The sequence below is a fragment of the Longitalea arenae genome (assembly GCF_016924755.1).
GTDB classification, from domain to species: domain Bacteria; phylum Bacteroidota; class Bacteroidia; order Chitinophagales; family Chitinophagaceae; genus Niastella; species Niastella arenae.
This window is the reverse complement of the sequence record NZ_JAFFJX010000009.1, coordinates 57,672-173,014: the sequence shown is the minus strand read 5'-3', so window position 1 is coordinate 173,014 and position 115,343 is coordinate 57,672. Positions and strand designations below refer to the sequence as shown.

Genomic DNA, 115,343 nt, shown 5'->3' with positions numbered 1-115,343 from the left:
TTACCGGATGATAACCATGGTACAGTGGGCAAATGGTGCGAGAACAGCCAGCTACCTGATACCGCATAATAGTTATAAGCATTTTCAGAAACGGGCAGGGTTGAAGATCGGTCGCGGCGGAAAGTAGCGTCGAGCGACAAGTAATCCTGGTAGCTTAAAGTGATGCCGCCAAAATAACCATCCACGGCAACGGGTTGATAGGTTTCAATAGGCGCAGGAATGGTTCCTTTAGAGTTGGAAATGCTGTATAAACCAGGAACGATCAAACCACCGGAGGTAGTTGCCAGTGTAGAACGGCTGGTTGTTCTGCGAATGTTCGTACCCAACAGCGCTTTGAAATTAAGGTCTTTGGTCAATTGTTTATCAAAATTCGCCATCAGGTCATAGTTCAGCTCGCTGAAAGTGCGGTCGAACCGGGTATAGGAAGCGGCGCCCTGGCTGCCCACTGCTATACGTTCTTCCTGCAGCTCGGTATAATTATCAACTGAAATTCGGCCGAGGAAACTTAACCAGTCTGTTGCTTTAAAATCCATTGATGCAAAGCCGAACACGCGGCTACGGGTATCTGTTTCATAATTCTCGTAGACGGTCCAGTAGTAGTTGTCGGTATAAATGGGAACGAGGCCTGTAGCAGGATCAGAAGGATCTTTCCAGTTCCAGGTAACGTTCTTGCGATTCCTGAAATACGCTTCTTTCTGCTCTTTGATATCCACATTGGTTTGATACCATTGTCTGAAATTCTGGTTCACGTTAACGCCGCTATAACCGGTTCCATAGCGGCCACGACCATCGATCTTGGAATAGTTAACGGAAGCGGTAGCCGTTAGTTTTGGCGTGATATTGTAGCTGGCGCCAAAGTTGATGATATTCTTTATGAGTTTACTGTTTGGCAACACCCCCCGGTCATCGTTGCGGGTATAGCCTAACTTGAAACTTCCCTTGTCACCGGCGCCATCGAACATGATGCTGTTATTGTTCGACAAGGTGGTTTCGTAAAAGGAGGAAGGATCATTGGCCGCCGCCACCCAGGGCCTGGCTTTTTTGTAATTCGGCGAAGCAGGATCAAATGCATCCCAGTGATATACCATTAAATTCGGATCGAATTTCACGCCATAAGAAGCATCTTCTGAAGTAGGCACCACATAGTCCTTGTTACCATCGCCATCTACATCAAAATACATGAACCCGTCGCGCTGATAGTTAGAGGAGTAACCAGCCCCGTACTCTTTTTGATAGCCAGGGAATGTTTTTTTGTCGATCGAGTTAATGGTGATACCTGAATTCACCGTTAAGCCCAATCCTCTTTTAGCTCTTTTGGTAGTGATCATGATCACCCCATTGGAAGCTCTTGAACCATACAAGGCAGTAGCGGCTGCGCCTTTCAATACGTTGATGGTTTCAATGTCATCCGGATTAATATCAGCAGCAGCATTACCATAATCATAACCGCCTCTACCCGTTTGTTGGGTGCTTCTGTTGTTATTAGAGTTGTCGACAGGTACGCCATCTACCACGAACAAAGCCTGGTTGTTACCGGTAATAGATTTTGTACCACGGATCACAATGTTGGTGGAACTGCCCAGGCCATTGCCCTGTTGAATCTGCAAGCCGGATACTTTTCCGGAAAGGGCGCTGAATGCATTGCCTGAGCGCAAGCGGCTCACATCTTCGCCATTCACTGTTTGAGCGGCATACGGCAGGGTATTTTTGGCTCTTTTAATACCCAGGGCCGTTACCACTACTTCGCTCATGGCTTCGAGGGAGTTTAACGACACCGAGAGGATGCCTGAACTACCGGCTACGGTTTCTGTTTGTTCGAAACCTACGGCAGAAATGACCAGGGTGGCGTTTTGTGGAGCGTTGATGGAGAATTTGCCGTCGGCATCGGCGGCTACGGCATTGTTGGTGCCTTTTACTTTAATGGTGGCAAAAGGAATGGGATCTCCTTTTGTGTCCTTTACCTGCCCGGTCATTGTTTTGGTTTGACACAGGGCCATAGCAGTGCATAGCACTAACACTGCTAGCAGTGATAGCATTTTTCTCATGTGACTTGTAAGTTTAAAATGTGACGTTCTAGTTCTAAATGTATTGAAAATCCCGATTCACTATAAAAAAAAGTTAAATCGGGACCAATAGTTAGAACCAATTTCGGCTAGACAAACCGGATTTGTAAAGCGCTGCAACGCTTTTTGGCAGAGATCATATGATGATTAACTGTAGTATTTAGCCGCAGAAAAACGCAAAAAGCGCCAGGCAATTTACAAGTAACTCAGAAGCAGGCAGATAATACATTAATAAACGAACTACTTGGTCGCATTTACCTTAAAACTGCTAAAAAACAAACAGGATCTATTTTTTATAATATCTAGCTATTGCAGAAAAAAGCCGCCCCGGCGGGGGCGGCTCTATTGCTAATGCTGTTTTGCTGTTATACTATCTCGGTCCAAGATAAGTGAAATGCTCATCAAACGTGGTACGGGTACCACCGCCTTGCTTCATTACATATTTAACATCGATGCTTTTATCTGCATTTTGTACATTGGCGCCAGACGGATCGATCTCTGCACTACGCGCACGGCTTGGTGAAGGCTGCCCATAATCATTGGTAACACTGATCACTTTATTGGTTGCCGGATCAAATGTGAAAACAGGTGCAAATTCACCATACACGCTACCGGTTCCAATCAAATGATAATAACCATTACGCGGTTCCCACATAACTACCGAATTCGCCCCTACTGTTCTTAACTCTACCTCAAAAGGATAGGGATCGCCAGGTGTTGAGCTAAGGCTTCCATCCACCAGATCTACGAGGGTACCGTCTACCTTATATTTTCCATCGTACTTATTTTTAATAAGCATTGCTATCACACCTGAGCCCAGGTTACCACTGATGGTATAATTAGCTTTGTCAACACTTTTGATAGCCAGTCCAAGCGCGTACTCGTGGCCAATAATGGACGAGGGCCTGAACTTCACCTGCAGAAAGCCGGTCCGGGAACCCCTGGGAATGGTAACAACAGGATTTACAATAGAGATCAGGGAACTAACCGGCACCTCATACTCGGTATGATTGGCCTGATTGTAAGCGTCGACCAGATCAGGCTTTAATTCCACGGTAACATTGATATCTTCCCCGGCTACATCAGCTGTTGCCAAATGTATGGGAACCAGGTCTACGACTGTATCATTATTACCGTTATTATAGGCTACACTCAGAAAGTTCTCGGTATTTGTAGCTGCAATCTTCATTTCAATGACACGTGGATTTCCCTTGGGCCGGTTAGATTGTATTTCCTGATCCTCGTAAGGTTGATCTTTCAAACAACCTGCCATCAGAAACGACGCTATGGCCAATGAGAAAGTTATTTTTATATAATGTAGCTTCATATAGTTTATTTATGTAGTTCGGTTTATGGTTGCCAGAATATCTTCGAATCAAACTGATTGATATCGCCCTGCGTGCGCACGTTCGGGCCATTGGTGGTGTATTCACTTTGCGGATATAACAGCCTCACCGGGATCTGGTCGCGCAAACGCGCAGGATTGTGTGACAGATAGCCGTCATCGGGCATCATGTTCAGTCTCCGTATATCGCTCCATGCTTCCACAGGATCAATACCACATAAGGCGATATATTTTTGAAGGGCGATAAATTTAGCCTGCTCCAACACCGAAGCACCGGCATTTGCCCAATTGGCGATGTCAGCATGCTGCAAATAATCAGCAGCTTCAGCCGTTGCATTATCTACACCTAACCAAACAAATGACTCAGTAACGGCGGCTTCATACGCAGTTTGTGCATTACCAGGCAACCATCCTCTTGCTATTGCCTCGGCTTTCATGAACAAGCTTTCAAAAGAAGGCAGTATCCATTGATTCTGGCTGGCGCTACCGGCTATACCAGGTCCCATATTAGAGCTGTGAGCCCCGTCGGGATTACCTTCCGGCAAACCATAATCGGTACCGGCTATAACATTAGGATCGTTCTCAGTCGGTGCATAGAACCGTTCGAGCCTTGGATCGTTGTTGGTAACCAACAAGTTTATAAAATAATTATTAGCCCTGGTACTCGTACTTGCCTCAGCACCCGTAGGCGTTAAACCGTAGTTGGCATAAAAGGGCGATTGTTTATTGTTCTCATTTACATAACCGGGATTTACATCAATACTTTCACCTGCACCTAATACACCACCATTGGCCGCAATTTTACTGATCTCAGCAGCCGGATTGAATCCATTCATTTCCGATTGACGGAGCAGCATCCGCAATTTGAGCGTATTGGCAAATTTTACCCAGAGCGTTTTATTAGCACCATTCACAATATCAATCGTTTTAAAGGAAGCCTTAGCAGTAGCGTTCATATAAGTAACCGCTGTATCGAGTCTCTTTTGCAGATCGGCATAGATATCGCGCCCATTGTCGTATGCAGGCCGGCGATAGGTATTGGTTTGAAAGGCCTGGGAATAAGGAATATTTCCAAAAATATCCACCAGGTCCTGCCAAAGCCGGGCCGATAAGATCATGGAAGCGCCAGCCAGCACCGTATCCCCTGCTGCCAGGGCTTTATGCTTTGTCAAATACAGATCAAAGAGCACGTTGTAATTATTCTCCCACAATACATCGCCGAAAGAAAAACTGATATTATACGTGGTCTCATCCTGCTCAATCGCAAAATCGCCTGATGCCGACATATACCCGATCCAGTTTTGAATGAACTCAAGGTTAGTGCTACCCAGCCGGGCGCCTACTCCATTGGCAGCCTGCGGAAAAAGCAGCTCGGCTGATATGTTCTTGTCAGTAGCCCGGTTAGGATCATCGTTTACATCCAGAAAATCTTTTTTACATCCTGTACAGGCAACGATCACCGCCAGTATCGCACCGCATATTCTCCTGTTTATATTAAAGTATTTCATTTATAAGATCATTTTTATTTTATTAGAATTGTACTGTTACGGAACCGCCAAAAAACCGGGAAGCAGGCGACTGGTATGCACTACTGATGCCAAAAGTGTTATTGGTAGCAGAATAGTTAAATTCAGGATCGCCCCATTGATTTGACTTTGGCACTATCAGGAACAGGTTCCTTCCAATGGCACTTACTGTTAAGCGTTGAATGTGCTTTCCACCGCCAATCCATTTTAATGGCAGGTTGTAAGAGATATTCAATTCCCTCAGGCGCCAGGCCGCAGCGCTTGCAAAATAGTTGGTCGCTATCTGGCTGTTTGTGGCAGCTCCGGTCCAGAAACCATAATTACCATCCTGTACCTGAATGTTGGTATTATCAACATATTTACCAGACGCATCTTTATAAACAGAATTCGGCATTACAAAGCGCTCGCGGCCATAAGCAGCGCTGCGCTCAGAAATACCGGCAAAATCCATATCAGAACCCAGGCCAGCATAAAAATGGTGACCACCTTTGTAATCCCAGGTCATACTGGCTGAAAACCCGCCAATGGAATAAGACGGTGTTATACCCACCACCCATAATGGCAATGAACGTCCTCTAACAACCAGTTCACCGGCTTGCGAAGGATAACCCGTCACGGCATCAACAATCACTTTACCGGTCGCTGAATCCCTTAAATAATCGGTAAGCTGGAATGCAAATGCAGGTTTACCAACTATCGCTACGTTGTTGGCAGTAGGCGAGCTGGTTGAATTTTGAATGAAGTCTGAGTTGCCGCCAATAACAACGGGCACGTTCTCAAGGGTACGGGTTACTTTATTATCGTTATAGGTAGCGTTGATCCTGAGATCTATCCGGCCTTTGCCAACATTTATCAGCGGCGTCAGGTTCAGGTCCATCTCAATACCTTTATTCTTGAAATCAGCTGCATTAGCAACACCAGTGGTATAACCAGTGGTAACAGATTGAGACAAGGCGAGGATCTGATCGGTATTATCCTGGTTAAAATAAGTTGCTTCTACATTGATCCTGTTTTTCAGAAATCCTAACTCCACCCCTACTTCCATAGTTTTTACGAACTCCGGTTTCAGGTCGGGGCTGGGGATGATGCCATTTGCCGTAAAGCCAGGGAGACTTCCGTATGGAAAACCACCTGCCGGAGAATATGTTGCATTCAGTGCATAAGCGCCCAGGTTTACGTTACCCGATTTTGAATAGGCACCTCTTAGTTTGGCATAAGAAATTACAGCACTGGTTTGAATAGCCGTTACAGCGTCAGACAGGATAACCGAGGCATTCGCTCCCGGATAGAAGAAAGAACGGTTGTCTTTGCTTAAGCGGCTGTCCCAGTCATTTCTTCCCGTAAATTCAATATTGGCCCAACCTTTATAGCTTAAACCAACGCTACCATAGGCAGATAACAAGCGGGATTGAATATCAAAGTTGTTTCCGGTATTTACCGTTTGGCTACTTCCTTGATACAAGGGTATATTGGCGTCGCCGCTTCGTACGGCCACATTGTATAAATAAGGTGCTGCCAAATTATTACCTCCTACTGCAACGTCTTTGAAACGGTTCTGCCGTACCATTCCACCGGCAATATATCTTACGTTAAAGTTCTTGTTGATATTATAATCACCGTTCAGGTAATAATCAAGGTTGATACGTGAAGAATAGTTTTGGTCATCCATTACATTTCCCGGGCGGCTCGTATACTGTGTTGCATTGCGATTGGCTTCCGCCCATGGTGTAACAACAATCGGTGCCGTGGTATTCTTGTAATTATTAAAGCCCAGGTTGGTGCTCAATCTTATTGAAGCATTTAACCAGTCGAACACTTTATAATGAGCGTCCAGGTTCCCGATCAGGTCATCTGAGCGGCCTTTCTGCCGAAGATTGCCAATGATCCAGTAAGGGTTAACCGCAAACTCATTATAGTAATTCGAGAACTGGGCAAACTTATTGTTCCTCCAGTCTTTATAATCAAGCAAAGGCACATTGCTGGGTGTTTGCATCACCAGGAACATTACACTACCGTTGTAGGCAGGAAAAAGATCAGCCATGGCCTGCTCATTTACTACATCGTAATTTTGCAATACATAGTTTATTCCGTAGTTCACTGATAAGCGGCCGTAGGTCTTAGCTGCGTTAAAACGAAAACTGGTTCTCCTGTTCTCATCTTCGGGCATCAACCCTTTTATCTTAGCATCCTGCACACTGGCATAAAAATCCTCCCCAGCCAGGGATATGGAGTTCTGCCAGGTTAAGCCGGTGTTCCAGAATTTGATCTTATCCTTATAACGGCCATTATTATAGGGACCTCTTTGAATAGAACCATCTTCCAGTTCCACGCCAATATCCTGTATGGAGCCATCAAAGCGCGGACCGTATTGCTGGTTTTCATAAGGAACGTATCCATAATTGCCATAGATATCAGTTACTTCACCGGCTCCGGCGCCAAACTCTTTCTGTATTTTCGGGAAATAGGCCACCTTGGCCGCCTGTAAGGTTGAGCTTACCGTTAAACTTAATTTTTTACCAGCGCCTTTTTTGGTGGTCACAACGATCACCCCGTTCACCGCATCAGGACCATAAATAGCAGCAGAGGCAGCACTTTTCAACACGGTGAGTTCCTGGATATCATCGGGCGGTATCGAAGAAAGAAATCCCAGGGGCGTGGGCGCCCCATCAACTACCAGCATGGGCTGATTATTACCCGTAAGTGAACGGATACCCCTGATATTGATCTTAGCCTGTTCAAATACACCGCTGTTAACGGTACTCACAGAAACACCCGATACTTTACCATTCAGGGCTTGTTGCACATTCACCGCCTTACCCTGGGTAAGCGTTTTGCTGGTAACAGATGTTGCCGCATAACCCAGTTCTTTGGCCTGGCGCTTGATACCCAGCGAGGTGGTTACTACCACAGCAGATAACTCATTCGTGAGCCTCGACAGGGTAACATTTATTGCATCACCCGCGCCTACCGTGCTTACTTCACGGGTTTCTGCACCCGAAGCACTGATCACTAAAATGGCATTGGGCGGAACCGATAATGTAAAATTACCGGCCTGGTCCGCGGCAGTTCCCACACTTGATTTTTTGATTTTAATAGTGGCGAAGGGAATCGGGTCTCCTTTTTCGTCTGTAATACGACCCGAGATCTGGCGATTTTGGGCAAACGCCGTTACCGATAGCAATGCTGCTATCAGCAGTGATAGAATTTTTCTCATGAGACTTGTTAATAATTAAAAAATTGATCTAACGCCTGCAAACAAATTATGGTTTACAATATTAAATCGAGTGCAAATAAATACAATTTTCCTAACCGGTAGACAAAACGAAATTTATAATTGCTGCAAACAGCTTATCAAATTCAGCAGATCATGAAAACTTTTCAACCTGCGATTACCGCGGAAACGCGCACCACTACTGAATTGTACTGTATTTGCACCATTCGTTCGATAGTTCTTGCCGTTATCATTAAATGTAAAATTGTCAATAATTTATTTCCCGTTCATGACAACTTAGCTGGTGCCGACCTAACAGCCAATGCAGCTCTAAGAAACATTGTCTTACATGCACAACCGAACTTTGTTAATTAATTCAATTTTAATTTGCAAAGCGGTTGTTAACAGACGATAATAGCTGAAACGGTCTATCGCATTGTAAAGATCATTTGCAGCTTTAGATCCGACCTGTTATACGCCTCAACAGCCGTTTCCGTTGCTTCAACTGCTGCTTTTGCCGGATGAACAGCTTGCGCCCATGATAATGAGAACAGGCAACTTATTTTTTTCGAAGGCTGCTTCTGCGGCCGGGCCGTTAACCGGTAATTAACATTTACCAGGCATCGCAAGGCTTTATTATATAATGGAGGTGTAGAATAATTGTATAATACGGTGTTCTCCCAGGCATATACCCGGCTGTTGTAACTGTCTGTTTCAACATACTGCAGGCGCGCATTGCAGGAAAAAGGTTTGAACGCCGGTTTCACATATACATCGGTGTACCATAAAAAACCGGTCTCCTGTTGACGGCCTTTACCGGTATACCACACTGTTTCCACCCGGCTTCTCAATTCAACGCTGCGGTTCAGCCGGTAATTGATATGCGTTCGCCAGTTTAACCGCCTTACGGCCACGATGGGCGGAACGCCAAAAGCGGCATCTGCGATATTCAACCATTTTGTTTCATGCCTGAAACGGGAATATATGTCAACCTGTTTATAAGGCGTATAGCCGAGCTGAACCAGGTATTCATGCCCGCCAGATGGCGCATGCACCTGGTATTTCAACCAGGGGAACCGGAAAATATCCATATAAACATCCAGTTTCCAGCCCGCCAGCGGCCTTAGCGTCAATCCGGCATACAGCCCGTTTTCATTCACCGGCAAACTGTTCTCGGTAAAAGCATTGCTGAACAGCGATTGGTATGAGGCACTGATATTACGGTACACAAGCGCCAGATCCACTTTGGGGTCAAGGCTGGCGAGCAGGCCATGGATCATGGCCCTGTTCTGCTCCTTGTCCATAGCTAGTTCTCCATACACATGCATATTCCGGAACGTATAACTATAATCGACACTGGAATTAACCCAATGCCGTCCCCGGATGGCGTAGCGGTCATACAGGTCAGCGGATGGCCGCAGCGCTTCTGATAAATTGTAATTCACCGCCTGTATGCCTATATGAGACCTGGCATTGGCGATCTGTAAAGATCCGCCGGTGGTGACACAGCGAAGATTGTGACGGTCATTCAATTCGCCGGGCGTTCTGTGATAACCGGATGTGATGATGGAAGATATATATACCTGGTCATGCAATGCACTATCCGTAACCAGGTTAGCGTCTAATTGCCGTAAAGAACCAAAGAACGTAGCCCGGATATTTTTCTTTTGCAGGGTGATGCCAAGACCGCGGTGGAAGTTATACTCGCCGGCCGAATTATAGGGCTGCAGCGCCGGACCCTGGCGTTTTATATTTAAAACAGAAGCATTCTTTTTAAAGGCCATTCCCTGCCATTGGATCAGGCCCTGCCCAAAAGCAACGGTGAAGTCGCCAATGGCCAGCGATTGTATGATCCCTAATTTCCGGGCGAAGCAGTGAAAAGAATAAAAGTCGAACCCTTTTTGTTGCGCTCCTTGCAGGAAAGCTTCCCCGGCATCCTTATCACCGGTTATGCCATACTGCAATAGGTTCTTATGATTATACTTGTAGCGGAATAATACGGCGCTTGAACTTCCCAGATACTTTTCTGTAGTTGCCTTAAGATCGCCGGAATTGCTTATCGTTCGTGCAAATCGTAACAGCGCGGTTTGTTCACCCTGCTTTAGCCGTTCGCTCAGGCGGGCCACCAAATGTTTTTCATCGCTTACCGTAATGTATGGCAGCAATTGTTTGATAGTGGTCAGATCCCAGGCAGGTATGGCCTGCAGTTCATGCACCTGCAATAAAGGCCCAAGCAAGTGGCGATACAAGAGGAAATTACTGGTCTGGAGATCAGTCAACAGGCGCAAACCTTTCAGTTCGTTCTCAGTGGCGGCATTCAAATTCAGGGGATGTTTCGTCAAATACTCCAATTGCTGCCACTGCGTATCATCTTCTGTAAGTCCTTCCTCCCGCTCTGCCTGCATTTCCAACTGCTGTTCATTTACCGGCATTTGCGGTCTTTCCTGTGCCATGGCAGCCATCCAGTTAAATAATAACCATATGACCAGGCGCCATTTCACCGGCCTTCCTTTTGTTTTCCGTAAAATAACAGTAGCAATCCCGGTGTGAGGCCCAATTGAGGATGATAGCGCACACATACATCGGCCCGGCAGTTTTTCCATTGCCAGCCAATGCCTGCATAAGGAGAACTTGTAGCCGTTGTAATGCCCGTACGTACAAATAAGCGGTCGGGTACAACGATATATTGTAAACCAGCCTGCACATTTACCGGCCGGTCTTCTTCCTTGCTGATCTCTGCACTCAGGAACAATTGCTTCGACACTTCATACCCGGCCCCGAACTGATACACGGACGCCAGCTTTTCGGCGGAATGATGCCGGAAATGACCGCCTACCGGGTTCACGATATGAATTCCGGTAACCAGGTTTGTACTCACCTGCCACTGACTGGCTATTTCGAACCCGATAGCAGCATCATTACCGTAACCGGCAACATGCATCATATTATAGTTACCCTGCACGCCCAGGCTAACCCGACCAAGGTCTTTGCCATAAGCCAGCGCCAGCTGGCTTTCATTAAAATCAGGGAAGCCGGCGTATTGCATGCCAATGCCGACCCCTCCGCCGTCTACTGGTATCGCCAGGGTGGCCATGTACATCGAAAGCTCCTTCAACCCATATTTTTGTTCGGCATAAACACCCGCGCTGAGCCGGGTAAGATGACCCAGGGCCGCCTGATTGGCCAGAAAGGAAAATGACTGGGTAAACTGTTGACTATAAGCTCCCAGGCCGGTATATAGCGTACCCGGCGAGTAACGTACCGACTGGCCCAAGGCCAGACAGGGGATAAAGTAAAATGGCAATAGCAGTCTTTTCACGTTAGCTGGCTTTCCAAAAAGCCATTAAACATATTTAAAAAACGTAATATAAAAAATTTTTTATTCTCCTTTAGGGCAACTTACCGCAGCACTTTACCTTTGCGCCATGAAAATTTTAGACGGGCAGCTTGTATCACAGGCAACGAAGGATGAATTGAAAATAAAAGTGGCTCAACTGGTAGCCGAAGGTAAAAAGGTACCACACCTGGCTGCTGTGCTGGTTGGTAATAATGGGGCCAGTGAAACCTATGTGGGTTCCAAAGTAAGGACCTGCGAAGAGATCGGCTTTCATTCTACCCTCATTCGCCTCGATGAATCTATCAGCGAGTTCAAGCTGCTGGAAACCATAGAGGAACTGAACAATGATATGGATGTGGACGGTATCCTGGTACAGTTGCCCCTGCCTAAACATATTTCAGATGAAAAAGTGATCAATGCCATTCATCCTTCCAAAGACGTTGACGGCTTTCACCCGGTGAGCGTAGGAAAAATGGTACAGTCGCTTCCCACCTTTATACCCGCAACGCCGCATGGCATTATGCTTATGCTGGAGCATTATAAGATCAATACCAAGGGCATGCATGCTGTAGTGATCGGCCGCAGCAATATTGTTGGCCGTCCCATGAGCATTCTGCTCAGCGCCAACAGCAATCCCGGCAATTGCACCGTCACCATTTGCCATTCGCATACAAAGAACCTGAGAGAAATCTGCCTGCAGGCAGATATTATTGTAGCTGCTTTAGGCCGGCCAGAATTTGTAAAACCCGATATGGTAAAAGACGGCGCCATTGTGATCGATGTAGGTATCACCCGCGTTCCCGACGCTACCAAAAAAAGAGGCTATGCCTTAAAAGGCGATGTAGAGTTTGATACCGTTGCTCCTAAATGTTCCTGGATCACCCCCGTTCCGGGTGGCGTAGGCCCTATGACCATTGCCGCACTTATGACAAATACGTACAATGCCTGCTTGCTTAAACACTAAAAACTGATGGGCTGATTAGCTGATGTGCTGATTTGCTAATGCCCCGTTGAGATGCGCGAGACCAGGCTGCCAGCCCGGTAATACAGCATCAGCAAATCAGCTAATTAGCAAATTAGCACATGCAGAGCAACATATTAGCACATGCACTGTTATATTCATGAACAAAGATGTAATGACAAAACCTGAAATAGATATTGTCCAATATCCTGTAATGGAAGCCTTCTATACCCTTCAGGGAGAAGGTTACCACCAGGGAAAAGCTGCTTACTTCATTCGCCTTGGCGGATGTGATGTAGGATGCGTGTGGTGCGATGTAAAAGAAAGCTGGGAAGCGGCCAAACATCCGCAACAAAGCATTCACGACATGGTGACCGCAGCCAGTGCCTTTCCCGGCCGCTTGGCAGTGATCACCGGGGGTGAACCGCTGATGCACAATCTCGATGCCCTCACCGACGCCCTGCATGAAGCCGGCTTTCAAACCAATATAGAAACATCCGGCGCCTGGCCGGTGAGCGGTTCCTGGGACTGGATCTGCCTTTCGCCCAAAAAATTCAAAGCGCCCCTGCCCGGAATACTACCGCTGGCCAATGAGCTCAAAGTAGTTATTTTCAACAAGAGCGATTTTGACTGGGCCGAAAAGTACGCAGCACTGGTTTCACCAGCCTGTAAACTCTATCTGCAACCGGAATGGAGCAAATCGGCCGTTGTAACGCCGCTGATCATTGATTATATCAAGGCCAATCCCCGCTGGGAATTTTCCCTGCAGCTGCATAAATACATTCATGTGCCGTAGTTTGCGTTGATTAGCACCGCCTTCCCATCATTTATAACAGTTTCTTACAAACTTTTGGGACGCTATTCGCATCTTAGAGGTGAAAAGCAGGTTTTTCTTTAAAACCTGACACATTTTTTATCTTTAATTTTCAAAACCGCACTGATTTTGAAGCAGAACAACGCGCGATCAAAACAGTGACGGAATATAAATGGTAAAAAGAATGCCGGTTTATAGGGAACTATTCTCCATTGCCATTGACCATCGACCATTCACGATCAAAAGCACCAGATGATTAAGAAACTAATTACAATATCCATTTTTGCCGCCCTCTTCTGTTCCACAGCACAGGCGCAGTACGATCCTGATAAAGTGAGTAAGAAAGCAAAAGCCCTGTTTGAAAAAGCATATGGCATCGCCATGAACGGCCAGTACAATGAAAGCATAAAGACACTGCACGATGCCATAAAAATAGAACCGCGTTACCTGGAAGCTTTTCTTTCCATTGCCGGTTTATATTCTGAACAGAAAAATTATAAAAGCGCTATTGAGTACTATGAAAAAGCAAAGGCTATCGATAGCAACTGGTTTAAGGATTATAACCTGCCCTACTCGATTAACCTCGCCGGCATCGGCGAATTTGAGAAAGCGCTCAATGCATTGAACGATTTCCAGTCCCTGCCTAACCTGAATGAACAAAGCAGGAAGGCAGCTGATTACCGCCGCAAGACCTATGAATTTGCCATCGAATACAGTAAGCAACACCCCAACGGCAATTACCGCTTCGAACCGCAGAACATGGGCGATAGCATTAACAGCAACCACCTTGAATATTTTCCCACCCTTACCATCGACGACAAAGAATTCATTTTTACCCGCCGGGTAAATGGGAATGAGGAATTCTATGAATCGAAGTTTGAAAATGGCCACTGGACAAAAGCACAGCCTTTGCCCGGCGATATCAATTCGAATCTGAACGAAGGCGCCCAGAACATTTCGCAGGATGGGCAGTGGCTCATCTTCACCGGTTGCAATTTTCCCTATGGATTAGGCAGCTGCGACCTCTATATTTCTTACTTAACACCCGATGGCTGGAGCAAACCCGAGAACATGGGCAACCGGATAAATACCGAGGCCTGGGAATCGGCGCCCTGCCTCTCGCCCGATAAGCGCGACCTGTATTTTGCCAGCAGCCGACTGGGAGGTTATGGCGGTCAGGACCTGTATGTAAGTCACCTGTTACCGAATGGCCGCTGGAGCGATCCGGAAAACCTGGGGCCTGAAATAAATTCTATCGGTGATGAGAATGCGCCTTTCATTCATGCCGATAACCAAACCCTGTACTTTACATCGGGCGGCCACCTGGGCTATGGCGGCAGCGACCTGTTCATGGCAAAAAAACAGGCTAAGGGCTGGTCAAAACCCGTTAATCTTGGTTATCCCATTAATACCATCGAAAACGAAGGCAGCCTGGTAATTGCCGCCGATGGAAAAACCGCTTATTATACCAGCGACCGCAGCGACAGCCGCGGCGGGCTCGATCTGTACAGATTTGAATTAAGGGAAGATGTGCGCCCGGCCCGCACACTTTGGGTGAAAGGAAAAGTGTTCGATAAAAAAACCACCAAAGGATTGCCATCCGCTGTTGAACTAACCGACCTGAACAGCCGCGAAGTATTAAGCCGCGTTCAAACAGATGCTACCGGCAATTACCTCATCACCTTACCTGTTGGTAAAGATTATGCGTTCAATGTAAAACGCCGCGGGTACCTGTTCTTCTCAGAGAATTTTCCATTGAGCCAGAAAGCCCCTGATTCCACGTACAATATTGACATTCCTTTACAACCCATTGAAGCAAATGCCAGCGTGGTGCTGAAAAACATTTTCTTCGACCTGGGCAAATTCGATCTGAAACCGGAATCTACCATTGAACTCGATAATATTTTTCAGCTGCTAAAAGAAAACCCAACCCTGAAGATCCAGATCAGCGGACATACCGATAATATCGGTAAAGCGGCCGACAACATGACCCTGTCGAACAACCGGGCGCAGGCCGTAGTGAAATACCTGGCAGGCAAAGGCATTGAAGCGGCCCGCCTTAGCTTCAAAGGGTATGGCGCCACCAAACCCATTGCCGATAATGATAGTGAACAGGGAAGAGCGCAGAATAGAAGAACGGAGTTGCAGGTGGTTAGTCAATAATAGTACTCAGCTTAATGCATAACTATCCCTGGGAATCAGTTCCAGGTTACAGGTTGCAGGTTTCAGGGCTTTGCCTTTGTGTACCTGTATTCCTTGTATCATGTAACCTGGAACTTGTAACCGATAAAGCTCCTTAATACCACGAAAGCCCGTATCTTAGTTAAAGTTTCAATGGCCCATTAACCATGACGACGATAACTAACGATCTGCTATACCAGCTGGCATTAACCCAGGTACCCCAAATCGGTTGCGTACATGCCAAACTCTTAATACAACAATTTCAAACGGCGGAAGCCATCTTCAAAGCACGTATTGCCGACCTTGAAAAAACAGAAGGCATCGGATCAGTACGCGCCCGGTGCATTAAATCTTTTAAGCAGTTTGCCGAGGCCGAAAAAGAGATCACCTTTATTGAGAAATATAAGATCCGGCCGCTGTTCATCAACCAACCCGAATATCCTCAACGGTTGCTGCATTGTTACGATTCCCCTACCCTGCTTTTTTACCGGGGAGAAACCGATCTCAACGCCCCCAGAGTAATAGCGGTTATCGGAACCCGGCATCACAGCAGCTACGGCAAACAACTTACCGAAAAGCTCGTATCGGAACTGGCCGCCTATGATGTGCTGGTGGTGAGCGGGCTCGCATTCGGCATTGATGCCATTGCCCATAAAGCGGCGCTCAAAAATGACCTGCCTACTGTTGGCGTACTGGCCCATGGGCTCGATTCCCTGTATCCGTCTGAACATACTACGCTGGCAAAAGACATGGTAAAACAGGGCGGCGGATTGCTTACGGAATATTTCAGCGACGTTACGGCGGAAAAGCACCATTTTCCCATCCGCAACCGCATAGTGGCCGGCATGTGTGATGCCGTAGTGGTCATTGAAACCGGCGTAAAAGGGGGCAGCATGATCACGGCAGACCTGGCGAACGGCTATAACCGTGATGTTTTTGCTTTTCCCGGGCGGGTAACCGATGCCAAAAGTGCAGGCTGCAATGCCCTTATCAAAAACAATAAAGCGGTTTTAGTCACAGAAACCCGGGAATTGGCAGAAATACTCGGCTGGGATCTGCCTGCGGCGAAAAAGATCCAGTCCCAAAAAGAACTTTTCGTTAACTTAAATGAAGCCGAGAAAACGATTGTAGACATCCTTCAGGAAAAACAACCTGTGCATATCGACGAATTGAATCTTCGCTGCGGATTCAGCACCAGCTCCATGGCGGCCGCCATCCTCAACCTCGAACTACAAAACCTGGTGCTGGCCCTCCCCGGTAAAATGTATCAGTTGGTGTAGGAAACGGCCACTGCCACTGCCAATTACACTGATCATCATTGCATTAGAATCCATTTCGTTTTACCACCGAACAAATTTCCGACGCAAATGGTATTACCAGCTTACTGGCCGGGAGTAACCCAGTGCCGGGCTATTGCCGTACCAGATGCAGGGAAGTCTCGTACTTGTTTCGTACATATCCCGTAGATGTCCCGTATATAAGCCGTTCCTTTAAAGGTACGAGACATCTAGGGGACACTTACAGTACAGGTAGCTGCCAACCAGGGCAAATTGCCGCAGATGGCCCCCTTCAAACCCGGAGTAAGCATTGAACAGGGCTGGCACCGGGTGCAGGCGCTGCCTGTAGCGGCCGTAAACCGGGAGCTGAAATTTCCGGCATTTAAAAGCCCAGGCAGAAACTGCAAACCGCCCAGACAATTATATTCCCCCTTTTCACATGCGTAAAGCCCGGCCGGTGGCCAAAAGGTGCAATTATTGCCTGCAAACCATTGACTTCTATCAGGCCAACTGCCCGCTTTTTCTTACCTTTGACGTCCCTGTCAAATTGGCTAGCTGCCAAACTGTAGCATCCTTTTTGACCAGCTGTAGGTTTGTAATCTTTAAAAAAATAATTAACCGCTATATCATGTTAGGTTTTCTTTCAAAAATGTTCGGGGGAAGCAAGTCGGAAAAGGATATTAAAACCATCCTTCCGATTGTAGACCAGATCAATAAGAACTTTACTGCTTACCAGTCGCTGTCTAACGATGAGTTACGCAATAAAACCCAGGAATTCAGGAACCGGATAAAAGCCCACCTGCAAAAGATCGACGAAGAGATCGCCGATCTCAATAAACAGGCGGAAGCCTTGCCGTTCAGCGATATCGTTGGTAAAGACGCTATTTACCAGCAGGTAGACGCCCTCCTTAAAGAGCGGGATAAACAAATTGAGGAGATCCTGAAGGAGATTCACCCGGAAGCATTCGCTGTAGTGAAAGAAACCGCACGCCGCTTCAAGGAAAATGCAGAAATAGTAGCCACGGCTACCGAGCTCGACCGCGAGCTCAGTGTTAAAAAAGATTACGTTACTATACAGGGCAATCAATCTATCTTCAAAAACAGCTGGAATGCCGGCGGCAACCTGATCACCTGGAACATGGTTCATTATGATGTACAGCTGATCGGTGGAACCGTATTACATCAGGGCAAGATCTCTGAAATGGCAACGGGTGAAGGTAAAACCCTGGTGAGTACCCTGCCGGCTTACCTGAATGCGCTGGCTGGTGAAGGCGTACACATCGTAACCGTGAACGATTACCTGGCCAAACGTGACTCTGAATGGAACGGAACCATTTTCGAATGGCTGGGTCTTACCGTTGACTGCATCGACAAACATCAGCCCAACAGTGCCGAAAGAAGAAAAGCTTACCAGGCCGATATCACGTATGGCACCAATAACGAATTCGGTTTCGATTACCTCCGCGATAACATGGTGCATACTCCTGAAGAAATGGTTCAACGCAAGCACCATTTCGCCATGGTGGATGAGGTGGATAGCGTATTGATCGACGATGCGCGTACGCCATTGATCATTTCGGGTCCTGTTCCCCGCGGCGATGACCAGCAATACCACATATTACGCGACCGCGTGCGTAACCTGGTTGAAATGCAAAAACAGGTGGTGAACAAGAACCTGATCGAAGCAAAGAAAATGTTCGAAGCGGGCGATGATGATCCGAAAACAGGCGGCCTTTCATTGATGCGCGCTTACCGCGGTTTGCCCAAACACAGCGCCCTCATTAAATTCCTGAGCGAGCCCGGCATCAAAGTAAAACTGCAGAAAGCCGAGAACTATTACCTGGCCGATCAGCAAAAACAAATGCCGGTAGTAGATGAAGAGCTATTCTTTCACATAGATGAAAAAAATAACTCGGTTGACTTAACCGATAAAGGTATTCAGGCCATCACCAGGGCAGGTGAAGATGCAGAGTTCTTCGTGCTGCCCGATATTGGTATTCACCTGGCGGAAATAGATAAATCTGAGGTGAGCGCCGAAGAGAAATTGCAACGCAAAGAAGCCGTTCTCAATGAATACACGATCAAGGCCGATCGTATTCACACCGTACAACAATTGCTGAAAGCCTATACCTTGTTCGACAAAGATGTAGAATACGTAGTTATGGACGGACAGGTGAAGATCGTAGACGAACAAACAGGCCGTATTCTCGATGGCCGCCGCTACAGCGACGGTTTACACCAGGCCATTGAAGCCAAGGAAAATGTAAAGATCGAAGCAGCTACACAAACCTACGCTACCATCACTTTACAGAACTATTTCCGCATGTACCACAAACTGGCCGGTATGACGGGTACTGCGGTAACCGAAGCATCGGAGTTCTGGGATATCTACAAGCTGGATGTGGTTACTATTCCAACGAATGTGCCCGCTATCCGTAAAGACCAGGAAGACCTGGTATACAAAACCAAACGCGAGAAGTATAAAGCAGTTATCGACGAAATAGAAAACCTGCGCAATGCCGGCCGGCCGGTACTGGTAGGTACTACCTCGGTGGAAGTGAGTGAATTGCTGAGCAAGATGCTGCAGGGTAAAAAGATCCCGCACAACGTATTAAACGCCAAACAGCACGCCAAGGAAGCACAGGTAGTGGCAGAAGCCGGTTTACCGGGAGCGGTTACCATCGCTACCAACATGGCCGGCCGTGGTACCGATATTAAACTGGGGCCCGGCGTAAAAGAAGCAGGCGGTTTAGCCATCATTGGCACCGAACGCCATGAAAGCCGCCGCGTTGACCGACAGTTGCGTGGTCGTGCCGGCCGTCAGGGTGACCCAGGAACTTCCCAGTTCTATGTATCACTAGAAGATGACCTCATGCGCCTGTTCGGCAGCGAACGCATCGCCAGCATCATGGACCGTTTTGGTTATAAAGAAGGCGAAGTGATCCAGCACAGCATGATCACGAAGAGCATTGAGCGCGCTCAAAAGAAAGTGGAAGAAAACAACTTTGGCATCCGTAAACGTTTGCTTGAATACGACGACGTAATGAACAAACAACGTAATGTGGTGTACAAAAAACGTAACCACGCGTTGTTCGGTGACCGTTTGGCGCTTGACCTCGATAACGCCTTCTACATTGTTGCAGAAGGCCTGGTGAATTCCTTCCAGGAACAAAATGACTACGAAGGCTTTAAGCTGGCAGCTATTGTAAACTTCGGTATCGACAGCGCTATAGCCGCCGAAGAATTTGAGAAAGGCAAAGCCAACGACCTGGCCGAGAAATTATACCAGGAAGCGATCGCCCGCTATCAGCATAAAACAGCAGAACTGCAACGGCAGGCCGTACCGGTGTTCCAGAACATCCGGGCAACACAGGGCAGCCATATTGAAAATGTGGTAGTACCCTTCACCGATAACAAAAAGGGATTACAGGTGCTGGCCAACCTCAACAAGACCCTCGAGACCGAGGGCCGCGAACTGATCAGCGCCCTGGAAAGACAAATAACCCTGGCTGTAATCGACGAAGCGTGGAAAGAGCATTTACGTGCGATGGACGACCTGAAGCAAAGTGTACAAACAGCTTACCTCGAGCAAAAAGATCCGCTGGTGATTTATAAGATCACTGCCTATGACCAGTTCAAACAAATGGACAGTGATGTAAACAAAGACATCATCAGCTTCTTATGCCACGCAGGTATACCGGTTGAACAACAGGCGCCCGGCAACCAGCAACAGGCACAGATCCGGGAAGGACATGAGCAAAAGACCGATATGAGCCGCATGCGCGCCAATAAGGAAGAAATAGATGCCCGCGGCGATGATTATGCAGCCAATGAACGCGACCAGTACGAAGATCCTGTAAGACAGGAGCCGGTTCGTGTAGGTCCCAAAGTTGGCCGCAACGATCCTTGTCCCTGTGGCAGCGGCAAGAAGTTCAAGAATTGTCATGGACGCGATGTAGCATAAGATTGATACATTATATTTTTGTAAAGCATCCCGCATATGCCGGGATGCTTTTTTATTGCAACATTACAGTACCACTTACCGGTAATTTTCCTTCGTTCAACCGCCAATTTCTGACAAAACACCGTATTTTAGTTCTTTAAATGTAATGGCTGGGATCAACCAGCTGCTATCTCGTACCACTGAAGACTCCGGAGCATCTGATTACCGCGATTTGTACTTGCCTGATCGCCCTGAAAAAGGGTATGAATTTTACCGTGTAGCATTTGTTTTAAAAGCATAAATTATTGCACATATGGAGTCGCCGTCAATTGCAAAACACTTTCGTGATATTCTTATATTGCCCTTTACCGTTACATTTATTGTACCTTATTTGTTATACGACAGCAAAGACCTGATCATACCTCATACCCTGCCCGTTAAACTCACCGGCTGGCTCATTGCTGTTGCCGGCTCTGCCCTGTTTGTGTATACTGTATTTCTCTTCAAAACATTGGGCCAGGGAACGCTGGCGCCCTGGGAGCCCACCAGGAAACTGATCGTGGAAGGGCCTTACCGCTATTGCCGGAATCCGATGATCTCGGGTGTATTCTTTATGATAACCGGGGAAGGACTCATGTTGTATTCAACCAATATCCTGGCATGGGCCGTAGCCTTCTTTATCATTAATACGCTTTATTTTATTTTTGTGGAAGAACGCAGCATGATGCAGCGCTTTGGCAGCGATTACCTTAAATACAAGAAACATGTGCCCAGGTGGATTCCGCGTTTACGGCCCTTCAGGTTATTAAATTCGTAGTTAATAAAAATGAGTGTGCTCTCTCCTTGGATAGTTTACAGGTTGCATGTTTCAGGCTACAAGGGTCTTATAAGTAAATGCTTCTGCAGCTTGCAACGCTGTAACATATACAGATTGCAGATCCGGTAACCGGTGACCGGCGACCTGCAACTTGTAACATGAAACCTGCAACTACTTCCTACCTCCCAACTCCGCTGCCAAGTCCTTAATTTCAACCTTCCTGAAATCAATTGGCTGCCCCTCGCTTTGCAGGGCAATGAATCCGGATGATAAGATCTTTCCATCCTGTTTCATCTTCGGATCAAAGTTCTGAACCACTTCCCCGCCTATTTGCGGTTTGGAATATTGCATTACCGTATCACCGTTTACAATATGCGTGATCAGGGAGTCGCCCAGCACAAGCAATTCTGCACGTACCCATTCGTTCTTATCGTATGTTTTGGACGTAGAATTTATACAATGCCTGGTATCGAGTTTGCCATTGTAAACGATATGCGTGCCGGGAGAACACATGTTGCCGGTAGTGCGCGGTTTACCATCGCCCAAGCCGGCCAGTAACTGAAATTCTATAGAGATCGGCCAGTTCTGCTCTTTGGGCATGGAGCGGGGGTCTTGTGAATGGAACATGATGCCGCTGTTCAACAATGTGTATGGAGGAGCATCCTTTTTCCATTCATCGGCAAATCGGTATTCCACCACCAGGTGATAATAGGAAAACGGTGTTTTATAATACAGATGACCGAACTGATCATTATAAGCGCCGTACTGATCGTACCGCACTTTGATCATGCTGTCTTCAACGCGGAAGGTGTTTCCGAAATTCACCCCCACCTCGTGGTGGTTGATCTTTACGATCCAGTCGTTTATGTCGCGGCCGTTGAATAAAGACACCCAGCCTTTTTTACCTGTCTGAACTTTATTTACGCTCTTGCAGCCTGCAATAAAAACAACCAACGAACAAAGCAGGCAAATGCGGAAGAATGATCCTGTGTGCATAAAGGATAGTGTTTCTTTATGCGGAAGATACAGGATTATCATGAAACGTAAAACGCAAAAACTGCAGGGCCAGGCTTGCGTTGATCGATGTGGTTACAGGCACCAACAAATGAAGCCAACTTGTTCAACTCTAGGCTTGCTTATTACCTATTCCTATTACTTGTTGGCCCTTGCGTTTTGCTTTTATCGCCTCTTTGCCTTTTGCTCTCTGCCTTTTGTGCCTTTTTGCCTTTTTATTGTTGCTGTTGCATATTATTGATCCTGGCGGCAGGCACTACATTCCTGACCGGCTTGATCGATTTCAGGTACGCAAAGATCGCTTTCAGATCTTCATCACTTGCATGGCTGAATTCCTGCCAGGGCATCGGCGGCAACAGTGGGCGGCTATTATCGAGCCCTTTGTATTTTCCTTCCCGGATGGCTTTGAAGAACTGCTGTTCGGTCCAGCTGCCAATACCGGTGGAATCGGGCGTGAGGTTCGCAGAATAAGAAATGCCCCAGGGCCCTACATAATTGGTGAGCATCTGGTTGAATAATATCCAGTTTTTAGCAGTGCCGGCATCATATTTCGCTACCGGCATCTCAGCCGGATGGCCCGACAACATTCTGTCGGTATCAAATTCGGGTCCCTTCGGCCCCATTTTCTTAGGAGTATGACAATCGTTGCAGCCCATAATGGTCACCAGGTATCTGCCCCGCTTTACCATACTATCGGGCGTCACGGCGCCTTTAACGGCAAGCTGCTGATTTTCCGGGCCTGTTTTGGCTTGATCGCAGTAAAAGAATACTACAGTCGTGCATATAATAGCGCCAACTATTACCAGAATTTTTTTCATATGCTAGTCAATTTGGTTACAAGTACAGAAATGGTGAAGCACTTAATTTACTGCAATACGGCGCTCTAAGAAAGAATTCCTAATATATATCATGTTGTTACTGATACTTTTTGATCTTTATCAAAATACCGTTAAACAACAAAGGTGTACCAGTGTTTCCCTCGCCCTGCCTGGAAACCTGGCACACCTTTGTGCTGTAAGTACTTATTGTTTACTTCAGCTCATATTTGTATTTATAGCGATCGTACAATTGCTTTTGCTTGTTCTCAAGACTTACTTCACGGCCCTGGATAAAAGCATATGTAATAATGCTGGTGCGCATATCGAGAATATCGCCTTCGCTTATTATAATATTGGCATCCTTACCGGCTTCCAGCGATCCTGTTTTATCATCAACGCCAAGGATCTTCGCTGCGTTCAACGTAATCGCCTGTAAGGCCTGTTCCTTCGTTAATCCATATGACGCTGCAGTACCGGCATTAAATGGCAGGTTACGGTAACGGCTTTCGGCATGTTCGTCATTCAGGGCAAACAATACGCCGGCTTTTTGCAACTGGGCAGGTGTTTTAAAAGGCTGGTCAACATCATCATCTTCTGCGGTCGGCAGCGCATGCTCGTCTTCCAGGATCACGGCGATATTGTATTGCTTCAGCAGGTCGGCGATCTGGTAGCTTTCACTGCCGCCTACGATCACTACATCAAAACCAAACTCCTTTACAAAATCTATTGCAATGAGCATTTGTTTCACCTGGCTGGCATGTACAAACAACTTTTGGGTCTTATTGAAAAGGCCCTTCAGTGCTTCCAGCTTCAGGTTGGTTTCCTTGTGGGTGCTTTCCTGCAGGTAGGCTTTTGCCTGGCGGAACATGGCTTTGATCTCATCCATTTTCTTCAGCGCCTCTTTGGTTGGATCGGTTTGCGGCTGCGGTATACCCGCAAAAAGCGCAAAGCGGCTGGGGCGACTGATAAAGGTGGGCATGTTCAGGTGGATGGCATTGTCCATTTTGTAGGCAGCATCTTCCCAGTTCCAGGCATCGAGTTGCACCACAGAAGAAGAGCCGCTGATGATGCCGCCCTGCGGCGTGATACCAGCTAATAAAATACCATTTGCTTTCAGGGTATTGATGATCTTGGAATCGGTATTGTATGCAACGATCGAGCGGATACTGTTGTTGTAGTCGCCCAGTTCAGAAAAGTCGTTCGAGCCTCTCACGCCATTGGCGATCTCTTTCAAGCCCAGGTCGGTTACCGGTAAGATCAGTCCGGGATATACCTGCCTGCCTTTCACATCAACTACTTTGGCATCGGCAGCTACGGTGATATTGGCGCCTACCTGCACGATCTTGCCATTATTCACCTCAATGGTGCCATTTTCAATGACCTGGCCATTACCAACATGAATGGTACCGTTAGTAATGAACAATTTACCGGCATGCGCTTTGGCCGGGTATACATCTTCCTGTGCCTGCAATGCAAGAGCAGTTACCAGAAAATGTATGCATATGATTATTTTCTTCATTGTATTTTCATTTAGAACTATTGCCAATTGTCGATTGCTTATTGATTCGCGTCGTTTTCGTTTACATCAACGGTGATCAAACCATCGTGGTGCTCGTGGTCGCCACAGCTCAGCACAACCTGCCAGCTGGGCGTTGCCGGCGCTACCGAGCTGCCGCTTTTCTTCTCCCCTAACATTTTTTGCACCAGGCGGTTCCTTTCTGCCGCGATCTTTTTCCGCAGCTCCAGGTCACGTGCGCGGTCAAAATACACGATACCATCCACGATCGTTTTTTCTGCTTTGGCATAAATGCTGAGCGGGTGGTCGCTCCATATCACTACATCAGCATCTTTGCCTGGCTTCAAACTGCCTACTTTATCATCCACGTGCAGGGCTTTGGCCGGGTTCAGGGTTACCATCTTGAATGCTTCTTCTTCCGACATACCGCCGTACTTCACACTCTTGGCAGCTTCCTGGTTCAGGCGGCGCGCCATCTCGGCATCGTCTGAGTTAATGCACACATTCAATCCTACCCGTTGCATGAGGGTTGCATTGTAGGGAATAGCGTCCTGTACTTCCGTTTTATAGGCCCACCAGTCGCTGAAAGTAGACGCATGGGCCCCATGGGCTTTCATCTTATCAGCCACCTTATAACCTTCGAGGATGTGCGTGAAGGTATTTACCTTGAAATTGAATTTTTCGGCCACACGCATCGTAGCGGTGATCTCGCTTTGTACATAGGAGTGGCAGGTAATGAAACGCTTTTTATTCATGATCTCTACCAGGGCTTCCAGCTCCAGGTCGCGGCGCACGGGGGCAGCAGCACTGGTAACAGCCGTTTTCTTTTTAGTAACCGGCGCTGAGCCTGCTTCCGCTTCCTTACATCCCTTTTCATATTCGCAGGCCCGTGTAAAAGCATCCATCAACACTTCCTCCACACCCATACGGGTATCGGGAAAACGGTTATTGTTCTGCGAGGTGGTGCGTTTTACGTTCTCGCCCAATGCGAATTTGATGAATGGATCAGCGCCTTTGAACTTCAGCTCTTCATCATTCGCTCCCCAGCGCAATTTGATCAGCTGGGTTTGTCCGCCAATCGTATTGGCCGAACCATGCAGGATATGCGAAGAAGTGACGCCGCCGCTCAGCTGGCGGTAAATGTTGATGTCTTCGGGATTGAGGTTATCAGCGATGCGTACTTCGGAGGTTACAGATTGTGCGCCTTCGTTGATAGAAGCAGCGGCAATATGCGAGTGCTCATCGATGATCCCGGGCGTAACGAATTTGCCGCTTGCATCAATGACCTTCGCACTGGCGTCAGACAGGTTTTTACCGATCTGGGCGATCCTGCCATTCTTTATCAATACATCTGTATTCTCAAGCTTACCTTCTTTTTCGTTGGTCCATACCGTACCATTCTTTATCAATATGGTTTCCGGTTTGGGCAATGAATCCCAGCCATACCCATTAAAAGGGAAGAGGACGGTACCCAATGGGCCCTGCATTTTTTTCCTGCTGGTATCCGGTACCGGCGTACCGGCTTTTGAGAAACTGGCAGTCCACAAAACATTATTCCCATCCGCATCCACGCCATTGCCATTCCATATATCGCCGCTTACGCTGCCGCCTAAGCGGATGGATGCAGCACGGGGTTTCTTTTCTGTTGCAAAACTGATGGTAACCAGCTTGCCGTCATAGCTGAACTTTGCCTTGATGGTATCTTTGGCAATGATGCTGGCATCGGTGTTGCTTTTTACATCAAGTGTATAGCTGTTGGTGCCAAGGGGCGATTTTACCTGGATGGCATATTGCCCGGCGATGGGCGTCCAGCTTTCATCCCTGATACTGTATTTGTCACCCTGGATCCAGTTTTGCAGGATCACCGTTTTTTCTTTGAACACTTCTCCTGTGGTGATAATAAAATTCGCCACTTTACCGGCATCGAGACTGCCCACTTTATCGTACACCCCTAATGCAGTGGCCGGCGTTTTGGTAAGCGCTTCCAGCGCTTTGGTGTCACTGAGGCCGTACTCAATGGCTTTGCGCAGATTGGCGAGGAACTGTTTCGGTTCCTTCAGCTCCGCCGCTGTTAAACAGAAGGGGATATTCGCCTTTTCGAAAGCAGCCGGATTGGCAGGCGCCAGTTCCCAGTGCTTCATATCGCCCAGGGAAACAAAGCGCGCATCATTGGGATCTTCCACATCCAGCGCCTGCGGAAAGTTGAGTGAAAGAATATAGGTGGCTTTTGTAGCGGCAATATCTTTTATCCGTTGATACTCGTTACCCCCGCCTTTAATGATATATTGAACGCCGAATTCATCGCCGATACGATCGGCGCGCAGATCGTTCCATTTATCGCCCGCATCGAAGATCTGTGGCAGCGACTGGTTATCGTTCCACGCTTTTAACGACAGGTTCACGCCTTCAGCGGCCGGGTTGCTCTTATACCACTGTGCATCGAGGTAGGTTTGGCGTAACAAAGCAATGGCCCCCATCATGGAAGAAGGGTAACTTTGGGTTGAAGTGCCTTTGGAAAGCGAATAATGCGCCGAGGCTTTGTCTTTCAGCATGACCAGGTTCTCTTTTTCGGCGGCCAGGGTAACCAGTGCACCAGTACCCCGCGCAATACCATCTTTCTGATGCGTGAGCACAGCGCCAAAACCTATCTCCCGCAAAGGTCTTGCTTTGGCGTCATCGGTATTGAACAGTTTGGCGGCGTCTATTTCGCTTTTGATTGCCTGGTTCCAGCCAAACACGCCTTTGGTATTGGACGTAAGCTGTGCAGGTGCGCGAAAATCGAAAGGCGCTCCCTGCCTTTGCGGAACAGGAATACCATAATCACCGAAAATATCAATGAAGGACGGGTAAATGAATTTACCGCTGCAATCAACCACTACGGCGTCTTTCGGAATGCTTACCGAAGTACCCACCGATATAATTTTACCTTCGCGGATCAGCAGCGTGGCATTGGAGACTGTGGTTTGAGCATCCTTTACAATGGTGGCATTGGTGAACGCAAAACATTTTGCCTGGGGATCAGCGATGCCGTTGACAGGAAAAGTGATCTGTGCTTTGGCAGCTAAGTATGTTATAAACATCAGGCCCAACAGGAAACAGCGCTTTCCTGGTGGAAAGAAACAGTACTTTCTCATGTGCTTTTGGTTTAATAAATTCTCGTACAAAGGCCGAATTTAATTAAATGAACTAATTTAGTTGGGTTAAAAACTTCTTAACCGGTTAATACGCTCCATGAACATTGCGCAATACATCGATCATACCCTGCTAAAACCCGCAACAACGATAAATGATCTAAAAAAATTATGTGAAGAAGCGCTACAGTACAATTTTTTTGCTGTTTGTATTCCACCCCCATTGGTAAAGAACGCCCGGTCGATCTTAGCCAACAGTACGGTTAAAACGGCAACGGTCATAGGTTTTCCGTTTGGTTATTCGGTTGCCCGCGCCAAGATGGCCGAGGCACAACAGGCCATTCAGGACGGCGCCGACGAACTGGATGTGGTGATCAACCTGGTGGCGTTGAAAAATAAGGCCTGGCAGTACCTGGAGCTGGAAATGGAATCGATCGTTGAAATAGCACATGCCCAGAACCGGCTGGTAAAAGTGATCATTGAAAGCGGGATCCTCACCGATGAGGAGATCATTACCTGTTGTGAAATATATGCAAAAGCCGGGGTTGATTTTTTAAAGACCTCTACTGGCTATGCCGAAAAGGGCGCCACCCTGGAAGCCGTGCAACTAATGCGGGCGAACCTGCCGTCTACTATACAGATCAAGGCCTCAGGCGGCATCCGTAGTTATGAGCAGGCCGTGGAATATATAAAAACCGGTGCAAACCGGTTGGGAACCAGCGCCGGAGTTGCTATAATATCAGGCGCCGGAACAAATGGGAGTCCGGGGTATTAGCAGGCTGTTACAGGTTACATGTTACAGGTTACAAGGAAAACAGCAACAGGTGAACATCCCTGAACCTGAAACTTGCAGGCCGTGTACTTGCAACCTGGAAGCTCCTGGATTATCTTTGGCGAAGATTTTGTATAATAATTGATAGAGGCTGCATAAAACCATCAACATCAATCAGTACCAGCTCAATTATGCAGCTTTATAAACATAATATTCATGAAATACATTATCAGTTGTGTATTATTAATCCTGTCCCACAGCTTGTTTGCCCAAACCCAAACAGACAGCAACGGTATTGTTGTGCATAAAGATCCGCGGATCGATATGCTGATAAAAAAACAGATCGAGATCAATGAATTTACTACCCGTGATGCCCGCAGCCGGGTGCAGGGTTTCAGAATACTGGTGCTGAATACGAATGACCGTAATAAAGCCAACAGCGCGAAAGCCAAAATTTACCAGGAGTTTCCAGAGTTAAAAGCATACCTTGAATGGAAATCGCCTTATATGAAAGTGAAAGTGGGTGATTTTAAAACCCGCAATGAGGCAGAACCCTATCTTTCCGCCATTCAACGCTTCTTCCCCAACGGTGTGTACATTATCCGCGATATCATTGAGGTGAACCCCGATAAGTCGGGGACCCTCTAAGGTGGTTTTTGCCGCTTTCGGATTATCTTTGTCGCTATGAGCAGTTTACAGAAGAAGATCCAAAGCCTGGCAAAAACATACTCCACTGAGTTTATAGATATTCGCCATCATTTACATGCACACCCTGAACTAAGTTATCAGGAATTTGAAACATCCCGCTTCATTCAAAATAAACTGACTGAATTTGGCATTCCCTATACAGTCATGGCCCAAACCGGTGTTGTAGGTTTAATAAAGGGTAAGAACCCCGGGAAGAAGGTGATCGCCCTGCGGGCCGATATGGATGCCCTGCCGATTACCGAACAAAATGATGTTCCTTATAAATCTAAAAATGAAGGTGTGATGCATGCCTGTGGTCACGATGTGCATACCACCTGCCTGCTGGGCGCCGCAAAAATTTTACAGGAATTAAAAGACGAGTGGGAAGGAACTGTAAAGCTGATCTTTCAACCCGGCGAAGAAAGGAACCCGGGCGGCGCCAGCATACTCATTAAAGAAGGCGTGTTGGAAAATCCTGCACCACAAGGCATCTACGGCTTGCATGTACATCCTCAACTGGAGACCGGTAAACTGAGTTTTCGCGGCGGACAGGTAATGGCCAGCGCCGATGAAATTTATATAACCATCAAAGGCAAAGGCGGACATGCGGCAGCACCGCATTTAACAGCTGATACCATTCTCATTGCCTCGCAGCTCATTGTTAGTTTACAACAGATCATCAGCCGCAACAGGAACCCGCTTTCTCCCTCTGTATTATCTATCTGTTCCATCCAGGGCGGACATACCACCAATGTGATACCCAGCGAAGTGAAGCTGATGGGTACTTTTCGCGCCCTGGATGAAGAATGGCGTTTTAAAGCCCATGAGCTCATTCGTAAACAGGCAACCGAACTGGTGCACAGCATGGGCGCTGAGATCGATCTGCATATAGACGTAGGTTATCCCGCCGTTTACAACAATGAAAAATTGAACAATATTGCCCGTTCGCTGGCCGAGCAATACATGGGTAAAGAAAAAGTGGAAACTACGGAAGTACGCATGGGCGCTGAAGACTTCGGTTATTATACCCGCCATATTCCCGGCTGCTTTTACCGGCTGGGCGTAATGAATGTAGCCAAAGGCATTACATCCGGTGTACATACCCCTACCTTTAATATTGATGAAAATGCCATTGAGACCGGCATGGGTATGATGGCCTGGCTGGGCAGTGGAACGGAGTTTTAAGGAACTGTGAGATTCTTTTATTGTATTAATTAACGATCATATCGAACCGGGAAGAATAAACAGAAAGCCGGTCGCCGGGAAAAGCAAGATTTACTTTCTTTTCTCTGGGCTTGTACAACTTCATTACCATTTTATTGTTACCGGCCTCCGGTACAACACGCCTGTTACCGGCGAAGATCGTCAGCAATACAATGGATAAAACGAGCAGCAGCAGTTGCATATAGATCATTTTTAAAGCTTCAATATTATTACCTGACATAATAGCCTTACCCTTTTTCTTTACGGGTAGCCATATCCCAAAGCGCAATCAGCAAGACCAATGCAAACCAGATCATATTAAATACCTGCGCTTTATCGACTAATGCCGGATTCTTCTGAAAAGAAGGCCAAAAAAATACGACGGGATACATGTAAGGATAAAAGTATAGCTGGTCCCACTGAAGGATCATAAACCCGGTAACCAGCAATGCCAAGCCGATGCCGAGCGGAATAATAAAATTCCGGAAGCGCAGACTTAACCAGTATTGAATGGCGGTAATGGCCAGCACCGAAAAATAAAGTTTTGCCGTTAATGCAAATAATGTCTTCCAGGGAACCGGATGATCGAAAAAATTATATCCCTTTTGCACCAGGTTTGCAGCACAGGCCGTGATAATGATAAATGCGTTAAACAGGACAAAGGCGAGCAGGATCAGCGTATGAATAACAATAAACCGAGACATAAAGATGTCGAGTATGCTGCGGGGAGAAGCATACACCTGCTTCCAGGTGTTATTTTTATATTCCGTTTGCACCACCAAACTGGTTACCAGGATTGCAAACACGGGTAACAGAAAAAATGCGCCGGCCTGCCAGTTGTCATTAATGAACATTTGCCAGGGATCTTTTTTAAGCGCCCGGATAAAATGATCGGGGCGAGCCACCAGCCTTATAAAACTTACGATTGGTATGAAGGCGGCGCCAACAACGGTCAACCAAAATGCAGCCGTACCTTTGCTTTTCAAAAATTCGGCCTTTGTATTTAGAATAAATGAAGCAACCATATTATTGAGCGGTAATTTGAATAAATAAATTTTCCAGATCGTTTTGGGTAATAGCCAGCTGGTATACGTCTAATCCCTGCTGCACCAGTAATTTATTCAGTTGCGCCGAGCGTTCCCTGCTTTCATAGTTGAGCAAAAGCCGGGTGCCGTTTACCTGCTTTACCGGAAACTCTTCCTGTAATACCAGCCTGGCCTTCTCTACATCATTTACTTCAATTTCTATGGCCGATTGTTTTGATTTTAGGTTTTGTAATTGCTGCAGACTTCCCTGGAATAATAATTTTCCTTTGTTAATAATCGCTACATGCGTAGCCATTTTTTCCACCTCGGCCAGCAGGTGACTCGATACAAGAATGGTTTTCCCATATTCCCGGTTCAGTTGTTTGATCAGTTCCCTTGTTTCAATAATGCCGCTCGGATCGAGGCCATTGGTGGGTTCGTCAAGGATCAGCACTTCTGGATCGTGCAACAAAGCAATGGCAATGGCCAGCCTTTGCTTCATACCCAGCGAATAGCTTTTGACTTTTTTATTAGCGGCATGTTGCAACTGCACCAGTTGCAGCACTTCATCAAGACGGTTCTTATTTACCTGGTACGTTAACCGGACCACTTCCAGGTTCTCTTTGCCGGTCAAATGCAGGTAAAGCGAAGGTTGTTCAATGAGTGAGCCAATGCGGGCTAATATATCCAGGCGATCGGCCTGGAAATGCTTACCAAACACGGTTATGTCCCCCTCCTGCTTTTTTAATAACCCCAATATCAAGCGCAAGGTGGTGGTTTTACCGGCACCGTTGGGACCTAAGAATCCATATATGCTACCGGCGGGCACCTGCAGGTTCAGATCATCGAGTATCTTATGACCGGTTTGGAAAGCGAAATGCAGACACCGCGTTTCAATAATTGATGATTGCATAATGGGATCACTTTAATGCTTTAAGATTCTTTCCTGATATGTTAAGGCTCGAATGGTCGTCAGCCATTATGGTCAGATCATTGATCGTAGCCGCCTTATCATCGAACCTGGTTCCCGCCAATTGCATATGCAGTTTGTTAACGGTGATATGATCATGCAGGTCAATGTTTGACTGTTCACCATTCAGTGTTAATTCGTTAAAGAAGATCTTTCCGTCACTGACATGAACGTATGTATCCTTGCCCAGCTGAATATTATAAGACGGCGCACCGGCAGAATCGGCACTGCCTCCTAACCGGATACTACTGTAGGTAGCTCTGATCGGCACTACAGCAGGCAGGTATAAATTCACTGGGTTATAGTTCCGTTGGCCCGGTTCCGGCTGATCAGCCGCAAAACCGGCATCCCCCATAATGATCAATGTATCGTTCAGCACCTGGTAGGTCACACGGGACCCTTTCTGCTTCTGTACTTCCAGTTTGTATTTGTCACCGGGTTTTACCGAGAAACTGCCCAGTCCTTTTACAGAAACAAAGCGGATCGCAGGTATGTCGACTGTGGTCATTTGATTGAACGACTCGCGGTTAAATTTTACATATTCACCACGTTTGTACTTAGCATATACCATCACCTGGATCACTGTTGTTAATATTATGATGGTAAGAAAAATGCCTAATAATAATTTATTGCTTGTTTTCATGATCAGTTATAAGTTTTAGCGTTCCGCCTCAGGCAAAATGTTGTTTCTTGTATTTTTCGAACCGGGGTTTCAACTCGTCGGGATCCATGCCCAGCAAATACATAGTGCGAAATACCTGGGGCAGGTCTTTTTCAACGAAATCATTTTTGCGATAGGTGAGGGAATTCTTTAAAGCCGTTGGTGATACGAAATAACCAATGCCCCGCTGGTTATGGATGATCTCCTGTTGTTGAAGGAATTCATACGTGCGCATAACGGTATTGGGGTTCACTTCCAATTGCACTGCCAGTTCCCGTACGGATGGTATACGCTCTTCGACCTTCCATTCTTTTAACAGGATCTTCTCGCACACATAATCGGCAATTTGCAGGTATATAGCTTGCGATTCACGGAATTGCATATCTTTTTTGATTTTAGCGTTAAACTTCTTTCTCTTTCAACCTGAAATAGGCCACTACCCACAAAGAGGGCGCAAGCGCATACTTCATCAGAAAAAGCATTATCGAACTGATCCACTCAGGCAACTGTATCATAAGCTCTCCATGTGCAGGATCAAACACACGGTAAATGGTAAATGGTTCAAAGAAAGTTCCGTTTGGCATAAACGAGCCCAGCACTTTATGTACAAAGAATACCAGAACCAGGAAAACGACCAGGCCGGCAACCAGCGTTTTAATAAAATGGAACTTCGCAAAATACGCCGACCCAAGCAGGAAGATGGATTGCACAGCAAAGTACAATAGCAAAACGTAGAAAATAACGGGGTTACCATTGCGTGCGGCAAATACATTTGCTACTTCCGTGGGCCTGAAAGGAAGATGCGCCCGCTCCATGCTGGCGCCAACAAAACCGTTAGCCACTTTCACCATAATAACATCAACAGCATAGAATACGATGGTATAACATACAAAGAACAATAGAACGCCATATAGAAGGGCGCTCAATAACTTTTCCAGTGTGGAAGCCGGTGTGAGCAAAAAATGGATTGCTTTTGGCCCCTCAGCCAGTTCGCTGAAGATAAGGCTGGCATATAAGGTACCAGTAAGGTACAGCCCAACATAATAGGTAATAGCCTGGATTTCTTCATTCAGGGGATGCGTTTTGTTAACAAGCATCAGGAATGAAAACCACAATACCAGCAAACCACCAATGGCAGCCAGGGACAGCCCGTATTTTCTTTTATTTTCGTTCCAGTGTTTTCCTATATACAGTAACCAGCGGTTTACATTAAAAACAGCATTCATAGCATTAGTTTAAGCGTTAAAGACAGATTCAATGGCATTGCCATTCAATACAATGGCTTTGTATAATAATTCAAGATCGAGTTTGCTTTCATCACCATGGGTATTGCGGGTAACAACGGCATTGCCGCGTAAAGAAGGCTCACGGAACAAGGCCTGCTTTATTTCGTCGCTGTCAAATGAGATATGGAACGACAATTTGCGGGTAATGGCATCAACCGTTTGATCGAATAAAATGCGGCCTTCATCGATTATGGTAACCCGGTCGATCAGGCTTTCGAGGTCTTTTACCTGGTGGGTACTGATGACAATACATTTGTTCTCATCGAAGCTGCCCGCAATCACTTTGCGGAACTGGCTTTTGCTCATGATATCCAACCCGTTGGTAGGTTCATCCATCAGCAATACCGATGTATTACAGGCCAGGCCCAGGCTGATCAACACTTTCTTCTTCTGGCCGTAACTCATTTTTTGAAGCGTGTTGGAACGCGGAATATCAAATTCAGTGATGTAGCGGTTAAACTGGTCGTCGTTGAATTTGGGATAAAATGGAGCATGGTATCTCACCAGGTGTTCGATGGGCATATCGGGTAAAAAGAATTCTTCCGGAACCATAAATATGTCTTGCAGAAAAGCCGGCTGCCGTTTACCGGGCGTATAACCCAATACACTCACGGTGCCCTCCTGCGGGAACAAGAGGCCAGCTATATTTTTAAGCAGGGTCGATTTACCGGTACCATTTTTACCAAGCAATCCATAAATATGACCAGCCTCAAGCTTCAGGTTAAGGCCTGTAAAGATCTTTTTGCGTCGATACCCAAAATGCAGGTTTTGGATCTGTATCATGTTTGGCGTTTTAGTGTACTAGTTTAATAGTACACACAAACATAAGAGCTTTTCCGGGTTTTACAGCTGTTTCGGTGAAAAAAAGTGATGAGCGGGGCTATTGCATTAGTTTTATACAATATCTATTTTGCAGCAGTTTTAATAAAGACAAACCATTCCCGTGAAACAAAAACTCCTTGTTGGCTTTCTTATCTTCTTAATTAACAGCGCCATTGCACAAACTTCTTCCTTAACCAGTGATATCGTTTCGCCCCGAGAACTGACTGCCCTGCTTACTGACAGTATAAAAAAAGAAATGAATATCAATTTTCCCGTCTACCGTGCCCATCGTTACGCCGACAGATCGGGAAAACATTACTGTATTCTAACGGAAAGCCGGGATGCAATAAAAGATAAAGACACCCTGCACCATACCATAAAGGCGGTAAACATCCTGGAAGCAGAGGGAAAACTAAGTAAGGCCTGGGAGATGAACGACCACATCATCAAATCGGAGCAGGAAGAAAATTCCATCTGGTTCTGGACAAAATACATGGAGTTCAAAGACCATGATAAAGACGGGCTCACCGACCCTTTCATTATTTATGGAACATCGGGTATGGACGGCACCGGTAATGGCCGGATCAAGATCCTGATCTATTACAAAGGACGGAAAGTGGCCATCAGGCATCAGAATGGGACCCTTGACTTTGAAAGAGAAACGCAGGTAGACCAGGCTTTTTATGATTTACCGCTGCCGCTGCAAAAGGCCATTCAAAAGAAGATGGAACTAATGACCCAAAATAATGTGGCTATTTTTCCCGCCGGCTGGCAGACAGCCATGAAGCAAAAGAAGCTGGTGTTCAATGAGCGGAGATGATGGCTGGCCAACCTCTAAGCAATCGTTGTACATACGCGGAATCGATCAACAACCTCAACGGCCCTCCGCACGGGGAAACGTACAAGCCGGCTCAGTGCCAACCTATTACATAACAATTATATAACATATACACGCCTGCCCATTATCATGTAATCGCTTTTCCCGTAAATTGCGCGCCAATTGTTCTAATTAGATCTATGAATTAACCACCCATGCATCTATTTTCCGTCATAATTGTTTGATTGAAAATGATCCATGGTAAACAAACCGGTCCCCGGCCTGCCGGGCGCCTGGTGAATTATTAAAAAATAACCGATGAAACGCCCTGGTAGTATTTTCATTAATCTGTAGTACAATGAAAATGCTGTCATAGTAAGTTGCATCTGGCTAAAAGATTTCAGATGAAAAAAGAATTGCGAAAGGAATCCGCACTAGAGTACCATGCCAAGGGCCGTCCTGGCAAAATCGAAGTGATCCCAACCAAAGAAGCAAAAACCCAACGCGACCTTTCCCTTGCCTACTCCCCTGGTGTCGCAGAACCCTGTAAAGAAATTCACGCCAATCCGGAAGCTGTTTATAAATACACTGCCAAAGGGAACCTCGTAGCTGTGATCAGCAATGGGACCGCCGTATTAGGTTTGGGCGATATTGGCCCTGAAGCCGGCAAACCCGTTATGGAAGGAAAAGGTGTATTGTTCAAAATATTTGCCGACATCGATGTATTCGATATCGAGATCAATGAAAAAGACCCGGAGAAATTCGTTCAGATCGTTAAAGCCCTGGAACCAACTTTCGGGGGCATTAACCTCGAAGATATCAAAGCGCCTGAGTGCTTTTACATAGAGCAGGAGCTGAAAAAGCAAATGAAAATCCCGGTGATGCACGACGACCAGCACGGTACTGCCATCATTAGCGCAGCCGCCCTGCTGAACGCCCTGGAATTGCAAAAGAAAAAGATCGAGAAATGTAAGTTCGTAGTGAACGGCGCAGGCGCCGCAGCGATTGCCTGTATAAAACTATACGAAGCACTGGGGGCAGTACGTGAAAACATTCTCGTATTCGATAGCAAAGGCCTTATTCACGAAAGCCGCAACGACCTCGACGAGTTGAAAAAGGAATTTATCAGCAAAGGCAAGAATGTTACCCTGGAGCAATCGCTCGATGGCGCGGATGTATTCATCGGCCTCAGCAAGGGCAATGTATTATCGCAGGAAATGGTTAAGAGCATGGCGAAGAACCCGATTGTACTGGCCATGGCGAATCCCGATCCCGAGATCACTTATGAAGATTGTACTGCAGCCCGCAAAGATGTTATCATGGGTACCGGCCGCAGTGACTATCCGAACCAGGTGAATAACGTGCTTGGCTTTCCGTTTATCTTCCGCGGCGCCCTGGACGTTCGCGCCACACAGATAAACGAAGCGATGAAACTGGCGGCGGTGAAAGCGTTGGCCGAACTGGCCAAGAGCCCTGTGCCCGACATCGTGAACATTGCCTATAACGAAAAGAATTTATCATTCGGTCCCAACTATATTATTCCAAAACCACTCGATCCGCGGCTGTTGAGCACCGTTGCACCTGCCGTTGCAAAAGCCGCCATTGACAGCGGGGTTGCACAAACGAAGATCACCAATTGGGAAACTTATTCTATAGAACTAAATAAACGGCTGGGCCTCGATAATCAGCTGATGCGGGTACTTGGCGCCAAAGCCCGCCGCAATCCGAAACGGCTGATCTTTGCTGAAGCCGATAACGTTAAAATATTAAAGGCGGCCCAGATCGCTTCTGATGAACGTATTTGTCATCCCATTTTGTTAGGTGATGAGAAAAAGATCAGACAGATGGCCCTGGAAAATAATATCGACCTCGACGATATGTCCATCATTGACCCGCGCAATGATGAGTATGAAGAGAAACGTAAACAATTCGGGGAGCTGTTCTTCAAAAAACGCCAGCGCAAAGGGGTGAACCTGTATGAGTCGTGCAAGATGATGAAAGACCGCACCTATTTCGGTTGTATGATGGTAGAGAACGGCGATGCCGATGCGGTGATCAGCGGTTTGACCCGTAATTATGCAGAGGCCATCCGCCCCGCATTACAGGTGATCGGGATGGAAGAAGGCGTGAAAAAGATCGCGGGCATGTACATGCTGCTGACCAAAAGAGGTCCTTTGTTCCTGGCCGATACAACCGTGAACTTTAACCCCACGGCAGAAGAACTGGCCGATATCACGTTGCTGGCGGCCAAAGAAGTGCGCAGCTTTAACCTGGTGCCCCGGATCGCCATGCTGAGCTACTCCAATTTCGGCAGCAGCGATTCGCCGGAAGCCAAACTGGTTGCCCGGGCAAAGGACATTGTAAAACAAAAAGATCCCACGATCATCATAGATGGCGAAATGCAGGCTAGTATCGCCTTCAGGCAGGATATACTGCGCGAAAATTATCCCTTCAGCGAGCTGGTTGACCAGGAAGTGAACACCCTGATCTTCCCGAACCTGGCAGCGGGTAATATCGCCTACAACCTCATGAAAGAGATCGGTGGCGCAGATGCCATTGGCCCTATTTTGCTGGGACTGAAAAAGCCGGTGCATGTACTGCAGCTGGGCAGTTCGGTGCGCAGCATTTACAATATGGCGCTTATTGCAGTCATCGATGCCCAGTTGAAATGTAATAATAACAACCAGGAAGCGGCCAAAAAGCCCTGGTGGAAGAAGAAATAATACTATAGTTACAGGTTACAGGATACAGGTTACAGGGCATATTGATGCGGGATTCCCCTGCAACCTGTAACCTGTAACGCTCTGTATGGTACCCGGGAAAACCGGCAACTGGTAACCGGCAACCGGTAACCGGCAACTGCTAACCTGCGACTGGTTACCGGCAACTGGTTACCGGCAACCGGTAACTTGTAACGCCTTTACTTGCCATTTCCCTATTAAACTGTATTTTTACATCATTGATTATCAATCATGACTTTATTTACAGAGTTTGGCCGTTACCTGTTGATGATAAAAGGAATGTTTTCGAAACCTGAAAACTGGAAGATGTATTGGAAAGAGCTGATGCACCAATGCAATGAGATCGGTATCGGTTCATTAGGCATAGTGGTCATCATTTCATTCTTTATGGGGGCGGTTTCGGCGCTGCAAACCGCTTATCAGCTGGTTAGCCCCGTGATTCCCATGAGCACCGTTGCCCAGATCGTGCGGGATACGGTCATTCTGGAGTTCGCTCCCACCCTGGTTTGTATCGTACTGGCCGGTGTGGTTGGGAGTAAGATCGCCAGTGAGCTGGGCAACATGCGGGTAAGCGAGCAGATCGATGCCCTGGAGATCATGGGTATCAATACCAAGGCCTACCTGGTATTACCCAAGATCCTGGCTTCTCTCATTATGATCCCCCTGCTCGTGGTCATTTCGGCCGCGCTGGGCATATTGGGCGGACAACTGGCCGCTACTTCGGCGGGCATTTTATCGGCCAATCAATATGAAACGGGCTTGCTGTCGAATTTTCAACAGTACAACGTATTTTTCGCCCTGGTAAAAGCCTATACTTTTTCGTTCCTAATTTCCAGTATACCAGCATATTATGGGTATCATGTGCAGGGCGGCGCCCTGGAGATCGGCCGGTCGAGCACCAAGTCTGTGGTCGTGAGCTGCGTGAGCATCCTGTTTGCCGACTATGTGCTGGCCGCATTATTGTTACAATAATGGCTGCGTGCAGCAATGACCGGCAGCGAAAACGCCGGTAAAACGGTCAATAAGTAGAACTAATAGAACTTTAATAAGTTAGAGCTGTTAATGTCCCCGGGCCCGGGCAGACGCGTTTGGAAGGGATCCGTAGCATGAATTAAAAGCCAATGATCGAAGTAAAAAACATAAGAAAAGGATTTGGTGAGAAAACCGTACTGAACGGTGTAACGGTTACCATGCAGCCAGGTAAATGCAATCTCATTATCGGCGCCAGCGGTAGCGGTAAAACGGTTTTCATGAAATGTATGGTAGGTTTGCTGGTACCCGACCAGGGCGAGATCTGCTACGATGATAAAGATTTTAATAAACTGGGCGCAGAAGAAAAGAAAGAGATCCGCCAGCAGATCGGCATGCTGTTCCAGGGTTCTGCCTTATTCGACAGTTTGACCGTTGAGCAAAACATTATGTTCCCGCTGAACATGTTCACCCAGGATACCTATGCGCAAAAACTAAAGCGGGTGAACGGGGTGCTGGAACGGGTTAACCTGAAAGATGTCAATAAAAAGTATCCTGCTGAACTCAGCGGTGGGATGAAAAAAAGGGTGGGTATTGCACGCGCCATTGTGTTAAATCCTAAATATCTTTTTGTAGATGAGCCTAACTCAGGCCTCGACCCCCAAACATCGCTTGTTATTGATAAACTTGTAAAAGAGATCACTACCGAATATAACATTACAACGGTGGTGAACACCCACGATATGAACTCTGTAATGGAGATCGGCGATCATATCATATTCATGTACCAGGGTAAAAAAGAATGGGAAGGCAGTAATAAGGAGATCATTTTTAACAAGAATGAACGCCTGAACGAATTCATCTTCGCCTCAGAATTCTTAAAAGACGCCAAAGACATGCGTATGCTGGAACAAACGGGTAAAATCTCCAATGACAGGGATATGGATAAATTACTTCCGCCGGGTTAATAAACACGCGATCCGCCCCGCCAGCCGCATTAACAAGCAGCAAAATTAATTTTTTCTAATAGTGCCCTCCTTTGCCGAATAGCGGATCAGGCGTACAAGTGTGCGACGCAACAAATGCTTAATATTGATTCCGGCGCCTGGCCCCAAAATATTTTCTCCCAATGCCGGCCGGCCATGCTGGTTGCCTTTGTGGCCCGTTGCCCGTAAGCCCTTCTTCTTCCGCAAACGTTCCCGGAAATTACCTGCTTTCATGTGCACATTCGCTGATTATCACATTAGCTAATTAACCCATTATCCCCTATTTTTGCACACCCGATAAATGTCGGGGAACTAAATTTCCGCTGATGAGTATTTTAGTAAACAAACAATCAAAGATCCTGGTGCAGGGCTTTACCGGTACAGAAGGTACCTTTCATGCTACACAAATGATAGAATATGGTACCAATGTGGTAGGTGGCGTTACACCAAACAAAGGTGGCACATTGCATTTAGACAGGCCGGTATTTAATACCGTAGCGGAAGCTGTAAAGGAAACCGGGGCCAATGTGTCGATCATATTTGTACCACCGGCTTTTGCATCCGACGCTATTATGGAGGCTGCCAATGCCGGCATTGAACTGGTAGTATGTATAACGGAAGGTATTCCTGTGCAGGATATGGTGAAAGCCAAATTGTACCTGCAGGGCACTAAAACCCGCCTTATCGGGCCTAACTGTCCGGGCGTTATCACTGCCGGTGAATGCAAAGTAGGCATCATGCCGGGCTTCGTATTCAAAAAAGGTAAGATCGGTATCGTATCTAAATCAGGTACGCTTACTTATGAAGCGTCTGACCAGGTAGCTAAAGCCGGTTTGGGTGTTTCTACAGCTGTAGGGATCGGTGGCGACCCCATCATTGGCACTACTACCCGCGAAGCACTGGAAATGTTCATGAACGATCCGGAAACAGAAGGCGTGGTAATGATCGGTGAAATTGGTGGTGGTATGGAAGCTGAAGCCGCCCGCTGGTATAAGGAAAATGGTAAAAAACCTGTAGTGGGCTTTATTGCCGGTCAAACAGCTCCTCCCGGACGCCGTATGGGTCATGCCGGCGCTATCGTTGGCGGTGCAGAAGATACAGCTGCAGCCAAAATGAAGATCATGCAGGAATGCGGTATCACCGTAGTGTCGAGCCCTGCTGATATTGGCGTTACCATGGCCAAGATCATTAAGAAATAAGCGTAATCCGCTTTTAAATAGCAAAACCTTGCAGTTCTGCTCCGGCATGATCTGCAAGGTTTTTTAATGGCCATCGGGTTGTGCCCCATTACCTGTGCGACTGCAAAAGCAAATGTGGCATACCCCTTTATTTGTAGTTCCTTATGTATTCGCCCAGCTCTTCCTTGCTTTTACTGAATGTAAAAGCATTATATACTATGAAGTAATTTTTAGGGTCGGTTATTTTTCCATACATATATTTAGCGATCTCGAGCTTGCTGCTCTCAAAGGAGAAAAGAGAGATCAGCTGTTTGGCCTGCGCGGCTGTAAAATAATTCTGATCTATACCTGATCTGGCAATGGCCATCCGCGAGTCGTCGAAGCTCTCATGTTTAATGGTCTCCATAAACGAAGCGAACGTAACATCATCTATGGCTCGCGGCGCCGTATTGTTGTTGTTCCTGGGAAAGTTATTGTAACGGGGATCTTTGATATTCGGAACAGTAGCATTGTTCTGATTGTTGCGGTCATCTGTATCATAGCGGTTATCAACGATCTGCTGCTCATCGATCAGAGCGCGGTTAAACCGGTTAATGACAATATCCACATAATATTTCGGTTTTACATACACGTTCTTGCTGTAGATCATGGTTTGCGGACCAGGAAGGGTCTTGGGTTTCTTCACATACACCTTTACCTGGTGGTAACCGGCCGTAATATTACGCAGGGTGAGCGAATTGTTATTGAAGGGGTATTGCCGGCCATCAACTTCGAAAAGCATATCAGCGGGGCTTAAACTGGTAATGCTGATGATGCCGTCATTGGCTCCGTCGCGCGCCACTGCCGTGAAGGCGAGCAGCACCAACAGGATCTGTAAACAGGTCTTTTTCATACTGGATGTTTAAAGGGCTTTGATATTTCTAGAACGTTTTTTGCAGGACTTACGTTGCACAAACATATGGATCAATAACTTATATTTAATATTGCTATATATAAGGCAGGAAATGGAATAACCCCCACGCATAACGAAACCCATTCATCAGCCAGCCGTTAAGGGACTTTAACAATTAGCCGTATGTATTTTATTTGCAACTTGCATCGTTCTATATGTGAAGTAGGAAGTAGGAAATATGAAGTAGGAAAACAACGGTCCTTGAAATTCGTACTTCTTCATACTTTCTATTTCACACCTCTTACTTTAGTTTTTTAATAACTTGTATCAAAAATTAGGTCTTAATGATATTTAAGAGAACTTTATCACTGATCTGTGCAACCCTGCTTGTACTGATCGCCAATGCGCAGCAAAAGATGAAAACCTACGAAAAAGAATGGAAAAAGATCGACAGCCTGATCCATAAAAGCCTTCTTACCGCATCGGCCCTGGCGGAGGTGAACAAGATCTACTCGCAGGCCAAACAGGAAGGTAATGATGCGCAGGTGATCAAGGCCGTGTTATACCGTTCTTCATTACAAGAACTGAAAGAAGAAGATGCGGTCAAAAAGAATATAAAACAGCTCGAAGCCGAGATCACCGGCTCCAAAGACGCAGTACGGGCTTTACTGCAAAGTGTAGCGGCACAAAATTACTGGAACTGGTTTCAAAGGCACCGTTACCAGTTATACAACCGTACACAAACCGTCAATTTTCAAAAAGACGATCTGGCCACCTGGAGCACCGATGATTTTCATAAAAAGATCGCCGAACTCTACCTGGCTTCCATCAGCAATGAAAAAGAGTTGCAGCAAACAAAGCTGGAGCCATTCGATCCCATTATTATAAAAGGGAACGTACGCCATTTACGCCCTACCCTCTTCGACCTGCTGGCACACCGGGCGCTGGATTATTTCAGGAACAGTGAACACACGATCACCAAACCGGAAAACGCTTTTGAAATTACAGATACTGCTGCATTTGCAACAGCGAAACAGTTCATGCAATATAAGTTCAGCACCAGTGACAGCCTTTCCTTACAGTTCAAAGCCCTTCAGTTGTACCAACGCCTGCTACAGTTCCATGCAGGTGATGCCAAACCCGATGCTTTACTTGACGCGGATATCGATAGAATACAATACGTGTACAACCATGCCACCATGGAAAATAAAGAAGCCTTGTACACAAAAGCCCTGGAACAGATCGGTAATACCTATGGATTGATACCAGCCGCTACCCAGGCCTGGTATTTATTAGCCCAATGGCATACCATACAGGCCCGGCAATATGATCCGTTGAAAGGAGAAGCCTACCGCGATGAATACCTTAAAGCCGTAAACATATGTGACAAAGTACTGGCCCAAAAAGACAGCAGTGAAGGAAAAATGAACTGCGCCAACCTCATGAAGGAGATCACCCGCTCAGAAATGAATCTGCAAACCGAAAAGGTGAATGTACCCGGACAAGCTTTCCGTACGCTGATCTCTTACCGCAATTTTACGCGGCTGCATTTCCGTATTATAAAACTGGATGCAAATACCCGGGAATCGCTTGGCACCAACAACTGGGAAGATGATTACTGGGAAAAACTGGTAGCCTTACCTGTTACCCGGTCATTTAACCAACAATTGCCAGATACCAAAGATCATCAAAAGCATTCGACAGAAATAAAAGTAGATGCCTTACCTATTGGCGAATACGCCCTGGTGGCCAGTGTTAACAATTCATTTTCATTAAGCGATAACCAGCTGGCCGTACAGTTCTTTTACGTGTCGAACATTGCCTACATTAATAAAGGAAGTGAATACTTTGTAGTACATCGCGAAACCGGTAAACCGCTCCCAAATGCCCGGGTACAGGTATGGTACCGCTCCTACGATCACAACGCCCGCAAGTACATCGACAGCAAAGGCCAAAAAACCGTTGCTAATGAAAACGGGTATGTAAAGATCAATCCATCACGGAATAACCATGAAAACAATTTTAAACTGGAAATCACCAGCGGCGATGACCGTTTGATGCTGGATGATTACCAATACAATTATACGTATCCACAATTACCATACCCGAAGGAGATACCAGATTCAAGGATAACATACCTGTTTACCGACCGGTCGATATACCGCCCGGGACAAACTGTGTACTTTAAGGGCATAATGGTGAACAGAAAGTATAAAACCGGGGAAACCAGTATTCTCACCGATTATAAAACTACCCTAAGAATATCGGGCGCCAATGGGGAAGAGGTTGATACTATACGAGTAACTACGAATGAATATGGCGCCTATTCTGGTAAATTCACGCTGCCCACCAATGTACTGAATGGCGATTTTAACATCATGGATGTACACGGCAATGGCAGCATCAGTTTTTCTGTTGAAGAATACAAACGGCCTAGGTTCCTGGTAGAGATCAATAAACCCACCGGTACTTACCGCTTAAATGAAAACATAACAGTAACCGGCGCAGCAAAGGCATATGCCGGCAATACCATCGACGGCGCCAAAGTAAAATACCGCGTAGTACGTAAAACCATTATGCCCTTATGGTTTTATGGCGGCGGTTACCGCAAAATGATCTGGCCGCCTTATGGCAGAGAGGAAGTGGAGATCGCCCATGGTGAATCAACCACCGATACAAAAGGGGAGTTCAGGATCAGCTTCAAAGCAGTTCCTGATAATCAGATCCCGAAAAAGGACCAGCCCACATTTTATTATGAAGTGTCCGCCGATGTTACCGATGCAGCCGGTGAAACAAGAAGCGGCAATACGGAACTGGCAGTGGCTTACCAGGCCCTGAAGCTTACCCTGCATCTGCCGGAAAAACTACATACCGACAGCCTGAAGCAGATAATGCTATCAAGCACCAACCTCAACGACCTGTTTGAACAAACAAGGGTTACAGTTGCTATTCATAAGCTGCAGACCCCTGAACGCCTGTTCAGAACACGCTACTGGCCGCAACCAGACACTTTTGTGCTGTCACAACAGGAGTTTTATGCTTCATTCCCTTACGATGCATATAAAAACGAGGACGATCCGGCTACATGGGCCCGGGCGCAAAAGGTGGCTGAAAGAACCGACACTACCTCGGGCAATAAACCATTCAGCATCGATCATCCTGCATTAACCCCCGGCTGGTATGTTATAGAAGCTACAACAAAAGATAAATACGGCGAAGATGTGAAAGACATTCGGTATGTACAACTGTATAACCAGGGTATTGTGAGCCCAATCGCCATGGGTGGTATCGAAAGCGCTAAAACCACCGTTGAACCCGGCGAGAAAGCCGTTTACCAGGTAAGCACTACACTGGAAGATGCATTTGTGATCCACGAAGTGAATAATAAAGACACTACCAGCAGCAGAACCTTTTTCACCCTGAACAAGAACAGCCGTTCTTTCGAAATACCGGTTACAGAAAAAGAGCGTGGCGGTTTTGGCATTCAGATCGCCTTTGTAAAACATAACCGCGTATATAGTGTTGTGCAAACATTCATGGTGCCTTATACCAATAAAGAACTGACCATAAGCTATGAAACATTCCGCGATAAGACCCTGCCCGGCAGCGAAGAAAAATGGAAAGTGAAGATCAGCGGCTACAAAGGCGATAAAGTGGCGGCTGAAATGCTTACTGCGATGTACGATGCCTCGTTAGACCAGTTCAAACCGCAAAAATGGAGTAAACCATCACTGTGGGATCTTTATTTCGCCCAGCAGAAATGGGCCGGCGGCAATGGCTTCAGCGCCGTACAGTCGCTGGAGAAATACAATGCCGTTGAGTTATACAAACCGGTTAACAAGGAATACGATCAGCTGAACCTGGTGCCCGGCAGTGAATACTTCGCCCACCGGAATAGCAGGATGTTAGAAGGCCGCGTAGCGGGCATAGCTGCAGGGGTACCGGCCGCACCGGAAGCGGCGAACCAGGCGCTTTCAGAAGTGGTGGTGGTTGGTTATGGAACAGCCAAAAAAAGAGATGTGGCTGCAGATTCAATGGAGAAAGAAGAGGATGAGGCTGACGCCGCAGAAAAACCTGCCGCCCCCGGAACAGCGGCGGTTCAGGTACGTAAGAACTTTAATGAAACGGCCTTCTTCTTCCCCGACCTGCATACCGATGCCGATGGGAATATCGAATTCTCCTTCACTATGCCGGAAGCAGTCACACAATGGAAGTGGATGAGCCTGGCACATACCAAAGACCTGTCATTTGGCTACGATGAAAAAACCATCGTTACCCAAAAAGACCTGATGGTGCAACCCAATGCCCCCCGCTTTTTGCGGGAAGGCGACCGCATGAATTTCAGCGGCAAGATCGCCAACCTTACCGATAAGGAAATAACCGGACAGGTACAATTACAACTGATCGATGCCACTACCAACCAGGCTGTGGATGGCTGGTTCCGCAATGTGATCCCCAGTCAGTATTTTACCGTTCCGGCCAAACAAAGCGTTCCCGTCAGCTTCAGCCTCGAGATCCCTTACCAGTACAATAAACCGGTCACTTACCGGCTGGTTGCCCGGGCCGGCAATACCAGTGACGGCGAAGAAGCCATGCTACCGGTGGTAAGCAACCGCATGCTGGTTACAGAAAGCGTACCGCTGCCCGTTCGTGGTAATGGAACCAAAAGCTTTACTTTTGAAAAGCTGGTTAAAAGCGGTAACAGCGAAAGCCTGAACCATCATGCACTAACCGTTGAATTCACTACCAATCCCGCCTGGTATGCGGTACAGGCCCTGCCTTACTTAATGGAATATCCCTACGATTGCGCTGAACAGGTCTTCAACCGTTATTATGCCAATGCCCTGGCCAGCACCATTGCCAATGCTTCCCCGAAGATCAAACAGATCTTCGAACGTTGGAAAACTGCCGATTCTTCGGCGCTGCTCAGCAATTTGCAAAAGAACGAAGAGTTGAAATCAGTGCTGTTGCAGGAAACTCCCTGGGTATTACAGGCAAAAAATGAAGCGCAACAAAAAAAGAACATCGCCTTACTGTTCGACCTGGTGCGCATGAGCGGCGAGCTTACAAAGAACATTAGCAAACTGCAGGAACTGCAAAGCCCCAATGGTGGTTTTGTATGGTTCAAGGGCGGTCCGGACGATCGTTATATTACCCAATACATTCTCACCGGTATCGGCCACCTGAAAAAGCTGAAAGCCTTACCATCGAACGATCTACTGGATGCCATTATCAAAAAAGCGCTCCCTTATCTGGATGCCCGCCTGCAGGAAGACTACAACAACATGTTGAAGCAGCGCAAAAAGCTGCCGGAAACGGAATATATCAGTCCGCTGCATATTCAGTATTTATACATGCGGAGCTTCTTCCCTGAAAATGGCGTGCCCGGTAATGTGTTCAAAGCCTATAACTATTACCGTTCGCAATCCCAAAAAGCCTGGGTGAAACAAAGCAAATACATGCAGGGCATGATCGCCTTGTCGCTCTTCCGCACCGGCGATGTACAAACCGCCCGCAATATTGTAAAGTCATTAAAAGAGAACGCTCTCATTAATGAAGAAATGGGCATGTACTGGAAAGATTTCTCAGCGGGTTATTACTGGTATCAATCACCTGTTGAAAGCCAGTCCCTGATGATCGAGACCTTTACCGAAGTAACACAGGATACAGCCGCCGTGAACGATATGAAATTATGGTTACTGAAACAAAAACAAACGCAGCACTGGAGAACCACCAAAGCCACCGCAGATGCCTGTTATGCGCTGCTTTTACAGGGAACTGATCTGCTGACGAACGCACCGGATATTACCATCGATCTTGGCAATACCGCTATTAGCAGTAAAGACCAGCAGCAGGAAGCCGGCACCGGTTATTTCAAAAAAGTGCTCGATGAAAAACAGGTAAAACCGGAAATGGGGAATATCAAAGTTACTGTGTCGAAGATCTCTTCTGCCACTGGCGCAGGCCGGGAAGCTGCCGCCTGGGGCGCCGTTTACTGGCAGTATTTCGAAGACCTGAACAAGATCACCCCTGCGGCCACACCTTTACAATTGACCAAGCAATTATTTGTGGAAAAGAATACTGCCCGTGGCCCGGTATTAGAACCGGTCAAAGAAGGCGATGTAATGAAAGTAGGCGACAAGGTGAAAGTACGTATGGAGCTGCGCGTTGACCGCAATATGGAATATGTGCACATGAAAGATATGCGTGCAGCCTGCCTGGAACCTGTGAATGTGATCAGCCAGTATAAATGGCAGGGCGGACTCGGTTATTACGAATCAACCAAGGACGCCAGCACCAATTTCTTCTTCGGCCAGCTGCCGAAAGGCACTTACGTATTCGAGTATCCTTTGTTTGTTACGCACACCGGTACATTCAGCAATGGCATTACCACCATTCAATGTATGTATGCCCCTGAGTTTACCAGCCACAGTGAAGGTGTGACGGTGAAAGTAGAGTAAGGAAATCATTCTAATGATAAAGGTGGGTTATCCAAATGGGTAGCTCACTTTTTTTTATTAATGCGTTACAGGTTACAAGGTACAGGTTACAAGTGCGTTTGTTTCAGGCGCCTGTTATTACTTTGAGCCTGTAGCTGAGAGACTGGACCTTTTACCCTGCAACCTGCAACCAGGAACTTGCAATCCCCTGCTTTACACTATGAACGTTCAACCTTGCGTAAGCCGTCATTATAGATCTTCTCCCTTACATTTGCGTCATGCATTTTGATTTTTTAGTGATCGGCCAGGGGATCTGCGGTACATTCCTCAGCTGGGAATTACAAAAAGCAGGTTTTTCTTTCCTGGTGATCGATGATAACCGGCCGGGAACAGCTTCCAGGGTAGCCGCCGGCATTATTAACCCGGTCACCGGCAGACGTATTGTAAAAACGTGGATGATAGATGAGGTGATGCCCTTTGCCTGGCAGCAATACACCGAACTCGGCAGCCGGTTGCAGCTAACGGCAATCCAGCAAAAAGACATCATCGATTTTTTTCCAACCCCGCAAATGAAGCTGGCCTATGAGAAACGCTATGCAGAAGATACCCAATACATCTCGCTGCCAAATGACCCGGATGCGTGGAGCACCTATTTCAATTATGATTTTGGCTACGGCATTATTTCCCCCTGTTACCTGGTAAACCTGCCGGAATTGCTGCCTGCATACCGCCGCTTGTTGATGGCTGGTAATAACCTGCTCGAAGAAAAATTCGATCATACGCAATTACAGGTGCTTGCCGATACCATCCACTACAAAGGCATTACAGCCCAGCGGATCATCTTCTGCGATGGCATTGGTTCCTTTAACAATCCCTGGTTTGCCAACCTGCCCTTTGCTCCTAATAAAGGCGAGGTGTTACTGGTAGAAACGGGCGACATGCCTGGGCAGCACATCTTTAAAAAAGGCATTAACTGGGTGCCCTGGCGGGATAATATTTTTTGGGTGGGCTCTTCCTACGAATGGGATTTTACCAGCGATGCTCCAACAGCATTATTCCGGGAGAAAACCCTGGCTGCCTTAAAACACTGGATAAAAGCACCGGTGCGCCTGCTGGAGCATACCGCTGCAGTACGGCCCGCCACCATTGAACGGCGTCCATTCATCGGCTTCCATCCCACGCAACCGGCCATTGGCATTTTCAACGGTATGGGCACCAAAGGCTGTTCCCTGGCGCCATTTTTTGCACCACAACTGGTGCAACATCTTCAGCATCAGTCGCCACTGCTACCCGAAGCCGATATTCAGCGATTCAAACGCGTATTATCGAAATAATTTTATTTTTGCACCTTCTATTATCAAAACTCAAATCATAAACAGTGGGGCAGGAATCAAAAGAACTGTACGTTATACCAGCCAAATTCCGCAAACTGGAAAATTTGCATATCCTGTTCTGGCTCGTAAAAGACATCTGCTGGTGTTTGATCCTTAAGCCGCTGGGGATTGCCATGATCTTTCCCACCCTCATCATTGCTATTTATATTGCCTGGCGCACCCGGCATATAATGGCAGAGCTAACGCATAATATAGCCATCACCTTATGGATAAGCGCTAACTCCATGTGGATGATCGCCGAGTTCCTGGAGGTAGACGAACAGGTAAAACCCTATTGCCTTATTCCCTTTTGCCTCGGTTTGGTAGTATTGTTCTATTACTACCTCATTTATTCGCCTCTAAAAAGAAAAAAAGAAACGGCTGCAGCACCACAGGCAGTAGCGGTAGAAGAAGTTTCCTGATACAGGGCGCCTGGCCAAACTGCGCAAAAAAATGTCGAATAGGTCCCCGGCGGGGAAATATCCGACATAGAAAACACAATCCTCAATGGCAGGCTAAAAGTAAAATAGTGCGCTAGGCAGCCAGTTTATTGATGTTTAACATTCCAATCGGGTCCTGCCGCAATAAAGCGATCATGGCATTGTAGAGGTCAGGCATATCATGCCGCATGCGAACCGGGTTCTCAAAGAATACTTCCACACTTACAGCCCAGAACTCCTGGTAATTGGTGCCGGCATATTCATCGAGTAAATTCTTGGCGCCCTGCCGCATGCTTTCAAAAATGGGACGGGCCACTTTGGAGAAATTCATCCATTCTTTTTTGAAATGTTTGTCTTCCTCCGTTTGAGAAATGAAGTTTACATAAGCCAGTGCATGCCCCATTTCGTGCAAACCCATATTGCAGTTCGGCGTAAGGCCTTTCAATCCTTTGATGAATTTGTCCCAGGATAAATAAATGCCGCTGTGGTCAACATGCCCTTCAAAAGGCCGGGAATAGAAGCCGTAATGATAATCGTGCTTCAGCACATAGATATCCCTGAAAAAATTAAACTGGTACTTATCCAATCCGAAAGTCAACTGCACAGCCGTTGCACTGATAAGGATGGGCATTTCGGCGCATTCTTCCACCTCTATGTAATGGAACTTTTTGGCTTTTTTGAACAGGTAAGTTCTGAACAGGAATTTGTGTTGGTTAACGGTGTTCAACCGGTTATAATACTTCAGGTTCTGTGAAACAATGGCGTGATAAAAAGTTTCCTGGGTAAGAAATTGTTTATACTGCCTCTTTTCGTACAGGTAGTTATAGCACCTTATTACAGGACCCTGTAGAAGAATGATACCGAAGACCACCAGAAAAATGATCAAAATCTCCATAATGCTCTATTTTTCGTAAATGACTCGGGGATCAGATCAACGACGTGGTTTTCAAATAGAGAAGATGGATCTACTAACGGTTTTCAGGGATCCTTGGGGAGATATGGCAAATTAAAGGGTGGTGATCATTAGAGGGTTCTATCTGGGTACAAAGTATAAAGAAATATTTAAAAAAGAAAGTACCCTCTGCAAATTTAGGATATCTGTTAGTATCGTGTGATTAGAAGTTTATTAACTACGCATATTCTTCAAAAACAGGATGCAATAATATACCCGGCTTTAACATATCCTGGTTGAGTAATTTACATATAGCGTCATATAAGTCAGGCAGTTGTATTTTGAACACTTCAGGCCTTTCAAAAAAGTTCTCCACACAAACCGCCCAGAATTCCTGGTAATTGGTGGCTGCATAATGCCCCAGGAAGTTCGTTTCTCCCGCCTGCATGCGGCTGAAAACGGCTCTGCCGGTATTGGTAAAAGTTTTTAACCACCGGTACTGAAAGCCTTCATCTTCCCCTTCGTGCTCATGCTCGGGAAAATTTATATACGCGAGGGCATGCGCCATTTCATGCAACCCCACATTATCGCCGTCGGTGTAATTAGCATAAGACTTTAAAAAATTATTCCACGAAAGATAGATCCCATCATCGCTCACATGGCCCTGGAAGGGTATATTGAACAAACCATAATGGTAATCGCGCTTCATGATATAGATCTTGTGGAAATGATCCATTAAATAATGCTCCAGTCCAAACGTGAGCTGTATGGCAGCTGCACTGATCAGCAGCGACATATGTTCCTCTTCTTCCATTTCTACGAACTCAAAATGTTTGGTAGCCCGGAAAATAAGGGTCCTTTTCAGGAACCGGTCGCGCAGGGAAGCATCCAGTTTGCGGTAATAGGGAATATATTCCTGAAGAATGGCGTCGTAGCTTTTGTGTTTCTTTTCATACTGTTCTTTTACCCTTTGTGCGAGATACTGGGTACGTAAATACCGGGCAAAAGCGAAACCGCCTATAACCACTACTAACAGTATAAAGATAATTCCCGACTCCATTGTATGATATTGGTAATTGAGCTGTTGTTTTTGTTACCGGTCTGTTCAATAATTCCCTTTATCCTGTTCTGGCATTGCAAAACAATAGCATCCAGGGGCGAAAAATAATAAAAATTACCCAACACAGGAACCTGGCTGTTAGACAATTCAAAACCGCTTTCCCCCTTAAATAGCAAAAAAACAGCATATTTTGACGGAACTGAAAATCCAGTCCCGCGAAAATGATCACTGCCATTGCCCGAACGAATGAAAAGCATACCGTTTTGAATTACCTTTGGCCGCAAATTCCAAATCCCAATCAACAGCTTGCAAAGCTGCTATTTGCGTTTGGGATGGTGAATTTGGTTCCGGAGACGGGGTTTCCGGATCGTTAACCGTTTATCAGATTATTTAAAATATTTAGAATGTACAGAACTCATACCTGTGGAGAATTAAGGATGGCACAAGCCGGGCAACAGGTAACGCTTGCCGGCTGGGTACAAACCATCAGAAAGTTTGGCAGCATCACCTTTATTGACCTTAGAGACCGCTATGGCATTACCCAGTTGTTACTGGGGGAAGAACTGAATGATCAACTCGACCAGCAGCCCCTGGGCCGGGAATTTGTGCTGCAGGCTACAGGTGTGGTGAGCGAACGGAGTAATAAAAACCCCAATATACCAACCGGCGATATTGAAATCAAGATCTCTTCCTTTGTAATTCTTAATAAATCGGCAACACCGCCTTTCACCATCCAGGATGATACCGATGGCGGCGATGACCTGCGCATGAAATACCGCTATCTCGATCTGCGCCGGAACCTGGTGAAGAAGAACCTCGAGCTGCGCTATGCGGTTAACCGCGCCGCCCGCAATTACCTGCACGATAACCATTTCATGGATATAGAAACCCCTTTCCTGATTAAGTCTACACCGGAAGGGGCGCGCGATTTTGTGGTGCCGTCGCGGATGAATCCGGGGCAGTTCTACGCTTTACCCCAATCGCCTCAAACCTTCAAACAACTATTGATGGTAAGCGGTTACGACCGCTATTACCAGGTAGTGAAATGTTTTCGCGATGAGGACCTGCGTGCCGACCGCCAGCCTGAGTTCACTCAGATCGACTGTGAAATGTGCTTTGTTGAGCAGGAAGATATCCTGAACATGTTTGAAGGCATGATCAAACATATTTTCAAAGCGGTAAAGGGCCTTGAGATCACTGAGAAAGTGCAACGCATGACCTGGGAAGACGCTATGTGGCAATACGGGAACGACAAACCCGACATTCGTTTTGGCATGCAGCTGCTGAACATAAAATCAGCTTTTACCAAAGACGGCAAACTCCCGGCTACCGGGGAACTGATCGCCGGCACGGAGTTTAAAGTGTTCAACGACGCAGAAACCGTACTGGCCATTGCCGTACCAGGTTGTGCCGAATATACCCGCAAACAAACCGATGAGCTCACGGATTGGGTAAAACGCCCGCAAATAGGCATGCAGGGCCTGGTGTTCATCAAGTGTAATGCCGATGGTACCTATAAAAGCAGCGTAGATAAATTCTTTACGGAAGAAAAACTGAAAGCCATTGCCGAAGCGGCAGGCGCCAAAGCCGGCGACCTGGTGCTGATACTGGCAGGCGCCGAAGAGCGCACCCGCAAAGCGATGAGCGAACTGCGCCTGGAAATGGGCGAAAGGCTGGGCCTGCGCAAAAAAGACGAATTTAAATTATTGTGGGTGCTCGACTTTCCGTTGTTTGAATACAGCGAAGAAGACAACCGTTGGGTTGCCCGTCACCATCCGTTCACTTCGCCCAAGCCCGATCATATTGAGATCATGATCAAAAACAGTCCCGTTATTGAAAATGCGGCCGAATACCTGAAACATCCCTATGCTAACATCAAGGCCAATGCGTATGATATGGTGTTGAATGGGAATGAAATCGGCGGTGGTTCTATCCGTATCTTCCAGCGCGACCTGCAGGAAAAGATGTTTGCGGCCCTTGGCATGAGCCAGGAAGAGGCCATGCACAAGTTCGGCTTCCTGTTGGGCGCTTTCGAATATGGTGCGCCGCCCCATGGTGGTATAGCCTATGGCTTCGACCGCTTGTGTGCTATTCTGGGCGGCAGCGAAAGCATTCGCGATTTTATTGCCTTCCCTAAAAACAACAGCGGCCGCGACGTTATGCTCGATGCGCCCAGCGCCATCGATCAAAAGCAGTTCGAAGAACTTCAGATAAAATTGAATTTGCAATAAAGCGAGTGATAGTAGTACAACTACCCGCTATTTGATATAACGCCCCATGCCGCTAAAACGACATGGGGTTTTTAATGCAGCAAGGTTAAATAAAGAAATGATGAAAGGCCTTACCACCTCCTGGAAAATATTCAGATCCGTTTGTATCGTACAACTGATCCTGGTAGCGTTCAAAGCCATGATGTCATTCGGCCAGGTCTTGTTCCAGGGAAATGCCCTGGTGGGTTTGGTGAATATCATCGCTTATGGACTGCAGTTTGTTTTTGTTTATCACGGTTTATCCATGTTGAATTACAATTATCCCGATGTTCCGCTGGCGCCCAGGCAAAAGCGTTGGTTCAACATTTTATACATCCTGAATTTCATCCTGATCGCTTTTCTGTTTGCCCAGGTAGTGAACAGCTGGTGGATGTTGAGGTTTATATTCAATATAGAAACCTACCAGGGATTTAAACGATACTGGTTTACCATCACTGCGCACCTCATCATTTCATGGGTCATTTTTATAATACATCTTATCTTTCTCGCCGGCATGTTCCGCTTGCGCAGGTCTATCCATGAAAACACGATCAATACCTGGTATGAACAGTTTGATCAGCAACCGTAAACCCGACAGCCCAGCCATGAGGCAAAATTTCACTAACTTGAGGAGCTATTTTTCTTCCCATAAATATGGAAGCAACACCACTTGCAGAAAGGTTACGTCCGACTACATTAGATGAGCTGGCAGGTCAGGAGCACCTTACCGGAAAAGGTAGCATTTTGCGTACCGCTATTGAACAGGGAAAAGTGCCTTCCATGATCCTTTGGGGCCCGCCCGGTACCGGTAAAACCACTATTGCCAATATCATAGCGCATACGTTACAGGTTCCCTTTTATACGCTCAGCGCCATCAGCGCAGGCGTTAAGGAAGTGCGGGAAGTGATTGCAGAAGCTAAAGAAAAAGCGCGGGCTGTTTTATTTATCGATGAAATACACCGTTTCAATAAAGGCCAACAGGATGCCCTGCTGGGCGCGGTAGAAAAAGGGATCGTTACCCTTATAGGCGCAACCACCGAAAATCCTTCTTTTGAAGTGAACAGCGCCCTGCTGAGCCGTTGCCAGGTGTATGTATTAAGACCGCTGCAGGAAGAAAGTCTTATCAAATTGTTGCAGCAGGCTATTACCAAAGACGGACACCTGCAGAAAAAACATATTGAGCTGCAGGAAACAGCTGCCCTCATCACGATCTCGGGCGGCGATGCCCGCAAATTATTGAACCTGCTGGAATTGGTAGTAAACACCCTGGGCGAAACAGCCATTATCACAGACCAGGCGGTAATGGACATTGCACAGCAACGGATCGCTTTGTATGATAAAAGCGGCGAACAACATTATGACATCATATCTGCCTTTATAAAAAGTATGCGTGGCAGCGATCCCAACGGTGCCGTGTACTGGCTGGCCCGAATGATCGAAGGAGGAGAAGATGTAAAGTTCATAGCCCGCCGGATGCTTATACTGGCCAGTGAAGACATTGGGAATGCAAACCCTACGGCATTGGTGCTCGCCAATGCTACATTCGAAGCTGTGAACAAGATCGGCAATCCCGAGGCCCGCATTATTTTATCGCAATGCGCCATCTACCTGGCCACTTCCGCCAAAAGCAATGCGTCGTATGTGGCCATCAATGATGCAATGGCAGCGGTTCGGGAACATGGCGATCTGCCGGTGCCCCTGCATATTCGCAATGCACCCACCAACCTCATGAAAAAACTCGATTACAGCAAAGGCTATAAATATGCGCATGATTTTGAAGGCAATTTTTCCAGCCAGGAATATTTGCCGCCACCGCTCACGGGCCGCAAATTTTACAACCCCGGTCAAAACGCCCGGGAAGAAGAACTGAGAAGGTATCTCAAAAATCTCTGGAAAGACAAATATGGTTACTAACCTAACATTTATACATAAGTCATTTAACGAACTTACGCCACACGAACTGTATGCTATTCTGCAGTTACGCAATGAAGTATTTGTGGTTGAACAGAACTGTGTTTTCCAGGATGCAGATAATAAAGACCAGGTCTCTGTACATGTAATGGGCTGGCATAACAACCTTTTAGCAGGATATACACGGTTAGTCCCCGCCGGTATATCCTATGATGAACCTTCTATTGGCCGTGTTGTAACTTCGCCGAAACTAAGGCATGCCGGAATAGGAAAACTACTAATGGAATATTCTATTCGTACATCATACGCGCTCTGGGGGAAAACTACGATCACTATCGGTGCGCAATTTTACCTCCGTAATTTCTACAATTCACTAGGGTTTCAACAGTGTAGTGACATCTATCTTGAAGATGGCATTCAACACATTAGGATGTTTCTACCGGTTACCGGTTGAAAACGCTAGAACAAAACACTTATTTGGATATTTTTTTAAAAGCTGCACACAAAAAACAGACAATTCTGCGTTTATAGTCTGTGTAGCTGGTGTTGTTATTTTTTAGCACCAGATTTTCTCTGACCGTCTGAAAACTAAATCTGATATTCTCATGAAACAGTTTTTACACTCTGTATGGAAGTGTGGCATGTTATTACTGGTTGGTGCAAGCACTTGCATCACTTCGTTTGGCCAGTACACAGAAAGTTCATCCTCTTTTGAACTAGGCATTAGCCTGGGACCCACCAACCTTCTGAGTGACCTCGGAGGTAACGCCGGAAAGGGTACCAAATTTATCAAAGACAACAACTTTCCAACAACCAAACTTATTTTTGGTGCTTATCTCGCCTATTATCCCAATGATTGGCTGGGTTTCAGACTGGCATTAAACAGAGGTACGCTGGCAGGCGACGATGCGTTGATCAGAGGTAAAGGTGGCCTGGAAGAAGCACGCAAAAACCGTAACTCAGACGTTCGCACCCGCATAACCGAAGGTTTATTGCTGGCTGAAGTATATCCAACTGTTTTTCTTGAAGGAGATCCATCTGATGTAGTGGGCAGGATCAGACCTTATGTACTGGGTGGAATCGGTTTCTTTAAATTCAACCCACAGGGTACTGACCCCCTCACTGGTGAATATGTTGATCTGAAACCTTTACGTACCGAAGGACAGGGCATGTCGTTGTATCCCGGCCGCAAAGAATATAAATTAACCGCATTCAATTATTCCCTGGGTGCAGGCGCTAAGTACTTTATCAGCGAAAAAGTAAATGTTAGTCTTGAGTTATTACACCGGACTACCAATACCGATTATATAGATGATGTAAGCACTTCTTATATCGATCCAGGCGCTTTTTACGCAACGATGCCTGCTCCGCAAGCTGCGCTGGCTGCAAGAATGGCTAATAAGAGTGGTACCATTGCAGCACCGTATACCGCAGGTATGAAAAGAGGAACGTCAACGAATAACGACGCTTATTTCTCTTTAAACCTGAAATTAGGTTTCAGATTAGGCCAGGGAAACAACAGCATGAGCTCAACCCGTTGCCCGGTAAGATTCTAATGGTTACAATTTCCGTATCAAGATATTGTTGATCCGTACCCTTTTTGAAAACTTTTGGCCTCTAACGAGGCGGCTAACCCGAACCCATGAACACAAGCGAAACCGTAGGAAGGCGTTTTATTATCCGTACTATTCCCGCGCTGTTTACAATAATATTATTGTGCATAGCCACGCAAGCCTCTTTCGCTTATCCATTATCAGTACCTACTTATTCAAATGACACCATCCTGGTACAAAAACAGGTTACCAGTAAAAAGCATAGAATAAAGTTGTATCCGAACGCTGAGCAGGATGTTCTATTCTTTAGTGTGCGCGGTTCAGAGGACAAAATATACCAGTTCTTTTTATTTGATGTTGCCGGGAACCTTGTTAAACAGGCAATCATCAAAGGCAGGCAAACCACTGTTATTGACAACATTGAAAAAGGCAATTACCTGTTCGAAGTGTTCAATGATGATGAGCGTATAGAAAATGGACAGGTGATCATACGATAAATCAGTTTGCGGTTGCCGTACAGGCAACACAAAAAGCTCTTTGCTACCACAACTTATAATCCAATAAGCTGCAGGGAAATTAGTAAAATCCATATATCCGGTTGAGTCAAAACCTGATCCGTTCCCTATTTTTAAGTACCCTGAAACACAAAGATTTTATTAATCACTCCCTGCACCTGCTTATTGGACCACAAACTTCTTCTGGTTAATGCCAGTATCCTCAGTAGCCGGCGATGAATAATTGCCGGCTACTTGTTTTTTAGGCCAAGGGTGCAGCCTGTAAGGGCCCGGGCCATAAAAAAAGGGCATCCGCCGCGGCGGACACCCCATCTATTGACTATTTCAGTGCATTTATTTTAAGAATATACCGGCCGCTTCTTGCCAGTTATTGATGCGGTCGTAACCGGTTACATCTTTGTTGTGGGCAGCCGTAAAAAGGTGCTTTTTTCCATTGAAATGCTGCAGGTGCCGTACATGATCATCGATCATATGATCGCCATATACCATGCGCTTCTCACCGCAAAGCACTAACTGCTTCCAGGTGAAATACGGGAAATGCTCTAATAACCAGTCGAGCTTTTCTTTTAATGAATTGGGGAACTCGGTAGCTGCAGATACAATAAAGATCTCATAACGCTTATTCATTTCCTTCAATACCTCCACACTGTCTTTCATTACCGGCAGGTTGCGGAAGAAACCGGGTTCATATAAACGCTCACGCACCAGCACCTGGTGTTGCTCGGGAAAGCCGAACAACCAGGACCCTTTCATTTTACTATGATCAACCGGCAATCCATATTCCTTTTCATACCAGGCTATCATTGCCCCCATAGGATCGGCAATGACCTCATCCATATCTATTATTACTCTTTCCATTGACAGGTTTATTTTAATTCTTCTTTTAAAAATTTAGCGGTGTGACTGGTTTTAACTTTCAGCAGCTCTTCCGGAGTTCCTTCAAAAAGGATCTGTCCGCCCCCGTCACCGCCTTCAGGCCCCAGGTCAATAATATGATCGGCCACTTTTATAACATCCATGTTATGTTCTATCACCAGCACTGTATTGCCGCGGTCAACCAGCTTATTTAATACATCCAGCAAATGCTGGATATCTTCGAAATGCAATCCGGTAGTTGGTTCATCGAGGATGTAAAATGTTTTACCGGTATCTTTTTTCGACAGTTCAGTAGCGAGTTTCACGCGTTGCGCTTCTCCCCCGCTTAAAGTGACGGCGCTTTGTCCCAGGGTAATGTATCCCAGTCCAACTTCCTGTAACACTTTTATCTTCCGGTATAAATAAGGCACATTCTGAAAGAATTCAACGGCATCATCCACCGTCATATCCAGTACATCGCTGATGCTTTTACCCTTATACCTGATCTCAAGGGTTTCGCGGTTATACCGTTTACCCTGGCATTTTTCGCAGTGTACGTATACATCAGGTAAAAAGTTCATTTCGATCACCCGCATACCACCGCCTTCACACACATCGCAACGGCCGCTTTTTACATTGAAGGAGAAGCGCCCGGCATTGTAACCGCGGATCTTGGCTTCGGGCACAGAAGCAAACAAGGTTCGGATATCCGTAAAAAAGCCGCAATAGGTTGCCGGATTGCTTCTTGGTGTACGGCCGATCGGCGACTGATCGATCTCAATTACCTTATCTATATGTTCGAGTCCTTTGACATTTTTATATTCAAGCGGCGTCATCCGCGAGTTATAGGCATGTTTGCTTAATATGGGATACAAGGTCTCAATGATGAGGGTTGATTTTCCACTGCCGCTCACGCCAGTGGCCACGATCAACTTTCCCAGGGGGAATTTAGCATTAACCTTTTGCAGGTTATTGCCATTGGCGCCAATTAATTCCAGCACCTTTCCATTGCCCTTTCTCCTTTCCTTAGGCACTGCTATTTCGCGAATGCCATTCAGATAAGCAGATGTGAGGGTATCCAATTTCAATAAAGCAGCGGGTTCTCCCTGCGCCACTACCCTGCCTCCATGAAAACCGGCTTTGGGACCGATATCAACGAGGTGATCGGCCGCCATCATAATATCTTTATCGTGTTCTACCACGAGCACGCTGTTACCAATGTTACGCAGGTTCTTCAACGCTTCAATTAAGCGGTGGTTATCGCGTTGATGTAACCCGATGCTTGGTTCATCCAGAATATAGGTGATGCCCTGTAATTGCGAGCCGATCTGTGTAGCGAGCCGGATGCGTTGCGACTCACCACCGCTGAGCGTTCGCGATGAGCGGTTAAGGGTGAGATAGTTCAAACCAACATCGAGCAGGAACTGTAAGCGTTCCCTGATCTCTTTCAACACATCTTTGGCAATGGTATTTTGCTTGGTAGATAATCTTTTCTCGATACCTTTGAACCATTGCATCAGTTTATCAAGATTCAGTTCGCTGAGCTCGGCAATATTTCTTTCGTCCACCTTGAACCACAAACTTTCTTTTTTTAATCGTGCGCCGCCACAGCTTGTACAGGTCTTTAATTCCATGAACTGTTCCGTCCATTGACGAACAGAATCACTTGAGCTGGCAGCGAACCACCTTTTTAATTGTGGTACTACTCCTTCGAACTCTTCGGTATATATATTTGCTTCAGGATTAATAGCATCAAAATCGAGCAGCTCTTCATGATCACCGGCTTCATTGCCATACAAGACCAGGTTGAGGGCTTTCTTGGGCATCTCTTTCAAAGGCACATCGAGACTGAACTTGTGTTTCTTTGCAAGCCGTTGCACCTGGCTGAACACATAGTTATCTCTTTCTTCGCCCAGTGGTGTTATGCCGCCTTCATTAATGGATAATGAAAGATCAGGGATCACTGCTTCCATACTTATCTGGTAAACATTACCAAGGCCCTTACAGACCGGGCAAGCGCCGTATGGACTGTTAAATGAAAAACTGTTGGGAGATGGTTCTTCATAGCTGATGCCGGTGTCTTCGCACATTAGCTGACGGGAATATTGCACCAGCAGCTCCGCAGGTGTTTTACCATTTTTTCCATTGGCAGCACCGGCATCATGCACCAGCAGGAACATGAGTTCCTTACCCATTTGCAAGGTCTTCTGAACGCTCTGGCTTAACCGCACTTTCATATCATCTGCAACTGCCATTCGATCGATCACCACTTCAATGTCATGGATCTTATAACGGTCGACCTGCATTTTGGGAACAAGATCTTGCACTTCCCCATCAACGCGCACTTTGAGATAACCTTTTTTGCGAATATCTTCAAACAGTTCGCGATAATGTCCTTTACGTCCGCGCACCAATGGAGCGAGTAATGTTATCTTCTTTCCCTTGAACTTTTTATAGATGTTATCAACGATCTCTTCTTCACTGAACTTGACCATTTTTTTCCCCGTATTGTAACTATAAGCCTCCCCAACGCGGGCAAACAATAATCGCAGAAAATCATACACTTCTGTGATCGTTCCAACAGTTGAACGTGGGTTCTTGTTAGTGGTCTTCTGTTCAATGGAAATGACCGGCGAGAGGCCTGTGATCTTATCTACATCAGGCCGCTCCATATCACCAATGAACTGACGCGCATAGGCGCCAAAACTTTCCATATAACGGCGTTGCCCCTCCGCATATATCGTATCGAAGGCCAGTGATGATTTTCCACTGCCGCTGATACCTGTTATTACAACCAGTTTATTTTTGGGAATACTGATATCGATATTCTTAAGATTGTGAACCCGCGCTCCAAAAACATGAATAGCCTCATCGGTTTCGGCACCGGCTTTTTGTTCGCTCTTTAATGGAGCCGGTTTTTTAGCTTTCACATCTGCCATAAAAACGTACGCCTTTTATTTTGTGGGAAATTACACCAACCCGGTTGATTTTACTAAATAATTTGTCAAAGATAAGAACAAAAAAACAGTAGGAATGTTGATAATCCTTTAAGATATTTGCGCCTCATAATCAACCCTGTAGCTTTAAATCCATATTGTGGTATATAATTTGAAAGCTCTTGGACGGTCATAACGTAGTCTTTACTAAAACAATATAATATGAGATCAATCCAAAAAACCCTGACAAGTATCGCCGCCGTAGCTATTATTCTCGGTGGCTGTAAAAGCATGAACAAAACAACCAAAGGAGCTATTATTGGAACAGCAGGCGGCGGCGCCGTTGGTGCAGTAATAGGAAAAGCAGCTGGTAATACGGCATTAGGCGCCATCATTGGGGCAACTGTAGGTGGTGTTACAGGTGCTGTTATCGGTAAAAAAATGGACAAACAAGCAAAAGAGATCGAGAACAAAGTACCTGGTGCCAAAGTTGAGCGTGTTGGTGAAGGTATCGTTGTTGAATTCAGCGACAAGATCTTATTCGCCTTCAATAGCTCTGATCTTTCTTCAGGCGCTTCTACCAACCTGAACAAACTGGTTGAAGTATTAAAAGCTTATCCTGATACCGATATCGAGATCCAGGGGCATACCGACAGCAAAGGTTCGGATGAATACAACCAGACCCTTTCTGAAAAAAGAGCTTCATCTGTAGCCGCTTTCTTACGGAACAAAGGCGTTGCCAGCGGCCGTATCAGAATTAAAGGCTTTGGAGAAACTGCACCGGTAGCTACCAACGATACAGAAGATGGACGTTCACAAAACCGCCGTGTAGACTTTTTGATCACTGCCAATGAAAAGATGAAGGCAGATGCGAAGAAAGAAGCTGGTCAATAATTGCTATATTAATTAGAAATACCATCATTTGAATTTTTTTCAAAAACCTTCAACACTATTAGTTATGAAAACAAAAGCCATTTTGTTTGCACTGGCAACTACAGCACTTGCAGTTGGCACCAAAGCGCAGGACAAAACTACGTTTGGACTACGTGCTGGCGTTAACTTTCAGAACATTAACGGGGAGAATGCAGGCGGCGCCGACCTTGATAACAAGATCAAAACCGGGTTTCATGTTGGTGTAAATGCAGAAATACCGGTAGCCACCGATTTTTACGTACAGCCCGGTGTTTTGTTCTCAACCAAAGGAGCAAAAAGTGATGTAGACGATGATGTCAAGGTGAAATTATCGTATGTAGAAGTACCCATCAATTTTCTGTACAAACCCGCGTTGGGCGCAGGCAAATTATTGCTCGGCATAGGACCCTACGTTGCATTTGCTGTGGGAGGTAAAATCTCTGACACAAATGGAGATGATACTGATATTGAGTTCGAAAAAGAGGTAACTAGTGCACAGTGGAATAGTGCTACCCCCTATCTTAAGCGGTTTGATGCTGGTGGCAACTTCCTGGTTGGTTATGAATTCACCAGTAAGTTCTCTGCCCAGTTGAATGCGCAATTAGGCATGGTAAAGATCAATCCTAAAGTTACTGGCGTCTCCGACGATACCAAATGGAAGAACACTGGTTTTGGCATCTCTTTGGGATATCGCTTTTAAGGATTGGGCTCGGTGATGGAAAATTTCCTGAGCCAGGTAAACGAATAATCGTATAAGAAACACAATAAAGCCGTTCCGGTATATCGGGACGGCTTTTGTTTTAAAATAAACAAAGGTTTTTCAGGTTAGGGGTAAACACCTACGCAATTTAAACGTTTATCATGCGTTTATTAGCAAGCCTTAAGCTTAAATGTATCCCGTTAAAAATCCATTTCCTAATTAACAATTAAAAAACCCTATCAATTAGTTATGAAATCAAAAGTTTTGTTGCTTGCTTTGGCAACCACTGCATTTGCTTTAACCTCTAAAGCCCAGGATGCTAAAACGACCTTTGGTATCCGCGCCGGCGTTAACTTCCAGAACCTGAATGGTGAACTGGGTGGTGAAGATCTCGAATTCAAAATGAAAACAGGTTTTCATATCGGTGCAAATGCTGAGATCCCAGTTGCCACCGACTTTTATCTCCAACCTGGTTTATTATTCAGCACAAAAGGTGCTAAAGCTGAAGAAGGCGACGGTAAGTTCAACCTTTCTTACATTGAAGTGCCAGTTAGCTTTATTTACAAACCTACATTAGGAGCAGGTAAACTGATCCTGGGTGTTGGTCCCTACGTTGGTTTCGGTATCGGCGGAAAAATTAAAGGCGACGGTGAAGATGTAGATATCAAATTCAGCAATGATCTGGATCAAAAAGAAGCCACAGAGTTTGCCAACGGTGATGCCTGGTACATGAAAGGCTTAGACTTTGGTGGTAACTTGACAGCTGGTTATGAATTGAGCAGCAAACTGTCTTTCCAGTTGAACGCTCAACTTGGTATGTCTAACCTGTTCCCTAAAATTGATGGCGAAAAGGTTGATAACACCAAAATCAAAAATACCGGTTTTGGCATTTCAGTTGGCTACCGCTTCTAATGAACTCTACCCAACTGGCTCGCATATAGCCCTTGCAAATTCTTAAATGGATACATTAAAGGATCCTCCCGAACGACCTGTCGGGAGGATTTTTTTTGTTACCTGTTTTAACCGGTTAGACAGTCATATTAAAAAGAAATTTGACAATTTAGAAACGGTGATTATCTTTGCACCAGTTCTTTACACATCGCTTATCAAGAAAGGCTGAGGGAAATGGCCCGATGAAGCCTTGACAACCTGCACGCTGGTTCTCCATAGAACCGCTGTAAGGTGCCAACTCCATCCCGCGGAAGGCGGGACAGATAAGTCAGATAAAAGCTTCTACAATACTGAATTACAACATATTGAAAGGCTCTTCTGACTTACGGAAGAGCTTTTTTTATTGTATCCGCCAAAGCCGCCAGGGGGCGAAGGTAACGGACGAATCGCAAGATCCAGATCAACCCAAAAAGATCTGCTCACAATAAAATACACTCCTCCTGTAAGAACACTCTTGATAAGTGCTGTCGCGAACATGTACAATGCATAGTCGATATAACATGACTGGCCAACGTACAACTGTTTAATCAATTTATCATTTCCACTTCCTAACGCAAAGGGATGGAAGCAAAAAAATGTTTATCATGCAAGCGACAACACAACTCATTCACAGCATCCCTGTAGATGCACTGACCGGCGCCGTATCGGTACCTATTTATCAAACCTCCACCTTCGTACAGGAAGCGCCTGGCGTTAATAAAGGGTTTGATTATGCAAGAACCAATAACCCTACCAGAGCTACGCTCGAAACGCTGATCGCTCAACTGGAAGGTGGCCAGGTGGGACTTGCCTTCTCCAGCGGACTGGCGGCTATTGACGCCATTGCCAAACTGTTAAAGCCCGGCGATGAAATTGTAGCTGTAGACGATATCTACGGAGGGGCATACCGGTTATTCACCCAGGTGTACCAGCAATATGGGGTTACCATACACTTTGTTGATACTACCGATCCTGAAAAAGTGTTCAACGCCATTACACCGAACACCAAACTCATCTGGCTCGAAACACCTACCAATCCAACGTTAAAGATCTCTGATATAGAAGCCATCGCACAGATCGCCAAAGCCAACCGCTGTTTACTTTGCGTGGATAACACTTTTGCTTCACCGGCATTACAACAACCTATTTCGCTGGGAGCTGATATTGTAGTGCATTCTGCCACCAAATACCTGGGCGGTCACAGCGACCTCATTGCCGGCCTGGTAGTGACGAAAGACAAGGAACTGGGCGATACAATCAAATTCTATCAAAATGCCTGTGGCGCCATCCTGGCTCCCTTCGACAGCTGGCTGGTGATCCGCGGCATTGAAACCCTGCACCTGCGCATTCAACAACATTGCCGAAGCGCACAGGAAGTAGCCGAATTCCTGCAGCAACACCCGGCCGTTGATAAAGTATATTATCCCGGCTTGAAGGATCATCATAATCATGCCATTGCCAAAAAGCAAAGCAGGGGTTTTGGCGGCATCGTTTCTTTTTCGCTGAAGGAAGATACGGCGGAAGCAGCCACCGCTTTTGTCACCAGCACCAGCTTATTCAAACTGGCCGAAAGCCTGGGGGGCATTAAAAGCCTGGTAAGCCATCCAGCCAGCATGACGCACAAAACCATTCCGGCAGAAAAACGCCGCGCAGCCGGTGTTACCGACAGCCTCATTCGCTTAAGTATCGGCCTGGAAGATGCCGGCGATCTGTTACAGGATCTGCAACAGGCATTGGAAAAGACCAACGCAGTGATCACAGCAGCTGCAGACAAGGCAGTGCCTTGTTAACAAAAGGGAAAGTATAGCCATTACCGTATTTTTTAAACAGCAAAAAACATGTCTGAACAAATTACCCGGGAACCTGTTAAAACCTACAAGGATATAGACCGTAGTATCTTAAAACCGATCCCTAACCCCACTGGCCAGGCGTATGAGATCAAGATCAAAATACCTGAGTTCACTTTTCTGGGTGTTAAGGAGCAACCTGATTTTGCAGTGATCTACTGCACTTTCTATCCCGGTAAGAAGATCATTGAATTGAAATCGCTGAAACATTATGTTTTCCAGCTGCGCAACATCGTGGTGTCTTACGAGAGACTGATCAACATCATTTATGATGATCTGATCGCTGTATATGAACCTGCCCGCTTACGGCTGGTGATGGTTTGCAATCCACGCGGTGGCATCAGCTCAAAATTAACCATCGATTCTGACTGGAAGATCCGCGGCGGTAAAGAACAGTTCAACGACTGGCAGATCGTGGAAGATGAATGGTCGGTAGAAATGTAAGAAGGCATAACGCTGAAGGAAAAAACTAAAGGCCAAAACATCGCGGATTATATCTCATTCAAATTAGCACATTAGCAAATTATCAAATTAGCAAATCAGTTTATCATATGGACGCACACAAGTCATTAACAATCGGTTTATTTGGTTTTGGTGTAGTAGGAGAAGGTTTGTATAAAGTATTACAACAAACACCTTCGCTGAAAGCCACTATTAAAAAGGTCTGTATAAAGAACCCCGGAAAAAAACGCAATGCCCCGGATACATTGTTCACCACCGATAAAGATGAATTGCTCAATGATCCTGAGATCAATGTGATCGTGGAAGTGATCAACGAATCGGAACCCGCTTTCGAGATCGTTTCTACGGCATTGAAGCATGGAAAAGATGTCGTAAGCGCCAGTAAGAAGATGATCGCAGAGCATTTACCAGAATTACTGGGCCTGCAAAAATTAACCGGCCGCTCCTTCCTCTATGAATCTGCCGCCTGCGCTTCCATCCCGGTCATCCGCAATCTTGAAGAATACTACGATAATGATCTCTTACACTCCATCAAGGCGATCGTCAACGGCTCTACCAATTTCATTCTTACCAAGATGTTTGAAGACAAGCTCGACTTTCAACAAGCATTGTTACTGGCCCAACAGCTGGGTTTTGCTGAAAGCGACCCTACCCTCGATGTGGAAGGATTTGATGCAGCCAACAAATGGAATTTCCTGCTCACCCATGCTTATGGCATTGTAGTATCACCCGACGCAGTGGTATTTAACGGCATTCAGAATATTCATCAAAACGATGCGCTGGTTGCCACCGAAAAACATTACGATATTAAACTGGTAGCCCAGGCGAAGAAACTCGAAAATGGAAAAGTAGCAGCATTTGTATTACCTCAATTTGTAAAGCAGGATGATCACCTCGCCTTTGTAAAAAATGAATACAATGGCGTTGTGATAGAAAGTGGTTTCGCCGATAAACAATTTTTCTATGGCAAAGGCGCCGGCAGTTTCCCTACCGCTTCTGCCGTATTAAGCGACCTCTCTGCCCTGCGCTATCAATATAAATATGAGTACAAGAAATTGTATCACCATACGCCCAATGAGCTCACCAATGATTTCTATGTACGCGTGTATGTGAGCTTTGATGACTGGAAATTTATTCCGAAAGAGAAATTTGAATGGATTGAAGAATGGCATGCAGAAACCGACCGTAAATACCTGGTAGGTGTGCTTCACTTTAATGAACTGGCGCAAAACAGCTGGTGGCGCGAAAACAAAACTTCGCTGATCCTGTCGCCGGAAGCCGTCATTGAAGATGTGGAAGTGCGGAAACTGAAAAAGAAAAGCCTCGAGCTGGCGGGGATCGTTTAATAAACCTTCATTATTCTTTTATATTAAAAAGGTAGGGCCGATGCAAAAAGCCCTACCTTTCTTTATCTATAGAGGTATTTTAATATTTCGCTAACAAGGCCTCTTTTAAAGCAGCATACTCAGGCGGCATAACATGGCTCTTTTTACTCAGCTTCAATTGATCCTCGATGCTTGCAGGCACCGGCACCTGTTCGCCTATAACGGGCTCTACCACATCATAAAACTTCACCGGGTGCGCTGTTTCGAGGAAGATTCCCTTATCGCCGGCATGTTCCTGTAAATAACGTTCCAGTGCCAGGTAGCCAACGGCGCCATGCGGATCGGGCAGGTACCTGAATTGCTGATATACGTCCTTCATCACCACTCTTGTTTCATCATCTGAAATGCTGTAGCCGGTCAATACATTACGCAGATCACCCAGTTTGTGGTGGAATAGTTCAAGTATTCGCACAAAATTGCTTGGGTTACCCACATCCATCGCGTTGGAAATGGTAGCAACGGCTTTTTTCGGTTGATAATCACCGCTGGCCAGGAAGGAAGGGACTACGGCATTCGCGTTGCAGGCAGCAATAAAATGTTTCACCGGTAAACCGGAAACATGTGCCAGTAAGCCGGCACAGATATTTCCAAAATTGCCGCTGGGTACCGATATGACCGGGGGATTCTCCTTATCTGCCCATTGCTTCCAGGCAAATGCGTAATAGAACTGCTGGGGCAACCAGCGGGCTACATTAATGGAATTGGCTGAAGTGACAAATATCTTTTTGTTGAGCGCTTCATCGGCAAATGCCTGCTTTACCATTTGCTGGCAATCGTCAAATGTACCGGTTACTTCCAGCGCATGAATATTTTTACCTAATGTGGTCAGCTGTTTTTCCTGTACCGAGCTTACTTTTCCGGAGGGATACAGGATCACCACTTCCACGCCGGGCACATCATAAAAACCATGTGCAACGGCGCCGCCGGTGTCGCCCGAAGTAGCTACCAGCACCACCACTTTCTCGCTGCGCTCATGGGCAAAATAACCCAGGCAACGGCTCATGAAACGGGCGCCAACATCTTTAAACGCCAGCGTGGGCCCGTGAAACAATTCCAACGAAAATATGCGGTCACTGACCGGCACCAGGGGAATGGGAAAGTTGATGGTTTCTTTTACAATGCCATGGAGTGCCTCATCCGGAATGGTTCCGCCAATATATGGCCGGATCAGGCGGAAAGCAATTTCTTCATTGCTATACTCCCAGCTGTTCTCAAAAAAAGCCGGGTCGTGTACCGGAATAGTTTGCGGAAAATACAAGCCTTTGTCAGGCGCCTGCCCTTTGATGGTTGCTTCCTTGAAATCTACATCCGGCGATTGTTTATTTAAACTGTAATACTTCATTGGTCAATGTGATAATGTGATAATTCGATAATCCCCAGAGCGGGACAAGTTGTGATCAGTTGCTAATATGCTAATGAAAATACAAACTGATATTTCTGTGTTGATAGCCAATTTCGGCTTTGCCTTTCCATTATCACATCAGCACATTAGCTAATTAGCTAATTACTTTCGCTCCGTTATAATTGATATTCGTTACATAGGTCTTGAACTCTATGCCGAGCCGCGTATAAACATCTGTCATGATGTTTTCAACGCCTTTGGCCACCGCCTCCTCTTTGCTAAGCATAAATACAGAAGGGCCTGAACCGGAAATGCCGCCGCCCAATGCACCTGCCTCCTTGCTTTTCTTTTTAACGTCATCGAAGCCGGGAATGAGGATGCTGCGTACAGGTTCAATGATCACATCTTCCAATGAGCGGCCGATCAGCGCATAATCATTCTTCATGAAACCCGCTACCAGGCCGGCGATATTGCCCCATTGTTTGATCGCGGCTTTCAACTGTACTTCTTTCCGCAGGATCTGCCGGGCATCGGACGTGCGCACTTCTATCTGCGGGTGCACCACGGTTACATACATGGGCGGTGCAGTCAGTTGTACGATATCCAACGGAAAAATTGAACGGATAAGCGTTATACCGCCATAGATACAGGGGGCGATATTATCGGCATGTTTTACACCTGATGCTACTTTCTCGCCATTCATGGCAAACCTTACCAGGTCTTCCTTGCTGAACGGATTTCCCAGCAAATGATTGGCAGCAACCACTGCCCCGGCCGAGCTGGCGGCACTGGACCCCAGGCCGCTGCCGGGTTTAATGCGTTTATCAATGATCACTTCAAAACCTACTTTCTCTTTCCATTCGTCCATCAAAGCCAGCAGGGAAGCGCCAGCTACATTCTTTTCCGGTTCTACCGGCAGATCATAACCGTCGGCATGTTGTATGGCGATACCGGGTTGTTCACGCAGCCGTACGGTCATTACATCCTGCGGTTCCTGCAGTGCCATTCCCAATACATCAAATCCACAAACCAGGTTGGCTACAGTTGCCGGTGCAAAAACCTGCACGCCTTTTATTTCATTTGCCATTTTATTCGTTTAACTTGTTTGACTCGTTTGTCCTTTCTGTATTTGATTGTGGTCCTTTGCACACTAGCATATCAGCACATTAGCACATCAGCACATCAGCACATTTGTATTTAGTGCGCTGCCCGGATAATATCTGCAAACACACCGGATGCGGTTACTTCCGCGCCAGCCCCTGCCCCTTTTACCACCAAAGGCTGATCGGGGTAACGGTTGGTATAGAACAGTACCACATTATCCTTCCCATACAAATGGTAAAAATCAGACTGCGAATCAACATGCTGCAAACCCACCGAAGCCTTTCCGCCTTCGTATTTCGCAACAAACTTCAGTTTCTTACCCGCTGAAGCTGCCTGCTGGTAGATCTCTTTAAAATGCTTTTCCTGCTTTTCCATTTCCTTATAAAAATCATCCACACTGCCTACCATACACGAAGCGGGCATAAAGCTGTTGTTGCTGATGTCTTCCATTTCCAGGTGCTCACCGGCTTCCCGGGCCAGGATCATGATCTTACGCATAACATCGGTTCCACTCAGGTCTAAGCGGGGATCAGGCTCGGTATAACCTTCATCCTGGGCCTGTTTTACCACCTGCGCAAAACTGCGGGTGCCATCATAATTGTTAAATACAAAGTTCAGGGTTCCGCTCAGCACCGCCTCTATACGGGTAACCACATCGCCGCTGCGCAAGAGGTCATTCAGGGTGCCTATCACCGGTAAACCTGCCCCCACGTTCGTCTCAAAGAGGAAGAAGGCATTGTATTCACGGGCCAGGTCTTTCAGCTTTTTATAATAAACATATGCAGAAGAACAGGCTACTTTATTACAGGCTACAACCGAAATACTTTTTGCCAGCAGCTGGTCATAGACCTGGGCCACCATTTCATTGGCAGTAACATCAACGAATACCGAGTTGCGCAGATTTTTCGAGCGCACGGTTTCTACAAATTTGGCCAGGTCGCTGGCCTCCCCCTTCTGCAAATGATCGCGCCAGTTATCCAGCTCAATGCCTTCATCACTGAACACCATTTTTTTACTGTTGGCCATACCTACTATGCGTACCTGTAAACGCATATTTTGTTGCAGGTACTGTTGCTGTTGTTTGAGTTGCGCCAGCAGTTTACTGCCCACATTACCGGTACCGGCCACAAACAGGTTAATTTGTTTATAGGTAGTTTCAAAAAAATCTTCGTGTAATACGTTAATGGCTTTTTTAACATCAGCAGCTGCGATCACGGCGGAGATATTTCTTTCCGAAGAACCCTGGGCGATAGCACGTACATTCACCCCATTGCGGCCAATAGCGCCAAACATTTTTCCGCTGATGCCCGGGTGGCTTTTCATATTATCGCCAACAAGGGCTACAATGGCCAGTCCTTTTTCAACCCGTAAAGGTTCAACACGGCCGGTTTCTATTTCATAGGCAAATGTTCTGTCAACCGCCAGCTTAGCTTTATCGGCCAGGGCTTCGTCGATACCTACACAGATAGAATGCTCTGAAGATCCCTGAGTAATGAGGATCACATTGATAAGGTCATTGGCCAGGGATTCAAATAAACGGCGGGAGAAACCGGGAATGCCTACCATGCCGCTTCCTTCAAGGCTCAGCAAGGCAATTTTATTGATGCTGGAAATGCCGCGGATGTTATTGCCGTTTTTATGCACATCGTTCTCGATCACAGTTCCATGATCTTCGGGAGCAAAGGTATTCTTGATCCATACCGGAATGTTCTTACTCATTACCGGTTGAATGGTAGGCGGATAAATTACTTTGGCGCCAAAATGCGACAGTTCCATGGCTTCCTGGTAGGAAATATGCGGTAATATCCGGGCATTTGGCACCAAGCGCGGATCGGCCGTCATCATACCGCTTACATCAGTCCATATTTCGAGGGTTAATGCATTCATGGCGCCGGCAATGATTGCGGCTGTATAATCGCTGCCGCCGCGGCCCAGGGTAGTGGTATTGCCTTTGGCATCAGCAGCTACAAAGCCCGGTACAATGAACAAACGGGCAGCTGCGGCCGAAAAGAAATCATGACAGAGGGAATTGGTAATCGCAAAGTCTACGGCAGCGCTTCCATAATGCGTATCGGTACGAATGATCTCACGGGAGTCGACCCAGGTATTTTCAACGCCCTGTGCATTTAAATGGGCGGCAATTATTTTAGAGGAAAGCAATTCGCCAAAACTTACAATGCGGTCTTTGGTGCGGGCGCTTAATTCGCCGAGTAAGAACACACCATTGCAAATATCTTCTATTTCATTACAGCGTTGCTTTACCCAGCTTAGTACACTGCTTTGCTGGGTTACTGGTATCAGCGCTTTTACCGCTTCCAGGTGGCGTTGTTCCACTTTCTGCAACAGCTCTTTATAACTTTCATCACCGGCAGCAGCCATACCACCACTTTGTAATAATACATCAGTTACACCACCTAAAGCTGATACTACAACAATCGTTTTACCCTGGGGCAAACGTACTAAAGCCTGTTGAACAATACCGCTTACCTTATTCATGTTCTCGGCATTTGCTACTGAAGTACCGCCGAACTTTAAAACCTGCATAACCTGAAATTAAATTGATTTGAAATTAGTTGAATACCTTGCTTTCGTGATCTTATTTCCCGCTTTGCGGGATGAAGGTAGGTGAAACCCCAGTTGGTAATATGGAAATGTACAACCCTTAACGGGTTGTTGTAATAGTGGTAGTTGTAGCTGTGGAAGCTACTGTGCTGGATGAAAGAATGATATGTTGAAATTGTACCACTTTGTGTTTGGATATAACCAAAGATAACACCAAAAGTCTATAACATTTGTTAGTTTTTAATTTTTTTTGACCACTCCGCTATTTCCGGGTTGCCTGAAACCCAGTAAATACAAGGGTTTTATGGCATTATTAAAAACAAATCAATGTAACCTGCTCCTATTTAATTTTTTCAACGTACTTTCATTCCCCGATTTTCTTTGCTGCTTGCTATATTTTTGCATTAATGCCATAAACTCGAAATTACATGGACCACCAGTCATCAAGAGGACTGCAGCAATTTAAAAACCACGTAGGCATAAAATTTCAGCTCTACAACAGCCTGTTTACCTCGCTCCCGTTCCACCGGATTGAAAAGACCGGTATTCTTCTTTCCCTGCTTTTAAACAATTGTGAAGAAGGGTATAAAAAGAAGCAGAGCCCTACGCAGATCATTGAGGAATTCTTTGAAAAACATACATCCTATACGAAGGAACAGGATAAACTCGACCTGTTGTTCCGCTTCATTCAATACGTTGAGCGGCAGGTAGTTTTATTCGACGCCCTGGAAGATGCTTCTTTCAGGGAGATCAATGACCTCAATGGCATTGGTACGCTTAAATACCTGGCATCTGATGTTATACAGGAAGGCAAACAGGAAGCACTGGCTAAAAAGCTGGAAGACTTTTCCATCCGGTTGGTGCTAACCGCCCACCCTACCCAGTTCTACCCCGGTCCGGTCCTGGGTATCATAAACGACCTGTCGAAAGCGCTGGCTGAAAACAATACCAACCAGATCAACATGTACTTGCAACAGCTGGGTAAAACGCCTTTCTTCAAAAAACAAAAACCAACACCATACGATGAGGCCATCAGCCTTATCTGGTACCTCGAAAACGTATTCTACAATGCGGCCGGCCGTATCCTCACCTTCCTGAATAACCAGTTCCCGCAAATGATCCCCGACACCAACCCGGTGATCACCATGGGTTTCTGGCCGGGTGGCGACCGCGACGGCAATCCCAACGTAACCGTTGATACCACCCTTAAAGTAGCCGATGCCCTGCGTGGCAGCATTATAAAATGTTATTACCTCGAAGTACGCCGCCTGAAAAGAAGGCTCACGTTTAAGGGTATCGACACCATTCTGGCCGACCTGGAAAAACAGTTATACGAAAATATTTTCATTCCCGGTCAGCGCACCTTCTTAAGCAAAGAGGGCATACTCGATGCATTACAAAAAATAAGAGAGATCCTGATCTACCAGCATAATGGATTATTCCAGCACCTGGTAGACAGCCTGATCAATAAAGTGCATGTATTTGGCCTGCACTTCGCCTCCCTCGATATCCGGCAGGACAGCAGCGTTCACAATAAAGTACTGGAAGCTATCGCTGAAAAAACAGATATCCTTCCCCGTAACTATGCAACGCTTTCCGCCGACGAAAAGAAAAAGCTGCTTTCAAAAGCCAGCGGTGATATTGGCGGACATGTATTCGAAGACGGCCTTGAAAAAGACACCCTGCTTTCCATTAAGACCATCAAAGAAATTCAACAATACAATGGCATTGAAGGCTGCAGCCGCTATATCATCAGCCAGTGCAACAGCGCATTGAATATGCTGGAGGTATACGGACTGTTCAAACTCTGCGGCTGGAAAAGTGATGAGCTTACCATTGATATTGTGCCCCTGTTTGAAACCATCGACGACCTGCAGGAAGCAGCCGATATTATGCAGGAATTGTATGAGAACGAAACCTATCGCAAGCACCTGCAAAAACGGAAAGACCGCCAGACCATCATGCTTGGTTTTTCTGATGGCACCAAAGACGGCGGTTACCTGATGGCCAACTGGAGCATTTACAAAGCCAAAGAAAAGCTCACCAGCATTTCGGCAAAATATGGCATCGATGTCGTATTCTTCGATGGCCGCGGCGGTCCTCCGGCCCGTGGTGGCGGTAAAACGCATAAGTTCTATGCCTCCATGGGCAAGAACATTTCCAACAAAGAAATTCAATTGACCATCCAGGGCCAAACCGTAAGTTCCAATTTCGGCACCATTGATTCTGCCCAGTACAATATCGAGCAGTTATTGAATGCCGGTATTTCGAATGATGTGTTTGCCGATAATGATAAAACGCTTACCAAAGAAGAAGAAGTGATACTAGGCGAGCTGGCGGCCGAAGGATTGAAAGCCTATAATGAACTGAAGAACAATCCAGACTTTTTAGAATATCTGGCACATATCAGTCCGCTCAAATTTTACAGCCAAACCAATATCGGCAGCCGGCCGGCTAAACGCGGTTCTTCCTCGAAGCTGTCGTTAAAGGATCTGCGGGCCATTCCATTTGTTGGCGCCTGGAGCCAGTTAAAACAAAACGTTACCGGATATTACGGCGTGGGCACTGCTTTGCAGGCCATGGAGAAAAAAGGCAAATTGAACGAAATCAAGAAAGTATACCGCCACTCGCTGTTCTTTAAAACGCTGATCGATAATTGCGAAATGGCGATGAAGAAATGCTTTTTCCCCTTAACGGAATACCTGGCGCAAGACCCGCGCTACGGCGAGATCTGGAACCTGATCTATAAAGAATATGAACTAACGCAACGATATATCTTCCTGATCTCCGGCAAAAGCGAATTGATGGCCGATTATCCGGTTGAGCAGTTGTCGATCCAAATGCGCGAACGCATCGTATTACCGCTGACCACGATTCAGCAATACGCTATGGCGCGTATCCGCCAGATGGAAGAACAAAATGCACCTCCACAACATAAAGAAACTTTTGAGAAGCTGGTCATCCGCAGTTCGTTTGGCATTATCAATGCCGGCAGGAATTCGGCTTAGGTCCTGCATGGTCAATGGTGAATGGTCAATAATTTACCGAGGCCCCTCAGCTCACAAAAAACGGGTAACCACAGCACGGGGTTGCCCGTTCTTGTTATGCGAAAAGCTACGCGAGCATATTGACCATTGGCCATTCGCCATTGACCCAAAAAATAAACGCACCCGGCGAAACGGATGCGTTTTCTGATAACTAAAACAACGGTAATGAAAAAAAGCATTAAATACTATTTCACATATTACCGCACAGCGCTTAGTTAGTTTTGGTCATACTTGAATATAAACACCATCGTCTGTCAACGGCGTTCGGCAAACAATCGTGATCAATATATAAAAGTGTCAACCGTCTTCTCTTTTTAGTCTTCTGCCTTTTTCATATGCCATCGCCTGCTTCTTCCGGATTCCAACTCATACATTATGAAAAATGCAATGTATTGTTATTTTAAACTACCACATCAAATATTGCCATTAGATAATTAAAATACCAATCGATTATTGTCAAAAGTACCATTTTTTGGCGTCATCATGGCAATTATGAAATATATAATATTATATATAATACAATCATTCTGCTGAAATTGTTCTGCTCTCCGGCTAACAAAAGAGGATATTTCCACAGCAGGAAATATCCTCTTTCCATTTAATCAATAAGCTGGCTGGTTTGGGTCACGGCCCTTGTATGGACTGTAAAAAATTGTATTCTTCTTATCAGCAGTTAAAAATGCCAGGTTGCTGCGAGCAGGAAAGTACCTGTGCTTTTTACGCCTTCATTTGGATTCTTCATGAAGATGGCCTCTTTCGAATTATCTAACCTGAACTCAGGGATGATCGTGAGGTTATCGATGCGGATATTACCCGATAAAGTAGCGGCAAATACACTCGTAGCCATACCTGCATAATCCTCCGTCGCTAATCCGGACACCCCATTCTTATCATCGAAATATTCACCACGCAAAGTCAACCCGAACACTTTGGAAGGATCTACGTTCAGGTAAACAGCAGATCCCCACCAGGAGTCACCACTGCTTTTACCAACCGCTTTTACCGACTGCATGGTGCCATTATAACCAATGCTGAATTTATCGCTGATGGTTCCGGTAACGGTGAGGTCAACCTGGTTAATGTTATTCTCACCCATGTCTTTGCCACCTACATAATTCAGGTAGGCTTTTATTTTACCGTCGCTGCCGGTGGCGCTAACCTGGCCCAGCACCATTTTCTTGGCGAAACTGGCGGTTACATTGTCTGTGGGGTTGGCCACACCCAGCATAAAACCAAAATTTCCTGCCGTATACTCCGCCTTCAAACCGGTATGAAAGAAGGGACCGAATGAGAACATATACGACATACTGTAGTTTCGGTTCAGATAGGCATCTACCAGCTCGTAACCCACATGCGTAGCCCACTTACCCATGGTGAACTTCAATTTATCAGAAGCTGCTACCGAGATATAGGCCTGTTTGATGGCGGTACCCAGGCCATTTCCTTTTTCATTATAGGAAAACTCCTCTGCCCTTCTGCCAAAACCCAGGTCAACAACCCCGGTAACTTTACCAGTAGTATACTCGGCTTTTACCGATGCCATCCCCAGCTCGAACGAGTTGTGCGAGTTGGTAAAACTGGTAAGATTATTCAGATAGCCGGAATCTTTGGCATTATGAAAATTATAGCGATAATATGCGTCAACAGAACCAGTAATATTCAGAGCTGCTTTTTTCGTAGAATCTTGTGCGTGTACATAGGAACCCAGGGCCACGCTAAAGATGGCCAATGAAGAAATTTTTCTTAACATTGCAGTTAGATTTTAAGTGTTAATGAAAAGGGTACGGTGATAAGGATCGGGCTTGTGTCAGAAGCTTCGATCTTTTATTAAAGCTGTACCTTTTTCTTTTGTAGAACTCCTACCGGTTTTTTCAACCAGTTCCTTCTCACCGTTTAGGGAAATTACCTTGTGGATACTTTCTTATGCAAAGACCGGACTTGTGTCAGAAGCGTCGATCTTTCTTTAAAGCTGTACCTTTTTTACTTTTTAGAACTCTACAGGTTTCTCAACCAGTTTACCATTCTCACCATTTACCAGCAAAGTGCCTTGTAAATACTTCTCATTGTGTTGAGTTTCATCCAGACCGAGCTCTTCTTCTTCTTCAGTAACACGTAAAGGCAGAATGAAGTTGATGAATTTGAATATGAGGAAAGAAACAGTGAAGCTGTATAAAACCACGATAGCCATTGCTTTGAACTGGGTAAAGAAGAAAGAAGGATTACCGTAGAACAAACCTTGCGGGCCGCCTTTAATGCCATGCGCCAGTTCGTTGGCAAATACACCGGTCAGCAACATACCTACGATACCGCCTAAACCATGGCAGGGGAATACATCGAGCGTATCGTCGAGGGTAGACCTTTGTTTAATACTTACCGCGATATTCGAAATAATGGCACCTACAACACCTATAATGATACTTTGGGGAATTCCAACAAAACCGGCAGCTGGCGTGATGGCCACCAGACCGACCACAGCACCGATACAGAAACCTAATACGGAAGGTTTTTTGCCTTTTACCACATCAAAGAACATCCAGGCCAAACCAGCGGCAGCAGCTGCAGTATTGGTCGTTCCGAAAGCGTTTACGGCCAGGCCGGAAGCACCAACAGCAGAACCTGCGTTAAAACCAAACCAGCCGAACCACAGTAAACCGGTACCGATCAATACATAAGGCACGTTGGCCGCAGGGGTTTCTTTTTGTGCAATGTGTACTTTTCTGCGTTTCAGCACCAGGGCGCCTGCAAGCGCAGCACAACCGGCTGTAATATGCACTACGGTACCACCTGCGAAGTCCCATACACCCATTTTGGCGAGGAAGCCGTTCGGATGCCATGACCAGTGCGCTACAGGAGCGTATACCAGCAAGCTGAACAATACGATGAATAAGATATAAGAAGTGAACCGGATACGTTCAGCTACAGCACCTACCACGAGGCCGGGGGTGATGATAGCGAACATCATCTGGAAGATGGCAAACAGACCCAGGGGAATAGTGGTGGCAGCAGGCCAGGCAGCGCCGGCTTTCACCCCCTTGAAAAACAGGAAGGTGCCGGGATTACCGATAAAACCGCCGATAGACTCACCAAAGCTCATGCTAAACCCTACAACAACCCATAATACGCCTACCACACCGGCAGCAACCACACTCTTGATCATTGTGGAGATAACGTTTTTACGATGCACCATACCGCCGTAAAAGAAGGCCAGACCAGGTGTCATTAAAAAGACCAGTGCCGTTGAAACCAGTACCCATGCAATATCTGCTGCACTATACTGGGTTTCGTTTGCGCCCGGAACATAATCCGCTTCAGGTGTAACAAACATGGCAGCCAGGGCCAGTACTACCAATACCAGGAACGGCATAACCGATTTGAATGACAGTTTCATTTTTTTCCGTTGTTTTAGTTTAGATGAAATGATATTAGTAATTATTACTATCTAATATTATCTATTCGAAAATATTAATTTTTTAAGATAACACATCATAAATAATTTAGATTTTATAAATCACTATATGTATCTCATTTATCTTGCTTATCCGTTATAACTGCTTGCTGGCCCATTCTTTAAATAAACGATTGTTTTGAAATTAAAAAAGCCATCCTTTTTGGATGGCTTCAAAAATTAACCGTCGTTTTACCTCGAATTGCTAAAACTGCATTTTTTTATGTCTTGCGCACATTTTTTTATGCCAGGCGTCCTTCGGGAACTTTTTTGACCATTTTGGGGTGATTTTTAAAGCCGCTTCCGGTACTAGGTGTATTATTGAACACCAAATCTCCATAAATCCTGATCATCCTGCCCGCCGAACACATATATAATTTATACTAATGTATTGATTCTTCTTCCCTTATTCCCTTGATCATAATGAAAAAAGCCACCCGCAAACGCGAAGTGGCTTCTTCAAAAACGGCCGTTTAAGCTTATATCGCTAATACAATATTCTGATCCTTGCTTTCTAAATATGATACCCCTTCATTCAAAAATTCATCCACTTTGCGGGCACATTCGCGGCCTTCGCTGATGGCCCAAACCACCAGGCTTTGACCCCGGCGCATATCACCGGCCACAAACACTTTGTTGATGCTTGTCTTGTATTCTTTTTCAGTAGCCCGAACATTGCCTCTGCTATCGAGATCAACGCCCAGTTCGTTCAACAGACCTTCATGCTGCGGATGCACAAAACCCATGGCCAGCAGTGCCAGTTCACAGGGGATCTCGCGTTCTGAGCCGGCTTTCTCTACAAACTGCGAAGGTCTGCCATCTTCCGTCACCTGCCACTCCAGGTCAACCACCTTCAGCGCTTTCAGGTTGCCCTTTTTATCGCCAATAAATTCTTTGGTGGCAATGGCCCAGTGGCGGTTAGCGCCTTCCTCATGGGAAGTAGAGGTCTTTAAGATCATAGGGTAAGTTGGCCAGGGCATAAAATCATTACGGCCTTCCGGCGGTTTGGGCAACAGCTCAAACTGCGTTACCGATTTGGCTTTATGCCGGTTGCTGGTGCCCACGCAGTCGCTGCCGGTATCACCACCACCAATTACCACTACATTCTTATTCGTAGCTAATAAATTTTCACTGAAAATATTGCTTTCAATATTCGCGTGGGCCAGCGGATCGATGCCGGCATTGCGTTTGTTCTGCTGTTTCAGGAACTGCATGGCATAATACACGCCTTTCAGGTCGCGGCCGGGGATCTTGAGATCACGGGGAACCGTAGAACCGCCTGCCAGTACAATGGCGTGGTATTCACGCAACAGGTCGTTGATGCGCACATTTTCACCCACATTGGCATGACAGCGGAAAGTAACCCCTTCCTCTTCCATGAGTTTGATCCTTCTGTCGATCACCCATTTCTCCAGTTTGAAATCGGGTATGCCATAGCGCAATAAACCGCCTGGCTGATCGTCCCGCTCAAACACGGTAACCGAGTGACCTGCATAGTTCAACTGCGCTGCAGCAGCCAAACCAGCCGGACCAGAGCCTACCACTGCTACTTTCTTGCCGGTACGCACATGTGGCTTCCGGGGCTTCACAAATCCTTTTTCAAAAGCTATTTCTATAATATGTTTTTCAATTTCCTCGATCGTGATCGCCGGTTGGTTAATGCCCAGTACGCAGGCGCTTTCGCAGGGCGCCGGGCAAATACGGCCGGTGAACTCCGGAAAATTATTGGTAGAAGCCAGTATCTCATACGCTTCCTGCCAGCTCTTGCGGTACACCGCATCGTTAAATTCAGGTATGATATTACCCAGCGGGCAACCGCTATGGCAGAAAGGAACGCCACAATTCATACAACGTGCCGATTGCTGGTTGAGCTTTTCATCGCTGTACCGCTCAATGAATTCGTTGTAATTTTTCAACCTTTCCTCTACTGGTTTTTTACCGGGCAATTCCCTGGTAAATTCTAAAAAACCCGTTGGCTTACCCATTTTCTATTAACAGTTTATCGTTTTGTGTTTGTTAATGTTGTTTGTTACCAGCTGCTGTGCTACTCTCAGCTTTACTTGTGTCACTCACTTCAGGGCCTTCATCACTGCGCAGCTATTGCCAATTATTTCTTTTTGGCTCCCTGTTTAACTTTTGCTTTATCCTGCAATGCCTTCTTGTAATCTTTCGGGAACACTTTGATGAAGTTCTTCAACTGGTTCTCGAAATCATCCAACACAAAACGGGCAACGGTACTACCGGTATATGCGTAATGGCGGGTGATCATATCATTCAGCGCTTGCGCATCTTCCGCATCCAACGGATCGAGGTCAACCATTTCCTGGTTGCACAAAGAAGCAAATTGCCCCTTCACATCATAGATATAAGCAATACCGCCACTCATACCGGCTGCAAAGTTGCGGCCTGTAGCTCCCAGGATCACCACACGGCCCCCGGTCATGTATTCACAACCGTGATCGCCTACTCCTTCTACAACTACCTGGGCGCCTGAATTACGAACGCCAAAACGTTCACCGGCCTTACCCCTGATATAAGCTTCACCGGAGGTAGCGCCATAGAAAGCTACGTTACCGATGATGATGTTCTCTTCAGGTACATAGCTCGACTGCTTGGGCGGATATACGATCAGCTTCGCGCCGCTCAATCCTTTACCAAAATAGTCATTGGCATCACCTTCCAGTTCAAGGGTCACGCCTTTGGTATTGAAAGCCCCAAAGCTTTGTCCGGCCGTACCATTAAAGTTGAAGTGAATGGTATCATCCGGTAATCCTTCGGCTTTATATTTCTTTGAGATCTCGTTCGATAAGATGGTACCGATGGTTCTGTCGGTATTCTTCACTGGGAAGGAAGCGGAAATGCGTTCCTGCTTTTCCAGCGCTGGTTTTGCAGCAGCCAGCAGTTTCCAGTCAAGCACATCAGCAATACCGTGATCCTGCTCTTCCATTTTATACAGACCAGTGTAAGCAGCAGCCGGCTCTTTATATAAGATGGGCGACAGATCGAGCTTGCTGGTTTTCCAGTGAGTAATGCCTTCGCGTACTTCCAGGCAATCGGCTTGTCCAACCATTTCATTAATGGTGCGGAAGCCCAGTTCAGCCATGATCTCACGCAGGTCCTGTACAAGGAATTTGAAGAAATTCACCACGTGATCGGCGTTTCCTGCGAAACGTTTGCGCAGTTCAGGATCCTGGGTAGCTACCCCAACCGGGCAGGTGTTCAGGTGACATTTACGCATCATGATACAACCTTCCACTACGAGCGCTGCGGTTGCAACACCCCACTCTTCAGCACCCAACAGGGTAGCGATAGCGATATCGCGGCCTGTTTTCATTTGACCGTCGGCCTGTACGACCACGCGGCTGCGTAATTTATTTTTCACGAGGGTTTGATGAGATTCGGCCAAACCTAACTCCCATGGCAAACCGGCGTGTTTAATAGAACTGATCGGTGAAGCACCTGTACCACCATCATGACCTGAGATCAGGATCACATCGGCTTTGGCTTTCGCCACACCGGCTGCAATAGTACCCACACCGGCTTTAGATACCAGCTTTACGTTGATGCGGGCTGCGCGGTTCGAGTTCTTCAGGTCGAAGATCAGCTGGGCCAGGTCTTCAATAGAATAAATATCGTGGTGCGGTGGCGGCGAGATCAAACCTACACCTGGTGTAGAGTGACGGGTCTTACCGATCCACTCATCTACTTTATGGCCAGGCAACTGACCACCTTCACCAGGTTTAGCACCCTGTGCCATTTTGATCTGCAGCTCTTCCGCTTCTGTTAAATAATAGCTTGTTACACCAAAGCGGGCGCTGGCGACCTGTTTAATGGCGCTGCGCATACTGTCGCCGTTAGGCAATGGCGTATAACGAATTTCATCTTCACCCCCTTCACCGGTATTGCTCTTGGCGCCTATGCGGTTCATAGCAATGGCCAGTGTAGTATGGGCTTCCCATGAAATAGAACCAAAGCTCATGGCGCCGGTAGCAAAACGTTTCAAAATGCTTTCAGCCGGTTCTACCTCATCGATAGAAATGGCAGGCCGGTTCACTTTGAACTGGAACATGCCGCGCAGGGTAGCCGCTTTCTCTGCCTGCTCGTTTACCGCTTTAGCATATTTCTTATACGTATTGTAATCATTCATCCGGGTTGCATACTGCAACAGGTGAATGGTGGTTGGATTGAACAGGTGATACTCCCCTTTGCGTTTCCATTGGTAAACACCACCAACGGGTAAACGCTCTACAGGTATATCCTTGCGGCTGAAGGCAAACCAATGTTTGGCCAGCGCTTCTTTTGCCAGTTCATCGAGGCCGATGCCTTCGATACGGCTAACGGCGCCGGTGAAACATTTATCAACGAGGTCTTTATTTAAACCAAGTATTTCGAAGATCTGGGCGCCCTGGTACGATTGCAGGGTAGAGATCCCCATTTTTGAGAACACTTTCAGCAAACCGTCACAAACTGCTTTGATATAATTCTTACGCAGCTGATCCCAGGTAAGTTCTGTTTGCAGCGTGTTGTTCACTTTCATGTTGCGGATGGTAGCCAGCGCCAGGTATGGATTGATGGCTGTGGCGCCAAAGCCCAGCAAACAGGCAAAGTGATGTACTTCCCATACATCGCCGGCTTCTACCACGATACCCACTTTACCACGCAGGCCTTTGCGGATAAGATAGTGATGTACAGCGGCCGTGGCCAGTAAGGAAGGGATGGCGGCGTGATCAGAATCCACTGCGCGGTCGCAAAGGATCAACACTTCGAATCCGTCGTGTACGGCGTCTTCTGCGTAGCGGCAAAGCCTGTCGAGCCCTTTCTTCAGCGAGCCTGGTTTACCATCGGCCCTGAAGTAGGTCTGCAATGTTTTTGCCTGGAAGATCCCGGTATCGATACTGCGCAGCTTCTCCAGTTCCGTGCTGGTAAGTATCGGATGTTTCAATGCCACGGTATGGCAATGTTTGGGATCTTCGAGTAATAAGTTGTCGTTATTTCCAACAAAGGTAGCCAGGCTCATTACCATGCGTTCGCGAATGGGATCGATGGGCGGGTTGGTTACCTGTGCGAATAATTGTTTGAAGTAAGAAGAGATATGCTGCGGCTGATCGCTCAATACAGCCAGCGGCGTATCGGTACCCATTGAACCGATCGGCTCTTTGCCGTCAACAGCCATGGGCGATATGATATCATCGATGTCTTCCGTTGAATAACCGAACGCTTTCTGGTATTTCAGGATCGAAGAATCTGAAAGGTGGGTGAATGCAACACGGGGTTCATCCAGTTCTTCCAAACGGATCTTGTATTGATTCAACCAGTCGCCATAAGGTTTGCGTGAGCAGATATCATTTTTCAGTTCCTCATCGCTGATGATGCGGCCCTGTTCCATATCTACCACGAACATTTTACCGGGTTGCAAGCGGCCTTTCTCAATGATGATGGCAGGATCAACCGGTAAGGCGCCGGTCTCAGAAGCCATGATCACGCGATCGTCATTGGTAACACAATATCTTGAAGGGCGCAGACCGTTCCTGTCGAGCGTAGCGCCAATGATCTTTCCATCGGTGAAAGAAATAGAAGCGGGACCATCCCAGGGTTCCATGATAGAAGCGTGGTATTCGTAGAACGCTTTCTTCAGTGGATCCATTTGATCATTACCATCCCATGCTTCGGGGATCAGCATCATCATTACATGTGGTAATGAACGGCCGGTCAGTGCCAGCAGCTCGATCATATTATCCAAACAGGCAGAGTCGCTTTGATTGGCGGTTACGATCGGCAGCAGCATTTCCATTTCCTGGTTGGTGAAGTATGGCGATGTGAAACCGTGTTCGCTGGTCTTTAACCAGTTGAGGTTACCCTGCAGCGTATTGATCTCACCATTGTGTGCAATGAAGCGGAATGGCTGCGCCAGTTTCCAGCTGGGGAAAGTATTGGTAGCGAAGCGGGAGTGCACCAAACCAAAAGCAGAAACCATTCTTTTGTTGGTGAGGTCGTTGAAGTAAGGACGCACCTGGTTACTGGTGAGCTGCCCTTTGTAAACGACTGTTTTGTAAGAAAGCGATGCAATGTAAAAACCGATCGCATCTTTCTTTACGGTGTTATTGATGGTGTGGCTGGCGTAGTTACGCAGCACAAATAATTTGCGTTCAAAGTCATCGGGGTTATTGATGTGGTCGGGGCAGGCAATGAAAACCTGTTCCATCTCAGGCTCAACACTCAATGCTGAGGGGCCAATGCCATCCGGATTCACGGGCACCTTCCGGTAAACGAGGATCTCCAGTCCTAATTTTTCAGCAGCGCGATTGAAGATATCGCGGCACTCCTCCCGCAAACGGATCTCGCGGGGGAAGAAGATCACCCCAACACCGTAGCGGCCGAAAGCAGGCAGATGCACGCCCAGCTTAATGCACTCGTCAAAGAAAAATTCGTGGGGAGTTTGGATCATAATACCGGCGCCATCGCCCGTATTATTCTCACAACCGCAGGCTCCGCGATGTTCCATATTTTCCAATATGGTTAATGCATCGCTGATGTTTTGGTGGCTTTTATGCCCCTTAATGTTGGCTACGAATCCAATGCCGCAGGCGTCACGCTCAAACGAAGGATGGTATAAACCCTGGTTACTTGCCATGGAAATGCATAGTTTTTTGAAAAATATTCAATAAATAGTAAAAATCAGTAAAAATCGTTTAATTACATAGCAAGCAAGCGATTGAAATTACGAAAAAAAACGGGTATTTACAGGTGTTTTGTGCAATTTTTTTGACAAAATAGCGATATGTATTTAGTGTTTTTTATGATCTGCGCAATATTTCCCGCCTTGTTTCCTGCAGTAAACTTTTAAAATGTATGACAAACAAGTATTAGTATTGTTTAACGACGTAAACCGGAGGCTGGAAGGCCGGAATTCAGAAGCCGGAAACCGAGGTCGAAGGCCGAAAGTCCGAGGTGGCAAGCCGAGGTTGGAGCCGGACAGCTCTGATTGCTTCCAGGTTTGGCAGACCTTCAAAGAGCCTTCCGGGAGTGACATATGCCAGGTGTGCACAGTTTTAACGTGCGCCACCGCTGCACTTCCTGATACTGCAAAGGCAGCGTAGCAGCAACCAGGATGGAAGTGCCTTCCCCGGCTTACTGTATATGTCAAAACGGCCTCCCATCATGAGCGCCCTTTCCTGCATGCCAGCAATTTCAAACCTTGGGAACCATCCCATTCATTTTAACATTTCCTAAACGCTTCCGGTGAATTTCATTTCAGCCGTTCAAAGGCCCGGTGACTAAACCACTATGATAAACGCAGTTTGTTCAATAGCCTGTTGCGGGCGATCGCAATACACTTGTTAAATCGTTATCATACAGCCACTAACGCTCACCAGTGTTCTAAATAACGTTCGTTATTCGTTTGTGAATAAGGGTTATAAATGTTGATAAGTTTTACCAAACACATTTGTTGGCTGCGCTATAACGGCGTAACTTTGCAGCGCAAAATCCAATATTTCTAGCTAGCAATACAAGCAAATACTCTTCGAAATATTCTAACCATTGTTGTTTAACAGCCATAGCCAAGTTTCATTTCTTTAGGTTTTAGTTTCATGTCAATAGATCAGCAACGCGCGCTCCTAACAATGCTCAGCCATTAAATTTTATCAGCTAAAAATATTGTTATCAGAATCCCGGGAAACCGGGGTCGGCCTTCCATTATCCATGGAAAACCGGTTCACGTATAATCCAATATCAGTCCATGTGCACTGTGTATGCCTATTATTTTAAAATCCAAGAAAGACCAATCCCTGTATTTCAATATCCGGGAAAAGCCATTACATGCAACTATCCAATATCAACGTCCCGTGTACATTTTTACACGATCCGTTCAATATCCGGGAAAAGCCAAAGCATGTATAAGATCCAATATCAGCGGCCTGTGCACTATTTTAACCTGTTAGTTCCAATATCCGGGAAAACCAATCCGATATCTATGAGGACAATCAACTTTTTATTTGTCCAGATAGATCCATAAATGTTTGATCCGTTCCCTGGCAAACATTGACGGTGTCCAATATCGATGAAAAGACCATATCATGCAACAGTAGCAACTCTTCCGTAATCCAGTATCCTTGGTTCGAAAACCGTCCGTCGGATTTATTTACAAAGCCTCCCATTCATTGGGGGGCTTTTTTAATGTGATAATTTGATAAATAGCTTAAATGACAATGAAGGCCATGGGCAATGGGCAATAAGCAATAGGCAATGAGCAATAGGCACTGGCAATGGTCAATGCTCGCATTATTACATAAAGCCCAGACGCTCTGCATTCCGATGACTTTCGATCCAGCGTTTTGCATTGAATTAAGCGTTGCACGTTCAGCCTTCAGCATTCGGTGTTGCATGTTAGCGTTCAGCCTTCAGCATTCAGCAAGCATAAAAAGCCCCGACGTTACCGTTGGGGCTACCACTTAAAAACAGAAACATATGTTTATACCAAATACCCAAACAGCGTATCATTCTTATTCAACGCTGTATAGTCTATATTATAACGTTGCATGTTTTGCAACAGTATATCGTAGTCTTCTTTTTTCTTTAACTCGATACCGACCAAAGCCGGACCGGTTTCTTTGTTGTGCTTTTGCATGTATTCAAACCTGGTAATATCATCATTGGGTCCCAATACATGGTTCACAAACTCTTTCAGGGCGCCTGGCCTTTGTGCAAACCGTACCAGGAAATAATGTTTCAACCCTTCATACTGCAGGCTTCTTTCCTTGATCTCCTGCATGCGATCGATATCATTGTTGCTGCCACTGATAATGCAAACAACCGTCTTCCCTTTTATCTCAGCGGCATAATCATCCAACGCTGCAATTGATAAAGCACCGGCAGGCTCCACTACGATCGCATCTTCATTGTACAATCTCAAAATGGTAGAACAGGCCTTTCCTTCCGGAACCAGGTGCATCTCATCCAACACCTCTTTACAAATAGAAAAAGTTATATCCCCTACTCTTTTCACCGCCGCGCCATCCACAAAACGATCGATGTCGCTCAGTGTTACCGGCGCCCCGGCTTTCAATGCTTCAGACATGCTGGGAGCACCTTCCGGCTCCAGCCCAATGATCTTTGTCCTGGGCGAATAGGTCTTCAAGTAAGATCCTACGCCGGCGCTTAAACCGCCGCCGCCCACAGGCACAAATAAGTAATCGATATCCGTTTGCTCTTCCAGAATTTCTACACCAACCGTTCCCTGTCCTTCAATGATCCGGTAATCATCAAAGGGCGGAATGAATGTCATCCCGTTTTCTTCGGTGAACTGTTTTGCCGCTATGGCGCAGTCATCGAAGGTATCACCCACCAGCCTGATCTCGATCGTATCTTCGCCAAACATGCTGGTTTGATTCACCTTTTGCCTGGGTGTAATGATCGGCATGAATACCACGCCTTTTACATGCAGCTTTTTACAGGAGTAGGCAAAACCCTGTGCATGATTGCCTGCACTCGCACATACCACGCCGCGCTGTAACTGCTCGAGCGGTAAACTGCTCATCATGTTATACGCACCGCGCAGTTTGTACGACCGTACCACCTGCAGATCTTCCCGCTTCAAATACACACTGCACTGGTATTTCTTCGACAGGTTGTGGTTGTACATCAGCGGTGTTTTCGTCACCACTTTCTTCAACCGCAGCGCTGCTTTATGAAACTCCAGTTCAGGTCTGGTATGTGTGAATGTGCTCATATTATTTCCTGTTAAAAAAAAATTAGCCACCGTTGTTTTAGTTATCAAAAAACGCTGCTTAACGCCGAACGCTTAACGCGAACAATGTAAACGCAAATGCTTTTTGTGAACGGTGGCTAATATCTTTTCGCTTAAGCGCTTAATGCCAGATCCAATGAGACCGGCCTTAAGCGTTCAGCGTTTTGCTTTATTAAGCTGTTATTTCAGCCGGTTTTTGATTCTCTGGACGAAGGCTGCGTACTACTTTACCAGCTTGCCACATTTCGCTTTCACGCAGTTCTTTCAATTCAGCTTCCAGTTTCTCGCGGTAGTCGGCCTGGCTGTTGCTGTCGATAGAACGTTGAGATTCTTTACCGGTAGCAACGCTTTCATATAATTCGTTGAATACAGGTAATGTTGCATCGCGGAATTTTTTCCACCAATCCAAGGCACCGCGTTGTGCAGTAGTGCTACAGTTGGCATACATCCAATCCATACCATTTTCTGCAACCAGTGGCATCAATGACTGGGTCAGTTCTTCAACCGTTTCGTTGAATGCTTCTGAAGGTGTATGGCCTTTACTGCGCAATACCTGGTATTGAGCAGCGAAGATGCCCTGGATAGCGCCCATCAGGGTGCCTCTTTCGCCGGTTAAGTCGCTGTATACTTCTTTTTTGAAATCAGTTTCGAAGAGGTAACCGCTACCTACAGCTATACCTAATGCAACAACTCTTTCTTTTGCTTTACCGGTAGCATCCTGGTAAATAGCATAGCTGCTGTTCAGGCCACGACCCTGCAGGAACATGCGGCGTAAAGAAGTACCGGAACCTTTGGGGGCAACCAGGAATACGTCTACATCCTTGGGAGGAACGATGCCTGTTTGCTCATTGAAGGTGATACCGAAACCATGAGAGAAATATAATGCTTTACCAGGAGTGAGGTGCTTTTTAACAGTAGGCCATAATTGAATTTGTGCGGCATCGCTCAACAGGTAGCAAATGATGGTACCACGTTGTAATGCTTCTTCGATTTCGAACAATGTTTCGCCGGGTACAAATCCATCTTTCACCGCTTTATCCCAGGTTTTTGAATTTTTCCGTTGACCAACTATAACATTGATACCGTTGTCTTTCTGGTTCAGCGCCTGGCCGGGTCCCTGAACACCATAGCCGATAACAGCTACCGTTTCATTTTTCAATACCTGTTGCGCTTTGGCAAGTGGGAACTCTTCACGAGTTACTACATTTTCTTCCACCCCGCCGAAATTTAATTTTGCCATTGTTGAGAATGTTTATTGTTATTGGTTTTTTGTTTTGGTCCGGTGAATGCCATTCACCTGTATAATTGGTTTTTAACGAGCTTTTTTGCGTTCTGCGTTAAGCGTTTCACGTTTACATCGTAAACACCTGGTCGCCCTGGCCCAGGTATTCGTTCTCTATCACTTCTTCACTGGGCTCTTTCTTTTCAAACTCTTTCAGTTTGTCATGGAAGCCTTTGCTGGCTTTTATGATGGCCACCCGGGCGCTGCGTACGAATTCAATCAAGCCGTATGGTTCCAGCACCGTTATCAGTTTGTTGATCTCTTCGCGCTGACCGGTTGTTTCAAACACGGTGTAATCTTTTCTGATCACTACGGCACGGGCGCCGTACTCGCGCAGTAATCTTTCCACTTTTACCTTTTCTGCAATTACATCTGTAGGTACTTTGTACAGTGCCAGCTCCTGCCAAACGATCTCGTCGTTGGTATTGTAGTAGGCTTTCAATACTTCTACCTGTTTTTCTATCTGGCGCACCAGCTTTTTCACCACTTCTTCCAGTTCATTGATCACAATGGTAAACCGGTGGATGCCTTCGATTTCAGAAGGCGAGGTATTCAAACTTTCGATATTGATCTTACGGCGCGAGAACATGATGGCGATCCGGTTCAGCAACCCGATCTGATTTTCTGTATATACCGTAACGGTGAATTCCTGTTTCATAATTTAACTTGTTATCAACCTGGCCGCGGTGTTGAACCGTGACTTGGTTTCCAATGATGAATAACAATTTTAGTTTTCTTTAATGGCCACTACGCGTAACCTTTTATAATCGGCATACCATTTCTGGTTTCTGAACTGGGTCTGCCGCAATGTTTCCTCTACTTCTTCCAAAATATTATCTTTCGCTGCGGCTTCAACACCTTCCAGGAAAGCACCGCCAAACATCTGTACCCAGTCCTTAATTCCATGCTGGGTATCTTTCAGTTCGGTCTCCCGGTTATAATGGGCGGCATAGGTGACCCGGAATCCCTGTTTTTCGAGCAAGCCGGTGTACTCACTCAAGGAAGGGAAATACCATATTTCACGGGCGGCATTCGACCGGTAGCCATGGTTTACCAGGGCTTTCTTCAAGGCATTGATGATCATCTGCACATTTCCTTTTCCACCCATTTCCAACACCAGTCGGCCCCCGGGTTTCAGGTTGTTGTACATGCTTTGAATGGCCTGCTCTTTCTCGGTTACCCAGTGCAGTACGGCATTGGAGAACAAAGCATCGAATGGCTCCTCGAATTTGAAATCCGTTACCGAGGCCAGCCTGAAAGGCAGGTGCGGATATTCGCTTCTGGCTTTCGCGATCATGTCTATCGAATTATCCATGCCGGTGACCATAGCCCCGGAAGCGGCTATCAGGTTGGTCAAATAACCGGTGCCACAGCCTACATCCAGAATGCGCTCGCCTTCCTTGGGGGTAAGCAGCTGCACCAGGTATTCGCCGTACTTAAAAACAAAATCATGTTTTTTATCGTACAGGGCGGTATTCCAGGTATTATTTTCTGTGATAGCCATTCGCTGTTACCTTTTTATTTTAAACGGATTTCTGCTACGCTGCAACCCTGCGGTACCATTGGGAACACGTTGTTCTCCTTTCCAACCATCACTTCGAGCAGGTAAGCGCCTTTTGTGTTCAACATCTCAGTCAGCGCTTTCTTCAGTTCTTCTCTTTTTGAAATGCTCTTACCGGGAATATTGTATCCTTTGGCCACCTGCACAAAATCGGGGCTGGCAATATCCACGAACGAATAGCGCTTGTCATGGAACAGTTGTTGCCACTGGCGCACCATCCCCAGGAACTGGTTGTTCAGGATCAGGATCTTTACATCGATCTCTGATTGCATAATAGTTCCCAGCTCCTGAATGGTCATTTGGAAACCACCATCGCCAATGATGGCTACTACCTGCCTGTTTGGCGCACCCACTTTGGCGCCTATGGCGGCGGGTAAGGCATAACCCATGGTGCCCAAACCCCCTGAGGTAATATTGCTTTTCGACTGGGTGAACTTCGCATAACGGCAGGCTACCATCTGGTGCTGCCCTACGTCTGTAACGATCACTGCATCACCGCCGGTCAATTCATTCAGCACTTTTATCACTTCACCCATGGTCATTTGTTCGGTAGTAGGGTTCAGCTCGGGGATGATACAGGCTTCTTCTTCCTGCTTCATCATATCCTTGAACTTCTGCAACCAGCTGGGATACACTTTCTGTTCTACCAGCGCTGTGAGCAGGGGCAGGGTTTCTTTACAGTCGCCCCAAACGGGAACGGCGGTTTTTACGTTCTTATCAACTTCGGCGGGATCTATATCGAGGTGGATCACTTTTGCCTGTTTGGCGTATTTATCCAAACGGCCGGTAACGCGGTCATCGAAACGCATCCCGATAGCAATCAATACATCACATTCATTGGTCAATACATTGGGCCCATAATTGCCATGCATACCCAGCATACCTACATTCAGCGGATGATCTGAAGGCAATGCACTCAGGCCCATGATGGTCCATGCAGCAGGGATGCCTGCTTTTTCTATGAAGGCTTTAAATTCTTTTTCTGCTTTACCCAGAATTACGCCCTGGCCAAATATTACAAATGGCCTTTCTGCTTCGTTAATAAGCTTGGCGGCTTCTGTAATGTACTCTTTGCGCACAATGGGAGCCGGCCGGTAACTGCGTACATGGTCGCATTTTGTATACCCCTCATAATCGAATTTCTGCAGCTGGGCATTCTTGGTGATATCGATCAACACCGGACCTGGACGGCCGCTGCGGGCAATGTAAAAGGCTTTTGCCATTACCGCAGGTATTTCAGTAGCATCCGTTACCTGGTAGTTCCATTTGGTAACCGGAGTGGTTATATTGATCACATCCGTTTCCTGGAAAGCATCTGTACCCAGCAGGTGTGCAAACACCTGGCCGGTTACGCATACCAGGGGCGTACTATCTATCATGGCATCTGCCAAACCGGTTACCAGGTTGGTGGCGCCCGGACCACTGGTGGCAAATACGACACCCACTTCGCCTGATGAGCGCGCATATCCCTGGGCGGCATGTATACCACCCTGTTCGTGGCGCACAAGTATATGACGCAGTTTTTCCTGGTAATCATACAGCGCATCATAGATAGGCATGATCGCGCCACCCGGATACCCAAAGATGGTACTGACACCTTCTGCCAGGAATGCCTCCAACACTGCGACCGAGCCACTGATACTTTGTACTGCTGGCTTTTTTTCCGTCTTTCCTTTGGCAGGTGCCTTTTCGATTGTACTCATAAACTTTTTTTTGTGATTCAATTGTCGTTTAGTTCCTGTTCTAATGTTGTCCGGTTAAGCGGCATCGTTTATTCCGCCTCATCGGTTACACAACCCTCTGAAGCATCTTTTACCTGCTTCGCATATTTATATAGAAGTCCTTTTTTCGCTTTTAACGGCGGCTGTTTCCAGGCCGCTTTGCGTTTTGCCAGTTCTTCGGGACTTATTTTCAAATTGATGATATTCTTCACGGCATCCAGCTCAATGATATCATTATCTTTAACCAGGGCGATCACCCCGCCATCAAATGCTTCGGGTGTAACGTGCCCTACCACAAAACCATGGGTACCGCCACTGAAGCGGCCATCGGTGATAAGGGCTACGCTTTTACCGAGGCCTGCGCCGATCAATGCAGAAGTAGGTTTCAGCATTTCAGGCATCCCGGGCGCACCTTTGGGGCCCACGTAGCGGATCACCACCACATCGCCGGGTTGTACTCTTTTGTTCTGGATACCAGCTATCAGTTCAAACTCACCGTCGAAAACACGGGCGGGGCCTTCAAAGCGCTCGCCTTCTTTACCCGTGATCTTGGCCACACTGCCTTTTTCAGCCAGGTTACCATAGAGGATCTGCAGGTGACCGGTAGCTTTTATGGGATTTTCGAGCGGGAGAATAATTTTTTGTTTGTTGAAGTCGAGGTCGGGCACGCCGGCCAGGTTTTCGGCCAGTGTTTTTCCCGTAACGGTGAGGCAATCCCCGTGCAGCAGTCCTTTTTGTAACAGGTATTTCATTACGGAGGGTAATCCACCATGTTCGTGCAGGTCCTGCATCAGGTATTTACCGCTGGGTTTGAAGTCGGCCAGCATGGGCACTTTGTTGCTGATCGCCTGGAAATCGTCCTGGGTCAGGGGAACGTCTACACTTTTGGCGATGGCGATCATGTGTAAAACAGCATTGGTGCTTCCACCCAGTACCATGATCGTTGTAATGGCGTTCTCGAAGGCTTTGCGGGTCATGATATCGCGGGGCTTGATATCTTTTTCCATCAGGTTACGCACTGCCCTGCCCGCTTCCAGGCATTCCTTTTTCTTTTCTTCACTCAGGGCCGGGTTTGAAGAGGAATAAGGCAGGCTCATTCCCAGCGCTTCAATGGCCGAGGCCATGGTGTTGGCGGTGTACATGCCGCCGCAGGCGCCGGCACCCGGACAGCTGTTCATTACAATGCCTTTGAAATCGGCATCGCTCAACTGGCCGGCAATTTTTTGTCCCAATGCTTCAAAGGAAGAAACGATATTCAGGTCCTGTCCTTTATAATGACCTGGTGCAATAGTTCCACCATATACCATGATGGCAGGGCGGTTCAAACGGCCCATGGCCATTACAGAACCCGGCATATTTTTATCGCAACCAGGGATAGCAATCAATGCATCATAATATTGTGCGCCGCAAACCGCTTCTATGGAGTCGGCGATGATATCGCGGCTAACCAGTGAATAGCGCATACCATCAGTTCCGTTCGACATACCGTCGCTTACACCAATGGTATTAAAGATCAAACCTACCAGGTCGTTGCTCCAAACGCCGTCCTTTACGATCTTAGCCAGGTCGTTCAGGTGCATGTTACAGGTGTTGCCATCGTACCCCATGCTGGCAATGCCTACCTGTGCTTTTTTCAGATCTTCATCTGTTAATCCAATGCCATACAACATGGCCTGTGCGGCAGGCTGGGTTTCATCCTGCGTAAGTGTCTTTGAATATTTGTTTAATTCAACCATCGCTTTACTTTAATCGATCAGTGTTTTATTTTTCTTACAACCTATTATTCGGTTTGTGGTTTATGGTTTGTGGTTTGTCGTTATCTGAGCCTTCAAACTCCTGCTATACTTTGTACTTCGCGCGTGTTAGAGGGCCAACCATTTAGTCAACCAATTCTCCTTTAATAGCTTCCGTAACCCGGTCCTTATACGCCAGTTGTATCCGGCGGCCGATGGTGTTTTCCCACTTTGCGGGGAATGTCACTTCATCGTACGACTGCCAGCCGATCACTTCTGCTGCGGTGCCACAAAAGAAAGCGGCATCGGCCTGTTTTAATTCATCGGTCGTGAACAGGCGCTCTTCCACAGGGATATTCAGTACCTGACAAATCTCTATTACCGTTGCCCTGGTGATGCCCGGCAGGATATTACCGGCAGGTGGCGTTACCAGTTTGCCGTTCTTTTCAAAGAATACATTGGCGCCGGGACCTTCCGCTACATACCCGTTCATATCGGTAAGCAGGGCTTCATCGTATCCCTTAGCTTTGGCTTCCTGGCTGGCCAGGATCGAATTCACATAATGGCCGCTGGCTTTGGCTTCAATGCGAAAGCCTTTGGGATTCGGGCGCTGAAAGGAAGAGGTCATTACGCGCAGTAATTTTTCTCCCAGGAATAAACCCATTTCCCAGGCGGCGATCAGTATATATGATTCATTGTTGGGATTGAAGCTCATGTTGGCAGGAGCATACACTACCGGCCTGATATAAGCGTTCTGCAGCTTATTACGTTCCAATACCTCGTAGGTAGCCTCAATGAGTTCATTGCTATCCCAGCTATAAGGCATATTCAGGGCAAGTGCTGAATTTTTCAGTCGATCGTAGTGCTCGGTGGCCTTGAAGATCTTTGTTTCGCCGGTAACAGTGCGGTATGACCTGATGCCTTCAAACACCGCATAGCCGTAGTGCAGTGACTGGCTGTAGAAGTCAGTCGTAGCTTCGGCCGCTTTTACAAAAACGCCGTTGAGATAAATGATCGTATTGTTATGATAGTAAGCCATTATACATTTTTTAGAATAAGGTTATTGTAATCGTGAATGGTCAATGGTGAATGGGCAATGGGCAATGGTCAATAAAATTTTAAACTCATCTACAGATCTCAGACAACTGGTGTTGCCATTGCCATTTACTGTTCCGCTGAACCATGTCACGGGTAAAAAAAAGACCCGCCTCGTTGGAGGCGGGTCTTTATGCTGATATTATTATACGTTAAGCACCACCTCCATGCGTTGCAGGAATAATCACCACCACCACAATAATAATTATTGCAGAAACCACAGAGATGATGTTATTAAAGCTGCTTTTTTGCATAAGAGGACTTCGTGTTGTCACAAATATACACCCGCCGGTTCAATTATAAAGAGCTTCTTTAAAAAATTTTGTTCCCCCGACCAACCGGATCCTCTGATTTCTGATTGCGGGATTTCTGATTTCTTTCGGGCGACCATCTGATAAATCTCAAAATCCCCAAATCTCAAAATCTCAAAATCAGAAATCTCAAAATCTCGAAATCAGAAATCTCAAAATCATAAATCTAAATGATCGTGCTTTTTCTCAATTCTATATTCGCCTTATTCACGCCACCCGGTATGCGGTTCGCCACAAAGTCGCTTACCAGCTCACCAATGGTTGATGTGAAATAAAAATTGATCGGATCAATATCTTTCGTTACAAAACCATTCACCAGGGTCCACTCAACACCCAGCCGTACAGCTTCCGCTTCTTTGGCCAGTCCAAAATGGTCGAGTAACATGGCGGCTGATAGAATACATCCCAGCGGGTTGGCAATGTCTTTACCGGCTGCCTGCGGATATGAACCATGGATAGGTTCAAACAGCGCCACTCCGGCCCCGATAGATGCCGATGGCAGCAGGCCCAGCGATCCGCTGATCACACTGGCTTCATCACTGATGATATCGCCGAACATATTTTCTGTGAGTATCACATCAAATTGTTTGGGGTTCAGGATGATCTGCATAGCGGCATTATCTACGAACAGGAAATCGACCTTGACCTCTGGATATTGTGAAGCTATTTCCTGCACAACCTTACGCCACAGGCGCGATGTTTCCAGTACATTGGCCTTATCAACCAAAGTCAGTTTCTTGCGGCGCTTCCCGGCATACTGAAATGCCAGGTGCGTGATGCGTTCAATTTCCGGGCGCGTATATACGCAGTCGTCAGCAGCACGGGTTCCGTCTTCACTCAACTCTTTCTTCCCGAAATAAATACCACCGGTCAATTCCCTGAAAATTATGAAATCAACTCCTTCGAGCTGCTGCGCTTTTAAAGGAGACAGATGTTGCAAAGAGGGGTACGTGATTACAGGACGAATGTTGGCAAACAATTGTAAGCTTTTCCGCAATTTGAGCAGGCCCTGCTCGGGGCGTACTTTGGCGGAAGGATCGTTATCGTATTTAGGATGGCCAATAGCGCCAAATAAGATTCCATCACTGTTAAGGCAGGCTTCAATCGTTTCGTCGGGCAGGGGGCTGCCGGTTTTATCAATGGCATCGGCGCCCATTAAGCAATACCGGTAGTTGAATTCATGCCCGAATTGCTCGGCAATGGCATTCAATACTTTCACTGCCTGCCGGGTTACCTCAGGCCCTATGCCATCACCTTCTATAACAACAATATTTTTTTCCATAAATGTAGTTTCAAAACACCGACTCACCAGTCCCGCTTGTCATGCATACACTATTGCTGCAAGCGCGCTAACCGTTTGCTTTGAAAAATAATATCCGGCACATGTGGTTCCGGGCTGTCTTTTTCAATCAATGGTTGCACCTGCAGGCGCGATAAAATAACGTTTATAGGTAATTGTTGATAATACGTAGAAGTGTTGCCCCCCGGTCCGCCGGCTGGCGGAGCGTACAAAAACTTACCGTTCATTCCGGTATCGTTTGAATCTTTTTTTCTTTTCTCCTTCATTCTTTTCTCTTTTTCTTTTTCCCCTCCTGGGGTCAGGGAAAAAAGCGTGGTGCAGACGCACCACGCGTAACAAAAACTACATGATTATGAGAAAATACTGCTCACTACACTGTGGCGGCCTGATACTGATTTGCCAGAACCTTCAGATCCTCATCCTCAACTTCTTTCTTTCTATCAGCTACTTTCAGGAACTGTTCGTACAATACATCGATGTCGTTCCGGTTGAACTGGAAACCCAGTTTCTGAAAGCGATGGGCTAAAGCGCTACGGCCGCTGCGCGCTGTTAGTACAATTTTACTGCCATCTGCCCCCACCTGTTCGGGGTTGATGATCTCGTAGGTTTGTGCATCTTTCAGGAACCCATCCTGGTGAATACCGGATGAATGAGAGAATGCATTGGCGCCTACAATGGCTTTATTTGGTTGCACCGGCATCCGCATGGTGTCGGAAACCAGTCTGCTCAACGGGTTCAGTTGTTGTGTTTTGATATCGGTATAAAAACCGAGGGTATGGTGTTGCTGAATGACCATTACCACTTCTTCGAGCGAGGTATTACCTGCTCTTTCACCCAATCCGTTTATCGTACACTCGATCTGGCGGGCGCCGTTCATGGCACCGGCAATTGAATTGGCTGTCGCCAGTCCCAGGTCGTTATGACAATGACAGCTGATCACTGCTTTGTCGATATTGGGTACATTGTTGATCAGGTAAGCGATCTTTTCGCCATATTGATGCGGCAGGCAATAACCTGTCGTATCGGGTATATTTACCGTGGTAGCACCGGCAGCGATCACTGCTTCTACTACGCGGGCCAGGTAATCATTATCGGTACGGCCGGCATCCTCGGCATAAAATTCAACATCGTCGGTAAAGTTGCGCGCCCATTTAACCGCCTGGATTGCCCGTTGAATAATCTCTTCGCGGGTTGAATTGAACTTCGACTTAATGTGAAAATCAGAAGTTCCGATTCCAGTATGGATCCGGCGCCTTTTGGCCGTTTTCAGTGCTTCTGCAGCCACTTCGATATCTTTCTGCACGGCCCGGCTTAAACCGCAGATCACTGCATTTTTGATCACTGAACCTATTTCACTCACGCTTTTGAAATCACCGGGTGAGGAAATGGGGAAACCAGCTTCAATAATGTCTACACCCAGTTCTTCCAGGGCCAAAGCAATTTCTATCTTCTCTTTAGTGTTTAATTTACAGCCTGGCACTTGCTCGCCGTCACGCAATGTTGTGTCGAAAATATAGACTTTGTTCTTTGGCATAGGTATCTCTATAAAGTAGGATTTTATTTAAAAAAAGCAGGCTGTTCGATTTTGTGTTGCTTGCTATAAATGTGAAAAACAACCTGCTGATCCGAAATTATTCCTGTTTATTTAAGCGCAAAAACCAAATTTGTACCTAATTTACATTACTTAACCAGTACCAACCTGGCTAAAACCCTTGTTGGTCAAGGATTTTAATGATTTTCGATTACGATGCCCAACCGTTCTACAGATGCCTTGTTCCAGCTGATTAAGTCCCTGGAAAAGTCAGAAAAACGCAATTTCAAGCTGTATGTTCAACGTAATTCTTCAAGTGAAAACCTGAAGATCGTGCAGCTATTTGACGCCCTCGATAAAATGGATTCTTACGACGAGAATTTACTATTGAGCCGGTATAAAGACCTGAAAAAGCAACAGCTTTCAAATATAAAAGCCCATCTTTATAAACAGATCCTCAGCAGTTTACGACTTATAAAGAACGAAAACAACATCGATATCCAACTGCATGAGATGATGGACCATGCGCGGATCTTATACAACAAGGGGCTCTACCTACAAAGCCTCAAGATGCTCGACCGCATGAAGGACATGGCCCGCGCCAATAACCAGATCACCTATCTGTTACAGGTGCTTTTTTTCGAGAAAAAGATTGAGGCTCTGCACATTACACGCAGTATGACCGACCGGGCTGAGCAGCTGACCTGCGATGTGGATGAAACCAACCGCCGCCTGGTAATGGTAAGTAAACTTAGCAACCTCTCGCTCCTGCTCTACAGCTGGTATATCAAACATGGCCATGCCCGCGACGAGAACGACGAAAAGGAAGTGCAACAGTTCTTTAACCAGCATTACCCCGCCGGGGCCGACGAGGCCAAGGGTTTTTACGAACGCCTCTACCGCTACCAGTGCCATTGCTGGCATGCGTTCATCCGTCAAGACTTCCTCATGTACTACCGCTATACCCAAAAATGGGTGGAATTATTTGAAAAAGAACCATTTATGATTGAAGTGGAGACGGCCCATTATATCAAAGGCATGCACAATCTCATGGGCGCCCATTTCGATCTGCAGAATTATAACAAACTCAAAGAGTCGCTCGACACCTTCGAAGCTTTTTCAAACAGCGAACTGGTGGTGAATAACCACAACAATCGCATCCAGACCTTTGTATACCTGCAGTTGAGCAAGATCAACAAGCATTTTATGGAGGGAACCTTTACGGAAGGCTTGCAGCTCGTACCTTATATTGAAGAGAAGCTCAAGGAATACGAGATCTACCTCGACCGGCACCGCATCCTGGTGTTTTACTATAAGATCGCTTCCCTGTACTTTGGCAGCGGCCATTATGAGCAGGCGATCGACTACCTCAATAAGATCATCAACTGGAAGGTTGACCTGCGTACCGACCTGCAGTGTTACAGCCGCCTGCTGCACTTAATAGCGCACTATGAGCTGGGAAATTATCAATTGCTGGAATACCTGTTTAAATCGGTGTACCGCTTTATGGCGAAAATGGGCAACCTGAGTGTGGTGGAAGAAGAGATCTTTCGCTTTTTGCGCCGGACTTTCCATTTGTCGCCCCGCCAGCTAAGGCCCGAATTCGCCAGGCTGCTGGAACAGTTAAAACAATTTCAGGCAAACCGCTTTGAGACCCGCGCCTTCGCCTACCTCGATATCATCAGCTGGCTGGAAAGTAAAATGGAAAATATTCCCGCCACCGAAATTGTCATCAGGAAAAAGTTCCTGAGCAGGATGAAACGGGTTCAGAGTTCGTAGTAACCGGTTGCCGGGTACCAGTTACCGGTTACCAGTTTCCGGTTACCGGTTACCCGGTTGCCGGGTACCAGTTACCGGTTACCGGTTTCCCAGTTGCCGGTTACCGGTTACCCGGTTACCAGTTACCGGTTACCGGTTGCCGGTTGCCGGTTGCCGGTTTCGGGTGTGGGTTACCAGTCGCCGGTTATCAGTCGCTGGTTGCTTGTTTCCAGGCCTTGCACGCGGGAATACCGTTGTAACTGCTTGCATTTCTGCCATTGCAGGCGGTTTTCCTACAATAACAAGCTGTAATGCAGCCATGCTGGCTGATTTGCTATCATTTCAGGCTGACTTTCTACCATTTCAAGCTGCCATGGACACAAAACAGCTGGATTTTTGCCATTTCAACCTGACTTCAGATCGTTTCTGCGTGTATGCTGACCGTTGCAGCTTGTTTTTACCCCGCTGAAAGCTGTTTTCTTCCGGTGATCACCTACCTGGAGAGCAAAGCAGCCTGCCATGGCGGGATAACAAGCTGTTAAGAGGTTATAGTTATCCGTTTTAACGGAAAAACAGCCTGCAACGATATCATACAGCTTGTCAGGTTGGAATACAGCCCAAAACGATCCATTGCAAGCCGACTTATGCGCATTTCAGATATGAAATGAGGAAACTTCGTTTAGCAAACGATCTCGCAGTATTGCCCATTCACCCGGCCCGAACGACGTTCAGTTGGGCGGGCATTCACCATTGACCATTCACCATTGCCCATTCAATACTTTGTCAACTCCGGCTGCACTTCTTCAATGTAGGCCAGAATGCCGCCTTTTAAATTGAAGAGATTGTTGAAGCCGAATTTCTCTTCAAGCTCGCGGATCGCTTTGGCGCTGCGGCCGCCCATTTTACAATGCAGGATCACGGGGATATTTTTATTGATCTTATCCACCTGTTCGGCCACGCTGGCCAGCGGTATCAGTTCGGCGCCGATGTTCACGATGTCGTACTCATAGGGTTCACGAACATCGATCAGCTGGTAACTAACGCCTTTCTCCTGTAATTCGGTCAGCTCACGGGGTGTGATCTCTTTCACAGGTTTTTCTACTGCTTTAACACCGCAGAACTGTTCATAATCGATCAGTTGGGTGATGGTTGGATTTTTTCCATTCAGCGGATTATCATCGCGGCGGGAAATATTAAAAGTGCGGCTTTCGAAACGCAAGGCGTCAAAAATATAAAAACGACCGGCCAGGGGCTCTCCTACCCCGGTGATCACTTTAATGACCTCCAGCGCCTGCAGACTGCCGATGATGCCCGGCAATACGCCCAATACGCCCCCCTCGGCGCAACTGGGCACCAGTCCGGGTGGTGGCGGCGTTGGGTACAGATCGCGGTAATTCGGCCCTATATCGCCGTTGGCGTAACGGTAGTTAAATACTGCCACCTGCCCTTCGAACTGGAAAATGGAAGCATAAATATTCGGCTTGCCCAACAGCACACAGGCATCATTCACTAGGTAACGGGTGGGGAAATTATCGGTGCCATCGGCCACCACATCATAGTCTTTTATAATGTCCAGGGCGTTTTGAGAAGTGAGTTGGGTGTTATACAGTATAAACTCTATGTGCGGGTTCAGTGCCTGCAGCCGTGCTTTGGCCGCTTCCACTTTTGGTTTTCCGATCTCATGTACGCCAAACAATACCTGGCGTTGCAGGTTGCTATCGTCTACCACATCGAAGTCAACAATGCCAATGGTGCCAATACCGGCGGCAGCCAGGTACAATAAGACCGGACTGCCCAGGCCGCCTGAACCAACTACCAGCACTTTGGCTGCTTTTAATTTTTCCTGTGCGGCCAGTCCGAATTCGGGTATTATAATGTGCCGGTTATACCGGGCGAGTTCTTCTTTGGAAAAACTTATTTGCGTACTCATGCTTGATCTGTTAAAGTTGCAGGGCTGCGGTTGACCGGTTGCCAGTTGCCGGTTACCAGTTACCGGGTGCCGGTTGCCGGGTGCCAGATTCCCGTTGCCAGTTGCCGGTTACCGGGTGCCGGTTGCCGGGTGCCAGATTCCCGTTGCCAGTTGCCGGTTACCGGGTGCCGGTTGCCGTTTACCAGTCACCAGTTACCAGTCATCGGTTGCCAGTTACCGGGTGCCGGTTACCGGGTGCCGGGTGCCGGTTCACTCTGTTTATTGTAGTGCTCAATGGCCTCAATTGCCCTCTGCGAATGTCGTCAATTCCAATCAAAATCAACCCGCCACTTTATCAACCTAGCAACTCTACCAGCCTGTCAACTTTTTCAACCTGTGAACAGCAGCAAGCTGTCAACTCTATCAAGCTGTCAACTTATCAGTAAGCGATCAAATGATTGTTCTCCTCTTCAAACTGCCAGTCGTCATTTAAACGCCAGGAGCGGATAGGCCCGGGCTCCTTTTCATTCACGGAAATGATGAGGTATGAAAAGAAAGGTTGTGCGGCGGCGCGGTCAAATTCCGAAGGTATAGCGGGGTAATTGGGATGAGAATGATACACACCCAGTAGTTCAAGGTCTTTTTCTTCTGCATATTTTTCCGCTTCGAGATAGTCGTGCGGTGAGATCTCGAAACGCCGCCGTTGATCACCTTCTATCACGTTCTTTGCTTCGCGCGCCAGGGTAATGATCCGGCGGCCATTGCTGTCTTCATGCCCATATAAAAATCCGCAACATTCGTTTGGATAGGCATTGACGGCCTCCTGTACAATAACTTTTTGCGCATCGTTATCAAGTACGATCATGTTACAATATTTTATCTGTTGATATGCCTGCTGCTCTGCCTGATAAGGTACATTAAAAAAGCTCCCCGTTTCATGGGGAGCTTTAACTATGTATGGTATGTATATTAAATGTACGGAGAAAAAACGGTTAAACGAACAGGGCATTCTTAGCACCTAAACTGCACGTGTAAGCAAATGAGTGGTAACCCGTTAGCGGTCAGCTCATCAATGTGCAGCCGCAATAGGCGCCTTCAACAAAACCTATATATTGCCTGCGCTTCATCCTGTGGCCTTTTATCCGCGTCACCGGGTATAATAATCCTTGTCCGAACTGTTCGGGGCGCTGCCAGTCAACAGAAATATATGCAGGCAATTGCCTTTTAATTTCTTCCAAACTTGTATCCATGGGCACCTGGGTCGACCAGCAATGAAATTCCCACAGGTAATTTTTGAATAATGATGTAAGGCGTTCGATCATGGCCAATTAACGAAGCAGCTCTTATCTTCATTGTCCTGCTCATGCTCAAACAATAAGAACTACATAGATACCCTGAACCAACGCTACAATTAATGGATTAAACCAAGCCAGCCACCCGGGAACCTGTATTATCACAACTTACCCCGATTATCACATTGCGTTTCATTTCAAAACTTGTCCCAATTATCACATTGATAAATTAACCCATTGCATTTCATTATCACATTACATTTCATTATCACATTATCAAATTATCACATTATCAAATTATCACATTATCTCATTGACCATTCCAGCACCTGCACAGGCTGCGGTGGAATAGCCCTGGTGGTTTCTCCATCACCCTGTTCCACCCGCTCAATGAATAAATGCAAGACCTGCCGCTTTTGCCAGATCTCTTTGTCATAACTGGGCTCCCATAAGCCAACAGGGAAAGTGGTGAGATCTTTTACCTGCCATTGCCCTTTCGTTATATCAGCACAATAGGCCACACTTGCTTTTTCTTTCCGCTCAATATCCCGGTATACGAGCAGGCCCTGTACAAGGCCCTTTTTACTGGCAACCAGGATCTGCGGGCGTGATATCGGAATGCGTTTCGTGCCGCCGCCCGATAAGGAAAAGGGCGTCCTGCGCTGCGATATTTGTTGCGTGCGCCATTGCTGTCCGTCGTGATATACCAGCCGGTACTGCGGAATGGTACTGGTTGAATCGCGCCAGTAGCTGGCGATATAGGGATGACCGGCATCATCCGTGCTCATAGAGGTTGAGTTGATCAATTCACTGTGCTGCGGGATGCGGCAGGCATATTCTGCGGTAGCCGCCGTAATGGGTAAAGCATATTTCTCCCCCGTACTTTTTTCCCAGCTGCGGCCGCCATCTTTCGACCGGGCATACATCATATCATGATTGGATGCTACATCGGGGCTCTCGCGCCATACCCAGGAGATATGTATGGTGCCTGCTTTATCTATTGCCATTTGCCAGTACGGACTACGCTGGCCTTCGCCATTGATCCAGCCATCCTGCAGTTGGGTCCATTTTTTGGTTTTGGTGTCATAATGGTTCAGCATGAGGTTGCCATTGCCACTGCCGCCATCGCGATACAGGAACAGAAGATTGCCATTGGGTAAACGGTAAAACTCGGGGTAGGTGACCTTGGTCTCTTTACTGCCGGTCATAGGCAGTTTATTTGTCAGCTCCAAAGAGCCGGCACGCACACTGCGGGCATATCGTAATTCATTGTTATGGTGATCCCACGATACATGCAGGTAACCTTCGCCGTCGGCAATAATGCTGATGGTATTATGCGCATCGGTGGCCTTGCCGGTATAGGGGGAGGTTTGCAAGGTCCACCGTGATGAACCGATTGCCCGTTGGCCGATCACCAGGCGTTGGGCGGAATCATAATATGCGATGTACTGGGTATTGTTAAAGCTGGTGAGGGAATTGTGGCGGAAAATAACGGCATTGACGGAATTGGCGGCCCAGCCTTTTCCGGCGGTTGTAATGCGCACCTTTGTTTGGGCAATCGTTGCTGCACTCCCTATTAATAAGAGCGCGGTGAATAATTTGTACATAACGCCAAGATAATCGAAAACTTCATAAGGTTGAAACAGAACCGGTCGCATTTGAACTGACGACCGGCAACTGGTAACCGGTAACTGGCGACGGCAACTGGTAACTGGCGACCGGTACCCGTAACCGGCAACTGGCAACCGGTAACTGGCGACCTGCAACCGGTAACCGACTGCTCCCCCGAAACCTGTAACTTGCAAGCAGAAACAGCAAGTCATGTTTACGATCATCAAACAATCTCTACAACGCATCATGCCCTCGATCACCGAGGAGGAAATGGTATTTTTTATCAGCAAGCTGGAACACCGCACCATAGCCAAACATGATTTTTTTGTAAAGGAAGGCCAGGTAGCCCATGAGATGGCCGTTGTGCATAAAGGAGCATTCAGATTGTATTTTACTTACCAGGAGCGGGAACAGACCGGCCATTTTATGTTCGAAGGGCAGTGGATCGGCGATTATGAAAGCTTTCTGACCCGGAAACCGGCCGCCAACAATGTAGAAGCACTGGAAGATAGTGAGGTATTTTGTTTGTCCTATAACAACATGCAGCAATTGTATAGTATGGGCGCACAGTATGAACGCTTCGGCCGCCTTATTGCAGAATATGTGTACCTGGTGGCCATGAATTCTTATAAGTCTTTATTACTGAAAACTGCTGAAGAAAGATATCTTGAATTGTTAGAAACGCAGCCGCAGATCCTGGAAAGGCTGCCACAACATTATATCGCATCTTACCTCGGCATTCAGGCCCCCAGCCTCAGCCGTATAAGAAATAAACTCGCCGCGCGATCGGCCCGCGGTTAACCTATGTTAATGAAGGGCCCGGGCTTTTTAACGCAGGTTAATGGTATTGCAAACAGCTATTGCCAATTTTGTATGATAAAATTTGGTTGTATGGCATTCATGATCGGACTAATAGCATTTTTTGGCATCGGCTTTTTGATCAGCCTGGCCTCGGGCGGTAGTTGGTTATCTACTTTAGCCGATAAAGGCGCATTTGCGTTATCAGCCATGTTTGTGCTGGTAGGCATCAGTCATTTTCTAAAGCCGGAAAAACTGCTCGCCATGATCCCACCCCACTGGCCATACCGGGAAGCCATGAATTATCTCAGCGGCGCTGCTGAGATCATCCTGGGCATTCTCTTGTTGTTCGGCCCTACGCGCACACTGGCCGCCTATGGCCTCCTGCTCTTATTAGTAGCCGTGTTTCCGGCAAATATATATGTGTCCACAGCGAAACCTACTCTCTACAATATATCACGCCTGTTCTTTCAACCCCTATATATGGCATGGGTCTGGTATTTCTGCCTGCGTTAGATCCCGCCCTTTACATCTATAAAATTCACGAGGGTACCAATACCATCGATGCTAATCGTAACGCGATCACGGGCTTGTAAAGTAAAGTCTGTCGGCGGCACCAGGCAGGTACCGGTCATCAGGAAACAGCCGGTGGGAAAATCGCATTCCCGATAGAGATAAGATACGAGCTCGGTTAATGTTCGCTTCATGCGGCTGATGGTAGTGCTGCCTTCATACATTTTCGCTTCATTGCGATGTATGGTCATATAAATACCCGTTTCCCCATTGATAGGCTGTTCAGGAACATAGAGGCAGGGCCCGAGCCCGGCGCTTTTTTCGTATACTTTGGCTTGTGGAAGATACAATGGATTTTCGCCCTCGATACTTCTGGAGCTCATATCGTTGCCAATGGTGTAGCCCTGAATGACACCGGCGGCGTTGATGTACAGAGCCAGTTCCGGCTCGGGCACATTCCAGCTTGAATCTTTTCGAATGTAAACGGTTTGCTGGTGGCCCGATACGCGGTGGGGCAATGCTTTAAAAAATAATTCGGGACGCTCTGCTTCGTACACGCGTGAATAACAGTCGGCCCCGCCTGTGTCTTTTGACTCTTCCATCCGCGCGTCCCGACTTCGCAAATAAGTAACACCTGCAGCCCACACTTCCTGCGAACCAATAGGCGGCAGTAAATACGCACGGTGCCATTCTTCAGCCTGCTCAGTGCTAACTTTTTTTCCATTCAGATACTCTTCCAGCAAAAAAGCGTATAAATTATCCCGGTTGATCAGTGTATCCCAATCGTGCTGCAACACATAAAATTCCTCTTTAAACTGTAATAAGATCCCTTTGCCTGTTTTGTATAGCTTCATGGTATGTTGAGGTTTTTGTTCCCCAACACTAATATAAAGAATATCACCGATGAAGCATCGCTTAGTTCCTTTTCTTATCGTGCAGCACCTGTTCAAAAATACCGGTCAGTCCGTCATAGAATTTCGACAGGGTATATTTCTGCATAAACCGCTCGCGGGCACTATAACCCATTTGCAGGCGGGCATTTTTATTTGACAATAATTGTTTCAACCGGTTGGTCAGGTCCTTTACACTGCCGGGCGGAACCAGCAGGCCATTTACACCATCCTGTAAAATATCCGGAATACCGCCTACACAGGTAGCAACCACGGGTACGCCAAACTGCATGGCTTCAAGGATGGATAATGGAACGCATTCAGAAAATGAGGGCAGCACAAAAATATCCGCCCTTTCCAGTTCTTCGAATTTGTCGGCGCCAAATCGCGGGCCCACCACATCAACCAGGTGTGTTATACCACCGGCTGCACAATATGCTTTTGCCTGCTCAATACTGTAATCAACCGGTGCACCTACTACCCTTGCATGAAAAGGGCAGCCCTGCTTATGCAGTTCTACCAGGCTTTGCAGGAAAACTTCTATGCCCTTGCCAATTACAAGATTCGAGAGGTACAGGATCCTTGGCCGCGCATTATCATGTTCCATAATGCGTTTTTGCATGATCTCAATACCATTGGGAAGAATAAAAGGTTTCGGATCATATATCGAACGGATATCTGCCGTTAGTTTCTCTGACAAACAGATCACCTTTATGCCCTTAAAGGTCTTGCGCAAGAGCCATCTTTTATAGCGGGAACCGGCAGCCATCTCCTCAATACCTTTTTTATGCAGGTGGAAAATGATGCGGCGGCAAAATAACTTAATGATCGCCGTGAACAGCGCATCGCGGTAAAAGATCTTTCCGGTGGGAACGATCGTAAAATATACCAGGGATGGCCTGTAGGTGATCAGGATCCGGCAGAGCCGGAAAATAAAACCCACCAGGTGAAGCAGTTTCCGTGGTGTTATTTTTCCAATGTCATCCAGTGTTTGGCCAAAATGCAGCGGTAAGGTTTTTACGTCATACTTGCCCTTCCATCCCGGGTTATCAACCGTATACTGGTTCATAACAGTTACTCCATGAATGGGTGGCGGAAGCTGAACTATGAACAGGATCCGTGGTCTCATCATTCAGATAATTGTTTTTTGCATTAATGTACTCGTCCAAACCAGGTTACACATAACCTGAAATTATCGGGCAAATAATGAACTCGAACTTAAACAGGTGGCCGGTTAAGATAGGAATAGCAGTTTTGGTTCGGCAGCAATCGTAGAAGTGAAAAACGGATAAGGAAACAAAAACAAATTATCTGTAAACAAGTGAACACATCAATGTAGCCAGGGATATGCCCAGGAAATTACTGGTCATATCCAAGAGGGAAACTGATCTTCCGGGTACAAATGATTGTAGCATTTCAAAAAGGTAGGATGATAACAACACCGCTATCCAGAAAACACCTTTATTGCGGCCCTTGCAAAACAGGATGTACAGGAATATGGTGATCACAAAATAATACCCGCCATGGCAGAGCATATCCAGCCACCAATGGTAACCGGCGCCGAAATAATTCTCGGGATGAAAATTGGGCCATTCACAAAAGATACCGGTAACAATGAGCAGGCCGACAAACAACAATGTTTTACCAACCCCTTCCAATCTGTACTTACTAACCTTTGTCGCGTTTGTCTTAGAATGCATTTTCTTCCCCTTTTATAGTGTTAAATACCGTCAGGAACATGATCTTAATATCCAGCCACATGTTCCAGTTCTCCATATACCAGAGGTCATACTCCACGCGCTTCTTCATTTGATCGAGTGTCCTGGTCTCACCCCGGAAACCATTCACCTGTGCCCAGCCGGTAATGCCGGGTTTCAGGAACTGACGGATCATATATTCGTCGATGATCTTGGAATAATCATCTGTGTGTTTCAACATATGCGGACGAGGTCCCACAATACTCATGTCGCCCATCAATACATTCAGGAATTGCGGAAACTCATCAAGGCTGGTGCGGCGCAGGAACTGGCCCAGTTTGGTAATACGGGCATCGTTGCGCGTTGCCTGCATGGTATTTGCATTGTCGTTCACCTTCATGCTTCTGAACTTCAAACACCAGAAGCTTTTATTGTCCTGCCCGCTCCTCTGCTGCCGGAAGAAAACCGGTCCTTTTGATTCCAGTTTGATCAGCAGTCCGATCAGCGGAATCAACCAGGAAAGAATGAACACGGTCACCAGCGAGCTTACCACAATGTCGAACAGGCGTTTCTTGATCTTGTTGCCCAGATCATCCAGCGGCTCTTTACGCAGCGACATCACCGGGATCTCATTCAGGTAATCGATATATACCTGGCGTTTTACCAAAGCGCCGATATCGGGCACTATTCGGAAACGGATGCAATTCTGATCGGCTTTCTGGATCAGCCGGTAGATACCCGGATTCTGTTCGGGAACGATGGTAGAATAAATTTCCGTAGCACCATAGCGCTTGCAAACATCCAGCGCCCCATTGATATTGCCGAGAATGGGATACCGCGATAATTCATGGATGTTCTCCACTTCCTCACAATAACCGATCACTTCTTTGTTTACGCCATCTTCTTCGAGGTAATCGACCAGCCGGCGCGACAGATCATTATAGCCCAGCACCACTACTTTTTGGGAAAAGAAATCTTTCTTCTTGAAATAATGGTATATAGCCAGGTACAAGAACCGGTTACAGGCCAGCAGTAAGGGAATACCACATATGATGGTGGCAATAAATAAACGCGAAATGATAAAGAAATGCGAGAAGAACAGGAATCCGCAGATCATGAGCAGGAAATAGAGAAAGGCCCGCGTTGAGCGTCCTGCAAACAATTCAAAGGAAAATATATTCCGTTCATGGTATACATTGCCTGAAAAAGCAACCACCAGCCAGGCAACTGTTAAATAAACACCGAAGTAAGTATATTCAATGTATGCCTCTATCAGCATTTCCCGTTGGAAAAAGAACCGGGCTGTAAAGAACACCAGGTTAATTGCCATCAGGTCCATCGCCAGCAAGGTCAACTGCAAATGGCGCAAAAATCTGCTATTCATACATTCTCATTTTATCGTGAATTGCCAATAAACAATGGAGAGGAAACACAAGTACTTCATACTTCGTACTTCCATTGCTATCAACTATATCTACTCTGTTATTCTGTTAATGTTATTAACCTTATCAGCTCGTCAACTTACCCATTCTCCGCACCATGAATATTTTCTTGAAGAACAGATAAATAAACAGGGAGTTGGTAATCACATAGCGGCGGAAAAGGCGGCGGGGTTCCTGCATCAGGCGGAACAACCATTCCAGCCCCATATGCTGCAGCCAGGCCGGGGCGCGCTTCTGCATGCCCACCATAACAGGTAAGGCGCCTCCTACCCCGATCATTACGGCTTTGATCCTTCCTTTCATGGAAGCCATCCATCTTTCCTGTTTTGGACAACCCAGTATCACCAGCACTACAGCCGCACCCGAGCTGTTGATCTTTTCAACGAGTTTATCTTCTTCTTCTTTGGTAGCCGGGCGGAAAGGCGGACTGTACATACCGGCGATAGGCAGATCGGGAAATGCATATTTCAGGTAATTCTCCGTTTTCTCGAGTAAGGCCGGCGTACCGCCGTAAAAGAAAGCCGGCAGCTTTTTCAACATCATCTGCTGTAACAGATCCGGTAACAGGTCCATACCCGCTACGCGGTCCTGCCTGATGCCATATACATACCGCAATACCCAGGTCAGCGGTTTACCATCGGGCGTTACCATGGTAGCATCGTTGATCACTTTATTGAAGGATTGATCTTTATACGCTTCAATGAACATATGTACGTTGGCAACGCATACATTAGCCGACTGCTTTTGATGCGCCATCGTAACAATGTTATTGACGAAAGAAGAATAATTGCCTGTTGTAATTCCGAAGTTGATGATACTTTTCCGTTCCATACCTGAAGTATTTTAAGGAATGAATTTTACAGTTTGCCGTAATATTTTGATTTAACCAGTTTCAAATGCGTTTGCAGGTCTACGGCATTGTCGAAGCGGCCCCTGATCTTTTTGGCCGGAACACCTGCATAGATGGAATAGGGTTCTACATCTTTGGTCACCAGCGATCCGGCGCCAATGATACTTCCTTCACCGATGGTAACACCGCCCATCACCGTTGAGCCATAACCGATCCATACATCATCTTCAATGGTGGTTACCAAACCGATGCCCTTCCAGTTGTATTTCGGATCCCGCACCTGCGGTGCAAGCCGGATGGGCACGCCGGGCAGCTGGTAATGATGATCATACCGCCCGACAATAGCCACCCGGTTACCGAACATGACATTATCCCCTATCACTACATCTGCTTCGATGAAGGAATCCCTGCCTATATAAAAATTACGCCCGATCACTACTTTGTCCCTGCCCCAGATCCGGACCCGTAAACCGGCATGAAACCCTTCCGCTATGCTGTAACGCCTGTAGAGGACCTTACGCAGCAAAAGATCTCTGAATTGCCTGATTACATTTAGCATCGACATATTGATTATTTTCAGGGGTTATAATGTATAAGTAGTTGAACGGTGCGCTTAGGTATATTTAAATGGCCATCATGACCTGATGCATGCCGGCACACACCTCGCGGCGGGTAAATTTCACTGCGATCTGCCGGTTGTTGTTCGACATGGTTTTACGCAATGCATGATCATTGTATAAGGTGTCAATGGCTGTGGCTACACTTTCCGGCGATTCGCCATCTACCCATAATGCATTGTCGGGTGATGACAAATGATCCTTGGCAGCCCTGATGCGGGTAGTGATCACCGGTAAACCGGCAGCCACGGACTTGAACAGCGCCATCGGAAAGCCCTCATTGAAAAAAGTGGGGAAAGCCAGGATATCGGCATTGGCATAAAAATGATCGCATTCGTGATCGGGAATAAAACCCGCGAAACGAACATACTTTGTGATCTTTAATGCCTCTGCCTCTTTTTTCAAGGCGTTCATATCAGGACCATCGCCTACAAAGATCACCTGGCATTCTTCCTTACACCCAAGCCTGGGTATGCTTTGTAACAAACTGAAGACGCCTTTCTCTCTTACGATACGCCCCACAAACAATACCTTGAACTTGTTTTCATCGAGCGCATATTTTTCCCGGAATTCCACGGAGGCTACCGAGCGGCCCGGATCGACAATATTGGCCGTGATGAATATTTTCCTTGCCAGGCCGGCATCATACTGCCGTACCAGTTCTTTCTCTTCACTCGACAAAAAGAACCAGGCATCTACATGTTGCCGCAAATAAGGGATCACCAGCCTGCGGTAGAAAAATGACTGGCTTTGCAGGATCGAGA

Annotated in this window: 84 protein-coding genes and 1 riboswitch (2 of these 85 cut by a window edge); of the genes, 33 read left to right on the top strand and 51 right to left on the bottom strand. The window is 46.6% G+C overall.

The features are described 5' to 3' along the window. From JT717_RS18520 to JT717_RS18495, 6 genes are all read right to left on the bottom strand, one after another. A protein-coding gene (locus tag JT717_RS18520) for a SusC/RagA family TonB-linked outer membrane protein (protein ID WP_240348229.1) crosses the window boundary here: on the bottom strand, window positions 1–1,997 show its 5' portion. The gene continues 1,150 nt to the left of window position 1, outside the view; only the first 1,997 of its 3,147 coding nucleotides appear in the window; its start codon is at window positions 1,995–1,997; its stop codon lies off the left edge, out of view. A gap of 436 nt (window positions 1,998–2,433) precedes the next feature. Then, on the bottom strand, window positions 2,434–3,390 hold the full coding sequence (locus JT717_RS18515) for a DUF1735 domain-containing protein (protein ID WP_205512307.1): 957 nt from the start codon (window positions 3,388–3,390) through the stop codon (window positions 2,434–2,436). A 23-nt stretch (window positions 3,391–3,413) separates the two neighbouring features. Beyond that, window positions 3,414–4,916: a SusD/RagB family nutrient-binding outer membrane lipoprotein gene (locus JT717_RS18510; RefSeq protein WP_205512305.1), complete on the bottom strand. Its 1,503-nt coding sequence runs from the start codon at window positions 4,914–4,916 to the stop codon at window positions 3,414–3,416. A gap of 22 nt (window positions 4,917–4,938) precedes the next feature. Then, window positions 4,939–8,148 (bottom strand): SusC/RagA family TonB-linked outer membrane protein, encoded by a 3,210-nt coding sequence (locus JT717_RS18505; protein WP_205512304.1) that lies wholly within the window; start codon window positions 8,146–8,148, stop codon window positions 4,939–4,941. Between the two features lie 425 nt (window positions 8,149–8,573). Continuing rightward, window positions 8,574–10,598, bottom strand: a complete 2,025-nt coding sequence (locus tag JT717_RS18500) for a ComEA family DNA-binding protein (RefSeq protein WP_205512302.1) — start codon at window positions 10,596–10,598, stop codon at window positions 8,574–8,576. 44 nt (window positions 10,599–10,642) lie between these two features. After that, window positions 10,643–11,464 carry a hypothetical protein gene (locus tag JT717_RS18495; protein ID WP_205512300.1) on the bottom strand — a complete coding sequence of 274 codons (822 nt, stop codon included), beginning with the start codon at window positions 11,462–11,464 and terminating at the stop codon, window positions 10,643–10,645. Between the two features lie 106 nt (window positions 11,465–11,570). Here JT717_RS18495 and folD point away from each other — a divergent pair, with 106 nt between their 5' ends. From folD to JT717_RS18465, 6 genes are all read left to right on the top strand, one after another. Then, window positions 11,571–12,446 carry a bifunctional methylenetetrahydrofolate dehydrogenase/methenyltetrahydrofolate cyclohydrolase FolD gene (gene folD / locus JT717_RS18490; protein WP_205512298.1) on the top strand — a complete coding sequence of 292 codons (876 nt, stop codon included), beginning with the start codon at window positions 11,571–11,573 and terminating at the stop codon, window positions 12,444–12,446. A 172-nt stretch (window positions 12,447–12,618) separates the two neighbouring features. After that, complete coding sequence (locus tag JT717_RS18485) at window positions 12,619–13,239, top strand: 7-carboxy-7-deazaguanine synthase QueE (RefSeq protein WP_205512297.1); 621 nt, start codon at window positions 12,619–12,621, stop codon at window positions 13,237–13,239. A 270-nt stretch (window positions 13,240–13,509) separates the two neighbouring features. Beyond that, window positions 13,510–15,420, top strand: a complete 1,911-nt coding sequence (locus JT717_RS18480) for an OmpA family protein (RefSeq protein ID WP_205512295.1) — start codon at window positions 13,510–13,512, stop codon at window positions 15,418–15,420. A gap of 185 nt (window positions 15,421–15,605) precedes the next feature. Further along, the gene (gene dprA / locus JT717_RS18475; RefSeq protein WP_240348227.1) at window positions 15,606–16,718 is read left to right on the top strand and encodes a DNA-processing protein DprA; all 1,113 of its coding nucleotides are present in this window, start codon (window positions 15,606–15,608) and stop codon (window positions 16,716–16,718) included. 625 nt (window positions 16,719–17,343) lie between these two features. Continuing rightward, window positions 17,344–20,679 carry a preprotein translocase subunit SecA gene (gene secA, locus JT717_RS18470; protein WP_205512293.1) on the top strand — a complete coding sequence of 1,112 codons (3,336 nt, stop codon included), beginning with the start codon at window positions 17,344–17,346 and terminating at the stop codon, window positions 20,677–20,679. Window positions 20,680–20,971: 292 nt separating this feature from the next. Then, complete coding sequence (locus JT717_RS18465) at window positions 20,972–21,475, top strand: methyltransferase family protein (RefSeq protein WP_205512291.1); 504 nt, start codon at window positions 20,972–20,974, stop codon at window positions 21,473–21,475. A 171-nt stretch (window positions 21,476–21,646) separates the two neighbouring features. On the opposite strand, the gene JT717_RS18460 is transcribed toward JT717_RS18465, so the two are convergent. From JT717_RS18460 to JT717_RS18445, 4 genes are all read right to left on the bottom strand, one after another. Further along, window positions 21,647–22,471, bottom strand: a complete 825-nt coding sequence (locus JT717_RS18460; protein WP_205512289.1) for a 3-keto-disaccharide hydrolase — start codon at window positions 22,469–22,471, stop codon at window positions 21,647–21,649. Window positions 22,472–22,704: 233 nt separating this feature from the next. Further along, window positions 22,705–23,307 carry a c-type cytochrome gene (locus JT717_RS18455; protein WP_205512287.1) on the bottom strand — a complete coding sequence of 201 codons (603 nt, stop codon included), beginning with the start codon at window positions 23,305–23,307 and terminating at the stop codon, window positions 22,705–22,707. A gap of 211 nt (window positions 23,308–23,518) precedes the next feature. Further along, window positions 23,519–24,826 (bottom strand): amidohydrolase family protein, encoded by a 1,308-nt coding sequence (locus JT717_RS18450; protein ID WP_205512285.1) that lies wholly within the window; start codon window positions 24,824–24,826, stop codon window positions 23,519–23,521. Window positions 24,827–24,864: 38 nt separating this feature from the next. Then, on the bottom strand, window positions 24,865–27,957 hold the full coding sequence (locus JT717_RS18445; protein WP_205512283.1) for an amidohydrolase family protein: 3,093 nt from the start codon (window positions 27,955–27,957) through the stop codon (window positions 24,865–24,867). A gap of 97 nt (window positions 27,958–28,054) precedes the next feature. Here JT717_RS18445 and deoC point away from each other — a divergent pair, with 97 nt between their 5' ends. The 3 genes from deoC to JT717_RS18430 all read left to right on the top strand — a co-directional run bounded on the left by deoC (window position 28,055) and on the right by JT717_RS18430 (window position 30,598). Then, a complete protein-coding gene (gene deoC / locus JT717_RS18440; protein WP_205512281.1) occupies window positions 28,055–28,729 on the top strand; it encodes a deoxyribose-phosphate aldolase in 675 nt (224 codons plus the stop codon). A gap of 213 nt (window positions 28,730–28,942) precedes the next feature. Continuing rightward, window positions 28,943–29,374 (top strand): SPOR domain-containing protein, encoded by a 432-nt coding sequence (locus tag JT717_RS18435; RefSeq protein WP_205512278.1) that lies wholly within the window; start codon window positions 28,943–28,945, stop codon window positions 29,372–29,374. Window positions 29,375–29,410: 36 nt separating this feature from the next. Further along, window positions 29,411–30,598, top strand: coding sequence for a M20 metallopeptidase family protein (locus JT717_RS18430; protein WP_205512276.1), 1,188 nt, complete (start codon window positions 29,411–29,413; stop codon window positions 30,596–30,598). Window positions 30,599–30,623: 25 nt separating this feature from the next. Here JT717_RS18430 and JT717_RS18425 read toward each other — a convergent pair whose 3' ends face one another. From JT717_RS18425 to JT717_RS18395, 7 genes are read right to left on the bottom strand one after another with little or no spacing between them, the layout of a single operon-like run. After that, complete coding sequence (locus tag JT717_RS18425; protein WP_205512274.1) at window positions 30,624–30,857, bottom strand: hypothetical protein; 234 nt, start codon at window positions 30,855–30,857, stop codon at window positions 30,624–30,626. 7 nt (window positions 30,858–30,864) lie between these two features. Then, window positions 30,865–31,602 (bottom strand): ABC transporter permease, encoded by a 738-nt coding sequence (locus JT717_RS18420; protein ID WP_205512273.1) that lies wholly within the window; start codon window positions 31,600–31,602, stop codon window positions 30,865–30,867. Window positions 31,603–31,642: 40 nt separating this feature from the next. Further along, window positions 31,643–32,554 (bottom strand): ABC transporter ATP-binding protein, encoded by a 912-nt coding sequence (locus tag JT717_RS18415; protein WP_205512271.1) that lies wholly within the window; start codon window positions 32,552–32,554, stop codon window positions 31,643–31,645. 7 nt (window positions 32,555–32,561) lie between these two features. Then, window positions 32,562–33,254, bottom strand: a complete 693-nt coding sequence (locus JT717_RS18410) for a hypothetical protein (protein ID WP_205512269.1) — start codon at window positions 33,252–33,254, stop codon at window positions 32,562–32,564. Between the two features lie 28 nt (window positions 33,255–33,282). Then, on the bottom strand, window positions 33,283–33,654 hold the full coding sequence (locus JT717_RS18405; protein ID WP_205512267.1) for a GntR family transcriptional regulator: 372 nt from the start codon (window positions 33,652–33,654) through the stop codon (window positions 33,283–33,285). A 19-nt stretch (window positions 33,655–33,673) separates the two neighbouring features. After that, window positions 33,674–34,498, bottom strand: a complete 825-nt coding sequence (locus JT717_RS18400) for a hypothetical protein (RefSeq protein WP_205512266.1) — start codon at window positions 34,496–34,498, stop codon at window positions 33,674–33,676. Window positions 34,499–34,507: 9 nt separating this feature from the next. Further along, window positions 34,508–35,341 carry an ABC transporter ATP-binding protein gene (locus JT717_RS18395; RefSeq protein ID WP_205512264.1) on the bottom strand — a complete coding sequence of 278 codons (834 nt, stop codon included), beginning with the start codon at window positions 35,339–35,341 and terminating at the stop codon, window positions 34,508–34,510. 160 nt (window positions 35,342–35,501) lie between these two features. Between JT717_RS18395 and JT717_RS18390 the strand changes: the two genes are divergently transcribed. The 4 genes from JT717_RS18390 (at window position 35,502) to JT717_RS18375 (ending at window position 40,875) form a co-directional block, all read left to right on the top strand. Beyond that, window positions 35,502–36,200 carry a M949_RS01915 family surface polysaccharide biosynthesis protein gene (locus JT717_RS18390; RefSeq protein WP_205512263.1) on the top strand — a complete coding sequence of 233 codons (699 nt, stop codon included), beginning with the start codon at window positions 35,502–35,504 and terminating at the stop codon, window positions 36,198–36,200. 401 nt (window positions 36,201–36,601) lie between these two features. Then, a complete protein-coding gene (locus JT717_RS18385; protein WP_205512260.1) occupies window positions 36,602–38,920 on the top strand; it encodes an NADP-dependent malic enzyme in 2,319 nt (772 codons plus the stop codon). 249 nt (window positions 38,921–39,169) lie between these two features. Then, on the top strand, window positions 39,170–39,910 hold the full coding sequence (locus tag JT717_RS18380) for an MlaE family ABC transporter permease (protein WP_205512259.1): 741 nt from the start codon (window positions 39,170–39,172) through the stop codon (window positions 39,908–39,910). Window positions 39,911–40,059: 149 nt separating this feature from the next. After that, on the top strand, window positions 40,060–40,875 hold the full coding sequence (locus JT717_RS18375) for an ABC transporter ATP-binding protein (protein ID WP_205512257.1): 816 nt from the start codon (window positions 40,060–40,062) through the stop codon (window positions 40,873–40,875). 45 nt (window positions 40,876–40,920) lie between these two features. Here JT717_RS18375 and JT717_RS18370 read toward each other — a convergent pair whose 3' ends face one another. Further along, window positions 40,921–41,127, bottom strand: coding sequence for a hypothetical protein (locus JT717_RS18370; RefSeq protein WP_205512256.1), 207 nt, complete (start codon window positions 41,125–41,127; stop codon window positions 40,921–40,923). Window positions 41,128–41,219: 92 nt separating this feature from the next. Between JT717_RS18370 and sucD the strand changes: the two genes are divergently transcribed. Then, complete coding sequence (gene sucD, locus JT717_RS18365; protein ID WP_205512254.1) at window positions 41,220–42,092, top strand: succinate--CoA ligase subunit alpha; 873 nt, start codon at window positions 41,220–41,222, stop codon at window positions 42,090–42,092. 127 nt (window positions 42,093–42,219) lie between these two features. On the opposite strand, the gene JT717_RS18360 is transcribed toward sucD, so the two are convergent. Next, window positions 42,220–42,963 carry a proline and serine-rich protein 1 family protein gene (locus JT717_RS18360; RefSeq protein ID WP_205512252.1) on the bottom strand — a complete coding sequence of 248 codons (744 nt, stop codon included), beginning with the start codon at window positions 42,961–42,963 and terminating at the stop codon, window positions 42,220–42,222. 344 nt (window positions 42,964–43,307) lie between these two features. On the opposite strand from JT717_RS18360, the gene JT717_RS18355 reads away from it, so the two are divergent. From JT717_RS18355 to JT717_RS18345, 3 genes are all read left to right on the top strand, one after another. Next, window positions 43,308–49,424: an alpha-2-macroglobulin family protein gene (locus JT717_RS18355; RefSeq protein ID WP_205512250.1), complete on the top strand. Its 6,117-nt coding sequence runs from the start codon at window positions 43,308–43,310 to the stop codon at window positions 49,422–49,424. A 257-nt stretch (window positions 49,425–49,681) separates the two neighbouring features. Then, entirely contained in the window at window positions 49,682–50,737 is a 1,056-nt protein-coding gene (locus tag JT717_RS18350) for an NAD(P)/FAD-dependent oxidoreductase (RefSeq protein ID WP_205512249.1), read from the top strand. A gap of 44 nt (window positions 50,738–50,781) precedes the next feature. Further along, on the top strand, window positions 50,782–51,198 hold the full coding sequence (locus JT717_RS18345; protein WP_205512247.1) for a hypothetical protein: 417 nt from the start codon (window positions 50,782–50,784) through the stop codon (window positions 51,196–51,198). Window positions 51,199–51,310: 112 nt separating this feature from the next. On the opposite strand, the gene JT717_RS18340 is transcribed toward JT717_RS18345, so the two are convergent. Next, window positions 51,311–52,111, bottom strand: coding sequence for a zinc-dependent peptidase (locus JT717_RS18340; RefSeq protein ID WP_205512245.1), 801 nt, complete (start codon window positions 52,109–52,111; stop codon window positions 51,311–51,313). A 235-nt stretch (window positions 52,112–52,346) separates the two neighbouring features. Further along, window positions 52,347–53,168: a zinc-dependent peptidase gene (locus JT717_RS18335; protein WP_205512244.1), complete on the bottom strand. Its 822-nt coding sequence runs from the start codon at window positions 53,166–53,168 to the stop codon at window positions 52,347–52,349. Window positions 53,169–53,572: 404 nt separating this feature from the next. Here JT717_RS18335 and aspS point away from each other — a divergent pair, with 404 nt between their 5' ends. The 6 genes from aspS to JT717_RS18305 all read left to right on the top strand — a co-directional run bounded on the left by aspS (window position 53,573) and on the right by JT717_RS18305 (window position 59,378). Beyond that, window positions 53,573–55,399 carry an aspartate--tRNA ligase gene (aspS, locus tag JT717_RS18330; RefSeq protein WP_205512242.1) on the top strand — a complete coding sequence of 609 codons (1,827 nt, stop codon included), beginning with the start codon at window positions 53,573–53,575 and terminating at the stop codon, window positions 55,397–55,399. A gap of 46 nt (window positions 55,400–55,445) precedes the next feature. Beyond that, window positions 55,446–56,006: a hypothetical protein gene (locus tag JT717_RS18325; RefSeq protein WP_205512240.1), complete on the top strand. Its 561-nt coding sequence runs from the start codon at window positions 55,446–55,448 to the stop codon at window positions 56,004–56,006. Between the two features lie 65 nt (window positions 56,007–56,071). After that, on the top strand, window positions 56,072–57,331 hold the full coding sequence (locus JT717_RS18320; RefSeq protein WP_205512238.1) for a replication-associated recombination protein A: 1,260 nt from the start codon (window positions 56,072–56,074) through the stop codon (window positions 57,329–57,331). Next, window positions 57,321–57,782 carry a GNAT family N-acetyltransferase gene (locus JT717_RS18315; RefSeq protein WP_205512236.1) on the top strand — a complete coding sequence of 154 codons (462 nt, stop codon included), beginning with the start codon at window positions 57,321–57,323 and terminating at the stop codon, window positions 57,780–57,782. The genes JT717_RS18320 and JT717_RS18315 overlap by 11 nt, the downstream gene beginning before the upstream one ends. A gap of 151 nt (window positions 57,783–57,933) precedes the next feature. Next, window positions 57,934–58,884: an outer membrane beta-barrel protein gene (locus JT717_RS18310; protein WP_205512234.1), complete on the top strand. Its 951-nt coding sequence runs from the start codon at window positions 57,934–57,936 to the stop codon at window positions 58,882–58,884. Window positions 58,885–58,970: 86 nt separating this feature from the next. Then, a complete protein-coding gene (locus JT717_RS18305) occupies window positions 58,971–59,378 on the top strand; it encodes a T9SS type A sorting domain-containing protein (RefSeq protein ID WP_205512232.1) in 408 nt (135 codons plus the stop codon). A gap of 351 nt (window positions 59,379–59,729) precedes the next feature. Here JT717_RS18305 and JT717_RS18300 read toward each other — a convergent pair whose 3' ends face one another. Further along, the gene (locus JT717_RS18300) at window positions 59,730–60,254 is read right to left on the bottom strand and encodes a 5' nucleotidase, NT5C type (protein ID WP_205512230.1); all 525 of its coding nucleotides are present in this window, start codon (window positions 60,252–60,254) and stop codon (window positions 59,730–59,732) included. Between the two features lie 8 nt (window positions 60,255–60,262). Next, complete coding sequence (gene uvrA, locus JT717_RS18295) at window positions 60,263–63,190, bottom strand: excinuclease ABC subunit UvrA (RefSeq protein ID WP_205512228.1); 2,928 nt, start codon at window positions 63,188–63,190, stop codon at window positions 60,263–60,265. Window positions 63,191–63,409: 219 nt separating this feature from the next. Between uvrA and JT717_RS18290 the strand changes: the two genes are divergently transcribed. The 6 genes from JT717_RS18290 (at window position 63,410) to JT717_RS18265 (ending at window position 69,384) form a co-directional block, all read left to right on the top strand. Next, window positions 63,410–64,081: a YiaD family glycine zipper/OmpA-like lipoprotein gene (locus JT717_RS18290; RefSeq protein WP_205512226.1), complete on the top strand. Its 672-nt coding sequence runs from the start codon at window positions 63,410–63,412 to the stop codon at window positions 64,079–64,081. Between the two features lie 64 nt (window positions 64,082–64,145). Then, complete coding sequence (locus JT717_RS18285) at window positions 64,146–64,799, top strand: porin family protein (RefSeq protein ID WP_205512224.1); 654 nt, start codon at window positions 64,146–64,148, stop codon at window positions 64,797–64,799. A gap of 249 nt (window positions 64,800–65,048) precedes the next feature. Beyond that, the gene (locus JT717_RS18280) at window positions 65,049–65,711 is read left to right on the top strand and encodes a porin family protein (RefSeq protein ID WP_205512222.1); all 663 of its coding nucleotides are present in this window, start codon (window positions 65,049–65,051) and stop codon (window positions 65,709–65,711) included. Window positions 65,712–65,899: 188 nt separating this feature from the next. Continuing rightward, window positions 65,900–66,020, top strand: a riboswitch (SAM riboswitch). Window positions 66,021–66,334: 314 nt separating this feature from the next. Then, window positions 66,335–67,519 (top strand): trans-sulfuration enzyme family protein, encoded by a 1,185-nt coding sequence (locus tag JT717_RS18275; RefSeq protein ID WP_205512220.1) that lies wholly within the window; start codon window positions 66,335–66,337, stop codon window positions 67,517–67,519. A gap of 48 nt (window positions 67,520–67,567) precedes the next feature. After that, a complete protein-coding gene (queF, locus tag JT717_RS18270) occupies window positions 67,568–68,020 on the top strand; it encodes a preQ(1) synthase (protein WP_205512218.1) in 453 nt (150 codons plus the stop codon). 107 nt (window positions 68,021–68,127) lie between these two features. Further along, the gene (locus tag JT717_RS18265; RefSeq protein WP_205512216.1) at window positions 68,128–69,384 is read left to right on the top strand and encodes a homoserine dehydrogenase; all 1,257 of its coding nucleotides are present in this window, start codon (window positions 68,128–68,130) and stop codon (window positions 69,382–69,384) included. Window positions 69,385–69,463: 79 nt separating this feature from the next. On the opposite strand, the gene thrC is transcribed toward JT717_RS18265, so the two are convergent. From thrC to thrA, 3 genes are all read right to left on the bottom strand, one after another. After that, window positions 69,464–70,765, bottom strand: coding sequence for a threonine synthase (gene thrC / locus JT717_RS18260; protein WP_205512214.1), 1,302 nt, complete (start codon window positions 70,763–70,765; stop codon window positions 69,464–69,466). A 154-nt stretch (window positions 70,766–70,919) separates the two neighbouring features. Then, window positions 70,920–71,852, bottom strand: a complete 933-nt coding sequence (locus JT717_RS18255) for a homoserine kinase (RefSeq protein ID WP_205512213.1) — start codon at window positions 71,850–71,852, stop codon at window positions 70,920–70,922. 110 nt (window positions 71,853–71,962) lie between these two features. Continuing rightward, entirely contained in the window at window positions 71,963–74,413 is a 2,451-nt protein-coding gene (gene thrA / locus JT717_RS18250) for a bifunctional aspartate kinase/homoserine dehydrogenase I (RefSeq protein ID WP_205512211.1), read from the bottom strand. 446 nt (window positions 74,414–74,859) lie between these two features. Between thrA and JT717_RS18245 the strand changes: the two genes are divergently transcribed. Beyond that, window positions 74,860–77,439, top strand: a complete 2,580-nt coding sequence (locus tag JT717_RS18245) for a phosphoenolpyruvate carboxylase (protein WP_205512209.1) — start codon at window positions 74,860–74,862, stop codon at window positions 77,437–77,439. Window positions 77,440–78,151: 712 nt separating this feature from the next. Here the strand turns inward: JT717_RS18245 and JT717_RS18240 are convergent. The 14 genes from JT717_RS18240 to JT717_RS18175 form a co-directional block, all read right to left on the bottom strand. Beyond that, window positions 78,152–79,228: a porin gene (locus tag JT717_RS18240; RefSeq protein ID WP_205512207.1), complete on the bottom strand. Its 1,077-nt coding sequence runs from the start codon at window positions 79,226–79,228 to the stop codon at window positions 78,152–78,154. Between the two features lie 237 nt (window positions 79,229–79,465). Then, window positions 79,466–80,866: an ammonium transporter gene (locus JT717_RS18235; RefSeq protein WP_205512205.1), complete on the bottom strand. Its 1,401-nt coding sequence runs from the start codon at window positions 80,864–80,866 to the stop codon at window positions 79,466–79,468. 536 nt (window positions 80,867–81,402) lie between these two features. After that, window positions 81,403–82,908 (bottom strand): glutamate synthase subunit beta, encoded by a 1,506-nt coding sequence (locus tag JT717_RS18230; RefSeq protein ID WP_205512203.1) that lies wholly within the window; start codon window positions 82,906–82,908, stop codon window positions 81,403–81,405. Between the two features lie 122 nt (window positions 82,909–83,030). Next, on the bottom strand, window positions 83,031–87,554 hold the full coding sequence (gltB, locus tag JT717_RS18225) for a glutamate synthase large subunit (RefSeq protein ID WP_205512201.1): 4,524 nt from the start codon (window positions 87,552–87,554) through the stop codon (window positions 83,031–83,033). 1,839 nt (window positions 87,555–89,393) lie between these two features. Further along, window positions 89,394–90,650, bottom strand: coding sequence for a threonine ammonia-lyase (gene ilvA / locus JT717_RS18220; protein WP_240348224.1), 1,257 nt, complete (start codon window positions 90,648–90,650; stop codon window positions 89,394–89,396). A 190-nt stretch (window positions 90,651–90,840) separates the two neighbouring features. Continuing rightward, window positions 90,841–91,908 carry a ketol-acid reductoisomerase gene (gene ilvC / locus JT717_RS18215; protein WP_205512199.1) on the bottom strand — a complete coding sequence of 356 codons (1,068 nt, stop codon included), beginning with the start codon at window positions 91,906–91,908 and terminating at the stop codon, window positions 90,841–90,843. A 112-nt stretch (window positions 91,909–92,020) separates the two neighbouring features. Further along, window positions 92,021–92,608, bottom strand: a complete 588-nt coding sequence (gene ilvN, locus JT717_RS18210) for an acetolactate synthase small subunit (protein WP_205512197.1) — start codon at window positions 92,606–92,608, stop codon at window positions 92,021–92,023. Window positions 92,609–92,677: 69 nt separating this feature from the next. Further along, entirely contained in the window at window positions 92,678–93,454 is a 777-nt protein-coding gene (locus JT717_RS18205; RefSeq protein ID WP_205512195.1) for a class I SAM-dependent methyltransferase, read from the bottom strand. 14 nt (window positions 93,455–93,468) lie between these two features. Then, a complete protein-coding gene (ilvB, locus tag JT717_RS18200) occupies window positions 93,469–95,214 on the bottom strand; it encodes a biosynthetic-type acetolactate synthase large subunit (RefSeq protein WP_205512193.1) in 1,746 nt (581 codons plus the stop codon). Window positions 95,215–95,282: 68 nt separating this feature from the next. Then, on the bottom strand, window positions 95,283–96,968 hold the full coding sequence (ilvD, locus tag JT717_RS18195; protein WP_205512191.1) for a dihydroxy-acid dehydratase: 1,686 nt from the start codon (window positions 96,966–96,968) through the stop codon (window positions 95,283–95,285). Window positions 96,969–97,110: 142 nt separating this feature from the next. Continuing rightward, entirely contained in the window at window positions 97,111–98,004 is an 894-nt protein-coding gene (locus JT717_RS18190) for a branched-chain amino acid transaminase (protein WP_240348222.1), read from the bottom strand. A 533-nt stretch (window positions 98,005–98,537) separates the two neighbouring features. Beyond that, on the bottom strand, window positions 98,538–99,653 hold the full coding sequence (gene leuB, locus JT717_RS18185) for a 3-isopropylmalate dehydrogenase (RefSeq protein WP_205512190.1): 1,116 nt from the start codon (window positions 99,651–99,653) through the stop codon (window positions 98,538–98,540). A gap of 50 nt (window positions 99,654–99,703) precedes the next feature. Then, window positions 99,704–99,937 (bottom strand): hypothetical protein, encoded by a 234-nt coding sequence (locus tag JT717_RS18180; protein ID WP_205512188.1) that lies wholly within the window; start codon window positions 99,935–99,937, stop codon window positions 99,704–99,706. Window positions 99,938–100,041: 104 nt separating this feature from the next. Then, window positions 100,042–101,205, bottom strand: coding sequence for a 2-isopropylmalate synthase (locus JT717_RS18175; protein ID WP_205512186.1), 1,164 nt, complete (start codon window positions 101,203–101,205; stop codon window positions 100,042–100,044). Between the two features lie 213 nt (window positions 101,206–101,418). On the opposite strand from JT717_RS18175, the gene JT717_RS18170 reads away from it, so the two are divergent. Continuing rightward, window positions 101,419–102,981 carry a hypothetical protein gene (locus JT717_RS18170; RefSeq protein WP_205512184.1) on the top strand — a complete coding sequence of 521 codons (1,563 nt, stop codon included), beginning with the start codon at window positions 101,419–101,421 and terminating at the stop codon, window positions 102,979–102,981. Between the two features lie 751 nt (window positions 102,982–103,732). Here JT717_RS18170 and moeB read toward each other — a convergent pair. From moeB to JT717_RS18150, 4 genes are all read right to left on the bottom strand, one after another. Beyond that, entirely contained in the window at window positions 103,733–104,890 is a 1,158-nt protein-coding gene (gene moeB, locus JT717_RS18165) for a molybdopterin-synthase adenylyltransferase MoeB (protein ID WP_205512182.1), read from the bottom strand. 418 nt (window positions 104,891–105,308) lie between these two features. Further along, window positions 105,309–105,734 carry a M67 family metallopeptidase gene (locus JT717_RS18160; RefSeq protein WP_205512180.1) on the bottom strand — a complete coding sequence of 142 codons (426 nt, stop codon included), beginning with the start codon at window positions 105,732–105,734 and terminating at the stop codon, window positions 105,309–105,311. 196 nt (window positions 105,735–105,930) lie between these two features. After that, window positions 105,931–106,191 (bottom strand): hypothetical protein, encoded by a 261-nt coding sequence (locus JT717_RS18155; protein ID WP_205512178.1) that lies wholly within the window; start codon window positions 106,189–106,191, stop codon window positions 105,931–105,933. Window positions 106,192–106,466: 275 nt separating this feature from the next. Then, window positions 106,467–107,768, bottom strand: coding sequence for a BNR repeat-containing protein (locus JT717_RS18150; RefSeq protein WP_205512177.1), 1,302 nt, complete (start codon window positions 107,766–107,768; stop codon window positions 106,467–106,469). A gap of 214 nt (window positions 107,769–107,982) precedes the next feature. Between JT717_RS18150 and JT717_RS18145 the strand changes: the two genes are divergently transcribed. Together JT717_RS18145 and JT717_RS18140 are read left to right on the top strand one after the other, a co-directional pair. Next, window positions 107,983–108,573, top strand: a complete 591-nt coding sequence (locus tag JT717_RS18145; protein WP_205512174.1) for a Crp/Fnr family transcriptional regulator — start codon at window positions 107,983–107,985, stop codon at window positions 108,571–108,573. A 90-nt stretch (window positions 108,574–108,663) separates the two neighbouring features. Continuing rightward, window positions 108,664–109,086, top strand: a complete 423-nt coding sequence (locus JT717_RS18140; RefSeq protein WP_205512172.1) for a DoxX family protein — start codon at window positions 108,664–108,666, stop codon at window positions 109,084–109,086. Here JT717_RS18140 and JT717_RS18135 read toward each other — a convergent pair. The 7 genes from JT717_RS18135 to JT717_RS18105 all read right to left on the bottom strand — a co-directional run. After that, window positions 109,083–109,937, bottom strand: coding sequence for a fumarylacetoacetate hydrolase family protein (locus JT717_RS18135; protein WP_205512170.1), 855 nt, complete (start codon window positions 109,935–109,937; stop codon window positions 109,083–109,085). The genes JT717_RS18140 and JT717_RS18135 overlap by 4 nt on opposite strands. Window positions 109,938–109,998: 61 nt before the next feature. Continuing rightward, on the bottom strand, window positions 109,999–111,105 hold the full coding sequence (locus JT717_RS18130; protein ID WP_205512168.1) for a glycosyltransferase family 4 protein: 1,107 nt from the start codon (window positions 111,103–111,105) through the stop codon (window positions 109,999–110,001). A gap of 175 nt (window positions 111,106–111,280) precedes the next feature. Then, window positions 111,281–111,673 (bottom strand): VanZ family protein, encoded by a 393-nt coding sequence (locus tag JT717_RS18125; RefSeq protein ID WP_205512166.1) that lies wholly within the window; start codon window positions 111,671–111,673, stop codon window positions 111,281–111,283. After that, a complete protein-coding gene (locus JT717_RS18120; protein ID WP_205512164.1) occupies window positions 111,663–113,054 on the bottom strand; it encodes an undecaprenyl-phosphate glucose phosphotransferase in 1,392 nt (463 codons plus the stop codon). The genes JT717_RS18125 and JT717_RS18120 overlap by 11 nt, the downstream gene beginning before the upstream one ends. Window positions 113,055–113,178: 124 nt before the next feature. Beyond that, on the bottom strand, window positions 113,179–113,943 hold the full coding sequence (locus JT717_RS18115) for a WecB/TagA/CpsF family glycosyltransferase (protein ID WP_205512162.1): 765 nt from the start codon (window positions 113,941–113,943) through the stop codon (window positions 113,179–113,181). A gap of 26 nt (window positions 113,944–113,969) precedes the next feature. Continuing rightward, on the bottom strand, window positions 113,970–114,527 hold the full coding sequence (locus JT717_RS18110) for an acyltransferase (protein ID WP_205512160.1): 558 nt from the start codon (window positions 114,525–114,527) through the stop codon (window positions 113,970–113,972). 58 nt (window positions 114,528–114,585) lie between these two features. Then, on the bottom strand, window positions 114,586–115,343 hold the 3' portion of the coding sequence (locus tag JT717_RS18105) for a glycosyltransferase family 4 protein (protein ID WP_205512158.1). Its footprint extends 334 nt past the window's final position; the window shows 758 of its 1,092 coding nt (coding positions 335–1,092); its start codon lies beyond the right edge, outside the window; its stop codon occupies window positions 114,586–114,588.

Bases quoted from the DNA above. Each gene is read 5' to 3' on its own strand.
- thrA (WP_205512211.1), bottom strand. From the start codon at position 74,413: ATGCAGGTTTTAAAGTTCGGCGGTACTTCAGTAGCAAATGCCGAGAAC.
- queF (WP_205512218.1), top strand. From the start codon at position 67,568: ATGTCTGAACAAATTACCCGGGAACCTGTTAAAACCTACAAGGATATA.
- thrC (WP_205512214.1), bottom strand. From the start codon at position 70,765: ATGAAGTATTACAGTTTAAATAAACAATCGCCGGATGTAGATTTCAAG.
- JT717_RS18505 (WP_205512304.1), bottom strand. From the start codon at position 8,148: ATGAGAAAAATTCTATCACTGCTGATAGCAGCATTGCTATCGGTAACG.
- JT717_RS18325 (WP_205512240.1), top strand. From the start codon at position 55,446: ATGCCGCTAAAACGACATGGGGTTTTTAATGCAGCAAGGTTAAATAAA.
- folD (WP_205512298.1), top strand. From the start codon at position 11,571: ATGAAAATTTTAGACGGGCAGCTTGTATCACAGGCAACGAAGGATGAA.
- leuB (WP_205512190.1), bottom strand. From the start codon at position 99,653: ATGGAAAAAAATATTGTTGTTATAGAAGGTGATGGCATAGGGCCTGAG.
- dprA (WP_240348227.1), top strand. From the start codon at position 15,606: ATGACGACGATAACTAACGATCTGCTATACCAGCTGGCATTAACCCAG.
- JT717_RS18435 (WP_205512278.1), top strand. From the start codon at position 28,943: ATGAAATACATTATCAGTTGTGTATTATTAATCCTGTCCCACAGCTTG.
- JT717_RS18145 (WP_205512174.1), top strand. From the start codon at position 107,983: ATGTTTACGATCATCAAACAATCTCTACAACGCATCATGCCCTCGATC.
- JT717_RS18255 (WP_205512213.1), bottom strand. From the start codon at position 71,852: ATGGCAAATGAAATAAAAGGCGTGCAGGTTTTTGCACCGGCAACTGTA.
- JT717_RS18235 (WP_205512205.1), bottom strand. From the start codon at position 80,866: ATGAAACTGTCATTCAAATCGGTTATGCCGTTCCTGGTATTGGTAGTA.
- JT717_RS18240 (WP_205512207.1), bottom strand. From the start codon at position 79,228: ATGTTAAGAAAAATTTCTTCATTGGCCATCTTTAGCGTGGCCCTGGGT.
- JT717_RS18405 (WP_205512267.1), bottom strand. From the start codon at position 33,654: ATGCAATTCCGTGAATCGCAAGCTATATACCTGCAAATTGCCGATTAT.
- JT717_RS18135 (WP_205512170.1), bottom strand. From the start codon at position 109,937: ATGAAGCTATACAAAACAGGCAAAGGGATCTTATTACAGTTTAAAGAG.
- JT717_RS18400 (WP_205512266.1), bottom strand. From the start codon at position 34,498: ATGAATGCTGTTTTTAATGTAAACCGCTGGTTACTGTATATAGGAAAA.
- ilvA (WP_240348224.1), bottom strand. From the start codon at position 90,650: ATGAGCACATTCACACATACCAGACCTGAACTGGAGTTTCATAAAGCA.
- JT717_RS18460 (WP_205512289.1), bottom strand. From the start codon at position 22,471: ATGCACACAGGATCATTCTTCCGCATTTGCCTGCTTTGTTCGTTGGTT.
- aspS (WP_205512242.1), top strand. From the start codon at position 53,573: ATGTACAGAACTCATACCTGTGGAGAATTAAGGATGGCACAAGCCGGG.
- ilvN (WP_205512197.1), bottom strand. From the start codon at position 92,608: ATGAAACAGGAATTCACCGTTACGGTATATACAGAAAATCAGATCGGG.
- JT717_RS18275 (WP_205512220.1), top strand. From the start codon at position 66,335: ATGCAAGCGACAACACAACTCATTCACAGCATCCCTGTAGATGCACTG.
- JT717_RS18315 (WP_205512236.1), top strand. From the start codon at position 57,321: ATGGTTACTAACCTAACATTTATACATAAGTCATTTAACGAACTTACG.
- JT717_RS18515 (WP_205512307.1), bottom strand. From the start codon at position 3,390: ATGAAGCTACATTATATAAAAATAACTTTCTCATTGGCCATAGCGTCG.
- JT717_RS18305 (WP_205512232.1), top strand. From the start codon at position 58,971: ATGAACACAAGCGAAACCGTAGGAAGGCGTTTTATTATCCGTACTATT.
- JT717_RS18320 (WP_205512238.1), top strand. From the start codon at position 56,072: ATGGAAGCAACACCACTTGCAGAAAGGTTACGTCCGACTACATTAGAT.
- JT717_RS18245 (WP_205512209.1), top strand. From the start codon at position 74,860: ATGGACCACCAGTCATCAAGAGGACTGCAGCAATTTAAAAACCACGTA.
- JT717_RS18155 (WP_205512178.1), bottom strand. From the start codon at position 106,191: ATGATCGAACGCCTTACATCATTATTCAAAAATTACCTGTGGGAATTT.
- JT717_RS18180 (WP_205512188.1), bottom strand. From the start codon at position 99,937: ATGAAGGAGAAAAGAAAAAAAGATTCAAACGATACCGGAATGAACGGT.
- JT717_RS18125 (WP_205512166.1), bottom strand. From the start codon at position 111,673: ATGCATTCTAAGACAAACGCGACAAAGGTTAGTAAGTACAGATTGGAA.
- JT717_RS18465 (WP_205512291.1), top strand. From the start codon at position 20,972: ATGGAGTCGCCGTCAATTGCAAAACACTTTCGTGATATTCTTATATTG.
- JT717_RS18430 (WP_205512276.1), top strand. From the start codon at position 29,411: ATGAGCAGTTTACAGAAGAAGATCCAAAGCCTGGCAAAAACATACTCC.
- JT717_RS18355 (WP_205512250.1), top strand. From the start codon at position 43,308: ATGATATTTAAGAGAACTTTATCACTGATCTGTGCAACCCTGCTTGTA.
- JT717_RS18300 (WP_205512230.1), bottom strand. From the start codon at position 60,254: ATGGAAAGAGTAATAATAGATATGGATGAGGTCATTGCCGATCCTATG.
- JT717_RS18335 (WP_205512244.1), bottom strand. From the start codon at position 53,168: ATGGAGTCGGGAATTATCTTTATACTGTTAGTAGTGGTTATAGGCGGT.
- gltB (WP_205512201.1), bottom strand. From the start codon at position 87,554: ATGGCAAGTAACCAGGGTTTATACCATCCTTCGTTTGAGCGTGACGCC.
- JT717_RS18380 (WP_205512259.1), top strand. From the start codon at position 39,170: ATGACTTTATTTACAGAGTTTGGCCGTTACCTGTTGATGATAAAAGGA.
- JT717_RS18230 (WP_205512203.1), bottom strand. From the start codon at position 82,908: ATGGGTAAGCCAACGGGTTTTTTAGAATTTACCAGGGAATTGCCCGGT.
- JT717_RS18190 (WP_240348222.1), bottom strand. From the start codon at position 98,004: ATGGCTTACTATCATAACAATACGATCATTTATCTCAACGGCGTTTTT.
- JT717_RS18130 (WP_205512168.1), bottom strand. From the start codon at position 111,105: ATGATGAGACCACGGATCCTGTTCATAGTTCAGCTTCCGCCACCCATT.
- JT717_RS18415 (WP_205512271.1), bottom strand. From the start codon at position 32,554: ATGCAATCATCAATTATTGAAACGCGGTGTCTGCATTTCGCTTTCCAA.
- ilvD (WP_205512191.1), bottom strand. From the start codon at position 96,968: ATGGTTGAATTAAACAAATATTCAAAGACACTTACGCAGGATGAAACC.
- JT717_RS18450 (WP_205512285.1), bottom strand. From the start codon at position 24,826: ATGAAGAAAATAATCATATGCATACATTTTCTGGTAACTGCTCTTGCA.
- JT717_RS18205 (WP_205512195.1), bottom strand. From the start codon at position 93,454: ATGGCTATCACAGAAAATAATACCTGGAATACCGCCCTGTACGATAAA.
- JT717_RS18480 (WP_205512295.1), top strand. From the start codon at position 13,510: ATGATTAAGAAACTAATTACAATATCCATTTTTGCCGCCCTCTTCTGT.
- JT717_RS18280 (WP_205512222.1), top strand. From the start codon at position 65,049: ATGAAATCAAAAGTTTTGTTGCTTGCTTTGGCAACCACTGCATTTGCT.
- JT717_RS18120 (WP_205512164.1), bottom strand. From the start codon at position 113,054: ATGAATAGCAGATTTTTGCGCCATTTGCAGTTGACCTTGCTGGCGATG.
- JT717_RS18445 (WP_205512283.1), bottom strand. From the start codon at position 27,957: ATGAGAAAGTACTGTTTCTTTCCACCAGGAAAGCGCTGTTTCCTGTTG.
- JT717_RS18360 (WP_205512252.1), bottom strand. From the start codon at position 42,963: ATGAAAAAGACCTGTTTACAGATCCTGTTGGTGCTGCTCGCCTTCACG.
- JT717_RS18395 (WP_205512264.1), bottom strand. From the start codon at position 35,341: ATGATACAGATCCAAAACCTGCATTTTGGGTATCGACGCAAAAAGATC.
- JT717_RS18310 (WP_205512234.1), top strand. From the start codon at position 57,934: ATGAAACAGTTTTTACACTCTGTATGGAAGTGTGGCATGTTATTACTG.
- sucD (WP_205512254.1), top strand. From the start codon at position 41,220: ATGAGTATTTTAGTAAACAAACAATCAAAGATCCTGGTGCAGGGCTTT.
- JT717_RS18340 (WP_205512245.1), bottom strand. From the start codon at position 52,111: ATGGAGATTTTGATCATTTTTCTGGTGGTCTTCGGTATCATTCTTCTA.
- JT717_RS18115 (WP_205512162.1), bottom strand. From the start codon at position 113,943: ATGGAACGGAAAAGTATCATCAACTTCGGAATTACAACAGGCAATTAT.
- JT717_RS18510 (WP_205512305.1), bottom strand. From the start codon at position 4,916: ATGAAATACTTTAATATAAACAGGAGAATATGCGGTGCGATACTGGCG.
- JT717_RS18285 (WP_205512224.1), top strand. From the start codon at position 64,146: ATGAAAACAAAAGCCATTTTGTTTGCACTGGCAACTACAGCACTTGCA.
- JT717_RS18175 (WP_205512186.1), bottom strand. From the start codon at position 101,205: ATGCCAAAGAACAAAGTCTATATTTTCGACACAACATTGCGTGACGGC.
- JT717_RS18290 (WP_205512226.1), top strand. From the start codon at position 63,410: ATGAGATCAATCCAAAAAACCCTGACAAGTATCGCCGCCGTAGCTATT.
- secA (WP_205512293.1), top strand. From the start codon at position 17,344: ATGTTAGGTTTTCTTTCAAAAATGTTCGGGGGAAGCAAGTCGGAAAAG.
- JT717_RS18350 (WP_205512249.1), top strand. From the start codon at position 49,682: ATGCATTTTGATTTTTTAGTGATCGGCCAGGGGATCTGCGGTACATTC.
- JT717_RS18150 (WP_205512177.1), bottom strand. From the start codon at position 107,768: ATGTACAAATTATTCACCGCGCTCTTATTAATAGGGAGTGCAGCAACG.
- JT717_RS18455 (WP_205512287.1), bottom strand. From the start codon at position 23,307: ATGAAAAAAATTCTGGTAATAGTTGGCGCTATTATATGCACGACTGTA.
- JT717_RS18410 (WP_205512269.1), bottom strand. From the start codon at position 33,254: ATGAAAACAAGCAATAAATTATTATTAGGCATTTTTCTTACCATCATA.
- JT717_RS18485 (WP_205512297.1), top strand. From the start codon at position 12,619: ATGACAAAACCTGAAATAGATATTGTCCAATATCCTGTAATGGAAGCC.
- JT717_RS18160 (WP_205512180.1), bottom strand. From the start codon at position 105,734: ATGATCGTACTTGATAACGATGCGCAAAAAGTTATTGTACAGGAGGCC.
- moeB (WP_205512182.1), bottom strand. From the start codon at position 104,890: ATGAGTACGCAAATAAGTTTTTCCAAAGAAGAACTCGCCCGGTATAAC.
- deoC (WP_205512281.1), top strand. From the start codon at position 28,055: ATGAACATTGCGCAATACATCGATCATACCCTGCTAAAACCCGCAACA.
- JT717_RS18265 (WP_205512216.1), top strand. From the start codon at position 68,128: ATGGACGCACACAAGTCATTAACAATCGGTTTATTTGGTTTTGGTGTA.
- JT717_RS18370 (WP_205512256.1), bottom strand. From the start codon at position 41,127: ATGAAAGCAGGTAATTTCCGGGAACGTTTGCGGAAGAAGAAGGGCTTA.
- uvrA (WP_205512228.1), bottom strand. From the start codon at position 63,190: ATGGCAGATGTGAAAGCTAAAAAACCGGCTCCATTAAAGAGCGAACAA.
- JT717_RS18110 (WP_205512160.1), bottom strand. From the start codon at position 114,527: ATGTCGATGCTAAATGTAATCAGGCAATTCAGAGATCTTTTGCTGCGT.
- JT717_RS18500 (WP_205512302.1), bottom strand. From the start codon at position 10,598: ATGGCACAGGAAAGACCGCAAATGCCGGTAAATGAACAGCAGTTGGAA.
- JT717_RS18140 (WP_205512172.1), top strand. From the start codon at position 108,664: ATGGCATTCATGATCGGACTAATAGCATTTTTTGGCATCGGCTTTTTG.
- ilvC (WP_205512199.1), bottom strand. From the start codon at position 91,908: ATGGCAAAATTAAATTTCGGCGGGGTGGAAGAAAATGTAGTAACTCGT.
- ilvB (WP_205512193.1), bottom strand. From the start codon at position 95,214: ATGAGTACAATCGAAAAGGCACCTGCCAAAGGAAAGACGGAAAAAAAG.
- JT717_RS18170 (WP_205512184.1), top strand. From the start codon at position 101,419: ATGCCCAACCGTTCTACAGATGCCTTGTTCCAGCTGATTAAGTCCCTG.
- JT717_RS18425 (WP_205512274.1), bottom strand. From the start codon at position 30,857: ATGTCAGGTAATAATATTGAAGCTTTAAAAATGATCTATATGCAACTG.
- JT717_RS18375 (WP_205512257.1), top strand. From the start codon at position 40,060: ATGATCGAAGTAAAAAACATAAGAAAAGGATTTGGTGAGAAAACCGTA.
- JT717_RS18385 (WP_205512260.1), top strand. From the start codon at position 36,602: ATGAAAAAAGAATTGCGAAAGGAATCCGCACTAGAGTACCATGCCAAG.